At 59.0% G+C, this 93,666-nt stretch carries 73 protein-coding genes and 1 tRNA gene (1 of these 74 cut by a window edge); 52 read left to right on the plus strand and 22 right to left on the minus strand.

What is annotated here, in order from left to right; translation table 11 throughout:
- The 6 genes from ACESTR_RS09475 to ACESTR_RS09500 form a co-directional block, all read right to left on the minus strand.
- A protein-coding gene (locus ACESTR_RS09475) for a SusC/RagA family TonB-linked outer membrane protein (RefSeq protein ID WP_373179177.1) crosses the window boundary here: on the minus strand, positions 1 to 3,378 show its 5' portion. Its footprint begins 165 nt before the window's first position; the window shows 3,378 of its 3,543 coding nt (coding positions 1-3,378); it begins with the start codon at positions 3,376 to 3,378; the stop codon falls past the left edge of the window.
- Between the two features lie 157 nt (positions 3,379 to 3,535).
- The gene (locus ACESTR_RS09480) at positions 3,536 to 4,522 is read right to left on the minus strand and encodes a FecR family protein (protein ID WP_009597554.1); all 987 of its coding nucleotides are present in this window, start codon (positions 4,520 to 4,522) and stop codon (positions 3,536 to 3,538) included.
- 182 nt (positions 4,523 to 4,704) lie between these two features.
- Positions 4,705 to 5,241 (minus strand): RNA polymerase sigma-70 factor, encoded by a 537-nt coding sequence (locus tag ACESTR_RS09485; RefSeq protein WP_279065739.1) that lies wholly within the window; start codon positions 5,239 to 5,241, stop codon positions 4,705 to 4,707.
- Between the two features lie 433 nt (positions 5,242 to 5,674).
- Positions 5,675 to 6,952, minus strand: a complete 1,278-nt coding sequence (locus tag ACESTR_RS09490; RefSeq protein WP_227042092.1) for a TolC family protein — start codon at positions 6,950 to 6,952, stop codon at positions 5,675 to 5,677.
- The gene (locus ACESTR_RS09495; protein ID WP_195559381.1) at positions 6,952 to 9,999 is read right to left on the minus strand and encodes an efflux RND transporter permease subunit; all 3,048 of its coding nucleotides are present in this window, start codon (positions 9,997 to 9,999) and stop codon (positions 6,952 to 6,954) included. Before ACESTR_RS09495 ends, ACESTR_RS09490 begins: the two co-directional genes overlap by 1 nt.
- Entirely contained in the window at positions 9,999 to 11,009 is a 1,011-nt protein-coding gene (locus ACESTR_RS09500; RefSeq protein ID WP_237958669.1) for an efflux RND transporter periplasmic adaptor subunit, read from the minus strand. Before ACESTR_RS09500 ends, ACESTR_RS09495 begins: the two co-directional genes overlap by 1 nt.
- Before the next feature lie 152 nt (positions 11,010 to 11,161).
- On the opposite strand from ACESTR_RS09500, the gene ACESTR_RS09505 reads away from it, so the two are divergent.
- Positions 11,162 to 12,079, plus strand: coding sequence for a helix-turn-helix domain-containing protein (locus ACESTR_RS09505; RefSeq protein WP_039940141.1), 918 nt, complete (start codon positions 11,162 to 11,164; stop codon positions 12,077 to 12,079).
- Positions 12,080 to 12,102: 23 nt separating this feature from the next.
- Here ACESTR_RS09505 and ACESTR_RS09510 read toward each other — a convergent pair whose 3' ends face one another.
- Positions 12,103 to 12,996: a helix-turn-helix domain-containing protein gene (locus ACESTR_RS09510; protein ID WP_009597540.1), complete on the minus strand. Its 894-nt coding sequence runs from the start codon at positions 12,994 to 12,996 to the stop codon at positions 12,103 to 12,105.
- A 235-nt stretch (positions 12,997 to 13,231) separates the two neighbouring features.
- Here ACESTR_RS09510 and ACESTR_RS09515 point away from each other — a divergent pair, with 235 nt between their 5' ends.
- The 4 genes from ACESTR_RS09515 (at position 13,232) to ACESTR_RS09530 (ending at position 15,552) form a co-directional block, all read left to right on the plus strand.
- A complete protein-coding gene (locus tag ACESTR_RS09515; protein ID WP_014775154.1) occupies positions 13,232 to 14,254 on the plus strand; it encodes an alpha/beta hydrolase in 1,023 nt (340 codons plus the stop codon).
- A gap of 12 nt (positions 14,255 to 14,266) precedes the next feature.
- Entirely contained in the window at positions 14,267 to 14,743 is a 477-nt protein-coding gene (locus tag ACESTR_RS09520; protein WP_009597524.1) for a GH36 C-terminal domain-containing protein, read from the plus strand.
- Between the two features lie 173 nt (positions 14,744 to 14,916).
- Complete coding sequence (locus tag ACESTR_RS09525) at positions 14,917 to 15,174, plus strand: hypothetical protein (RefSeq protein WP_237958668.1); 258 nt, start codon at positions 14,917 to 14,919, stop codon at positions 15,172 to 15,174.
- A 111-nt stretch (positions 15,175 to 15,285) separates the two neighbouring features.
- On the plus strand, positions 15,286 to 15,552 hold the full coding sequence (locus ACESTR_RS09530) for a hypothetical protein (RefSeq protein ID WP_278505716.1): 267 nt from the start codon (positions 15,286 to 15,288) through the stop codon (positions 15,550 to 15,552).
- Between the two features lie 64 nt (positions 15,553 to 15,616).
- On the opposite strand, the gene ACESTR_RS09535 is transcribed toward ACESTR_RS09530, so the two are convergent.
- A complete protein-coding gene (locus ACESTR_RS09535) occupies positions 15,617 to 16,195 on the minus strand; it encodes a hypothetical protein (protein ID WP_278433496.1) in 579 nt (192 codons plus the stop codon).
- A gap of 855 nt (positions 16,196 to 17,050) precedes the next feature.
- On the opposite strand from ACESTR_RS09535, the gene ACESTR_RS09540 reads away from it, so the two are divergent.
- Positions 17,051 to 17,245 (plus strand): helix-turn-helix domain-containing protein, encoded by a 195-nt coding sequence (locus tag ACESTR_RS09540; protein ID WP_074712153.1) that lies wholly within the window; start codon positions 17,051 to 17,053, stop codon positions 17,243 to 17,245.
- Positions 17,246 to 17,410: 165 nt separating this feature from the next.
- Here ACESTR_RS09540 and ACESTR_RS09545 read toward each other — a convergent pair.
- The 3 genes from ACESTR_RS09545 to ACESTR_RS09555 form a co-directional block, all read right to left on the minus strand.
- A tRNA-Gly gene (locus tag ACESTR_RS09545) sits at positions 17,411 to 17,483 on the minus strand.
- A gap of 296 nt (positions 17,484 to 17,779) precedes the next feature.
- Positions 17,780 to 19,051, minus strand: a complete 1,272-nt coding sequence (locus tag ACESTR_RS09550; RefSeq protein ID WP_009597504.1) for an aminotransferase class I/II-fold pyridoxal phosphate-dependent enzyme — start codon at positions 19,049 to 19,051, stop codon at positions 17,780 to 17,782.
- A gap of 168 nt (positions 19,052 to 19,219) precedes the next feature.
- Positions 19,220 to 20,377: a dicarboxylate/amino acid:cation symporter gene (locus ACESTR_RS09555; RefSeq protein ID WP_009597549.1), complete on the minus strand. Its 1,158-nt coding sequence runs from the start codon at positions 20,375 to 20,377 to the stop codon at positions 19,220 to 19,222.
- Between the two features lie 356 nt (positions 20,378 to 20,733).
- Between ACESTR_RS09555 and ACESTR_RS09560 the strand changes: the two genes are divergently transcribed.
- From ACESTR_RS09560 to ACESTR_RS09580, 5 genes are read left to right on the plus strand one after another with little or no spacing between them, the layout of a single operon-like run.
- Positions 20,734 to 21,354 carry a hypothetical protein gene (locus ACESTR_RS09560; RefSeq protein WP_014775162.1) on the plus strand — a complete coding sequence of 207 codons (621 nt, stop codon included), beginning with the start codon at positions 20,734 to 20,736 and terminating at the stop codon, positions 21,352 to 21,354.
- An 11-nt stretch (positions 21,355 to 21,365) separates the two neighbouring features.
- A complete protein-coding gene (locus ACESTR_RS09565; protein ID WP_130062535.1) occupies positions 21,366 to 21,662 on the plus strand; it encodes a zinc ribbon domain-containing protein in 297 nt (98 codons plus the stop codon).
- Positions 21,663 to 21,718: 56 nt separating this feature from the next.
- Positions 21,719 to 22,492 (plus strand): radical SAM protein, encoded by a 774-nt coding sequence (locus ACESTR_RS09570; RefSeq protein ID WP_130062536.1) that lies wholly within the window; start codon positions 21,719 to 21,721, stop codon positions 22,490 to 22,492.
- Positions 22,493 to 22,503: 11 nt separating this feature from the next.
- Complete coding sequence (locus ACESTR_RS09575) at positions 22,504 to 23,343, plus strand: immunoglobulin-like domain-containing protein (protein WP_130062537.1); 840 nt, start codon at positions 22,504 to 22,506, stop codon at positions 23,341 to 23,343.
- 6 nt (positions 23,344 to 23,349) lie between these two features.
- On the plus strand, positions 23,350 to 24,111 hold the full coding sequence (locus ACESTR_RS09580) for a YaaA family protein (protein ID WP_130062538.1): 762 nt from the start codon (positions 23,350 to 23,352) through the stop codon (positions 24,109 to 24,111).
- A 12-nt stretch (positions 24,112 to 24,123) separates the two neighbouring features.
- Here ACESTR_RS09580 and dxs read toward each other — a convergent pair whose 3' ends face one another.
- Positions 24,124 to 26,022 carry a 1-deoxy-D-xylulose-5-phosphate synthase gene (dxs, locus tag ACESTR_RS09585; protein WP_009597526.1) on the minus strand — a complete coding sequence of 633 codons (1,899 nt, stop codon included), beginning with the start codon at positions 26,020 to 26,022 and terminating at the stop codon, positions 24,124 to 24,126.
- A 223-nt stretch (positions 26,023 to 26,245) separates the two neighbouring features.
- On the opposite strand from dxs, the gene pyrH reads away from it, so the two are divergent.
- The 4 genes from pyrH to ACESTR_RS09605 all read left to right on the plus strand — a co-directional run bounded on the left by pyrH (position 26,246) and on the right by ACESTR_RS09605 (position 28,892).
- The gene (pyrH, locus tag ACESTR_RS09590; protein ID WP_009597522.1) at positions 26,246 to 26,959 is read left to right on the plus strand and encodes a UMP kinase; all 714 of its coding nucleotides are present in this window, start codon (positions 26,246 to 26,248) and stop codon (positions 26,957 to 26,959) included.
- 67 nt (positions 26,960 to 27,026) lie between these two features.
- The gene (locus ACESTR_RS09595) at positions 27,027 to 27,593 is read left to right on the plus strand and encodes a TlpA family protein disulfide reductase (protein ID WP_009597530.1); all 567 of its coding nucleotides are present in this window, start codon (positions 27,027 to 27,029) and stop codon (positions 27,591 to 27,593) included.
- Positions 27,594 to 27,595: 2 nt separating this feature from the next.
- Positions 27,596 to 28,153 (plus strand): ribosome recycling factor, encoded by a 558-nt coding sequence (gene frr / locus ACESTR_RS09600; protein ID WP_014775166.1) that lies wholly within the window; start codon positions 27,596 to 27,598, stop codon positions 28,151 to 28,153.
- Between the two features lie 88 nt (positions 28,154 to 28,241).
- Positions 28,242 to 28,892: a DUF3575 domain-containing protein gene (locus ACESTR_RS09605; protein WP_009597511.1), complete on the plus strand. Its 651-nt coding sequence runs from the start codon at positions 28,242 to 28,244 to the stop codon at positions 28,890 to 28,892.
- A gap of 390 nt (positions 28,893 to 29,282) precedes the next feature.
- Here ACESTR_RS09605 and pckA read toward each other — a convergent pair whose 3' ends face one another.
- Positions 29,283 to 30,890 carry a phosphoenolpyruvate carboxykinase (ATP) gene (gene pckA, locus ACESTR_RS09610; protein ID WP_014775168.1) on the minus strand — a complete coding sequence of 536 codons (1,608 nt, stop codon included), beginning with the start codon at positions 30,888 to 30,890 and terminating at the stop codon, positions 29,283 to 29,285.
- A 380-nt stretch (positions 30,891 to 31,270) separates the two neighbouring features.
- Here pckA and hemW point away from each other — a divergent pair, with 380 nt between their 5' ends.
- The 6 genes from hemW (at position 31,271) to ACESTR_RS09640 (ending at position 42,047) form a co-directional block, all read left to right on the plus strand.
- The gene (hemW, locus tag ACESTR_RS09615) at positions 31,271 to 32,383 is read left to right on the plus strand and encodes a radical SAM family heme chaperone HemW (protein ID WP_009598753.1); all 1,113 of its coding nucleotides are present in this window, start codon (positions 31,271 to 31,273) and stop codon (positions 32,381 to 32,383) included.
- A gap of 153 nt (positions 32,384 to 32,536) precedes the next feature.
- Positions 32,537 to 36,787 carry an alpha-glucan family phosphorylase gene (gene glgP, locus ACESTR_RS09620; protein ID WP_373179187.1) on the plus strand — a complete coding sequence of 1,417 codons (4,251 nt, stop codon included), beginning with the start codon at positions 32,537 to 32,539 and terminating at the stop codon, positions 36,785 to 36,787.
- 110 nt (positions 36,788 to 36,897) lie between these two features.
- Complete coding sequence (locus ACESTR_RS09625) at positions 36,898 to 39,030, plus strand: glycogen debranching enzyme N-terminal domain-containing protein (RefSeq protein WP_130062542.1); 2,133 nt, start codon at positions 36,898 to 36,900, stop codon at positions 39,028 to 39,030.
- 27 nt (positions 39,031 to 39,057) lie between these two features.
- Positions 39,058 to 40,371: a glycosyltransferase family 4 protein gene (locus tag ACESTR_RS09630; protein WP_009598758.1), complete on the plus strand. Its 1,314-nt coding sequence runs from the start codon at positions 39,058 to 39,060 to the stop codon at positions 40,369 to 40,371.
- 15 nt (positions 40,372 to 40,386) lie between these two features.
- Positions 40,387 to 41,601, plus strand: coding sequence for a glycoside hydrolase family 57 protein (locus ACESTR_RS09635; protein ID WP_227042085.1), 1,215 nt, complete (start codon positions 40,387 to 40,389; stop codon positions 41,599 to 41,601).
- A 161-nt stretch (positions 41,602 to 41,762) separates the two neighbouring features.
- Positions 41,763 to 42,047 carry a hypothetical protein gene (locus ACESTR_RS09640; RefSeq protein WP_279183612.1) on the plus strand — a complete coding sequence of 95 codons (285 nt, stop codon included), beginning with the start codon at positions 41,763 to 41,765 and terminating at the stop codon, positions 42,045 to 42,047.
- Between the two features lie 65 nt (positions 42,048 to 42,112).
- Here ACESTR_RS09640 and ACESTR_RS09645 read toward each other — a convergent pair whose 3' ends face one another.
- Positions 42,113 to 45,391, minus strand: a complete 3,279-nt coding sequence (locus ACESTR_RS09645; protein ID WP_302268064.1) for a hypothetical protein — start codon at positions 45,389 to 45,391, stop codon at positions 42,113 to 42,115.
- Between the two features lie 341 nt (positions 45,392 to 45,732).
- On the opposite strand from ACESTR_RS09645, the gene ACESTR_RS09650 reads away from it, so the two are divergent.
- The 5 genes from ACESTR_RS09650 to ACESTR_RS09670 all read left to right on the plus strand — a co-directional run bounded on the left by ACESTR_RS09650 (position 45,733) and on the right by ACESTR_RS09670 (position 49,365).
- Positions 45,733 to 45,951 carry a helix-turn-helix domain-containing protein gene (locus ACESTR_RS09650; RefSeq protein ID WP_014775174.1) on the plus strand — a complete coding sequence of 73 codons (219 nt, stop codon included), beginning with the start codon at positions 45,733 to 45,735 and terminating at the stop codon, positions 45,949 to 45,951.
- A 117-nt stretch (positions 45,952 to 46,068) separates the two neighbouring features.
- A complete protein-coding gene (locus ACESTR_RS09655) occupies positions 46,069 to 46,572 on the plus strand; it encodes a CvpA family protein (protein WP_130062548.1) in 504 nt (167 codons plus the stop codon).
- A 3-nt stretch (positions 46,573 to 46,575) separates the two neighbouring features.
- A complete protein-coding gene (gene rsgA, locus ACESTR_RS09660) occupies positions 46,576 to 47,496 on the plus strand; it encodes a ribosome small subunit-dependent GTPase A (RefSeq protein WP_130062547.1) in 921 nt (306 codons plus the stop codon).
- Entirely contained in the window at positions 47,477 to 48,160 is a 684-nt protein-coding gene (locus ACESTR_RS09665) for a TrmH family RNA methyltransferase (RefSeq protein WP_130062546.1), read from the plus strand. Before rsgA ends, ACESTR_RS09665 begins: the two co-directional genes overlap by 20 nt.
- Positions 48,161 to 48,162: 2 nt before the next feature.
- Positions 48,163 to 49,365: an aspartate aminotransferase family protein gene (locus ACESTR_RS09670; protein ID WP_302576541.1), complete on the plus strand. Its 1,203-nt coding sequence runs from the start codon at positions 48,163 to 48,165 to the stop codon at positions 49,363 to 49,365.
- A gap of 49 nt (positions 49,366 to 49,414) precedes the next feature.
- Here the strand turns inward: ACESTR_RS09670 and nfo are convergent, their stop codons facing one another.
- Positions 49,415 to 50,263 carry a deoxyribonuclease IV gene (nfo, locus tag ACESTR_RS09675; RefSeq protein ID WP_014775177.1) on the minus strand — a complete coding sequence of 283 codons (849 nt, stop codon included), beginning with the start codon at positions 50,261 to 50,263 and terminating at the stop codon, positions 49,415 to 49,417.
- A 95-nt stretch (positions 50,264 to 50,358) separates the two neighbouring features.
- Here nfo and ACESTR_RS09680 point away from each other — a divergent pair, with 95 nt between their 5' ends.
- From ACESTR_RS09680 to ACESTR_RS09690, 3 genes are read left to right on the plus strand one after another with little or no spacing between them, the layout of a single operon-like run.
- A complete protein-coding gene (locus tag ACESTR_RS09680; RefSeq protein WP_009596698.1) occupies positions 50,359 to 51,603 on the plus strand; it encodes a DUF3078 domain-containing protein in 1,245 nt (414 codons plus the stop codon).
- 43 nt (positions 51,604 to 51,646) lie between these two features.
- Positions 51,647 to 53,284: a S41 family peptidase gene (locus ACESTR_RS09685; protein WP_009596708.1), complete on the plus strand. Its 1,638-nt coding sequence runs from the start codon at positions 51,647 to 51,649 to the stop codon at positions 53,282 to 53,284.
- The gene (locus tag ACESTR_RS09690) at positions 53,277 to 53,501 is read left to right on the plus strand and encodes a hypothetical protein (RefSeq protein ID WP_009596710.1); all 225 of its coding nucleotides are present in this window, start codon (positions 53,277 to 53,279) and stop codon (positions 53,499 to 53,501) included. The genes ACESTR_RS09685 and ACESTR_RS09690 overlap by 8 nt, the downstream gene beginning before the upstream one ends.
- A gap of 741 nt (positions 53,502 to 54,242) precedes the next feature.
- On the opposite strand, the gene deoC is transcribed toward ACESTR_RS09690, so the two are convergent.
- From deoC to rpsO, 4 genes are all read right to left on the minus strand, one after another.
- Positions 54,243 to 55,121 (minus strand): deoxyribose-phosphate aldolase, encoded by an 879-nt coding sequence (gene deoC, locus ACESTR_RS09695; RefSeq protein ID WP_014775181.1) that lies wholly within the window; start codon positions 55,119 to 55,121, stop codon positions 54,243 to 54,245.
- Between the two features lie 138 nt (positions 55,122 to 55,259).
- The gene (locus tag ACESTR_RS09700) at positions 55,260 to 56,981 is read right to left on the minus strand and encodes a hypothetical protein (protein WP_373179193.1); all 1,722 of its coding nucleotides are present in this window, start codon (positions 56,979 to 56,981) and stop codon (positions 55,260 to 55,262) included.
- A 221-nt stretch (positions 56,982 to 57,202) separates the two neighbouring features.
- A complete protein-coding gene (gene pnp, locus ACESTR_RS09705) occupies positions 57,203 to 59,437 on the minus strand; it encodes a polyribonucleotide nucleotidyltransferase (RefSeq protein WP_278433089.1) in 2,235 nt (744 codons plus the stop codon).
- A gap of 94 nt (positions 59,438 to 59,531) precedes the next feature.
- Positions 59,532 to 59,804, minus strand: a complete 273-nt coding sequence (gene rpsO / locus ACESTR_RS09710) for a 30S ribosomal protein S15 (protein ID WP_009596713.1) — start codon at positions 59,802 to 59,804, stop codon at positions 59,532 to 59,534.
- A gap of 394 nt (positions 59,805 to 60,198) precedes the next feature.
- Here rpsO and ACESTR_RS09715 point away from each other — a divergent pair, with 394 nt between their 5' ends.
- The 6 genes from ACESTR_RS09715 to ACESTR_RS09740 all read left to right on the plus strand — a co-directional run bounded on the left by ACESTR_RS09715 (position 60,199) and on the right by ACESTR_RS09740 (position 70,429).
- Positions 60,199 to 61,209: an FAD:protein FMN transferase gene (locus tag ACESTR_RS09715; RefSeq protein WP_278433088.1), complete on the plus strand. Its 1,011-nt coding sequence runs from the start codon at positions 60,199 to 60,201 to the stop codon at positions 61,207 to 61,209.
- An 8-nt stretch (positions 61,210 to 61,217) separates the two neighbouring features.
- The gene (locus ACESTR_RS09720) at positions 61,218 to 62,084 is read left to right on the plus strand and encodes a diacylglycerol/lipid kinase family protein (protein ID WP_009596694.1); all 867 of its coding nucleotides are present in this window, start codon (positions 61,218 to 61,220) and stop codon (positions 62,082 to 62,084) included.
- Between the two features lie 137 nt (positions 62,085 to 62,221).
- The gene (locus ACESTR_RS09725) at positions 62,222 to 63,145 is read left to right on the plus strand and encodes an AraC family transcriptional regulator (RefSeq protein ID WP_302268069.1); all 924 of its coding nucleotides are present in this window, start codon (positions 62,222 to 62,224) and stop codon (positions 63,143 to 63,145) included.
- Between the two features lie 167 nt (positions 63,146 to 63,312).
- Positions 63,313 to 64,773: a site-specific integrase gene (locus ACESTR_RS09730; RefSeq protein WP_302268070.1), complete on the plus strand. Its 1,461-nt coding sequence runs from the start codon at positions 63,313 to 63,315 to the stop codon at positions 64,771 to 64,773.
- A gap of 90 nt (positions 64,774 to 64,863) precedes the next feature.
- A complete protein-coding gene (locus ACESTR_RS09735; RefSeq protein ID WP_014775188.1) occupies positions 64,864 to 67,944 on the plus strand; it encodes a hypothetical protein in 3,081 nt (1,026 codons plus the stop codon).
- Positions 67,945 to 68,398: 454 nt separating this feature from the next.
- A complete protein-coding gene (locus ACESTR_RS09740) occupies positions 68,399 to 70,429 on the plus strand; it encodes a glycoside hydrolase family 2 protein (protein ID WP_373179197.1) in 2,031 nt (676 codons plus the stop codon).
- On the opposite strand, the gene ACESTR_RS09745 is transcribed toward ACESTR_RS09740, so the two are convergent.
- Both ACESTR_RS09745 and ispG read right to left on the minus strand, forming a co-directional pair.
- Positions 70,353 to 70,955, minus strand: coding sequence for a WbqC family protein (locus ACESTR_RS09745; protein ID WP_195289616.1), 603 nt, complete (start codon positions 70,953 to 70,955; stop codon positions 70,353 to 70,355). The genes ACESTR_RS09740 and ACESTR_RS09745 overlap by 77 nt on opposite strands.
- Positions 70,952 to 72,433: a (E)-4-hydroxy-3-methylbut-2-enyl-diphosphate synthase gene (gene ispG / locus ACESTR_RS09750; protein WP_278714283.1), complete on the minus strand. Its 1,482-nt coding sequence runs from the start codon at positions 72,431 to 72,433 to the stop codon at positions 70,952 to 70,954. The genes ACESTR_RS09745 and ispG overlap by 4 nt, the downstream gene beginning before the upstream one ends.
- A 176-nt stretch (positions 72,434 to 72,609) precedes the next feature.
- Here ispG and ACESTR_RS09755 point away from each other — a divergent pair, with 176 nt between their 5' ends.
- The 5 genes from ACESTR_RS09755 to ACESTR_RS09775 all read left to right on the plus strand — a co-directional run bounded on the left by ACESTR_RS09755 (position 72,610) and on the right by ACESTR_RS09775 (position 77,988).
- Positions 72,610 to 73,035 (plus strand): radical SAM-associated putative lipoprotein, encoded by a 426-nt coding sequence (locus ACESTR_RS09755; protein WP_278994715.1) that lies wholly within the window; start codon positions 72,610 to 72,612, stop codon positions 73,033 to 73,035.
- A gap of 105 nt (positions 73,036 to 73,140) precedes the next feature.
- A complete protein-coding gene (gene bla, locus ACESTR_RS09760) occupies positions 73,141 to 73,905 on the plus strand; it encodes a subclass B1 metallo-beta-lactamase (RefSeq protein ID WP_288299119.1) in 765 nt (254 codons plus the stop codon).
- A 118-nt stretch (positions 73,906 to 74,023) separates the two neighbouring features.
- Positions 74,024 to 76,132, plus strand: coding sequence for an ATP-dependent DNA helicase RecG (gene recG, locus ACESTR_RS09765; RefSeq protein ID WP_315976110.1), 2,109 nt, complete (start codon positions 74,024 to 74,026; stop codon positions 76,130 to 76,132).
- A 42-nt stretch (positions 76,133 to 76,174) separates the two neighbouring features.
- Complete coding sequence (locus ACESTR_RS09770; protein WP_009596913.1) at positions 76,175 to 76,972, plus strand: DUF3108 domain-containing protein; 798 nt, start codon at positions 76,175 to 76,177, stop codon at positions 76,970 to 76,972.
- 77 nt (positions 76,973 to 77,049) lie between these two features.
- On the plus strand, positions 77,050 to 77,988 hold the full coding sequence (locus ACESTR_RS09775) for a hypothetical protein (protein WP_270388407.1): 939 nt from the start codon (positions 77,050 to 77,052) through the stop codon (positions 77,986 to 77,988).
- Positions 77,989 to 78,474: 486 nt separating this feature from the next.
- Here ACESTR_RS09775 and ACESTR_RS09780 read toward each other — a convergent pair whose 3' ends face one another.
- Entirely contained in the window at positions 78,475 to 79,479 is a 1,005-nt protein-coding gene (locus ACESTR_RS09780) for an ROK family protein (protein WP_014775193.1), read from the minus strand.
- A 120-nt stretch (positions 79,480 to 79,599) separates the two neighbouring features.
- On the opposite strand from ACESTR_RS09780, the gene ACESTR_RS09785 reads away from it, so the two are divergent.
- The 12 genes from ACESTR_RS09785 to ACESTR_RS09840 all read left to right on the plus strand — a co-directional run.
- Positions 79,600 to 80,571, plus strand: coding sequence for a polyprenyl synthetase family protein (locus ACESTR_RS09785; protein ID WP_050805076.1), 972 nt, complete (start codon positions 79,600 to 79,602; stop codon positions 80,569 to 80,571).
- A gap of 1 nt (position 80,572) precedes the next feature.
- Positions 80,573 to 81,817 carry a peptidase U32 family protein gene (locus tag ACESTR_RS09790; RefSeq protein WP_373179201.1) on the plus strand — a complete coding sequence of 415 codons (1,245 nt, stop codon included), beginning with the start codon at positions 80,573 to 80,575 and terminating at the stop codon, positions 81,815 to 81,817.
- 203 nt (positions 81,818 to 82,020) lie between these two features.
- Positions 82,021 to 82,224 carry a hypothetical protein gene (locus ACESTR_RS09795; protein ID WP_009596810.1) on the plus strand — a complete coding sequence of 68 codons (204 nt, stop codon included), beginning with the start codon at positions 82,021 to 82,023 and terminating at the stop codon, positions 82,222 to 82,224.
- 4 nt (positions 82,225 to 82,228) lie between these two features.
- The gene (locus tag ACESTR_RS09800; RefSeq protein WP_009596857.1) at positions 82,229 to 84,160 is read left to right on the plus strand and encodes a S9 family peptidase; all 1,932 of its coding nucleotides are present in this window, start codon (positions 82,229 to 82,231) and stop codon (positions 84,158 to 84,160) included.
- Between the two features lie 212 nt (positions 84,161 to 84,372).
- Positions 84,373 to 85,734 carry an MFS transporter gene (locus ACESTR_RS09805; RefSeq protein WP_195559437.1) on the plus strand — a complete coding sequence of 454 codons (1,362 nt, stop codon included), beginning with the start codon at positions 84,373 to 84,375 and terminating at the stop codon, positions 85,732 to 85,734.
- Between the two features lie 73 nt (positions 85,735 to 85,807).
- Positions 85,808 to 86,875 (plus strand): LD-carboxypeptidase, encoded by a 1,068-nt coding sequence (locus tag ACESTR_RS09810; RefSeq protein WP_227042080.1) that lies wholly within the window; start codon positions 85,808 to 85,810, stop codon positions 86,873 to 86,875.
- Between the two features lie 198 nt (positions 86,876 to 87,073).
- Positions 87,074 to 88,465 (plus strand): aminopeptidase P family protein, encoded by a 1,392-nt coding sequence (locus tag ACESTR_RS09815; protein WP_227042079.1) that lies wholly within the window; start codon positions 87,074 to 87,076, stop codon positions 88,463 to 88,465.
- 1 nt (position 88,466) lies between these two features.
- A complete protein-coding gene (locus ACESTR_RS09820) occupies positions 88,467 to 89,228 on the plus strand; it encodes a hypothetical protein (RefSeq protein ID WP_022044274.1) in 762 nt (253 codons plus the stop codon).
- A complete protein-coding gene (locus ACESTR_RS09825) occupies positions 89,221 to 89,454 on the plus strand; it encodes a hypothetical protein (protein ID WP_014775199.1) in 234 nt (77 codons plus the stop codon). The genes ACESTR_RS09820 and ACESTR_RS09825 overlap by 8 nt, the downstream gene beginning before the upstream one ends.
- The gene (locus tag ACESTR_RS09830) at positions 89,451 to 90,239 is read left to right on the plus strand and encodes a 1,4-dihydroxy-6-naphthoate synthase (RefSeq protein WP_022044273.1); all 789 of its coding nucleotides are present in this window, start codon (positions 89,451 to 89,453) and stop codon (positions 90,237 to 90,239) included. Before ACESTR_RS09825 ends, ACESTR_RS09830 begins: the two co-directional genes overlap by 4 nt.
- 9 nt (positions 90,240 to 90,248) lie before the next feature.
- Positions 90,249 to 91,373 (plus strand): DUF418 domain-containing protein, encoded by a 1,125-nt coding sequence (locus ACESTR_RS09835; RefSeq protein ID WP_288299113.1) that lies wholly within the window; start codon positions 90,249 to 90,251, stop codon positions 91,371 to 91,373.
- Between the two features lie 169 nt (positions 91,374 to 91,542).
- The coding region (locus ACESTR_RS09840) for an elongation factor G (RefSeq protein ID WP_373179205.1) at positions 91,543 to 93,666 on the plus strand (2,124 nt) is incomplete at its 3' end.

The following is a 93,666-nucleotide window of genomic DNA, read 5'->3' on the forward strand; positions in this document are numbered from 1 at the left end:
CGACACGGAAACGGTCAGACGGCCCAGACCGACCTTGCGGATCCAGCGCAGCGGGAGATCGTAGGAGAGCGTCACGTCGCGCAGGCAGAGGTAATCGGCCTTCTGCACGTTGATATTCGAAATGCGCGAGTAGTTGCGGTTGCCGCCGTCGGCGTCGTTGGGAGTCAGGCGGGCGAACTTGGTGTCGTCGCCGGGCTTCTGCCATGTATTCAGGGCGTCGTAGACCAGATTCCAGTTGCAGTTGCCCATCGAGGTCTGGAAGCAGCGCGTATACTGGTAGTTGTAGATCGAATGTCCCAGCGCATAGTCGAGGTAGACCGAAAGGGTCAGGTTCTTGAATTTGAAGGTATTGTTCATACCGCCCGTCGAATGGGGCACGACATTGCCCAGCAGGAACATGTCCTCGCCGTTGATCTGCTCGCGGCCGTCGGCCGTAAGCGCCGACCCCGCGCGGTTTTTCCACTCGTAGTCGCCCACGTCCTTGCGTCCGGCGATCGACAGGCCGTCCGAACGGCGGTAGCCGTGCGAGTTGGAGTCGTAAAGCGCGGCGTCGGCCTGCGCCTCGGATTCGATGATATGGGAGGTCTTGTAGCCGTAGATGCGTCCCAGCGGCTCGCCGACGGCCGTGCCGCCGAAGCGGTAGCCCGACTCGGACATCGTATAGCCGCCGATGCGCCATGCGTCTTTGCCGTCGATATCCTTATAGTAATACTCGTCGGGCAGCGACAGCACCTTGTTGGCGTTGAACGAGTAGGTGAAGTCGGTCGTCCAGCTGAAGTTCTTGGTGCTGACGTTCACCGACGAAATTTCGAATTCGAGACCGTAGAAGCGGATCGAACCGACGTTCTGCATGGCCGAGCCGTATCCCGACGTATCGGGCAGCGAGACGTCGAAGAGCAGGTCTTCCGACTTCTTGCTGTAATAGTCGGCGGCCACGCGCAGGCGGTTGTTGAAGAACGCCATGTCGAGACCGATGTCGAACTGCTTGGTCTTCTCCCACGTCAGGCCGAGGTTGGGCAGCGTCGAAGCGAGCGTAGCGCCCGAACCGGCATAGATGCCCGTCACGCTGTAGGCACCGAGCGTGTCGTAATAATCGACGTTGTTGTTACCCGTCAGACCGTAGCTCAGGCGGAGTTTCAGCTGGTTGAACTTCTCGACGTTCCAGAACTTCTCCTCGGAAACGACCCAGCCGGCCGAAACAGCGGGGAAATAGCCCCAGCGGTTATCCTTGGCGAAGAGCGACGAACCGTCGGCGCGCATGGTGAAGCCCAGCATGTATTTCTCCTTGTAGTTGTAGTTCAGACGTCCGAAATAGGAGATCTGGCACCACGGCGTCTGGGTGTCGGTCCATGCGGTAGGCGTGGTGCCCGCCCCCAGCGTCGGGGTCTTGTCGGACTCGGCGCCCTGCACGGTCATCGACATGCCGTTGATCTTGCGCTTGAGGAAGTCGTATCCGGCCATGGCGCTGAGATTGTGGTCGCCGAAGGATTTGTTGTAATCGACGTGCGCCTGAAAACTCAGACGGTTGGTCTGCGACCACCCTTCGTAGGTCTGGCGGGTCTGGCTGATGGCGTTGCCGGCCAGATACTGGTAGCTGTTCTTGTAGGAGTTGTGGTTGGCGATCTGGGCGAAAGCCGACAGGCCGTCGACAATGTCCCACTTGAGGTTGAAGTTGGCCGTGGAGCGGCGGGTCACATAGTTGTTGGTATAGTAGCGGTCGAACCATGCCGCCGAGATGGTCGTACTGTTGGTGCCCTGACCGGGCTGGCCGTCTTCGAGGTAGTCGCGGTGGGTGGCGGGCATGAACATGCCGCGGCCCAGAATCGTCCAGTAGTTGCCGATGCCGCTCGAAGGGATCTCGTTGCCGCTGGTCTCCGAGTAGTCGAAGGTCGTACCGGCCGTAAGGCTCTTGGTGATCTTGAAGGAGGTGTTGCCGTGGAACGTAAAACGGGAGAAATCGGTATTGATGCCGATGCCGCCGTCTTTCATGTAGCTGGCCGAAGCGGCGTAGGTCACCTTGTCGCTGCCGCCGTTCACGCCGACGTAGTACTGCATCCAGTAGGAGTCGTCGAACCACTGGCTCTGCTGGTCGTTATCCTGAAAAACGATGATCTTCGACGGATCGACCGGATCGACCACCGAACTCCAGCCGCGGGGCACGCTTTCGCCCTCCTGCAGGTAGCGGGTCGTCCAGATCGACGAATCGCCGTTGCCGATACCGGCCGAGTTGGCGCCCGTGAGCACCTGCTGTCCGTAGGTATATCCGGGGCAGTCGTTCAGCGCGCGGCGCATGGTGACGACATAGTCGCGGGCGTCCATCAGGTCGAATTTCGTCGCGGGCGAGGTCCATGCGGCCTGCGCCTCGAACGTAATCTGGGGCCCCTTGGCGCGGTTACCCTTCTTGGTGGTCACCAGAATCACGCCGTTCGACGCGCTGGCTCCGTAAATACCCGCCGAAGCGGCGTCCTTCAGGATCTCGATCGACTCGATGTCGTTCGTATTGAGTCCGGTCATCTCGCGGCGAACGCCGTCCACGATGATGATCGGCGCATTGGACTGGTTGATTGACGAACCGCCGCGGATCAGGAACACCGGATCGCTGCCCGGCTGGTTGTTGGCCGTCGAGATGCGTACGCCCGGAACCTTGCCTTTCAGGGCATCGCCGATCGAATTGACCGGAACGCCTTCCAGATCGGCGCCGCTCACCTTCGAGACGGCGCTGGTCAGCGTGCGGCGCGACTGGGTGCCGTAACCGATGACCACCACGTCGTCCAGCACGTTGTTGTCCTCGGCGAGCCGCACGTCGATCTGCGTCCGGTTGCCGACCGCGATCTCCTGAGGCTGATAGCCCAGATAATTGAATACCAGCACCGAACCCGGACCGGGAACGACGATTTCGTAATTGCCCTCCACGTCGGACGAAACGCCCGTCTGGGTGCCTTTGACCATGACCGTCGCACCGACGATCGACTCGCCGGCGCCGGCGGTTATCCGGCCCCTGACGGTCAGCCTACGACCGGAATCCGATTGGGGGGGGGAGTTTTGCCGGGTCAGGATCACGACGCCGTCGACGACCTGCCACGCGATGCCTTTGTCGGCGAACAGCGGACCGAGAACGGCATCGACAGCGCCGCCGTCCACACGGATTTCCACATTGCCGAGCGGCATGACGCCGACCGACGATTCGTACGAAAATGCAATTCCGGTTTGCCGGGTCACCGCATCGACCGCTTCCTTGACGGTTGCATTTCGCAGGGACAGGGTGACATTGTAGTGTTGTGCATACAGCTCTTCAGCCGCCGACAACGTAAAGACGTTGCACAGCAACAGCATCAACATACAGCATCCCGTCCGAAAAACAGATAAATTTTTCTTCATGATTAGGACTGTAAAGTTTTAAACTGATCGAGGAAAGCAGCAGCACCGGGCCCGGATGTGCCAACATGATTCGGATGAATGGAATCAGGGTTTAGTTCATAGGCAGTTGAAAATTTAGGTTTCTATTCAGCTATTCGGTTTAAGTCGTTTCTTGTTTCTATTCCGCGCCGGCCGCCGGAGCGGGACGGCATTTCACGCCCGACATCTTCTCGATGATGTCCAGCACGTCATCGAGCGTATTGGACTTCAGGAAGTTGAAGTTATACAGCCGGTCGTCGTCGAGAGGCGCGACGGTCTCTATATCGACGCTGTAGATCTCCTCCACCTTGCGGATGATCTCGGCCACACGGACATCGGACATCGAGATCATGCCGTACTTGAGCAGCATCAGATACTCCACGTTGACCTCGGAGATGGAGATGTCGTGCGAAGCGGACGAATAGTAGATCTTCTGTCCCGGCTGCATGGTAATCATATTGTCGTTGTCGCCGAACTGGAGTTTGACCACGCCGCGTTCGAGCACGACCTCCGTATCGTCCGTATCCTTATACATCTTGACGTTGAACGAAGTGCCGACGACCTTGACCACCACCGTATTGGTCTTCACGAAAAACGGATGATCCCTGTCGGAAGCCACGTCGAAAAAGGCCTCTCCGTCGAGTTTCACCGTGCGGTCGTGCGGACTGAACGTCTTGCCGTAGCTCAGGGTCGATCCCTGCGCCAGCCAGACCTGCGTTCCGTCCAGCAGCCGGAGGGATTCGGGTTTGCGGCCGGTATTGGTGAACGTATAGTACGATTCCATGGCCGCCTTGTGCATGTCGTGGCCGACGAGGTAGCCGCCCACGACGAGCGCCACGCCCAGCATGGCGGCGGCGCTCCAACCCGCCCAGCGTATGATCCGCGCACGCTTGGAGCGGTGCGGCGACGCATCCGCGTCGATGCGGGCGTGCAGCGCCTTGAGCGATTTGAGGATCCGCTGCGGATCGTTCTCGACGGAATTCCGGTCGCGCACGCTCCACAAAGCCCGGATTTCGCAAAACTCGGCTTTGTTGGCTTCGGACTCGGAAATCCAGCTCAGAACGTCCTGTTCTTCGGCCGGAGTCGCGTTTCCCTCCAAATACTTATAAATAAGTTCGTTTTTCAAAATAATATTGGTTTAAGATTAGACTTCGGTTATACATGCGCTCCGGCCTTGGTCGCTCCGTATAACGGCAGTCAGCATCTTGCTCTCTACCAATAATACAAAGCTGGGCAACCCACCCCCTAATCCGAATGCGAAAAAATTTTGCAGAAAAAGACCCGATCCGGCTTACGCCCGACCGGAAGTCAGAGCAGTTTGTCGCGCAGATTCTTCAGCGCCAGATACATATGATTCTCGACCGTGCTGACCGTCAGCCCCAGCCGCTCGCCGATCTCCTTGTTCGACATGTTCTCGAAAAAGCGCATGCGGAAAATCTCCCGCCGCTTGTCGGGCAGCTCGTCCACCGCCTGCCGCAGCTGCTGCCGGATGTCGTTGTCATAGATTTTGGCAAGGATCGGATTCTTGTCCGGATCGTAATAATCGAACACCATCCGGTCGATCTGCGAACCGTACCACGAGCGGTACTCCGTGTCGCGCTTGTGCTTCCAGATGTAGTTGATCGCCCGGTTGTAGACAGCCTTCAGCAGGTACTTGTACAACGGATCGTCCGTGGAAATCCGGTGGCGGTTTTTCCAGATATTGAAAAACACGTCCTGCACCACGTCTTCGGCCCACTGATCCCGGAGAAACATCCGGGCATACGACAGCATGGCCGGATAATACGCCAGATACAGCTCGTCGAAAGAGTCTGCATTCATCAATTGTTTGTCTAAATCGCTCATCGCCTGTTTTTGATTTTCGCGGAAAGATTCTTATCCCCTGAAATATTCATCGATTTTATTCGGATTTTCCGGATGCGAGACAGCGGTCGGGATATATTTCCACGATCGCAAAAATAGAAAATTATATTTAAAAGCAAGCCCTCTCCCGGCCGCGGAGAAACCGCCGCCGCAAAAAGCGCCCGCGAGACACAGCCGATAAAGCACTCAGGACAAAGCATTTACCCAACTCCTCCTAATTCGTCCGCCGTACGGGCTTTTAGCGATTTATTCATGGAACCGCAACAGCCGGAAAGCTCCCCGCGCCGATCGTCGCCGCCTTTCCGCATCCGGATTGCACTCCGTACGCCATGAAAAAAGGGTCGCGCGGCGCAAGGCCGCACAACCCCGTATACCGGGCGTCACAGAAGCCGGAAACCGGCCGCCGGAATGCAGATTACCGCCCCGTCACGCGCATATACTTGGCAAGCGCCGTGCGGTAGGAGGCGCAGGCCGAAGTGAGGTCGTTGCGGCTCTGCGTGTAAAGCGTCTCGGCGTCGAGCAGGTCGGTGAGCGGCGCGGTTCCCGCCTTGTAAAAGTTCCGGTTCTGACGCAGATTCTCGGCCGAGGACTCCACCGAACGCCGCATGAGCAGGATCTGCGCATAGGACTCCTGCACTTCGCTCCACGTCCGTTCGATCTCCACGGCAAGCATCTCCCGCGCCTGCAGTCGGTCGTTTTCGGCCTGCTGCTCCCTGATGCGGGCCTTTTTCAGCGCATGGGCGCCGCCCCACCACTCCGAAACAGGCACCGACACCTGCGCGAAGACCATTCCGTCGTCCACGCTCTTGTCCGTCACATTGTAGTAGAGATACCCCGCGCCTATGCCTACCGTCGGCAGACGTTTGCCGCGCTCCATGCGTTTCTCATACTTCCGGGCTTCGACGTTCTTCTCCGCAAGCAGGTATTCGGCCCTGCGGTCGAGCGCCTCCTCGACCGGAACATAGTAGGCGGCGGGAGCCTCCGGTTCGCCGAACGCGGCATTCGCCACGTCGAATCCGCGCCAATCAACGCCGATATGCTGGGCCAGCAGCATTTTCGACACCTTCAGTCCGTTTTCGACCTTCAGGCGGTTCGACGCGATCTCCTGCTGCCGCAGCTCCACGCGCAGCAGGTCGTTGTTGGTCACCAGCCCGGCCTTCACCGAGAGTTCGACCTGACGGCGTATCTCGGCCAGCTGCCGCTCCACGGCATCGAGGGTCGAAAGGTTGTCGCGGAGCGACACGACCTGCCAGAAACAGGCATCGGTCCGCTCGCGCACCTCGGCTTCGGTCTGCTGCAGCTGCAACCGTCCGACCTCCTCGCCCAGCCGGGCGAGCTTGTTGCCGGTGACGATCTTCAGTCCGGCGAACAGGGGCTGAACGGCCGTGACGGAGCCGATGATGCCGCGCTTGACCATCGAAACAGGCAGCGTCCCCATCTGCGGAACGGCGAAATCGGCCTGCACCAGTCCGTGCTGCGCCTGAAAGAGGCCGCCCGATGCGGAAATCTGCGGAAAGTAATTGGTGAACGCTTCGCGGTGCGTCTGCGACGCGGCGTCAAGGTCCAGCCTGCTGTTGCGGAGCGTGCGGTTGTGTTCGACGGCGGCGGCGCGGCACTCTTCGAGCGAAAGCGTCTGAGCCGCGGCAGGAGCCGCCGCAACGCATAAGAACAGAAATACTACGGCTTTTTTCATCACTTGTAGATTTTGGAATAGAGCACCGGAAGTATCGTAACGACGAGGATCAGCGAACCGATGCCTCCGGCAAAGATCGTAATGCCCACGGGCGCCCAGAAGGTGCTTCCGCCCAGCATCATCGGCACGACGCCCACGGCGGTGGTGGCGGTGGTGAGGAAGATCGGCACCATACGCCGCTTGCCGGCGTCGTAGGCCGCCAGACGCCCCGACCAGTGGCATACCTTGCGTTTGTCTTCGGCATGCTGGTACATCAGAATCACGTTGCGGACGATCATGCCCAGCAGGGTGATGAAGCCCAGCACCGAGGTCAGTCCGATGGTGAAGTCGGCGATCCGCAGCCCCACCACCGCCCCGAACAGACAGAGCGACATCGAAGCCATGACCACCAGCGTAATGCCGAACTTGCGGAAGTTGACCAGAATGAAGAAGAAGATGATGACCAGCGAAATGGTCAGTCCCGACGCGATCGGGGGAATCGTCTCCCAGTCGAATTCGTAGGCTCCGCCCAGCTCGGTCGCAATGCCGGCCGGAAGCGTCAGCTCCTTGTCGATCAGCTCGCTTATGCGCGAATTGACACGCATGGCGTTGGCGCCGCGTTTGAGGTCGGCGGTGACCGTCAGGCAGCGCATGCCGTTGCGGTGCACGATTTTGCTCTCGCTCCACGCCGGCCCGACGTCGGCGATCTGCCGCAGGGGTACGCTGACGCCGGGCACGGGCGAAGAGACATAGGTGTCCCCGACGTCGGAGAGCGAGCGTTCGCCCCGGCGCACGTCGTTTTTGAGAACGACGGGCAGTTTGTAATCGCCCTCCCAGACGGCCCCTACGGGCACGTCTCCGGCGGCGAGGGCCAGATTGACGGCCGCCAGCGTCCGGGTGACACCCAGCTGCGGCGCAGTGACGGGGTCGAGCCGCACATCGACGACCGCACGGGGATCCTCATAATCGGAGTGCACCCACATCAGTTCGGGCATCCGCCGCATACGGTCCATCAGCCGGTCGCCCGCGGCGCGCAGCGAGTCGATGTCGCTGCCGTAGAAGCGGAATTCGAGCGACGGCACGTTCTGGTAGTCGAGCTGTTTGAATTTGACGTAGGCTTCGGGGAAACGGTCGGCCCATGCGTCGGCATATCGGTCGAGGATATCCTCGGTATCGTCGATCGAGGTGGTATTGACGATGAACTGGGCATAGTTCTTACCCGCGATCTGCGGAGCGTAGCTCATCTGGAAACGCGGCGACGAACAACCCACGAACGAAGTGACGGACTTCACCCGCCCGTCGGCCCGCAGCATCCGGTAAACCGAATCGGCGACGGCTCCGGTCCGTTCCAGCGGGGTGTCGGGCCGCAGGTAGATCTCCACGGCGAACTGGTCGCGGTCGGCGAAGGGCACCATGCGGAGTTTCAGCTGCGTGGCCAGCACCAGCGAAACGGCCACCGAGGCAAGGCCCAGCGAAATCGTCAGCCACCCGTGACGGAAGGTCCACGCCAGCACCCGCCGGTAAACGTCGTGGACACGGTCGGTAACGCTCTTACGCCCCTCCTTGCGGGGCTGAACCGCCGGAATGATCACGATTTCGAGGAACGGAATCACCAGCACGGCCAGCAGCAGCGAAACCATCAGGTTGATGGTGATCGTCCACGGGAAATAGGTCAGGAAGTCGCGCATCATGCCCGTCATGGTGAACAGAATCGGGTAGAAAATCATGCAGATGCAGATCGTCGCCAGCAGCAGCGACGGGAAAAACTCCCTTGCGCTCTCGACGGCCGCATACCAGCGCGAGTGGCCGCGTCCGATGTAGTCGAGGTAGCCGTCGATCACCACGATCGAATTATCGACGATCATGCCCAGCACGACGACCAGCGCCGCAAGGGTCACCGTATTGAGCGGAATGCCGCACAAATACATGACGCCCACCGAGATGAAGGTGGAGAGCGGAATCGTGACGGCCGCCACGACGGCCGACCGCAGCGGGAAGAGCAGCATCATGACCAGAATGATGATGGCCATGGCCACGAACAGGTCGCGCAGGAACGAGTGCACGGAGTCGCCGACGACCTTGGCCTGATCGGCGATGCGCTGCACCGCGACGTCGGACGGAAGCTCCTCCATGAAAGCGTGCAGCACCTCGTCCACTTCGCGGCCGTACTCCACGATATTGTATCCCCCGCGCATCTCCATCGAGAGGAGCACGCAGCGGTGGCCGTTGTTGCGGATATAGCTGTCCGGATCGTCGTATTCGCGCACGACGCGCGCAACGTCCTTCACACGCAGGACGTGGCCTTCGGGGTCGCTCCAGACGATCTGCTCCGCGACCTCGCGCTCCCCGGCCAGCGACGGCGCGATATGGATCGGCGTTTCGGTTTCGCCGTTGCTCACCGAGCCGCCCGCCGGGGTCAGCCCCTGCGAAGCCAGCGCCGCGGAGAGCACCTTCTCGCCGATGCCGTAGGCCGCCAGCCGGTCGTGATCGGCATATACCGAGATCTGCTCCTGCTGAACGCCGTAAGGCCGCAGGTTCGAGACCGACTCGATGCGGCGCAGACGGTCGCTCAGGTCGTCCATGTACCCTTTCAGTTCGCGGTACGACCGCGTGTCCGATTCGAGGGTGATCAGCAGGGCCGAGGTGTCGCCGAAGTCGTCGTTCGTCACGAGCGCCGCGACGCCCGCGGGAAGCTGCATCTTGAACGCCGCAAGGCCGTGCTTGATCTTCGACCACACTTCGTCCTTGTCGTTCACGTCGTCGTTCAGCTCGACCATCACGTAACACATGCCGTTCTGCGAGGTGGAGGTGGTCTTCGAACGCTTCACCTCCTTGTAGGTCATCAGGAACTGTTCGAGCGGCTTGGCCAGCTGTTCTTCGACCTCTTCGCTCGTGGCGCCCGGATAAACGCCCACCACAACGCCCTGACGGATCGTATATTCGGGAAACTCCTGCTTGGGAATGTGAACCAGTCCGTAGATGCCGAAAACGAACAGGCAGCCCACGAGCAGGAAGGTGATGCGGAAGTTGCGCATCGACCACGATATGATATTGGCAGAGCGTCCCATCACCACACGACTTTACTGCCTTCGCCGATCTTCTGCATGCCGTCCACCACGATCCGGTCGCCGCTCCGGACGCCGTCCTCCAGCACGACAGCGTTGTTCACCAGACGGCCCGTCGTCACGGCCGTACGCACGGCCGAGTCGCCGCGCACGGTCCATACGAAACGGCTTCCGTCGCCCGCCTGCTGTACGGCGCGCACCGGAAGCGCGATCTGCTCGGCGGCACCCGCAGGCGAAACCTCCACGCGGCAGACCATGCCCGGCAGCAGCTCGCCCCCGGCGTTGGCCAGCGCGGCCCGCACGTCGTAGGTGTGCGCCGCAGGATTGGCCACGGCACCCTTTTCGATCTTTCCGGCCTGAAACGTGCGGTCGCCGAGCGCCGGAACGGTTATCCGCATGCGGCTGTCGGCGCCGATCGCGGCGATCTCCTGTTCGGGGACGGAGAAGCGCACCTTGACGGTTCCGATTTGCAGCAGCTTCATCACCGGAACGCCCGGCAGCACCGTCTCGCCGGCCGAAGCCCGCCGCTCGCCGACCACACCGTCGAACGGAGCGTACAGCGCGCAATCGCTCAGGTTCTTCTTGGCGATTTCGAAAAGCGACTCGGCCTGACGGAGCCGGGTCTGCGCTTCGACCCATTTGATTTCGGGCAGACTTTGGGCCTCGTACAGCTGGCGGAGACGCCCGCAGGCGTCTTCGGCCTGCTCCAGCGACGCCCGCGCGGCGTCGAAGGTCTGCCGGGCCGAAGTAGAATCGAGTTCGGCCAGCAGCTGCCCTTTCCGCACGCGCTGTCCTTCGTCGGCCAGCGTGCGGGCGACAGTCCCGGCGACGGGAAAACTCAGGGATGCCGAAGCCTCCTCCTCGACCGAACCTACGTACACGGCCGCGCCGAAGCCGGCCGACGGCGCGGCGACGATCGTCGTCACCCGCAGCGGATCGGCCGTCCGGGTGTTTTTCGGAGAAGAACAGCCCGCCGCAATGAGCAGCAAGGCCCAGAAAATCGTTCGTTTCATTGGTTTACAGTTTTTCGATGCAAAGTTCCCTTTTTGCGGAGCGGCAGAAAAGGCCGCCGTGTCGGCTAAACTCGTCGATTCGTTCGATTTTGAACCTTTCGGCGAATATCGACCGGCAAATTGTTATATTTGTACGAAAAATCCACGACAAAATGAACGAAAAGGATATCCAGAGCTTTTCGCTCGCCACGCTGATCGACGTCTGCGGCCGCCGTCCCGGAGACATCTGCTACGACGGCTGTCTGATCGCGTCGCGCGTCAACGTGCAGGACGAAATCGACATCGACCTGTTCCGCTATCCGACGCGCATCGACGCCTTCGTCATCCTGCTCTGTTCCAAAGGTTCGGGAACCTTCACCTCGAACCTGACGCGGCATACGCTCACGGAGAATTCGATCTTCGTACACCTGCCGGGGTCGATCATCCAAGCCGAATCGACCGAGGAGATCGCGCTGCACGCCGTGATCTGCGAAGAGGAGTTCATCAGGCGCATCAACATAGACATCAGGCTGCTCTCGCAGCTGTTCCTGCACGTGGAGAAGCAGCCCTGTCTCAAACTCGACGAAAAGGAGTGGACGGGAATCACCCGGTCGTTCGAGGAACTCGGCGCCGAGGGTACGGAGATGCCGGCGGACGTCTATTCCGCCGAGGTCATACGTTCGATCATCCGGACGCTGGCCTACAAGGTGTGCCGCGTCATCGGACGTCACATCGAAACGAGCGGAGAGCGGCAGATCTCGGCGCGCAGCCGCAACGACGAGTATTTCAGCCAGTTCATGAATATTCTGGGCAAACACTACACGCAGGAGCGATCGGTGGGCTTCTATGCCGGACAGCTGAACCTGACGCCCAAATACCTGACGACGCTCATCCGCAAGACCAGCGGCCGAACGGCCGTCGAGTGGATCGACGACTACGTCGTGCTCGAAGCCAAGAACCTGCTGAAATACTCCACGATGAGCATTCAGGAGATCGCCTATTACCTGAATTTTTCCAACCAGTCGTTCTTCGGCAAATACTTCAAGAGCCATACGGGCATGACGCCTTCGGCCTACCGGATCGGCAGGTAGCCGCCGGTCGGGCATGCCGCCCCTTATCCCCGCGTCCGATACTGATTCGGCGTGCAGCCGGCATACCGTCTGAAGAAGCGGACGAAATGCTGCGGATACTGGAATCCCAGTTCGCCGGCCACCTGCCCGATCGTCTTGTCCGGGTCGAGCAGGCTCTCTTTCGCCGCGTCGATCATCTTCAGCTGGATATACTCCTGCGCCGATTTTCCGGTCTCCTTTTTGACCAGATCGCCGAAATAGTTGGGCGAAAGGCATATCTTGTCGGCGAAATAGCGCACCGACGGCAGTCCCTCCCTCGCGGCGACGCCCTCCGAGAGGTAATCGTCCAGCAGTCGTTCGAAACGGGCCAGCGCATCGAGGTTCAGGTCTTCGCGCGTCACGAACTGGCGTTCGTAAAAACGCATGCAATAGTCCAGCAGCAGCTCGATATTGGTGGCGATAAGCCCCTTCGAATGCTTGTCGATGGCGTGCCGCAGCTCCATTTCGATCTTTTTCAGGCAGTCGAGCACGATCGTCCGCTCCTCTTCCGACAGGTGCAGGGCTTCGTTGGCTTCGTAAGAGAAAAAGGTGTATTTCCTGATTTTCCGTCCGAGCGACGTGCCGCGGATGAAGTCGGGATGAAACAGCAGTCCGACGGACTTCGTGGGAATCCCTTCGATATCGGTATAGCCGACGGTCTGTCCCGGAGCGATGCTGACCACGGTCTGGTCGTCGAAATCATACCCCGTCTTCCCGTAGTTGATTCGGCAGCCCCGCGTCTCCTTGAGGAAAACCGAATAGAATCCCATCGTCATCCGGTAGTTTCCCTGACTTTCGGCCGTGTCGAACCGGACCACGCCCACCAGCGGGTGGCGGGTCTCGAATCCGAAGAGTTTGTTGTAGCGGTCGATCGTATCGATCTTCAGAATTTCGTCCATACAGCTCGGTTTTTCCATACGCAAAGATAGCGCTTTTTCCCGTACGCGGTGCGGGCGTCGGCGCGAAACAGTAATCGGGGTAACTTTATCCGTAATCGGGGTAGCCGTCTGTCAGACAGCAGATTCGTTTCAGCTCCAAAAACCGTAATCCGGGTAATTTCATCCGTAATCCGGATACCGGTCCGAAGCGTTTCGGCAAGTAATTTTGCAACGTGGAAATCACCGATAAAAAAATATGAAACGGATTCTAATTTTAACGACAACACTTATTATGATGCACAACATCTCCTCCGCACAAACGGATGCGGACAATTTCTACCGAAGCGATGCGGTAACCGCAGAGAAGGTATCCTTCCCGAACCAGTACAAAATGAAGGTCGGCGCCAACCTCTTCCGGCCCAAGGAGATGAAACCGGGCGAAAAACGCCCCGCAATCATCGTCGGCCACCCGATGGGAGCCGTCAAGGAGCAGGCTGCGAACCTCTATGCGATCAAAATGGCCGAACGCGGATTCGTCACGCTCGCCATCGACCTGTCATTCTGGGGCGACAGCGAAGGAGAGCCGCGCAACACGGTCTCCCCGGAGATATACGCCGAGGATTTCAGCGCGGCGGCGGATTTCCTCGGAACGCGGGAGTTCGTCGAGCGCAGCGGCATCGGCGCAATCGGAATCTGCGGCAGCGGAAGTTTCGCCGTGAGTGCGGCGAAGATCGATCCCCGGCTGAAAGCCGTCGCCACGGTGAGCATGTACGACATGGGCGCAGCCAGCCGCAGCGGACTGAAAAACGCCCAGACACTTGAGCAGCGGAAGCGGATACTGGCCGAAGCGGCGGAACAGCGCTACGCGGAGTTTACGGGCGGGGAAACCGCATACACCGGCGGCACGGCAGACGAGCTGACGGAAAACTCCACCCCGGTCGAGCGGGAATTCTACGCCTTCTACCGCACGCCGCGCGGAGAGTTCACGCCCGAAGGGGCGACGCACCGGACGACCACGCACCCCACGCTCGCAAGCAACGTGAAGTTCATGAACTTCTACCCCTTCAACGACATCGAGACCATCTCGCCGCGTCCGCTGCTCTTCATCGTCGGGGAAAACGCCCATTCGCGCGAATTCAGCGAGGACGCCTTCAGACGGGCCGCCGAGCCGAAAGAGCTGTATGTCGTACCGGGCGCGGGGCACGTCGATCTCTACGACCGCACGGGGCTGATCCCGTTCGACAAGCTGGAAGAGTTCTTCGGAAACAGCCTGAAATAAGACGGAACGACCATGAAAAAACGGCTCGCATACAGTCCGGGAAGACTGGTTGCAATCCTGACCTTCGGCGTCTTCGGCATCATCAACACCGAAATGGGCGTCGTCGGGATTATCCCGCAGATCGCCGAAACTTTCGGGGTGACGGTTCCGCAGGCGGGGTGGACGGTGGGCGTCTTCGCGCTTATCGTCGCCGTCTCGGCCCCGGTGATGCCGCTGTTGTTTTCAGGCACCGACCGCCGGACCGGCTCCGTAGTCTTCGCCTACGACCTCAATCCGCGCTACGGGGAGCAGCTGCCCTCCGTACGGCTGACCGGACTGGCCCCCGATCTGCGCTACCGCATCCGCGAAATAAACCTCATGCCGGGGCAGAATCCGCGTATCGAGCACAACGACCGCGTCGTAAGCGGCGATTACCTGATGAAGGCAGGTTTGAAACTCTTCTCGACGGACCGCGCCCGCAGCGTCGTCGTCGAGCTGAAAGCCGAATGACGGGAAGCGGAAACGAAGAACCGAAAAACAGAGGAGACTCCGGATGCGAATGCACATCCGGAGTTTTCATTTGCCCCTCCCCAACAGATTAATGTCGTAACAGTTACCACGCAAGTTGGAGGTTTGCTTCAGGATTTTCACCTTTGCCGCCATAAAACCCTAACGAACCTGATATGACCATAAAAACCTGCAAATTCCGCATCGGCGACGTCTATTTGTTCCATACGACAGATCCCGGCTGCGACAGCCGAACGTCGCTATGGGGAATCGTCGGCAATCGGGACGCCGAGAACCGCATCTGTCTGGAAACCTCCTCGGCGGATCTGAGAAAGTATGATTATTGGACCGTTCTGCCCGCCGAATACCAATTTTGCAGGCTCTCCACGCGAGAGGAATTGAGGGACTTCTCTTTTAACCTGAACCGCAATTAATTGCGTAAATTTTAGTGCGCAATATCGCTCAAAAACTATTTTTTTTATTTTATGAGTTGCAATAATTCATATATGCACCTGAGAGTCAAGGCGGTTCAGGAATTTGACCAAATGTATTATGAACCCGAATACAAGGCGAAATGCCACAAACGGGTTTGGAAACGGCTCGGACGTTACATCTTCGGCATTTCTTATCAGAGTTATCTGGATTATCTGAAGATGGACGTTTCGGACATTCCGGCCACGCCGTTCGAGGCCCGGCAAGCCCAACTCAAGCTGGTGGACAAACTGCTGGAGCGCGAACTTGAGCGGATGAAACACCCCGTCCGGCGGGAAAAACCGGAGAAGTGGAAAAAAGAACCTGTAGAACAGGGGTGACGCCAACTTTTTCAGCGGCGGGACGGGCTTTCGGGTCCGTCCCGTTTTTTCGGTCCGCAGCGTTTCAGCTTACCGGATTTCCGCCCTCCTCCCCGTCCTGCATTTCAGTCATCCTGTCCAATACCCCTGCTATGCGCTCCCCCAAGGACGCCATCACCCGCTCGTCGCAATAGCCGGACAAATCCGCTGCCGGCAGCACGTCCGCCAGCGCCATCGCCGTCAGTTTGGAACTCAGCACCGTCAGATAGATCAGCGGGATATACGGGGGCCTGCTTATCCCGTCGGCCCGCACCGTGATCCGCTGCTGCGGAACCGCCAGACGCTCCGGTTTCCGGCCTTTCTCCCCGATGTTCCAAAGCACCTTTTCCTCGGCCTGCGTAACGTAGAGATTGAACGACGTGTCGTTCACATACTCCGCCCGGTCGGCCCAAAAATCGACGCCGTAATCTTCGGCCGTGGGGTCGGCGCAGATGCCGCAGTCGGGCTTGTCGCACATAATGGCCCGCAGGATGATGTTTTTGTCGGCCAGCTCCGCCGACTGCATTCTATTCAACGCCGCAATGCAGATATTGACCTGCGTCGCGTAAAAGTGGTCGATGGCCCGCAGAACTTTTTCGGAATCGAGGTCGTTTTCGTTCATCATGGAGTTTTACCTTGTTCATCAATGCGTGCGCCGTTTTGCGGATTCGCATGCGGGGGTATCGCTTTGAAAAAAGGGGCGGTTCCGGTTGAACACAGTGACGCAACTTCACTCAATGAAGAATTCAATGCGGAGACCGCCCCGGCTGCCAGATTTCAGGGACCGCTTCCGGCGCAATGCCTGCCGGCTGCATCCGGAATGCGGGATTGTACGTGTCGCTCAGAGAGCCTTATGACGCCCGCCGCGCCGGATCGTGCGGCGTGAGGGCGTTCCCCCGCTCCCCGGCCCAAAAACGGACGTCCTGCCGCGCGAAATCGAACGGCAGGAACGTCCGGCCCGTATTGTGCCAGAGCAGTAAAATATAATGGGGATTTTGGGCTTTCGGGTAATTCCGGAATCGGATGCGACGGGACATTTTCTTCGGTTTTCGTTGGTGTGAATCCGCGTCCCGCAAGGGCATAAAAAAAGCAAGGGACGCGATAACATTCCGGCCAGAAGGCATTGGGATACCGTAGCGAAGAAATGCACCGCGCCCTTGCAGGTTCCGTCCACAAAGGACGGAACAAAACAAGGGCTGGCAACATTTATACCTTCGCTTAAAAATTCCCAATTTTTACTGGCACGGTATAAAGAGTTGCTGCTCTTTATTATGTCCGTCGGCTATGCCGAGCTATATAAATGCAAAGTTAGCATAATTTCTGTATTCAGTTTCTAATATTCCATTTACAAATGTAATAAAAAAGACGTAAGTCGGTCTACACAGACCGACTATTTTCACAAATAAATCCATTTTTTTGTAAAAATTATAGAATACTGAAACTTCCAGATCAAATATTATTAGATTTAGTTGCTTGTCGGATGCGTGAGATTCGAGAGCAACACAATCATACACAGGAGTTTCTGACAGAAAATGCACATCTGCATCTTTCCCACTATGAACATGGCCGAAAATTGCCGACGTTAGGGACGATTATAAAATTCTGCAAATATTATAATTTATCCCTCAAAGAATTTTTCGGAGAAATGACTTATCCAAAAGAACCAAAGAAATAAACTAATCAAATAAATAACCGGGCATCGGAGCAGTTTATAACTCCAATGCCCGGTTTGTTTTATCCGTCGTTCAGTTTGCCGCGGCGAACACCTCGCCCGTCTTCCGTATTTTCCGAAAAAAAGAAAAGTGGCTGATAATCAGTATATTATCAACCACTTACCGAGAGCGGAAAACGGGACTCGGACCCGCGACCTCAACCTTGGCAAGGTTGCGCTCTACCAACTGAGCTATTTCCGCAATTATCGTTTTCGGACGGGCGGGACAACTGCATCCGCACCTCGGCTCCGGGCTTCGAAACCTGCGTTTCGGGACTGCAAATATAAACCGAAAAATTTATTCTGCAAAATTTTCCGGCGAATTTTGTCGCAAAATTACTCTTGCGCCGCCCGAAACGCAAAAAAAGAAACGCCGGTGCAGATGCGATCGCGCAGGCATGCCCGGCGCCAACGCCCCGCAGCGAACGGCAACAAAAATAAGGCTGCCGGAAATGGCAGCCTTATCTATATACGGATCGCCCTCAGAGCGAATCCCGATTAGCGGACCTTGAAGCCTTCGTCGGCGCGAACCGGAATCGGCATCTGGGCATAAATGCCGCCTTCGAGCTTGTCGCGCACCGACTTGAACGCCGCGATCGTATAGTTCACGTCGTCGAGCGTATGGGCTGCGGTGGGGATCACGCGCAGGATGATCTCGCCCTTCGGGATCACCGGATAGATTACGATCGAGCAGAAAATACCGTGGTTCTCGCGCAGATCGACGATCAGGTTCGTCGCTTCGGGGATACCGCCCTTCATAAAGACGGGGGTTACGGGCGAGTTGGTCACGCCGATCTCGAATCCGTTTTCCTTCAGGCCGTTCTGGAGCGCGCGGACGATCTCCCACAGCTTCTGCTGATATTCGGGATGGTTGCGGATCAGCTCCAGACGCTTCAGCGCGCCCATGACCATCGGCATCGGGAGCGACTTGGCGTAGAGCTGCGAACGCATGTTGTAACGCAGCAGGTTCACCAGCCAGCGGGGACCGCAGACGAATGCACCGATACCGGCCATCGACTTGGCGAAGGTGTTGAACAGCACGTCCACGCCGTCAGTCACGCCGAAATGCGAAGCCGTACCGCGGCCGCCCTCGCCCATCGTACCGAAGCCGTGGGCGTCGTCCACCAGCAGGCGGAACTGGAAATCCTTCTTCAGCGCCACGATCTCGTCGAGTTTGCCCAGATCGCCCTTCATGCCGAAGACACCTTCGGTAATCACGAGCACGCCGCCCTTCTGCTCCTCGGCGAGGTCCGTGGCATGCTGCAGTTGAAGACGCAGCGAATCCATGTCGTTGTGTCCGTACACGAAACGCTTGCCCTTGTGCAGACGCAGACCGTCGATAATGCAGGCATGCGCCTCGGCGTCGTAGACAACCACGTCGCGCGGCGTCAGCAGGCAGTCGATAATCGAGATCATGCCCTGATAACCGAAGTTGAGCAGGAAAGCATCCTCCTTGCCGACGAACTCGGCCAGCTCGCGTTCGAGCTGTTCGTGATAAACGGTCTGACCGCTCATCATACGGGCGCCCATCGGGGCCGCCATACCGAATTTGGCTGCGCCTTCGGCGTCGGCCTTGCGCACCTCAGGATGGTTTGCCAGACCGAGGTAGTTGTTCAGACTCCAGTTGAGCATCTTTTTGCCCCGGAAAACCATGTGGGGACCGATCTCGCCCTCCAGTTTGGGGAACGCGAAATATCCGTGGGCGTACGACATGTACTGACCGATAGGTCCGCCTGCATTTTTTTCAAGGCGTGCAAAAATATCAACCATAATGTATATAATTTAATGTTAGTTTCCGTTCCGGACGCGCAAAAGTACAAAAAAACCTTTTTAGCCATCAAAATTAGCCGTTTTTTATTCGGCACGGGTACGCATTTATACTTATTTACACAGGTATAAAAAGAAAAAAGGCCGCTTTCGGCGGCCCCGGAACGGTTTTCAGCGCCGCCGGTCGATCGCATCGACGATCACCGCCACGGCGCCGTCGCCCGTGACGTTGGTCGCCGTGCCGAAACTGTCCATGGCGATATAGGTGGCGATCATCAGTCCGGCGAGCGTTTCGTCGAATCCCAGCATCGACTCCAGCAGTCCCAGCGCGGCCATGATCGCCCCGCCCGGCACCCCCGGAGCCGCGATCATCGTCACGGCCAGCAGCAGGATGAATCCCACGAACGTTCCGGCCGGCAGCTCCAGTCCGGCGATCATCGACACGGCCAGCGCGCAGGCGACGATCTTCATCATCGAGCCGGAGAGGTGGATCGTCGCGCAGAGCGGCACGACGAACGATGCGATTTCGGGCCGCACGCCGAGTTTGAGGGTCTGCGCCAGCGTCACGGGGATCGTGGCGGCCGAAGACTGCGTTCCGAGCGCCGTGACGTAAGCCGCAAGCATCGTGCGGAGCATCCGCAGCGGATTTTTGCGCGCCGCGAGTCCGGCGACGGAGAACTGCACGAGCAGCAGCACGACGGTCATGCAGAAGATCACCGCGATCAGCTTCACGAAGACGCCCAGCACGCCCGCGACCTGCCCCGACCGGGTCATCGAGAGGAAAATGCCGAAGATATAGAACGGCAGCAGCGGAATGATGACGCTGCCGATCACGCGTTCGATAATCCCCTTGAATTCGTCCATCACCCCCTTGAGCTTCACGCTATGGGTATAGGCCATGCCCAGTCCGAGCACGAAGGCCAGCACCAGCGCCGACATGACGCCGAACAGCGGCGGCATCTGAACCGTGAAATAGGGCGTGAGCGCCGCGCCCGCATCGTCGGGCAGCACGGCCTGCGAGCCTTCGAGCAGCGCGGGAAAGACCGCCCGCCCCACCAAATAGGTTCCGAAGCCCGAAAAAAGCGTGAAGGCATAGGCCAGCGCCGCCGTGACGGCCAGCAGCCACCCGGCGTTCTTCCCCAGATCGGCGATGCCCGGCGCCACCAGACCAAGGATCAGCAGCGGAATGACGAACGAGAGGAACTGCCCGAAAATATCGTTGAACGTCAGCGCGATGCGCGTCGCCCATTCGGGAAAGAAAAAGCCGCATCCCACGCCCAGCCCGATGGCCAGTACGACGCGCGGCAGCAGTCCGAACCTGAATTTCATAGGAGAATGATTTTTGTAAAGATAGGAAAATTACTTAGCTTTTTCAATTCATATGCATCATTAACAAATAATTCGTATCTTTGTGTTGTCTTCATAGACAGACATATTTTGATGAAAGTGTTTTGCTTTTATTCTTGTTAGGAAATCTGGTAAATTTCATAGAGTCAAGAAAAACAATAACACTCATTCGCTTGCAATCGTATGCGAAACAATATTCCATACTCGCAGGTGTGGAGTATTGTTTATTTGACTCAAGGTTTACCAGAACCTCCTAACAGATAGGCAATAGACTCCACACTTCTTTTTTTAACAAATGATCGTAAAGGAGTCAGCGGTCTCGCAAAAAAAACAATCTTATGAATAAAATCCTCTTATTCCTTTTGGGTGGCTGTATAATTGGGAGTGCCATCACTATTTTTTCTGCACAAAACAAACAAAAAAAAATACCAACACAACAAAACGCAGAGTCAAAACAAAACACTCAACAAGAAGATAGAATATCTACAATTTCACCAAATATTCTTCTCGGATTTCATCTTGGAATGTCTAAATTAGAATATAATTCACTTATCAAACAATATAAGAACAGTGGCAAAATGTCGATATGGGATAACAACACATATTGCATGCATTGGTTTGAAACCCAGAACATAACCGTTCATGATAATTCAGTTGGCAATTTTACTAGCACACAATCGTTTTCCATAATCTTTGATATTCAACCCAAATTTGTCAATAATAAATTACATACTTTATCGATGTTAATCGAACCATTATATGATGATACAATATTAGTTCAAACATCAAATATTATTCTACTCAAAAATCATATATCTAAAATATTAGGTTCGCAACCACCCCTAAATTCATTTCACTGGACATTTTCAACATATACAGTCAATTTATCTCAAGAAAAAATCAAAAGCAAGTATTACGAAAAACATTATACATATTATCGACTAACTATAACAAAATAGATTTTTTAATTATGGCACTAATCAATTGTCCAGAATGTGGGAATAGCATTTCAGATCAGGCTCCTCACTGCCCCAAATGCGGATATCAAATTAGTAATCACAGCTTCTTTCCCAAAACAGAAGGTTGCTTTTTACAATCAATGAATATGGGATGCCTAATATTAGTTATTATATTCCTTTTTAGCATAATCCTTTCGGAATATGACATACCAGAAGAAGACCTCCCAATAATAGGTATAATTACGATTATTGTATTTGGAATAATGATATGTTACAATTTTTTCAAAAAGAAAAAACTAAATCAATGATAATTTTTAAAAATGCCATAAATTTATAATTCCGAACGATTTTGTATTTTTGCATCATGACATCACTATTTCACGACATCATTTTCGGCCCGGTGCACTCACGGCGGCTGGGCCTTTCGCTGGGGGTGAACCTCCTGCCGACCGATTCGAAACTCTGCTCGTTCGACTGCATCTACTGCGAATGCGGCTGGAACGCCGAACACCCCGGCGGACGGCGATTCAACGCCCGCGAAGATGTCCGCACGCAGCTCGAAGCGACGCTGCGCCGCATGGTGGCGGACGGCACGCCGCCCGACGTCATCACCTTCGCCGGCAACGGCGAGCCGACCCTGCATCCCGAATTCGAAGCGGTGATCGGCGATACGATCGCCCTGCGCGACGCATTGTGCCCGTCGGCCAAGGTCTCGGTGCTCTCGAACGCCACCCAGCTCCACCGCGAAGAGGTGCGCCGCGCCCTGCTGCGGGTGGACAACAACATTCTCAAACTCGACTCGGCGTTCGACGCCACGGCGCGTCTGATGAACAACCCCCAAAGCCCCGCCTACACCGTCCGCGGCGTCGTGGAGCAGATGAAGGGCTTCGACGGACGCCTGACCGTGCAGACCATGTTCCTGCGCGGCGAATGCGACGGACAGAAAACAGACAACACGACCGAAGAGGAGGTCTCGGCATGGCTGCGGCTGATCGAAGAGATCCGGCCGCGGCAGGTCATGGTCTACTCGCTCGACCGCGACACCCCGTGCCGGACGCTCGAAAAGGTTCCGCGCGAGGAGCTGCAGGCCATCGCCGCCCGCGTCGAAACGCTCGGTATCCCCTGTTCGGTAGCATAACCCGCCTGCCGATGAGACTGCTCCTGTTATCGCTGCTGCTCGCCGCCGGTTGTACGGCGACCGCCCAGCGCCGTCCCACGGCGCGCGAACTGGGCGAACTGCAGGACAGCGTGTGGCGCCGTCTCGACATCCTGCTCACGACCGACCGGGGATTCGCCGCCTGCACACCGGAGCGCGAAACATTCGACGGAAGCGCGAACGCCGCCCGCGCATCCGCAACCAAGGAAATAGCAAGCATCGCCGACGCCGTCCGGTCGTCCGGGACCGACGAAACCGCAGGGATCGTCCGTGTCCACCTGCTCCGGGCCGACTCGGCGATGAAAGCCCGCTTCCGCCGTTACGTGCACGACAGCCCCCTGATCCGACTCGAAGGGTTCGATCCCGACACGACGCCCTATCCGCCCGCCCCCGAAGGCACGCCGCCGCCCGACGGACTGAGCATGGACGCCGAATATGCCTTCTACCCTGCGGAGACCGACTGCGTACGGCTTACGATCCGCTATCGCGGCGATTCGACCGTCTATTTCGGGACGGACTACACCGTTTGCAGGTTCCAAAACGGCCGGTGGGAAACACTGCCGGGCGCCGACGCATGGAACTCCCTGCTGATCGGCATCGGCCGCCCGCAATTTCCCGTCCCCGGCGACGCCCGGCAGACGAAAGAGTACGCCTACGGCTTCACGGCCCGGCTCGCGCCGCGCGTCTATCCGTCCGTATACGCCCGTTACCGCATCTGCAAAAACGTTTACATGGAAAATCCGCGCCGCGACTACCTGCTCACCGCCGATTTTACGGTGACGCCCTTCGTCCCGTTCACCCGCTTTCCGGAGCAGGTGGGCGACAACAACTGACAAATCATGCAAATACTCCTCTCCTGTGCCAAAACGATGGCCGAAAGCACCTCCCTGCCGATACCCCGCACCACTTCGCCCCTTTACGGCGCGCAGGCCGGGGAGCTGGCCGGACAGCTGGCGACGCTCTCCACCGAAGAGCTGGCGAAAATCCTGCGCGTAAACCATCGGATCGCCGCGACGAACCGGCTCCGCTACAGCCGTTTCCACGACAATGCGGTGAGGGCGCTGCCGGCGCTGGCGGCCTACACGGGCATCGTGTTCAAACGGATCGCTCCGGCGGATTTCACGGCCGGGGATTTCGAATATGCGCAGGCGCACCTCAACATCACCTCGTTCCTTTACGGACTGCTCCGTCCGCTGGACACGATCCGCACCTACCGGCTCGAAGGCGACGCCGTACTGCCCGGCCACGGCGAGCAGACGGTTTTCGAATATTGGCAGGACAAACTGACGGACGCCTTTCTGGAGAAGATCAAGGCCGACGACGGCATACTGGTCAATCTGGCCAGCAGTGAGATGAAGCGGCTGTTCGACTGGAAGCGCATCTGCCGCGAAGTACGGGTCGTCACCCCCGAATTCCGCATCCGCGAAGACGACCGGCTGAAAACCGTCGTGGTCTATACGAAAATGTGCCGCGGCGAAATGACCCGTCATATCCTCAAAAACCGCATCGGCGATCCGCAGCAGCTGAAAGCGTTCGAGTGGGAGGGTTTCCGGCTGAATCCGACGCTCAGCAAAGCCGACGACTGGGTGTTTACGATGTAAGGAGTCCGGATATTATTCGGCGCAGACCGGCGCCTGTTTCGTTTCGAGCAGGGCTTTCAGAATACCCTCCTCGTCATAGCCGCAGAGGGCATAGAGCTGAGCCGGAGTTCCGTGTTCGACCCACTCGTCGCCGATGCCCAGCGAACGCACCGAAACGTCCAGCCCGCGTGCATTGAAAAATGCCGCGACGGCTTCGCCGACGCCTCCGCGCAGGGCGCCGTCCTCGACCGTCACCACGCGGCGGAACTTCGCACCCACTTCGAGGAGCAGTTCCTCGTCGAGAGGTTTGGCGAAGCGCAGGTCGTAATGGGCTGCGCTCACCCCTTCTTCGGCGGCGCGTGCGGCGGCGCGTGCGGCGGCGTTGCCGACCGTTCCGACGGTCACCAGCGCCACATCCGCTCCGTCGCGGAGCTTGCGTCCCCGGCCCACGGGCAGGGTTTCGAACCGCGCACCGCGCCACATCCGGCCTTCGCCGCAGCCGCGGGGATAGCGGATCATGAAGGGATGGCCGTACTGCAGTCCCGTATACATCATGCCGCGCAGTTCCAGCTCGTCCATCGGCGCGGCGATCGCCAGTGTCGGCACGCAGCCGAAGGCCGCCATGTCGAAGACTCCGTGATGCGTCACGCCGTCCTCGCCGACCAGACCGCCCCGGTCGAGACACATCACCACCGGAAGGTCCTGAATGGCGACGTCGTGGATCACATTGTCGTAAGCCCGCTGCATGAAGGTCGAATAGATATTGCAGAAGGGCACCATGCCCGCGGCGGCGAGTCCCGCCGAGAAAGTCACGGCATGCCCCTCGGCGATGCCCACGTCGAAACAGCGCGACGGCATGGCCTGCATCAGCAGATTCATCGAGCAGCCCGACGGCATGGCGGGCGTGACGCCCACGACGCGGCTGTCGCGTTCGGCAAGTTCGACGAGCGTCTCGCCGAACACGTCCTGATAGCGCGACGCCGAGCCCGGCGACGAAATCCGCTCGCCCGTATCGGGATTGAACCGCCCCGGCGCATGCCAGACGGGCTGGTTGTGCTCGGCGGGCAGGTAGCCCTTGCCCTTTACGGTCATGACGTGCAGCAGTTTGGGTCCTTCGATATCGCGCAGCGCGCGAAGCGTCCGCACCAATTCCTTGAGGTTGTGGCCGTCCACGGGTCCGAAATAGCGGAAATTGAGACTTTCGAACAGATTGCTCTTGTTGAGCAGCCCCTGCTTGACGGCGTTGCCCGCCTTCTGGCAGAGACGCAGCAGGCGCGGCGTATGCGAAAGGATGCCCCACAACCGTTGCTTGAAGCGGTTGTAGTGGACCGAAGTCGAAATCTTGAGCAGGTAGTTTTTCAGCGCGCCCGTGGCCTGATCGATCGCCATGTTGTTGTCGTTCAGAATCACCAGCAGGTTGGTGCGCTTGCTGGCCCCGGCGTTGTTCAGCCCTTCGAAGGCCAGCCCGCCGGTCATCGAACCGTCGCCGATGACCGCCACGACCCGATACTTCTCGCCCCGCAGTTCGGCCGCCTTGGCCATGCCGAAGGCCGCCGAGATCGACACCGAGGCGTGTCCCCCGCCGAAAGCGTCGTATTCGCTCTCGGACATGCGCGGGAAGCCGCTGATGCCCCCCAGCCGGCGCTTGGTTTTGAACGCTTCGCGGCGGCCCGTGATGATCTTGTGGGCATAGGTCTGGTGCCCCACGTCCCACACGATCTTATCGGCGGGCGTGTCGAAGACATAATGCAGGGCGGCGGCCAGCTCCACAGCCCCCAGACTCGACGCGAGGTGTCCGGGATTTACCGAACATTCGTCGACGATATAGCGTCGCAACTCGTCGCAGTAAGCGCGCAACTCCTCCGCGGAGAGCCTTTTGAGGTCCTCCGGCGAATCGATATGTAGAAGCAGTCTGTATTCTTCCGGCGTCATGGCGAGACAAAGATAATGCAAGCAGGGCACAAAAGCAAGCCCGTCCGCCTTTTGGCCGGACGCAGCCTTTCCGGAACGGCGTCGAAAAGCGTGCGCACCGGACACCGCGCCGAATTTGTTCGGACACGGTCCGGAGGGCGTCTATTTTCTGTAAAGATAGTCATTGATGCCGGTTTTTTTCGAAAAAATTTCTATCTTCGCGTTACGGTAAATCCATTGCAACATGAAATACAAGAGAATACTCCTCAAACTGAGCGGCGAATCGCTGCAAGGTTCGCAGAAATACGGACTCTCGCCCGAAGTGCTCCAGTCCTACGCCGAACAGATCAAGGCGGCCGCCGGGACGGGCGTCCAGATCGGCATCGTCATCGGCGGCGGCAACATCTTCCGCGGACTCACCGGCGCCAAGAAGGGCTTCGACCGCGTGAAGGGCGACCAGATGGGCATGCTGGCCACGATCATCAACTCGCTGGCGCTGCAGTCGGCACTGGAGGACAACGGCGTGAAGGCCAAGGTACTGACTTCGATCCGCATGGAACCCATCGGCGAATACTACTCCAAGGCCCGTGCCATCGAGTACCTCGAAGCGGGCTATGTGGTGATTATCGGCGGCGGCACGTCGAATCCCTATTTCACGACCGACTCGGCGTCGGCGCTGCGCGGCATCGAGATCGAAGCCGACGTGATGCTCAAAGGCACCCGCGTGGACGGCGTTTACACGGCCGACCCCGAAAAGGACCCGACGGCCGTGAAGTTCGACCGGATCACGTTCGAGGAGGTGCTCGACCGCAGGCTGAAAGTCATGGACCTCACGGCGTTCACCCTTTGCCGCGAGAACGGACTCGGCATCATCGTCTTCGACATGGACACGCCGGGCAATCTGGGCAAAGTACTTGCAGGCGAACAGATCGGAACGCTCGTAACCGGGCTTTCATAGGAGCTTCCGGCCGGCACTCCGGACTCCGTGCGACAAAGTGCCCGACAAACCAAAACAACGAAAAAACATGGCGACAAAAAAGAGTAACAGACAATTATGGATCATGCTGGCGCTGATCGTCGCGATCGTCGCCGTCATCCTGCTGCTGCCTTCATGCGGCGGCAACAGCAGCAAAAAGGCCGGCGACGTCGAATCGACGACGCTCGTGAAGGCCGGCGACAAAGCCCCCGACTTCACGGTCGAGATGTTCGGCGGCGGCAAAACCGACCTCGCCGAACTGAAAGGCAAGGTCGTCCTGCTGAACTTCTGGGCCACGTGGTGTCCGCCCTGCCGGCAGGAGCTGGCGCGCGTGCAGAGCGACGTGATCGACCGTTTCGCAGGCCGCGATTTCGTATTCCTGCCCATCTCGCGCGGCGAAACGCACCAGACCGTGGCGGCGTTCCGCGAAAAGACCGGCTACTCCTTCCCGATGGGTCTCGACCCCTCGCAGACCGTCTACGACCGTTATGCGTCGAACTACATTCCGCGTAATTTCGTCATCGACCGCAACGGCAAGGTCGTGCTGGCGTCGGTAGGGTACGACCCCGAAGAGTTCGACGAAATGATCAAAACCATCGAAAAAACACTCGAATAACTATGGATACCAAAACGATTCTCAACGAAGCCTCCGGCCGTATGCAGAAGGCTATCGACCACCTCGAAGAGGAACTTCTGAACGTGCGCGCGGGCAAAGCCTCGCCCAACGCCCTGAACGGCATCATGGTAGATTACTTCGGCTCGCAGGTGCCCGTATCGGGCGCGGCCAGCGTCACGGTTCCCGACGCCAAGACGATCCTGATCCAGCCGTGGGACAAGAACATGCTCCGCCCGCTGGAAAAAGCCATCATCGACTCGAACATCGGCCTGACCCCCTCGAACAACGGCGAGCAGATACGCCTGACGATTCCGCCCCTGACCGAAGAGCGCCGCAAGGAGCTGGTGAAGCAGATCCGCGGCGAAGCCGAAACGGCCCGCATCAGCCTGCGCAACGCCCGCCGCGACGCCGTCGAGGCATTCAAGAAGGCCCAGAAGGAGGGCATGCCCGAAGACGAATCGAAGGACGGCGAAACCCAGTCGCAGAAGCTGTTGGAAAAATTCTCTAAGCTGCTCGACGAAGCGCTCCTGAAGAAAGAGAAGGAGATCATGACCGTCTGAAACGGTTTCATCCGCATGAAAATCCGGCCCGATTCATATATTGGCCGGATTTTTTCATATATTTGCCCCTCCTAAACATTCCGTCCCGATGAAAAAGCCATTCCGCAAGATTTCGGTCCTGATCGTATTGTTTTCGCTGTTCGGCATACAGAACGCAGCATCGCAGGGCTACGTCAAACTCAACGCGCTCTATGCGCTGGTCGGCGTCGTAAACCCCTCTGTGGAATTCGCCATATCCCCCAAATCGACCCTGCAGACCGACATCGTGGTCTCGCCGTGGAAGTCGATCAACCGGAAGCATATGACCTTCGCCATCTTCATGGGCGAATACCGCCGCTACTTCAAGGAGCACAACCGGGGCTGGTATCTGGGCGCCAATATCGGCATGATGGCTTTCGACATGTCGAAACCCTATATCGAAGGCTGGAAGCTGAAATTCGAAGACCGCTACTGCAAAGGCTACGGCATGATGATCGGCCTGTGCGTGGGTTACGAACACCAGTTCGGGGAGCGGTGGCTGCTCGACGCTTTCTTCGGATGGGCATGGATGGACAGCCACTACAACGGATACAGTTTCGACGGCAAGGTAGACATGTATCCCCACCGCCCGGTGCAGCCGGAGAACCCCGATCCGTTCAACGGCTCGTCGGAGTGGTATCCCAACAAGCTCGGCGTCTCGATCGGCTACCGGATTTTCATGCCCAAGCGACTGCGCACCGACGGTTCCTGCAGCAGATAACACGGATTGCGAAAAACGGCCGCAAACGGCGGACAAACACAAACGCCCTGCTCTTTGAGGAGCAGGGCGTTTCGTCTTGCCGGATGTGTCCGGACAGGTTACGGGCCGGCAAAACACGGCTACACTCCGAAAGCAAACGCCGGTTTCGAAACGTCCGACTCCGCGGGTTCTGCCCGTTCTTCCGCTAATTCCGCCGACTCCGCAAGTTCCACTGATTCTGCGGGGAGGGGCTGCGGAATCTGCGGGGCTGCCGGTTTTGCCGACTCTGTCCGTTCCTCCGGACGGCATGATCCGGACGGCGCACTACATGCGCAAAAAAACGGAAGCGGGGTGGAAATACCCCGCTTCCGCGTTCTGACGATGCGCGGCCTGCGCCGCAGTCATCGGGAATTACTTAACCTTCGGGCCGGCAGCTACGAGCTTCTTGCCTTCCTCGTTGCCCGTGAACTTCACGAAGTTCTTCACGAAGCGGTTTGCGAGGTCCTCGGCCTTCACGTCCCAATCCTTGGCGTTCTTGTAGGTGTCGCGCGGATCGAGGATCTTGGGATCCACGCCGGGCAGAGCCGTCGGGATCTTGAAGTCGAAGATGGGCAGCGTCTTGGTCTCGGCCTTGTCGATCGAACCGTCGAGGATGGCGTCGATGATGCCGCGCGTATCCTTGATCGAGATACGTTTGCCGGTGCCGTTCCAACCCGTGTTCACGAGGTAAGCCTTGGCGCCCGACTTCTGCATCTTCTTCACCAGCTCCTCACCGTACTTGGTGGGGTGCAGCGAAAGGAACGCTGCGCCGAAGCAGGCCGAGAAGGTCGGAGTCGGTTCGGTGATGCCGCGCTCGGTACCGGCCAGCTTGGCGGTGAAGCCGGAGAGGAAGTAGTACTTGGTCTGCTCGGCGTTCAGGATCGAAACCGGGGGCAGCACGCCGAATGCGTCGGCCGAGAGGAAGATCACCTTCTTGGCGGCCGGAGCCTTCGATACGGGCTTCACGATATTTTCGATGTGGAAGATCGGGTACGATACGCGGGTATTCTCCGTAACCGACTTGTCGGAGAAGTCGATCTTGCCCTTCTTGTCTACCGTCACGTTCTCCAGCAGCGCGTTGCGGCGGATGGCGTTCCAGATGTCGGGCTCGTTCTCCTGCGAGAGGTTGATAACCTTGGCGTAGCAGCCGCCCTCGAAGTTGAATACGCCGTCGTCGTCCCAGCCGTGCTCGTCGTCGCCGATCAGCTCGCGCTTCGGGTCGGTCGAAAGCGTGGTCTTGCCGGTTCCCGACAGACCGAAGAAGATAGCCGTCTCGCCTTTGGCGTTGGTGTTGGCCGAGCAGTGCATCGAAGCCATGCCCTTGAGCGGAAGCAGGTAGTTCATGTAGGAGAACATGCCCTTCTTCATCTCGCCGCCGTACCACGTGTTGATGATGACCTGCATCTTCTCGGTGAGGTTGAAGACGACGGCCGTCTCCGAGTTCAGACCGAGTTTCTTGTAGTTCTTGACCTTGGCCTTCGATGCGTTGAGCACGACGAAATCGGGCTCTCCGTAATTCTCCAGTTCGGCGTCGGTCGGACGGATGAACATGTTCTTAACGAAGTGCGCCTGCCAAGCCACCTCCATGATGAAGCGGATCTTCAGACGCGAGTTCTCGTTGGCGCCGCAGAAAGTATCGACGACGTAAAGCTTCTTGCCCGACAGCTCCTGCGAAGCGATCTTCTTCAGCTCTTTCCAAGCCGCCTTGGTTACGGGCTTGTTGTCGTTCTTATACTCGTCGGAAGTCCACCAGATCGTATCTTTCGTGGTCTCGTCCATTACGAAGAACTTGTCTTTGGGCGAACGGCCGGTGTAAACGCCGGTCATCACGTTCACGGCGCCCATTTCGGTCTCCTGACCCTTTTCGAAGCCGCGGAGGCCCTTCTTGGTCTCCTCGCGGAAGAGTTCGTCGTACGACGGATTGTACACGATCTCGGTCACACCCGTGATCCCGTACTTTTTCAAATCCATTTTGTTCATAGCAATCGTTATTTTTAATAAAACATCAAATCCAAGATTTAACCTAACCGTCGAAATCCGCGCATGCGGACTTTAACCGCACAAAGGTAGAAAAACTTTTACACTTGTGAAAAAATTAACAGTGAAAAACACAAAAAAAGAACATTATTTTTTCCGATGCCCGTATATGATTCATTTATAACTTCGTATCTCCTCCGCCCGAAGCCGCGCGCAGCTCAGGAACTGCGGACATACCGCAAACATGCTGCCGCGATTTCCGGTTGTGCCGGACGAATCCGGCAGCCTCCGAAAAACGCGGAGCGCACCGGCTTTCGGCCTGTTTCGGAAAAATCGGAAAATAATGTGCCGCCGTCTCCGTTTTTTTCTTAACTTTGGTAACCATGGCCGGACTCTATTTCCACATACCCTTCTGCAAGCGCGTCTGCGCCTACTGCGACTTTTACAAAAGCGCCGACCTGCGGCGCATGGACGACCTGCTGGCGGCCATGCACCGCGAACTGGACGACCGGCGCGGCTATCCGGGCGGCGAAGCGGTGACGACCCGCTATTTCGGCGGCGGAACGCCGTCGCTCTGCACGCCCGAAGCGATCAGGGGACTGCTGGACCACGCCGCACAACTCTTCGACTGCTCCGGCGCCGAAGAGACGACGCTCGAAGCCAATCCCGACGACCTGACGGCCGAGTACCTCGGCGGGCTGCTCGAAGCGGGCATCGACCGCCTTTCGATCGGCGTACAGTCGTTCGACGACGACTGCCTGAAGCTGATGAACCGCCGCCACACGGCCGCGCAGGCGGCCGAAGCGATCCGCGCTGCGCAGCGCGCCGGATTCGGCAACATCACCCTCGATCTGATCTTCGGCGTGCCGGGTTTCGGCGGCGATACGCTGCGCCGCTCGCTCGATACGGCCCTTTCGCTCGGCGTACAGCATATTTCGGCATACCATTTGACCGTCGAACCCGATACGGCTTTCGGGCGGCGCGCTGCGCGAGGCGAATTCCGGGCCGTGGACGAGCAGGTCAGCGAAACGGAGTTCCTCACGGTCCACGAGACGCTGACCAGAGCGGGATTCGAACACTACGAAGTCTCGAATTTCGCCCTTCCGGGCTTCCGCGCCCGCCACAACGCGGCGTACTGGCACGGCGCGAAGTACCTCGGCATCGGTCCTGCGGCGCACTCGTTCGACGGCGAGGAGCGGCACTGGAACGTAGGTTCGGTGGAGCGGTACATCGCGGGCGATCCGGCGGAACGCGAACTCCTCACGAACAGGGACCGTTTCAACGAGTACGTCATGACGGCGCTCCGAACCGCCGAAGGAATCGACACGCGGGAGGTCGCGGCCCGTTTCGGCACGAAACGGCTGGAGCGGATGCGCGAAGAGGCGGCCCCCTATCTGCAAAGCGGCGCGCTCCGCGACGCAGGCGGACGGCTGGCGGTTCCCCCGGAGCGGTTTCTGATCTCGGACGCCGTGATCGAGGCCCTTTTCGAAACATAACGACGCGCGCAACCAAGTGAAACTGAAATGTTAAGTTATTCTTAAATTTTTTTACTAATTACCCTTTCGAGATTGTTAATATAAATATAAGTATTACCTTTGCACCGGTTTTCAACCGATTCGACAAGTAAATTACAAACAAGCATCACAAATATGAGCAATGCAAAACTAACCCCCGATTACCTGTTCGAGGTAAGTTGGGAGGTCTGCAACAAAATCGGCGGCATCCATACGGTAGTCTCGACCAAAGCGCAAACGGCCATCCGGAAATTCAACGAGCGCTACATCCTCATCGGCCCCGACCTGCAGCACGAAGGCGTGAACCCCGAATTCGAGGAGGATCCCAACCTGCTGAAGGCATGGCGTCAGGGACTCTACGCCGAAGGCATCCGCATCCGCGCGGGACACTGGAAAATCAAGGGCGAACCGACGGCCATACTGGTGGACTTCACCTCGCTGATTCCCCGCAAGGACGAAATACTCAAGAAACTCTGGGAGACCTACCACGTCGATTCGATTTCGGGTCAGTGGGACTACATCGAACCCGTGCTCTTCGGCTACGCCGCAGGCGCGGTGATCGCCTCCTATGTCGAGAACTTCTGCACCGCGACCGACAAGATCGCCGCCCATTTCCACGAATGGATGACCGCGGCGGGCGGTCTCTACCTGCGCCGCCACGCACCCTATGTGGCGACGCTCTTCACCACGCACGCCACGGTCATGGGCCGCTGCATCGCGGGCAACCACCTGCCGCTCTACACCGACCTGACCAAGTTCAACGCCGACGAGCTGGCACGCCAGTTCAACGTCGTGGCCAAACACTCGATCGAAAAGGCCGCCGCTGCCTACCACGACGCATTCGTCACGGTCAGCGACATCACGGCCAACGAGTGCAAATTCCTGCTGGGCCGCGAACCCGACTGCATCACGCCCAACGGCTTCGAAAACGATTTCGTCTGGACCGGCGAGGAGTACGACGCAAAACGCGCCGAAGCCCGCAAAACGATGATCTCGGTGGCCGAAGCGTGTCTGGGCGAAAAGTTCGCCGAGGAGCCGCTGATCGTCGGCACCAGCGGACGCTACGAATTCCGCAACAAGGGCATCGACGTATTCATCGAATCGCTCAAGAAACTGGCCGCATCGCCCCGGCTCAAACGTCAGGTGCTGGCCTACATCACCGTGCCCGCCGCCAACCGCGGTCCGCGCGCGGACCTGCAGGCGCATCTGGCCGACCCGTCGAAGCCCATCGACGGCGGGCAGTACAAATACTCGACCCACTACCTCGAATACCAGAACAGCGATCCGATCGTAAACGCCCTCAACGGCAGCGTCCTGACCACGCCCGATTCGAAGGTGAAGGTGATCTTCGTTCCGACCTACCTCAACAAGGCCGACGGCATCTTCGGCAAGGATTACTACGAGCTGCTGGTGGGCATGGACATGACCGTATTCCCCTCCTACTACGAACCGTGGGGATACACGCCGCTCGAATCGGTGGCCTTCTCCGTGCCGACGATCACCACGACGCTGGCCGGATTCGGTCTCTGGGCGGCCAAGCAGCGCGAGCATGCGGGCGTGGAGATCGTTCTGCGCGACGACTACAACGATCAGGAGGTCGAAGAGAAGATCGCCGAGTCGCTGCTGCACTTCAGCCTGCTGGACGACAAGCACGTGAACGAGATGCGCGTGTCGGCCTACGAAATCTCCGAAACGGCGCTCTGGGAACACCTCTTCGCCGCCTACGAGCAGGCTTACTCCGAGGCTGTCGAAAGTTCGGTCATCCGCACCAACCGCGCCGTGCTGGACGAGGGCGGAAACCGCAACGAGCAGATCAACTTCGTGCGCCAGCAGCTTTTCGCCGAGAAGCCCAACTGGAACCGCATGATGGTGGACAAGACGCTGCCCAAACGGCTGCACGCCCTCGAAGAGCTGTCGCGCAACCTCTGGTGGTGCTGGAATCCCGGCACGCGCGACCTGTTCGAAAGCATCGACCATGCGTTGTGGGCCGAGTGCGAACGCAATCCGATCGCATTCCTCGACAAAATGAGCGTGGAGCGCATGAAGGAGCTCGAACAGGATACGAATTTCCTCAGCCAGCTCGACGCCGTATATGCGCAGTTCCGCGACTACATGAACGAGAAACCCGATCCGAAAGCGACCTCGATCTCCTACTTCTCGATGGAGTACGGCCTGCATTCGTCGCTCAAGATTTACTCCGGCGGTCTGGGCATTCTGGCCGGCGACTACCTCAAGGAGGCGTCGGACAAGAACGTCCCGATGGCGGCCGTGGGCCTGCTGTACCGTTACGGCTACTTCACGCAGCGGCTCTCGTCGCAGGGCGCGCAGGAGGCGACCTACGAAGCGCAGAACTTCTACAAGCTGCCGATCTCTCCCGTGCGCGACGAAGCCGGTAACTGGATGACGGTCACCATCGCCTTCCCCGGACGTACGCTCTGGGCGCGCGTCTGGAAATGTCAGGTGGGACGCACGGACCTCTACCTGCTCGACGCGGACTTCGAGGCCAACCTCGAAGAGGACCGGCAGATTACGCACCACCTCTACGGCGGCGACTGGGAGAACCGGCTCAAGCAAGAGATCCTGCTCGGCATCGGCGGTATCCGCGCGCTGCGCAAGCTGGGCATCAAACACGACGTATTCCACTGCAACGAGGGACACGCCGCATTCATCGGCATCGAGCGCATCCGCGATCTGGTGACCCACAAGAAGCTCTCCTTCTCGGAAGCGCTGGAGGTGATCCGCTCGTCGTCGCTCTTCACGACCCATACGCCGGTTCCCGCAGGCCACGACGCATTCCCCGAATCAATGATCCGCCAGTACATGTCGCACTATCCCGACGTGCTGGGAATCACGTGGGAACAGTATATCAACCTCGGCAAGACCAACCCCAACGACCCCAACGAGAAGTTCTCGATGTCGGTGCTGGCCTGCAACCTCTCGCAGGAGGTGAACGGCGTGTCGTGGCTCCACGGCGAGGTGTCGAAGGAGATTCTGGGCAACATGTGGCCGGGCTACTTCAAAAACGAGCTTCACATCGGGTATGTCACCAACGGCGTGCATTTCCCGACGTGGATCGCGACCAGCATGCGCCGCCTGTACGCCCGCTATTTCGCCGACGGATTCGAGGGACACACCTACGACATCCCGGCATGGCAGAAGGTCCACCAGATTCCCGACGAGGAGCTGTGGAACGAGCGCATGTATCTCAAGAACAAGCTCGTAAAGCATATCCGCCGCCGCTACAGCGACCCCAATCAGGTGCGTCTCGACTCGCCGCGCCAGATGATTCAGATCATCGAGGGCATCAAGCCCGACGTGCTGACCATCGGTTTCGCCCGCCGCTTCGCCACCTACAAGCGCGCCTACCTGCTGTTCACCAACCTCGACCGGCTGTCGGCGATCGTCAACAACAAGGAGCGTCCCGTGCAGTTCATCTTCGCGGGCAAAGCGCACCCTAACGACAAGCCGGGTCAGGACCTCATCAAACGCATCGTCGAGGTGGCCGCCATGCCGCAGTTCGTGGGCAAGATCCTCTTCCTGCAGAATTACGACATGGAGCTGGCCCGCCGCATGGTGCAGGGCGTGGACGTGTGGCTCAACACCCCGACCCGTCCGCTCGAAGCGTCGGGTACGTCGGGCGAGAAGTGCGTCATGAACGGCGTGCTCCAGTTCTCGGTACTCGACGGATGGTGGGTCGAAGGCTACAAGGAGGGCGCGGGATGGATGCTGCCCATGGAACGCACGTTCGCCGATCAGGGCTATCAGGACGAACTCGACGCCGAGATGATTTACAACACCATCGAAGAGCAGATCGTGCCGAAATACTACGACCGCGGCAGCGACGGCATTCCTCACCAGTGGGTGGATTCGGTCAAAAAGTGCGTCGCCGACATCGCGTCGAACTTCACGACCAACCGCATGCTGGGGGATTACGAGGAGCGGTTCTACAACAAGCTCGCGGCCCGCAAGCGCGAAATCGTCGAAGGCGGCTACAAGCTGGCCCGCGAGATCGCGGCGTGGAAGCGCAAGGTTTCGGCCGCATGGGACAAGGTCCGCGTGATCGACGTCCAGCGCGTGAGGATCGACGACGAGGCGATCTTCGTCGGCGAGAAGTACCACTTCGAAGTGACGGTGGACATCGCCAACCTCCGGCCTGAGGATATCGGCGTCGAGATGGTCATCGCCCAGCAGATCGTCGGCGGCGGCAAGGTGAACGTAACCCGCACCATCGGGCTGAAACACACCAAAACCGACGGCAGCCGCGTGACCTATGCGCTGGATTACGTTCCCGGCGAGGCCGGCACGTTCGATGTGGCGCTGCGTCTCTATCCCTACAATCCCCACCTGCCGCACCGCATGGATTTTGCATTGGTAAAGTGGGCTTAGCAAATTTGGCGTGAATAATGTTAAAAAAGGTATTAATTTACTGTTATCGGGTATTATTTATCTGAAAATTTTAATATCTTTATAGGACGAACTGCATTTTTAAGAAAGATATGTCAGCACTTACTTTCGACAAAAGCGAATTGGGCAATCTGGAGTACTCCCTCCAGCGCGAAATGCTCTCGACGGACCGTATCGGCGGCTACATGAGTACGACGATCGTCTGCTGCAACACCCGCCGCTATCACGGACTGATGGTGGCCCCCATCGACGACAGCGGCCGGACCTACGTCCTGCTCTCGTCGCTCGACGAGACCGTGGTGCAGCACGACCAGACGTTCAATCTGGCGCTGCACCGTTTCAAGGGGGTATACGAGCCGCGCGGCCACAAGTATATCACCGATTTCGAGTATACGCCGACGCCGACGATCACCTACCGCGTGGGCGGCGTAATCCTCAAGAAGGAGATGCTCTGGATCCACAAGCGGACGCAGCTGATGATCCGCTACACGCTCGTGGACGCCCACTCCGAAACCCGGCTGCGGCTGCGGCCGTTCCTCGCCTTCCGCGACAAGCATGCGCTGACGCACGCCAACATGGAGGCCGACGGACACTCCTACCCCGCCGTAAACGGCGTGAAGTGCCGTCTCTACAACTCGTTCCCGTGGCTCTATCTCCAGACGAGCAAACCCGGCACGGAGTTCGTGCCCGCGCCCGACTGGTATTACGGATTCGAATACCAGCAGGAGCTGGCCCGCGGATACGAGGGGTACGAAGACCTGCTCACGACGGGCTATTTCGAAGCGGAGCTCAAGAAGGGCGAGAGCATCATCTTCTCGGCGTCGCTCGACGAAATGGGCTCGACCAAAACCATCGAAGAGGTTTTCGCCGCATCCATCGCGCGGCGTACGCATAAGATCGACTTCATCAGCTGTCTCGAACACTCGGCGCGGCAGTTCCTGATCCGCCGTCCGGGCGACCGGACCGAAGTGGTGTCGGGATATCCGTGGCACGGGGTTTCGGGCCGCCAGACCTTCATCTCGCTGCCGGGCATCACGCTCGAACAGGGACACAAGGAGGACTGCATCGACGCGCTGGATACGCTGGTGCGGGAGATGCGCGACGGCATGTTCACCGGCAGCGCCTCGGCCGAAGTCGCGGCGGACGCTCCCCTCTGGTTTTTCTGGACCCTCCAGCAGCTCGAACGCGAGGTGGGGGCCAAGGAGATATGGGCGAGCTACGGCCCGGCCATGAAAGACATACTGGAGAGCTACCGGCAGGGAATAGGCGGCCGCGTGGCGCTGCACGACAACGGGCTGATATGGGCTTCATCGGAAGAGGTGCCCCTGACGTGGATGAATTCGACGATCGACGGACGCCCCGTGACCCCGCGCAACGGCTATCAGGTCGAAGTGAACGCCTTGTGGTACAACGCCGTATGCTATACGCTCGAACTGGCCGGCAAATACGGGGACAAGACGGACAAGGCCTTCGTCAAGGAGTGGGTCCCGCTTCCGGCACGCACGCAGGAGTCGTTCATCGAACTGTTCCGCCTGCCGGAGGGTTATCTGGCCGACTTCGTGGACGGCAGCGGTCCCGACAAATCGACGCGCCCCAACATGATCGTCGCCTGCGGACTGAATTACAAGATGCTCGACGAGACGATGCAGCTGGAGGTGATCCGCACGGTGCGCCAGCACCTGCTCACCCCGAAGGGACTGCGGACGCTGTCGCCCCAAAACCCGCTTTACAGGGGTTCGCAGGAGGGCATGCCCGCCGAACGCGACTTCGCCGCCAAAAACGGCTCGGTATGGCCGTGGCTGCTGCCCTTCTACATCAAGGCCTGCTTCGACATCGACGGCGACGCATTCCTGCCGCAGGCCGAGGAGGCGTTGGAAAACTTCGACGAGGACATCCAGCGTTACGGCATCGGCTCGATCTGCGAGCTGTACGACGCCGACCCGCCCTACGCTTCGCGCGGAGCCATTTCGCAGGCGTGGAGCGTCGGAGCCGCACTGGACATCCACCGCATGATCCGCGAGCGGAGCAAAGGGGATTCCCAAGCGCCCAAAGCCGCGAAGAAAAGCGGCAGAACGAACGGTCCGAAAGAGAAAAAGCCGGCGAAGACGAAGCCTGCGGCGAAAAGCGCCGGGAAGACGGTAAAGGCCGCCGCCAAAAGTCCGGCCGCGGCGAAGACCCCCAAGGCCGCGGCGAAAAAGGCGGCAGGAAAAGCCGCAAAGAAATAAAGGCAACAAAATGAAAAGAATTAAGATATGAGAGTTTTAATGTTCGGTTGGGAGTTCCCGCCCCACATCGCGGGCGGTCTTGGAACGGCGTGCTACGGCATGACGCGCGGTCTGGCGCGCAACGACGTAGACGTCACGTTCGTGGTTCCCCACGCTTACGGCGATGAAGATCAGCGTTTCACGCACGTAATGAACGCCAGCGACGTGGAGGCTCTCTATGGTTCGACCGGGAGCGGAGCCGACGACATTCTCGAAAAAATGTCGTTCATCCACATCGACTCGAACATGGTGCCCTACATCTCCCCCGAAGAGTACGAGGTCTACCACGAACGCTATGTAAAATCGGGTCAGCAGGTCTGGTCCACGACCGACGCATGGAAACAGCGTTACACCTTTTCGGGAAAGTACGGCGCCAACCTCATGGAGGAGGTGGCCCGTTACGCCGTGGTGGCCGCGCAGGTCGCCAAGGACCTCGAAGGGCAGTTCGACGTGATCCACGCCCACGACTGGCTCACCTACTACGCCGGCATCGCCGCCAAGCGCGTGTCGGGCAAACCGCTCGTCGTGCACATGCACGCCACGGAATACGACCGCAGCGGCGAGAACGTCAATACGCAGGTCTACGCCATCGAGCGTGCGGGCATGCACGCCGCGGACCGCGTGATCGCCGTTTCGAACCTTACCCGCAACATCGTCATCAACCGCTACGGCGTTCCGGCCGAAAAGGTCGTGACGGTGCACAACGCCGTGCGCTTCGCCGGCGGCCCCTGCAAAATGCCCGAACGCGGCGTGAAGGACAAGATCGTCACCTTCCTCGGACGCATCACCTACCAGAAAGGTCCCGACTACTTCGTCGAGGCTGCCGCCAAAGTGCTCAAGCGCGTACCCGACGTACGCTTCGTGATGGCCGGTTCGGGCGACATGATGAACCACGTCATCCGCCGCGTGGCGCGGCTGGGCATCGCCGACCGCTTCCACTTCACGGGGTTCCTGCGCGGCGAGGACGTACACAAGATGTTCCAGCTGTCGGACGTATACGTCATGCCGTCGGTCTCGGAACCTTTCGGCATCTCGCCCCTCGAAGCGATGCGCTCGAACGTGCCGGTGATCATCTCCAAACAAAGCGGCGTGGCCGAAGTGCTCGACTTCGCCGTGAAGGTCGATTACTGGGACGTGGACGCGCTGGCCGACGCCATCTACGGCCTCATCCAATACCCGGCCCTGTCGGGCATGTTCGCGTCGAAAGGACTCGAAGAGGTCACCAACCTCAAGTGGAACGACGCCGCGGCGAAGATCAAAGCCGTATACGAAGCGGTCATTGAAGAGAACAAAAAACAATAAAAATACAGATACCCTATGAAAACCGTCTGCTTATATTTTCAGGTACACCAGCCTTGGCGACTGAAGAAGTACCGCTTCTTCAACATGGGCAAGGACCACAACTACCTAGACGACCTCCTGAACCGCTCGATCATGCAGAAAGTCGCCCGGCAGTGTTACCTGCCCATGAACGCCCTGCTGCTGAAGTTGATCAAGGAGAACAAGGGTAAATTCCGCTGTTCGTTCTCGATCACGGGCATCGCCGTCGAGCAGTTCCGCGCCTTCGCGCCTGAGGTGCTCGACTCGTTCAAGGAGCTGGCCGCCACGGGATGCGTCGAGTTTCTGGCCGAAACCTACTCCCATTCGCTGGCGTCGCTGGCGTCGAAAGAGGATTTCACCGAACAGGTGAAGCTCCATACGGCGATGATCAAGAAGGAGTTCGGCGTGAAGCCCACCGCCTTCCGCAACACCGAGCTGATCTACTCCGACGAGATCGGCGCCATGGTCGCCGACATGGGCTTCCGCACGATGCTGGCCGAAGGCGCCAAGCACGTGCTGGGCTGGAAATCGCCCAACTACGTCTATGCCAACGCCATCAATCAGAAACTGCGCCTGCTGCTGCGCAACTACAAGCTCTCGGACGACATCGCGTTCCGTTTCTCGAGCCGCAGCTGGGACGAATGGCCGCTGACGGCGGACAAATACGTCAAATGGCTCTCTTCGGACGAAACGCCGGGCGAGGTCATCAACCTTTTCATGGACTACGAGACCTTCGGGGAGCATCAGACGGCGGATACGGGAATCTTCGAATTCATGCGTGCGCTTCCCAAAGCGATCCTCGCCAAGAAGAACGACATGGAATTCGCCACCGTAAGCGAGGCCGCCAAGAAGTACCAGCCGGTGTCCGTACTCCACTGTCCGCACGTAATGTCGTGGGCCGACGAGGAGCGCGATGTGACGGCGTGGCTCGGCAACGAGTTGCAGAACGAGGCTTTCTCGAAACTCTATGCCCAGAAAGAGAAGGTCGCCGCCCTGAAAAGCCCCGATTTCGACTATGTATGGAGTTTCATGCAGACCTCGGACCACTTCTACTACATGGCGACCAAATGGCTCTCGGACGGCGACGTACACTCCTACTTCAACCCGTACGACTCGGCATACGACGCCTTCATCAACTACATGAACGTCCTTTCGGACTTCATCATCGAGCTGGATCAGGCGGTGGCCGCCAAAGCCGCAAAGGCGAAATAGGACAACCCCTCCCGCAACACGGTGAGGGGACGGAGGAGTGGCGCATGAAACGCAGCCCTACAGCCCCGCAAACACGCCCGTAAAGCCCGCATGGCATCTGCGCCGCCGGACGGAACGGCGGACCGAAAAAACGCCCAAAATGCCGGAAAACGCCGGGGAACATGGGAAGAACATCCGGGAAATGCCGGGAAATGCCGGGAAATAGACTCAAATCAAATCAGCCGCAGTCAACACTGCGGCTGATTTTTCATACAAGTCGGGACAAAGGCACCCGATCCGGCAACAGCTTATCGTATCCGGTCCGACGGATTGCAGCAACGGCCGGAACGATAAAAAAAGCGGCAGACCGCGCCTCTTCGGTCTGCCGCAAGCAGGAATGTTACTTAAAAGTGGGAGTTGTTAACCAAAAAACTTTGGGATGTGCCGTTCCTGCTTTAGGGATTTGATTTCCCGCGCTCCCGGCACCGTCCCGAAGGACGGCGCCGGATTCTGCGGAAAAGGGGGATTCTTTTTAGTTGGCTTTCTGCTTAACCTTGATATCAAGATTGTGAACGCGGTCCGTGCCGTAATCATAGGATACGGTAACTTTCACCTTGACCGTCTTCTCGCCTACGAATTCGCTGTCGGCATTACCCTTGACCGTAATCGTACCGGTGGTTGCGAAATCGGCCCCAGTATCAATTCGGTCAACAAGAACCTCCGGATTCATCACCTCGTACTTGACAACGACTCCGAGAACCGTATTCTCATCGGCAGCCGTAGCCTCGAATACGTTATTGCCGTTGATATTCGCCAGCTGGAGGAGATCGCCCACAGTCAGGGAAGCATCGTCAGCGCTCGCGGAGATCGTAGTAACGGCATTCTTACGCAGGCTGATCGTCTTATCCTTGATCGGGTCGGGAATCTCGACATTGAGCACCTGCTCGTCAAGAACATAAGAATCAAGCATCAGTTTTACGCTGAGCGCCATGTTCAGGCCCTTGTACTCAGTACCCCACGTCAGGGTCTTGGCGTCGGCGTCTACCGAAGCGCCTTCATACTCTTCAGCGTCTACCGAGAAGACAACCTTTCCGATTTCATTGCCCTTGGAATCTTTGGGTGCAACCCAAGTGTTGTCGAGGTTAAGTCCATCGGGCACATAAGCCGTCGTCGTAAGTTTTGCGTTCAGACGCACCGGATTCGCATAGTTGTCGCCCTGTACCAGCTCGCCTGCAAAGCCTTCGAAATTAACCGTAACGGCAACCGTTACATCGAGACCCCAGTCGGCAGTAAGTTTAGCCGTGAGTTCGTAGCTCTTCTCCTTTGCTCCGGTGCCGAGCTTGATAGCGATGTTCTTTGCATCGTCGGTCGCCTGCACGAGTTCGGTTCCATCTTCCGCTTCATCGGCAGTAGCCTCGAAGGTAGCGGCATAGATCGCATCTACGAACGTCTGCTTGTCGGCGAAGTACTTCGGAGCCCAATCCTTATTCCAGAGTTTCTCGGCATACGTCTCGATCACCGTGTATTCGCTCGTTCCCGCCAAGTAATCCACCGTTACGGTCTCCGGAGCCATCGTGATCTCAGGCATACCCTCGATAACGACGGGCAGAGTAATCGTAATATCGGTGTTCTCATAGTTGTAACGTGCTTTGACCGTGTAAGAACCGCTCGTCATTGCACTGTTGCCGGCTACGACAAGTTCCAGATGCTGCTCTGCACGATCGTCAGCAGGAGAGCTAGTAAGGATAATGTCAGCGACATCGAACGGCAGTTCGTCGGTCATTTCGGTCTCGCCGTCGAAGATCTGGATATCCTCGAAGGATCCAGCCTTCAGTGCGTTGTAAATCACGTGGCCGATCTGCGGCTTCGTGGGATCGGGATTCAGCAGGTAATCCACAGCCTCGTAATCGTCGCCAGCACTAACCGTTGCATAGTTCCACGTTACCGTCTGCGGCTCGGAAACGATGACGTCGGTGTTGTCCTTGATGATGGTGAACTGCGATTTGGCGTTCTTAACCACGCGGCAGGTGTATTCGCCCGATACGAGGTCGAACGAGAACGGTTCCGAGGTAATCACGTCGTCGATCAGAGCCGGAACACCCTTGCCCTTTTTGATCGCCGCCGTGGTTGCCGTAAGCGTATAGCTGTCCTTGTTATCTTCGGGATCTACCGTCGCTACGGCGGCGTCTTCAGGAACAACGGTCTTGAGAACGGGAACATCCTCGCCCCAGATTGCGGCAAGCTCCTGCGGTTTGCCGTCTTTCATGTAGTAAATCTTCACATCATGGAAGAACTCAACGACGGTTTCCTCGTCGTTATATTTCAGACCGCCATCGCCCTCGAATTCCGGGAACTGGGTATCGTCGTCAACTACCAGTTCGAGGTTTCCGTCCTCTTTCATACGACCGGCAACCAGATCGGCATTGATCGCGCCGCCTGCATTATACTGCGTACCGATAAAGGCACTGGTGAAATCGCTGCCCAAATCCTCGCCCGAAATGGCATCTTCGGGCGTAGCTCCGGCGACACCGGTGCCTGCGAGTTTCACATTCAGCGCAATGGCCAGCGTTTTGCCGTTTCCGTACTCGTACTGAGTCTTGGCGACAACGGTAAACTTACCGGTCACGACGTCCTGATCGATCACGTCTACAACCTCGAACGACGCAGCGCTGCGCGTCTTGATCTCCTCCGTTACGAACGATACGTTCTCCTTGGTCATCTTGACTGCCAGAGCCGCAGGCGAAACCATGAAAGTAGCTTCGATCGCGGCCTCGTTGCCGCCTTCGTCGCTGCCCAGATAGAACTTGTAGTCCTCACCTTCACCGTCAACCATCGCGATATAGGGAAGTCCCTCGATGGAAATGACATTGTTCGATACCTCTTCGAGCGAAGTCGGAACGTAAACCAGCGACTGGATGCGGCCGGCGAGGTCTGCGATAGCGCTCCAGAGATTGCGGAGCTGCGTGTCGTAATTGTCGAAACGATCCTTCAGATCGGCTTCTTTCAGGTAGATTGCGCTGCCGTCGGGGTTGAACAGTTTGCTGTTTACACCCTCCTCGATCATCGCCTCGATAGCCTCTTTCAGAGTTACGTTGGCATCGGTCAGCTCCTTGAGGATCGTATCGGTGATGGTCTTGCCCATTTCGGCTTTGACCGTCTCGTCATTCATGTACTCAGCCATGTACGAAGCGAAGTTGTCGCCGAGGACCTTCTTGATGGCATCGGTGACCGTAGCCGTCTCCGAAGATACGGAATTGGCGACAGCGGTAAGGATCTGGTTGATCTGAGTCGCCGACAGCTGATCGGCACCGGTGATGTAACCTTTACCCTCGACGAAATCCTTCATCTGCTGCTCGGTAACGTACTTGCCGTCGACCAGAGCCTGCTGGATGATCTTCTGCATTTCGGCCTGCAGTTTACCCATGGTCTCGTCCGAAGCGATCATCGTCTCGAAAATCTTCTTGACATCGTCGGCAGTCAGCTGATTCTTGGTAGCCTCTTCGATCAGTTTCTGAACGTCAGCCTTGGTCTGATATCCCTGAGCCTTAATAAGTTTCAACACCTCATCGCTAGTCAGCCAATCTTTCAGATCCGACTTCTTGGCATAGTCTGCCAGCCTTTTGTCAAGCTCTGTCTGGAGACCGCTGTTGGTAACGAAAGACGAGAAATCTATCCCGTTTAATTTGTCGGTAACAGCTTTGAGGGCTGAAGCGTCGGCCTTCAACTCGACTTGACCCTTCAAGTCGTTGATCTGACCCTTCAGGTCGTCGATGTCGTCGTCGTAGTCTTTACAACCGACACCGGCTAACATTGTTCCGGTTAAGAACAGTGCAAGAAATTTTCTGAATAAGTTTTTTTTCATAGTAATGAAGAATTGAAATGGAATTGTTTTTTGTGTTGACGCATTAGTTATCAATAGAGTGACGTATCTATTTTTTTTTCGGTTACGGGTACATGAACATCGGTAGAGCGACGCATACTCTACCGGTCTTGTTATCCGTTAATTATCAATAAAGTGACGCATTCTTTATTATATGTGTGACGCATTATTTTTCAGTAATATTGGATAAATCGTGGTATCATATATGATACGCATGGTGCAAATATATATATAAAAATTTGCACAACAAAATTTTTATCCAAATTTTTGAAATGGGAGTTGTTTATGAGGAGGAGGTATCCTATATCTCCTCTAGGATCAGAGAGTTGAGGAGGGAGAGGCGTCTGACGGTACAGGAACTCGCATACCGTTGCGACATGGAAAGATCCAATTTGAGCCGTATCGAAGCGGGACGCACGAACCTTACGGTCAAAACGATGTGTATCATATGTAACGCGTTGAATGTGAGCTTGAGGGAGGTCATTCGGTAACAGAGATATACCTATATTTATATATTTCCGTGCCGTTGCAAGAAGAGTTCTTTTTTTAGGCTGTTTAGGTAAATTGTCGTATATTTACCAACCAAATGAAATAAGAACCCGCTGTTTGTGAATACAATCGATTTGATCGTCTGCCTTATTCTGGCATTGGCCGTCTGGAACGGCTGGCGCCAAGGCTTTGTCATGCAGATATGTTCGCTGGCCGGAATCGTCGCAGGTATCTGGCTTGCTTCACGTTATGGCGTTTATGTCGGGGAGTGGCTGAAGCTGGACGAGACGGTATCTGCAGTCGGCGGATTCGTCGTGGTCCTGCTGGCCGTGATTCTTCTGGTGGCCGTTGCCGGACGGCTGGTACGCAAGTTGTTTCACTTCGCGGGGTTCGGAATCCCCGACATCGTGCTGGGCATCGCGGTGTCGGTGCTGAAATACATGCTGGTCCTGAGCGTATTGTTCTCGGCGTTCGATTCGCTCAACGAGGATTATACGCTCGTCGGCCCGCAGACGATCGAGAAATCGAAGAGTTACAAGCCCGTCATGCGCCTGTCCGAAGCCGTTTTCCCTTTCTTGGAATGGGTCGGCGAGCAGGTGCCGCAGGAACAAAACGAGGATTAGCCGATGGAAAAACGATTCACCGGAACAGTGGTGCGCGCCACCGGAAGCTGGTACGACGTCCTGCACGACGGCGAGGTCGTCCGCTGCCGTATCCGGGGCCGGCTGCGGCTGCGGGGCGTACGTTCGACCAATCCGGTCGTGGTGGGCGACGAAGTGACCTGCGAGGCCGACGCAGGGGGCGATTACGTCATCTGCGACATTTCGCCCCGCCGCAACTACGTCATCCGCCGGGCGTCGAACCTCTCGAAGGAGTCGCATATCATCGCGGCCAACGTCGATCAGGCTCTGCTGATGGCGACGCTGCGTTCTCCTGAAACCGCCACGGAGTTCGTGGACCGGTTTCTGGTGACCTGCGAAGCCTATAAGGTGCCCGTCACGATCCTGCTTTCGAAAATCGACCTGCAGGACCCGCAGGCCGTCGCAGACTTTCATGCCGTGTACGAAAGCGCCGGATACCGCGTCATGGAGGTTTCCTCCGCCACGGGCGAAGGCGTCGGTGCGGTACACGAGCTACTCAAAGGGCGTACGACCCTCGTTTCGGGCAATTCGGGCGTCGGAAAATCGACGCTCATCCGCGCCATCGACCCCTCGCTGGACATCCGTACGGGCGAAATCTCCGAAAGCCACCACAAGGGACGGCACACGACGACCTTTTCGACGATGTACCCGCTGGCCGAAGGCGGCGCAGTGATCGACACGCCGGGCATCAAGGGTTTCGGGCTGATCGACATCGACGATGCCGAGTTGTGGCATTACTTCCCCGAAATGATGCGCACGGCCCCCGACTGCCGGTTTTACAACTGCACCCACACCCACGAACCGGGATGTGCGGTGGTCGAAGCCGTCGAACGGGGGCAGATCGCCTATCCCCGCTACGAAAGTTACCTCAAAATACTCGATGAAGATGAAAAATACCGCAAATAAGGGTGCTGAATGGTACGCTGAACGTATCGCCTGCCTTGCGGAGTTCACGACCTCCGAGCGTTATGAAGTACTCCGCCGCACGGTCGCCATGCGTACGCGATACATGACCGTGCTGGCCGAGAATATGTACCACGGACAGAACGCCGCCGCTCTAATCCGCCACTGCGAGGCGTTCGGCGTGCAGGAGATGCACACCGTCGAGACGCTGTGCCGCTTCGAACCCAATCCCGACATCGTGCGCGGCACCGACCAATGGGTCGATGTCCGGCGTCATCCCTCGACGGGAGAAGCCCTCGCCGCACTGCGCGGTGCGGGATACCGCATCGTTGCGACTACGCCCCACCGCGAAGACGTGACGCCCGAAACGTTCGACGTCGCCGCAGGGTCTTTCGCATTGGTTTTCGGCACCGAACACGCCGGAATCTCGGACGAGGTGATCGCCGGAGCCGACGAATTCCTGCGCATCCCGATGTGCGGCATGGTCGAGAGCCTGAATGTTTCGGCGTCGGCCGCGATCCTGATCTACATGCTCTCCGAGCGGATGCGGCTCACGGTCGGGGAGTGGTGCATGACCGACGCGCAGCAGGCCGAGACCCTCTTCGGCTGGATGCGCCGCAGCGTGAAGGATGCGGACGCGATATTGCAGCGGAAATTCAAAGATTGACAATGAATACCATTTTACGCAAACAATTTCTGGCCCACGTGGGCCAGACTTCGCCGTCGCCGATGCTCGTCGAAGTCGAACGCGCCGAAGGGTCGTTTTTCTACACGCCCGAAGGCAAGCGTTACTACGACTTGGTGGCGGGCGTTTCGGTGAGCAACGTCGGCCACTGCAATCCCGCCGTGGTGCGGGCCGTGCAGGAGCAGGCGGCGCGCTATATGCACGTGATGGTCTACGGCGAGCTGGTCGAGACGCCGCAGGTGGAATATGCCTCGAAGCTCGCGTCGCTGCTGCCCGGAGGACTCGAAAGCGTCTATTTCGTCAATTCGGGCGCTGAAGCGGTCGAGGGCGCTTTGAAGCTGGCCAAGCGTTTCACGGGCCGCACGGAGCTGATCTCCATGCGTCGCGCCTACCACGGTTCGACCCACGGCTCGATGAGCATGATGGGGGCGCCCGAAGGCGAAGAGTGGAAAGGGGCGTTCCGGCCCCTGCTGCCCGACGTGCAGGCGATCGAATTCAACGATTTCGACGCGCTGAACCGCATCACGCGACGCACGGCCTGCGTGCTGGCCGAACCCGTGCAGGGCGAAGCGGGCGTCCGGACGCCCGCACCGGGCTATCTGGAGGCCCTGCGGCGGCGGTGCGACGAGGTGGGCGCCCTGCTGGTCTTCGACGAGATACAGACCGGCATGGGACGCACGGGGCAATTGTTCGCCATGCTCAAATACGGCGTTACACCCGATATCGTATGCCTGGCCAAGGCGTTCGGCGGCGGCATGCCGCTGGGGGCGTTCGTGGCGCGGCGCGAAATCATGGATACGCTGCAAACCGATCCGGTTCTGGGACATATCACCACCTTCGGCGGACACCCGGTCTGTTGTGCGGCGGGGCTGGCGGCGTTGAATTACCTGCTGGACAACAAGGTCGTGGAGCAGGCCGAAGCCAAGGGCGCGCTGTACGAAACGCTGCTGGGGAGCCATCCCGCCGTGCGCGAAATCCGCCGCAGCGGCCTGCTGATAGCCGTCGAGTTGGGCGAATCGGCGAAACTGTATCGCACGATGGAACTGTTCAAGGATGCCGGAATCCTGAGCGACTGGTTCCTGTTCTGCGACACGGCATTCCGCATCTCGCCGCCGCTGACGATCTCCGGGGAGGAGGTGCGCGAAAGCGCCGCGCTTATCCGGGAGTGTCTCGACCGGCTGCGGTAGCCGGAACAGGCTGCCAAGACATCCGGCGCGATACCCGCTCCGCCGGGCGTTATTTTTCTTCGGCGAACGCCTTGAGCATGGCGATCTCCTCCGGCCAGCGCTCTTCGTCGGGCGTTTCGAGAATCAGCGGAATGCCGTCGAAACGCGCGTCCTGCATGATGTAGCGGAAACACTCCATGCCGATCATGCCTTCGCCCAGCGGCGTATGACGGTCCACACGGCTGCCCAATATCTTCATGGCATCGTTCAGGTGCATGCCTTTCAGGTATTCGAATCCCACGATGCTGTCCAGCTCCGCGAACGTCTTCTCGCACGCCTCGGCCGTACGCAGGTCGTAACCTGCGGCGAAAGCGTGGCAGGTGTCGATGCAGACGCCTACGCGCGACTTGTCCTCCACGCGGTCGATCAGGTAGGCCAGTTGTTCGAAGGCGAAGCCCAGATTGGACCCCTGTCCCGCCGTATTCTCGATTACGGCCGTCACGCCGTGCGTCTTGTCCAGCGCGATGTTGATCGACTCGGCGATCCGGTCGAGCGACTCTTCGGGCGCGATCTTCTGCAGGTGGCTTCCGGGATGGAAGTTCAGACGGTCCAGCCCCAGCTGCTCGCAACGCTGCATCTCGTCGAGAAACGCCGCGCGCGACTTCTCCAGCCCGTCGCGCTCAGGATGTCCGAGGTTGATCAGGTACGAATCGTGTGGCAGGATCTGGGCCGGGAGGTAGCCGTACTGGTCGCAGACATTGCGGAAAGAGTCGATCTGCGCCGCCGTCAGCGGCGCGGCGACCCACTGCCGCTGGTTTTTGGTGAAAAGTGCGAAAGCCGTAGCCCCTATCTTGTGCGCATTGGCGGGGGCGTTCTCCACACCTCCCGAAGCGCTTACGTGTGCTCCGATATATTTCATGTGAGTATCTTTATATTAACTTAAGACAAAGTTAAGGTTTTTGTAAATAATTTCATAAATTTGCAGTGTAATTTTCCAGATATAAATACTTCACTATGAAACCTTTTTATCTCATATTGACGCTTATTCCGGCTCTTCTGATCGGCCGCACCGTCTCTGCCCAGATTTCCGTCGACGAAGTCGATGCCGGGGAGGAGAGCGTGACTTTTCAGGACAAACTGAAATCCATACCCGTAGATGTCGATTATTTCAGCCGCGCCCGTTACAAGGCCGAGCGCGCCGCGATCCGCAAGGAGCGCAACTACCTCGAATTCAACAGCGGGGTGCAGGGCGCGCTTACCTCGTACAACGACCCTTGGATCTCGGTGTCGGGCGGTGACAACTCCATCGCGCTTACGGCGGTGATCGGCCTGCGCCATGTTTTCACCAAGAATCTTTTCACCATCGAAACCAAGTTCAGTGCCAAGCTGGGCTATAACCGGATGAAGGTGGAGACGCAGCGTCTCGATGCCGACGGCAATCCGATGGTCGACGACAGCGGCAACAAGATTATGGACAGCGAGGGCGTCTGGTTCAAGAATCAGGACGAATTCGTGGTCTCGGTCGCCCCGTCGTTCAAGATGTCCGAAAACTGGTCCTACGGTTCGATCCTGAACTTCCGCAGCCAGTTCGTCAACGGCTATAAATCGCGCACGGAGCAGAAAAAGGAGCACCTCAAGAGCAAGTTCATGACTCCGGGTTACCTCGACATTTCGCTCGGTATCACCTACAAAAGTCCCAAACCTAAATTCCCGATCGTGATCAACCTCTCGCCGATCGCGCTGAACGCCACCTTTGCCGAAAACGACTGGATCCGCAGACGGCAGGTGGAAGAAAGAGTAGACAGCGAAGGCAAAAAGACAGAGACTGAGATAAAGCCGGCATACAACTACGGTATCGAAGATCCCGACAAGACGTCGAAATACGAAGGCGGCTCCTCGATCCAGATCGACTTCGACCGCACGTTCGGCAAAACGGGATTCCTGCGCTACCGCACGACGCTCTACTCCTTCTACGGCTGGATCACCGATATCGGCCAGAAGAACAAGATCAGCGACTATACGAAGTTCCGCCATGCCTACGAAGAATGGGACAAGACAGCCAATAAAGACATCAAGGACAAGCCCCGGCTGCCGATCCATCCGATCGCACGCTGGGAAAATACGCTCGACATCAAGGCAACAAAATACCTCTCCACGACGTTAAGTTTCCAGCTCTATTACAACCGGGCGCAGAACGTCGATGTGCAGACCCGTACGCTGCTGAGCGTCGGACTGACCTATACCTTTAAGAACAAATAATTTACAGCCCGACGGCGGCGTGCCGTGCGTCGGGTGACCGACAATGTACAAAAATTCGAAATACACCATCCTCTTCCCGCTGCTGCTGGCAGCGGGCGTCGTATTGGGCCTGTTGCTGGGACAGTACATGGGCCGCAACAGCACCACTTCGCAGATCAAAGGCATGCTCCGGCAGATGGCCCTGCCGACCAACAAACTGACTTACACGCTCTCGCTGATCGAGAACCAGTATGTCGATTCGGTGGCGATGGATTCGCTGGCCGAACATGTCATACCGCTGCTGGTCAAGGAGCTGGATCCGCATTCGGTCTACATTCCGGCTGCCGAGATGCAGCAGCTGAACGAACCGCTGGAGGGCGAGTTCGACGGCATCGGCGTGGTCTTCAACATGGCCACCGACACGGTGATCGTGCTGAACGTCATCCCGCAGGGACCGAGCGACAAGGCCGGAATCAAGGCCGGCGACCGCATCATCGAGATCAACGACACGCTCGTGGCGGGACAGAAGATTCCGCAGCGCGACGTGGTGAAGAAACTGCGCGGTCCGCGCGGCACGACAGTGCACCTCGGACTCGGACGGCAGGGAATCGGCGAGCTGGTCGGCGTCGATGTCGTACGCGACAAGATTCCGATCAAGAGCATCGAATCGGCATTCCGCATCGCCGACGGCATCGGTTACATCAAACTGGGGCAGTTCGCCCGCACCACCTCCGCGGAGATGGAGCAGGCGCTGGCTTCGCTGCGGGCGGAAGGCGTCACCAAACTGATCTTCGACCTCAGGGGCAATTCGGGCGGCTATCTCGATCAGGCGATTCTGGTCGCCAACGAATTCCTGCACAAGGAGCAGCTGATCGTCTATACTGAGGACCGCCATCACCAGCAACAGCGCGAATATGCCGACGGCACCGGTTCGGCGCAGGACATGGACGTCGTTGTGCTGATCGACGAGGGGAGCGCCTCTTCGAGCGAAATCCTCGCGGGAGCCTTGCAGGACAACGACCGTGGTACGATTGTTGGACGTCGTTCGTTCGGAAAGGGACTCGTACAGCGTCAGATACCTTACAGCGACGGATCGGCCCTGCGGCTTACGACGGCACGTTATTACACGCCCACGGGCCGCTCGATCCAGAAGCCCTATACGATCGGCGACGACGAAAGCTACGAGGAGGACATTTGGAACCGCTACCGGAACAACGAGTTTTTCTCGGCCGACAGCATCCACTTCGCCGACTCGCTCAAACGGACGACGCCCGGCGGCAAGGTGGTTTACGGCGGCGGCGGCATCATGCCCGACGTTTTCGTGCCGGCCGACACGACCGACGTGACGAAATACTTCGTCGAGGTGGCGGGGCGCAACATCCTCTACCGCTACACGATCGAGTACGCCGACCGTCACCGCGAGGCGCTCAACGCCGTGAAGACGATTCCCGAACTGCAGGCCCTGCTCGACGGCGACCGGGGTCTGGTCGAGGACTTCATCCGCTATGCGGCGCGTCAGGGCGTAGCTCCGAATTACCGCGACATCGCCCGTTCGCGCAAACTGATCGAAGCCCAGCTCAGGGCCTACATCGGCCGCAATACGGCACTGGAGGACAACGGATTTTACGCCAACATCTATCCCGTGGACAACGTGATAGTACGCGCGGTCGGGATATTAAACGAGACACGAGAAAATGATTAAAAAGCTTATCGGTATTATTGTAGCAACGGCCGTGATCGTCATCATCGTCATTGCGGCTATCCGGCGCGACAATTTCCAGTCGATGGTACTGCGCGACGAAATCGAGGACCAGACTTATCCGGAACCGGTCGCGTCACAACAGCCTGCGACGCCAGTCCCCGTTGAAACGGAGACGACGGATTCCATATCCGTCGAAGTGATCGATTCGCTTCGGTAAGCCGGAAGCTTTGTCGGACGCGGCCCGGAAACGGGTGTCCTGCAGATCGAAAAACGGACGGCGGCTCTTTGGGCCGCCGTCCGTTTGCATGAATCCGCCACCGTTCGCACGAATCTTTCTCCTTATCGTGCAGTATTCGAAGCTTTTCTGCGTTTAATATACAGAATCAGACAATCCCGGTTTGTACGCAGCCTCCGTACTATCCTCCGTTTGCATTAGAAGTTCCGGCTGCGACTGCAGCCGGGATTTTTCATTTCCGAAGAACCGCCGCTCCTTCCTGCCGCTTTCCGGTTGTTTTTCCGTCGCCTTCCGGGTGTTTCCCCCCCCCGCTTTCTGGTTATCATTCCGGCTCCTTCTGGTCGCCTTCCCGCCGCCGTCCCGCTTGCTTTTCCTGTGACTTCCGGTTGCTTTCCCGCCGCTCTCTGGTTGCCCTTCCGTCACCTTCCCGTTATCTTCCCGGTTGTCTTCCCGGTTGTCTTTCCATCGCCTTCCGGTTCTTTCCCGCCGCCGTCCCGTTGCAGCCTTTCTTAACTTATGCCGACGATTCAGGGCCGCGGATATTGTAAGGCCGCGGCCTTTTTCCGGCAATCCGGTTTTCCGGCAAAACAGGTTGCCCGGCAGACCGTTTGGTTTTCCGGCAGAGTGTTCCGGGCAAACCGGTTTCTCGGCCGGCCGGCGCCCCAACGAAAAGCAGCAGTCCGAATCCGGACTGCTGCATACCTCGATAGCCCTTGCGGGCGATCAGTAATACTTGATCTCCCTGCCTTCGATAGCCGAAAGGAGGTTGTTCGCGGCAGAGGAGGCGCCGATGCGGAACATATCCGTATTGAGCCATTCCGGGCCGAGAATCTCCTCGACGATCGTATAGTAGAGGGCGGCGTCCTCGGCCGTGCGGACGCCTCCTGCGGCCTTGAATCCCACCTTGCGGCCCGTCTTCTGGTAGTAGTCGCGGATCGCCTGACACATGACCACGGCCGCTTCGGGCGTTGCGGCCACGTCGATCTTTCCGGTCGAGGTCTTTACGAAATCGGCTCCTGCGAACATCGAAAGCAGCGATGCCTTGCGGATCAGATCGGGTGTTTTGAGCGCCCCCGATTCGATGATGACCTTCAGCACGACGTCGGCGTCCATCTCCGAGCGGATCACCTCGACCTCATTTGCCGCCTCGTCGTATTCTCCCGTAAGCATGCGGCCCACATTGAGTACGATATCCACCTCGTCGGCGCCGTTCTCGATGGCCATCGCCACTTCGAGCGCCTTTACTTCGAGGAAGGTCTGCGCCGCGGGAAATCCGCCGCCGACGCTCGTGATCTTCATCGGAGTGCCGTCCACGGCCAACCCGACGGTCTCGACGAATGCCGGATAGATGCAGATCGAGGCCACGTTGGGAATATGCGGGAATTTCTGGTAGAATTCGGCCGTCTTGCGGGCGAACTCGGTCACCGAGGTCACCGAGTCGTTGCACGACAGGGTCGTGATGTCGATGGCCGAGTAACACATTTTATATACTTCCGCATTATGATTGCGCTTCGCGGCTTCGCGGATGCGGGCGACCTCTTCGGCCACCTGCGCTTCGCTCCATGCCGGAGCGTATTCATTCAGATGATTGGCGTACTCCATAATGTATCCCTGTTTTTTACAAAATTAGGAAAAATAATTCACACCCGCTATCTTCGGCCTGCAAATATTTTCCCGGTATCCTGCAAAAAAAGGGCCTGAACCGATGGTCCAGACCCTTTTCTCTTAATCTGACGGCGATTATTTGTTCAGCGCCTTCAGGTTGATGTCGTTGGCAGCCTTCTGAGCCAGTTTCGGGTTCTTCGAAACGGCGCTCTTCAGCTGAGCCTCAGCGGTCTTCAGGTCGCCCTCTTTAGCGGCGATCACTGCGCGCAGGTAGTCTGCGTCAGCCGAGTTGTCCTTGGCGATAGCCTTCTTGGCAGCCGACAGGTCGTTGTTCATAACCTGAGCAACAGCCTCGTTGTAACCGTCGAGGTTCTTGGCGGCACTCTTGTAGTCACCCTCGGCAGCAGCGATAGCGGCCTTGGCCTGAGCGTCGGCAGCCTGAGCGTACTTCTTGGCCTCGGCAGTGTTGCCGTTAGCCAGATTGGCGAGGATGAGGTTCTTGTTGATCTCGCTCGACGAGTCGGTCTTGGCGGCCTTCTCGAACGACTTCAGCGCAGCGGCTTTGTCACCGGCCTTGGCCTGAGCGATACCGAGGTTGTTGTATACGCGGGCGTCGTTGAACTTCTTCGAAGCGACGGTCAGGATGGCAACCTGCTCCTCGGCGCCGTTGGCCAGCGCCTCGGCAGCGTAGAGGTACTCCTCGACGGTCAGGTCCTGACCGTTCTTGAAGGCAGCCATGATCTCGGCGTCGGTCTTGCCCTGAATGTCGGTGCTGTTGACGATCTGCGAACGGCGCAGTTCGGGAAGGATCTCCTCTTTCAGTTCGTTGAATACCGACGACATGTTCTTGATCTCGCTCTCACGCTCTGCGGACGAGTTGTAGAGGCTCAGCACCTGCAGAATGAGGTTCTTGTCCTTGATGTCCGATTTCTCGACCAGCTCCTTGAAGCCGTCCCAGTCCTCGCCGTAAGCTGCGGCGTCGACATCCAGACCCGAATCCTTCAGCAGTTTGGCAACGACCTTCTTACCCGATTCGCTGCGGGCTTTCGACAGCTTGTCGTTGAACTTCACGGGACCGTCGGGCGAAGCATAGCCCTTCACGGCGATGTTCTGCGTTGCGCGGTCGTTCTGCAGTTTGGCGTCTACGTCGGCCTTGAAGGCGTCGAGATTGGCTTTCTTCTCGTTCTTCTTGGTTACGACCGAAGAGTTGATCGCATAGAGCAGATCGGTCTTGTCAACTACGGTGTGCACCTTCTTGTAGTTGTTGGCCATCGGAGCCATCAGGTCCGAATATTTGAGGTCCTTCTGCAGGGTGTTCAGACCGTAAACGACGGTCAGGCCGAATTCCTTGGCCAGAGCGGCCTTGGCAGCCTCGTCGTTGCCGGCCAGCACGGCGGCCTGCTCCTTGGTCGGGATGGCGCCGGTGTTCAGGTTCACGAGCGTGAACTCCTTGCACTTGCCGCCCGGACACTTGATCTCGGCGCGGAGCTGCAGAGCACACTTGTCCATGCGGGGATCGTACGGGAACTCTACGTGCTGCGTATAGCTGCCGCCGTTCTTCTTGTCTACTACGGTGTAGTTCTCGTCCACTTTCGAACCTTGGAGGTATTTGGCTGCGCCTGCAACCTCGCCGCCCTCGAATACGATCACGGGAGTTACCTTGATAACGGCTTTCGCATTGAAGTATTTGACCGGGAACGTAACGTTGATGTCTGCGGCTACGATGCCGTTGTTCAGCGTCAGAATTTCGGGAGTGACGGTCAGGTTGATGTCGTCCCGGTTCTTAGCCATCTTCTTGAAGCAATTACAACTCGAGAATGCCAGTGCGGCAGCAACGAGTACAACGCTCAATTTCATTAGATTTTTCATAATCGTAAAATTAATGTGTTTATTTAAATGTTTGCCTTTTTCCTGTTACTTTCGCGGAAGTTCCGATTCGCAAGACGCCGTTTGGGCGTCCGGGTTTCGGAATTCAACCCGCTGAACAACGCAAATATAGAAAACTCTTGGTAAATGTGCAATATTTCGGACATTATTTCGATACTTTTTCGTCCGAAATAAGCACATTGACAGTCTGTTTACTCCTCTTTGCGTCCGGGACGGTCGCGGCGCTCGCGGCGTTCGCCGCGGTCGGGACGGTCTTCGCGGGGACGACGCTCGCGCTCCACATAGCCTTCGGGCTTGGGCAGCAGCACCTTGCGCGACAATTTGAGCTTGTTGGTCTTGGGGTCGATGCCGATCAGCTTCACGTCGATCTCGTCGCCCTCTTTCAGGCCGGTCTCCTCCATGGTTTCGAAACGCTTGTAGTCGATCTCCGAAATATGGAGCAGGGCGTCCTTGCCGGGCATGATCTCGACGAATGCGCCGAAGGTGACGATCGAACGGATCTTGCCGTGGTAGGTCTCGCCGACCTCCGGAATCGCAACGATAGCCTTGATGCGGTTCAGCGCGCCGTCGAGCGCGGTCTTGTCCTGTCCGAAGATGTCCACGATGCCCTTGTTGTCCACCTCCGTGATGGTGATGGTCGTGCCCGTAGTCTTCTGGATGTCCTGAATCACCTTGCCGCCGGGGCCGATCACGGCGCCGATCATGTCCTGCGGAATGGTGATCTGAACGATGCGCGGCACGAAAGGCTTGTAGTCGGCGCGCGGCTCGGCGATGCACTCGGTGAGTTTGCCGAGGATGTGCAGGCGTCCCTTGCGGGCCTGTTCCAGCGCGGCGGCCAGCACTTCGTACGAAAGGCCGTCCACCTTGATGTCCATCTGGGTGGCGGTGATGCCGTCCTTGGTGCCCGTCACCTTGAAGTCCATGTCTCCGAGGTGGTCCTCATCGCCCAGAATGTCCGACAGTACGGCCCATTTGCCGCTCTGGGAGTCGGAAATCAGACCCATGGCGATACCCGACACGGGTTTTTTGAGCTTCACGCCGGCGTCCATCAGGGCCAGCGTACCGGCGCAGACGGTAGCCATCGACGACGAACCGTTCGATTCGAGGATGTCCGAAACGACGCGCACGGCGTAGGGGTTCTCCTCGCCCAGCGGAACCATCGGCTTCAGGGCGCGCCATGCCAGATGGCCGTGGCCGATCTCGCGGCGGCTCAGGCCGCGTGCGGCCTTGGCCTCGCCCGTCGAGAAGGGCGGGAAGTTATAGTGGAGCACGAACTGATCGGTGCCCTGCACCAGCACTTCGTCCTTCTGCTTTTCGTCGAGTTTCGTGCCGAGCGTAACGCTGGTCAGCGACTGCGTTTCGCCGCGGGTGAAGATCGCCGAACCGTGGGCGGCGGGCAGGTAGTCCACCTCGCACCAGATCGGACGGATCTCGTCGGTCTTGCGGCCGTCGAGACGCAGGCCCTCGTCGAGGATCATGTTGCGCATGGCCTTCTTCTGCACATCGTCGTGGAAGTATTTGTGGATCAGCATGGCTTTCTCGGCCAGCTCCTCCTCCGAATAGCGCGCGGCAAATTCGGCTTCGAGGGCATTGAACATATCCTCGCGCTCGTGCTTCATCGTACCGCTGGTGGCGATGGCGTAGGCCTTGTCGTAAAGCTCCTTGACGATGAGCTGGCGCAGCTCCTCGTCGTTCTCCTCGTGGCAGTAGGTGCGTTTCACGTCCTTGCCCAGCTCTTTCGAAAGCTCGATCTGTACGGCGCAGTGCTTCTTGATCTCCTCGTGTGCGAACTTGATGGCTCCGAGCATCACCTCTTCCGAAACCTCTTTCATCTCGCCTTCGACCATCAGGATGTTGTCGATCGTACCGCCGACCATGATGTCGAGGTCCACGCGGTCCATCTCCGAGAATTTGGGGTTGATGACGTACTCTCCGTCGAGACGTGCAACGCGGACCTCCGAGATGGGGCCTCCGAACGGAATGTCCGAAACGGCCAGTGCGGCCGAAGCGGCCAGACCGGCCAGCGCGTCGGGCTGAATATCCTTGTCGGCCGAAATGAGGTTCACCGTCACGTAAACTTCGGCGTGGTAATCCGCGGGGAACAGGGGACGCAGGGCGCGGTCGATCAGACGGGCGACGAGAATCTCACTGTCGTTGGCGCGGCCTTCGCGCTTCATGAAGCCGCCGGGATAGCGTCCGCACGAAGCGTACTTCTCTTTGTACTCCACTTGGAGCGGCATGAAATCGGTGTCGGGTTTTGCGTCCTTGGCGGCTACTACCGTGGCCAAGAGCATCGTATCGCCCTGCTTGACCACCACCGAGCCGTCGGCCTGCTTGGCCAGTTTGCCCGTTTCGATCTCGATCTGGCGTCCGTCGGCCAGCGTAATGATCTTGCGGACTGCATTGTACAGCTTTTTGTCTTCCATAAAAAAAATTAACCTATAGTGTTTTTCGAATCGTTGTCTTTACGAAAATGAAGGCAACCCCTTCCGGGAATTGCCCTCATTTCTTCCTCGCGGATTACTTGCGGAGATTGAGCGTCTTGACGATGGCGCGGTAGCGCTCGATGTCGACCTCCTTCAGGTACTCCAGCAACGCGCGGCGCTTGCCGACCAGACGCAGCAGCGAACGCTGCGTGCCGAAGTCGTGCTTGTTGCTTTTGAGGTGTTCTGTAAGGTGGCTGATACGGTACGAAAACAGTGCGATCTGGCTCTCAGGAGAACCCGTGTCGGTGTTAGACTTGCCGTACTGGCCGAAAAGCTCTTGCTTTTTCTCAGCTGTTAAATAAGCCATTTTTTTGAAATTTATTCAGTTCCACTCTACGACGCATTCCCCTTACCGTGAATAACGCCAGAGCGTCCGGCAAAGTTACGAATTAATTGGAAATTAAGTATTAAAAATCAAAAAATTATTGTCTTCGGACTGAAAAACGTAAAAAATCGTTCGTAGATGCTATTCTTCGGGTGCCGGGAGAGGCTCGCACAGGGCCGTGGCGTCGCTGTTTTCCAGTCGTTTACAAAGCCGGATCCGATCCCGGAAACATTCGTCCGGCGCTCAGGCCGGTGCGGCAAACGCATCGGCCGCAACGGCCGTTCCGCCTGCGCCGCACGCCGCGGAGCAATCTTTTCGGCGGAAATTTCCCGAATCTCCCGGAAAATGCTATTTTTGCGGCTGACAAGAGCACGTTATGACAGAAAAGCTGATTCGGAAAGTCTGGATTGCGGTGTCCGCGGCCGCCCTCTGGGGATGCGGGGGCGCCTCCTCCTATACCGCCGTGGACGGCGTGATGCTCGGCACAACGCTGCATATCACGGCCGACGTGCAGGGCGTCTCCCCGCAGGAACTCTACGCCGCCGTGATGGAACTCGACCGCGAAGCCAAGGCGTCTATGTCGATCTTCGATCCGGGCTCGCTGCTGAGCCGGCTCAACCGCAACGAGACGGACAGCGTAGACCGCCATATCGCCTTCAACCTGCATCTGGCCGACAGCATCGGCGCCCTGAGCGGCGGCCGCTACGACGTGACGGTCAAACCGCTGGTCGAAGCGTGGGGGTTTGCCGGCAGGCAGGCCGAACGGCATCCCGACGTCGATTCGATCCTCGCATTCGTCGGCCGCGAAAAGGTCCGTGTCGAGGAGGGCCGGCTGGTGAAGGCCGATCCCCGCGTACAGCTCGACTTCAATTCGATCGCCAAAGGCTACACGGTCGATCTGCTCGCCCGGCTGGTCGAATCGTTCGGCGCCCGCAATTACATCGTCGACATCGGCGGCGAAGTCCGCTGCAAAGGGGTCAACCGGCAGGGCGGGCCGTGGCGCATCGGCATCGAAACCCCGTTCGACGGCAACATGTCCGACGGAGAATACGTGCAGAAACGCATCCGCCTGACCGACGGCGGTCTGGCCACTTCGGGCAACTACCGCCGCTTCTACCTCGATGCCGACGGCAACAAGGTGGCCCACACCATCGACCCGCGTACGGGGCGCAGCGCCGTGTCGCGTCTGCTCTCCGTGACCGTCGCCGCGCCGACCTGCGCCGAAGCCGACGCGCTGGGAACCATGTTTCTGGCCATGGGGGCCGACGATGCGCTGAAGGCCGTCAGGACGATGCCGGACGTGAAGGCCTATTTCATCCTCGCCGACGGGACCGACGGCTACGAAGAGTATATTTCACCCGCCATGGAGGCGATGATCATGCAATAACGATCCCTATGAAAAGCGCTGTTTTTCTCTACAACACCCAATCCGGGAAATGCAAAATCGAACGCTGCACCGAAGCCGTCTGCACGGTATTCCGGGCTTACGGCTACGATATCAAACCGCAGCTGATCGACTTCTGCGCCAATCCGTTCGACGGCAACGAACAGATCGACCTGATGGTCGTGGCCGGCGGCGACGGCACGGTCAACTACGTGGTCAACGCCATGAAAAACAAGGGGCTGGACATCCCGCTCGGAGTGATTCCCGCCGGTACGGCCAACGACTTCGCGGGTGCGCTGGGCATGTCGCACCAGCCGCTCGAAGCGGCGCGGCAGATCGCCTCCGGCGCGGTGGACCGCGTGGACTGCGGATGCGTCAACGGACTCTATTTCGTCAATATCTTCAGCTTCGGCATCTTCACGACCACCTCGCAGCGCACGCCCGACCAGCGCAAGCACAAGATCGGCAAACTGGCCTATCTGATCGAGGGCGTCAAGGAGCTGCGCGCGATGCACGCCGTGCCGCTCAAAGTGGTGGCCGACGGACAGGCTTTCGATTTCAACTCGCTGATGGTGCTCGTCTTCAACGGCGAGACGGCCGGCGGATTCCGCCTCGCGCGCCGTTCGTCGATCAAGGACGGTCTGTTCGACTGCATCATGCTCGAAAAGAAGAACTTCCTCCGTTCGACGCTGGCCATGGGCCGCTATCTGCTGCGGGGCAATCCGAAGATCGTCCGCCACCTTCAGGTGCGTTCGCTCGACATCGTATCGACGGTCAACGAACCGACGGACGTCGACGGGCAGAAAGGGGCCGAATTCCCGCTGCATATCGAGTGCATCGCCGGAGGTCTCCGCATCATGTGCCCCCGCGGAGAGTAGCGCCGTTTCAGGCGTTTGAAAGGCGTTTCAAGACGGTCGTTTCCGCCGCCGCCGGCCTGCGTACTTCGCTATTTTTCCTCCGGCCTATTGCAATTTCGGACGAAAATTGTTACATTTGTCCGAAAAACCACGACGATATGGCGGATAATATCAAAGCGACACGGACGACGCGGGAAGGAGGACGTGAGAATTTGCGGAAAGTTTCGATCTCACGCATCAAAAAGGAGATGAGCGACGTCTTCTATCTGTCGGACGATCTGGTAATCACCACACTCGACGCGCAGAACAACACGACGTCCGACTACCCGGCTTCGATCGACGGTTTCTCGGCCATCATCATGATGACGGGCGAAGCCACCGTGTCGATCGACATGCAGAACTACAACGTCAAGCCCAACACCATCGTCTTTTTCAATCCAGACAGCATCATCCGCACGGTGAAATGTTCGTCGAACGCCGCGGCTTATTTTCTGGCGTTCTCCAAATCGTTCGTCAATGAGATCCAGATCGACCTCTCGACGTCGCTGCCGGTCTACATGCGCTTCGGCAAGGCTCCCGTACTGGAGGTCACGCCGCAGGACGTGGACCAGATACGCCAGCTCTTCCAGCTCATCAAAACCATGCTGCGCAGCGACAAGGAGCGTTACCGCCACGAAATCATCCGGACGCTTTTCACCACGGCGTTCTACATCATCACCGAGATCAACCAGCGCGAGCAGCCCGGCGAGATCAAACAAGGCCGCTGCGAAGTGCTCTTCGACGAATTCATGTCGCTGCTCCAACAGTACAACAAACGCGAACGCAACGTCAGCTTCTACGCCAAGCAGCTCAATATCACGCCGAAATATCTCTCGTCCGTGGTCAAGGAGGTGAGCGGCAAAACCGCCGCGTGCTGGATCGACGAATCGGTGATTCTGGAAGCCAAGGCGCTGCTCAAATACTCCGGCATGAGTATTCAGGAGATCGCCTACCACCTCAATTTCTCGACCCAGTCGTTCTTCGGCAAATACTTCAAACAGCACACCGGCACCAGCCCCTCGCGCTACAAACGCAAAGGCTGAGCCGCAGATACGGCACGAAACCCTCTCCCGGAGAGGGTTTTTTGTTGTCTCCATCCGAAAAGTACGGGGGTGCAGCCCGGTATTCGTCGATATAACATGAATTTCGAGCGGCCGTTTCTCAGCTGTTCGACGCTTATTTTGTAAACCATAGCGTAAACCGGAAAAACATGAAAATCCCCAAGGCGACCGTCACGGCGGTCCTTTACAAATCGAAGACCCTCGCCAGCGGCGAACACCCCGTCATGATAAGGGTCTGCTACAACAGCAAACGCCGATACAAAAGCACGGGACTCTCCTGTCCGGCGAAATGGTGGAACGCCGCGAAGCAGGAGGTGCGCGAACGGCATCCGCTGGCCCCGAACATGAACGCCATCATCGGTTCCGAACTGACGGCGCTGAAAAACAAAGTGCTGGATTTCGAGCGGCAGGGGGTGCCCTACTCCGTGCAGCGCATATTCGAAGCCTCGGTGCGTAAACCTCCGCCCCGGAAAACCCTGTACGACCTCTTCGAAGAGCGTATCGCTTATTTCAGGGACACCCTCCAGAAACACAACACGGCCACCGGCTACCAGACGCTGCTCCATATCGTCGAACGGTTCTCTCAGCACCGGACCGTCGAGCTGTTCGACGTGGACGGCGCATGGCTCGGCGAGTTCGAGGAGTACCTCCATGCGCATTATGCCGATACGAGCATCAAACGGTTTTTCAGCGCCCTGAAAGCGCTGATGAACTACGCCTGCCAGAACGGACTGCTGGACGCCAATCCATTCGACCGCTTCCGTCTGAGCCGCAGGCTCGACGTGCGGACCGCCAAGCGGGCGCTCACGACCGACGAACTTGACAGCCTGATCCGTTACTACCTCGATACATATTATTATAAGACCCGGAAGAGACCCGATCCCCGGACGATGAAAAGACGCTGCTGGCGCGCGCCATGCCGCGGATGCCGGGGCGAAGAGCGGCAGGCGTCGTACGACGCCGAGCAGTTCGCGCTTTCGATGTTCATCTGCTCCTATATTTTTCAGGGGCTGGCGCTGGTCGATCTGGCCCGCCTGAGGTGGAAGGACCTCGTATGCGTGGAGATTCCGGACCGGGAGAAGTCCGACCGGGATTGTGCGGCCTACGGCCCCCGGTATGCCGAAGCGCATAAGGAGACGGTCGCTTTTTACGAAATCAACTTCGTTCGGGCCAAAACCCTGCATCCGATCCGCATTCTGGTCGAACAGCGGGTGGCGTGGCCCTATATGAAGCCGTTCGCCCGCACGGCGAAGGGCGGCGCCGGAGACGACTTCGTTTTTCCGATCTACTTCGACGACGACCCCCAACGCCGGTTCGAACGCATAACCTATGCCAACAACGTGATAAACCAAGGGTTGCAGCGTGCGGCGAAGCGCATCGGCCTGTCGCGGAAAATCACCTTCTATTCGGCCCGTCACACCTATGCGTCACGTCTTTATCACGCCGACGTGCCGCTGCCCCTGATCGCCCAGAACATGGGACGCAACCCTGCGGAAATCGAAACCTACCTCAAAGAGTTCGACACGGACAGAATCATCAGCGCCAACAAGCGGGTCTGGCAAATCCCCGGCCCCGCCTCCAAAGACCCGAAAACCGGTGCCGGTTTGTAAACCTCCATGTAAACCGAGTCGTCATGCGAGGTTGTAACATCATAAATATCAATATATAACTTGACGTGTATTTTGTTCTTAACCGGAACAATGTTAGCCGGTGTCGGTTGTAAAGACTACGACGACGACATCGACAAACTCAACAACCGCCTCGACGAGTTGACCACTGGTAAAATCGCGACTTTGGAGTCGCAGCTCAGTTCGTTGCAGACATCTGTCGATAACCTGAAGAGTGCCGACGAAGCTCTCGGTAAACGGATCGACGAACTAAAGAGTGATGCAGATGCCAATGCCAAGGACATCGAGGCTTTGGAGAAGGCACAGGAACAACTCCAGAAGGACATCGAAGCTATCGAAAAAGACCTTTCGGACAATTATGTTACGAAAAGCTATCTGAACACGACGCTTTCTTCGTATGCGACTACCAAATACGTGGGTGACGCCGTAGCGGCCGTAACGCAGAACCTTGGCAAATTTACGACGGAGAAGGCTATTCAGGATGCCATCAATGCAGCAAAAGACGCAGCTATAAAGGCTGCCGGCGACGCCTGCAAGGATGCATTCCAGACTTCGTTCGATGCTGCCGTCGCTTCGGCCAACCTCGTGAACGAGACCAAGCTGACCAAGGCGATCGACGATTACGATGTAAAAATCAAGCAATATCTTGAAGATGCCGTAACGAAAGAGGACGGTTTCATCAACAAGGCTATTGCTCAGGCTGTAAGTGACGCTGTCGCAGACCTGCAAGCCATGATTTCAGGCCGTCTGACCAGCGTGCTGCTGATTCCCGACCTTTATGTCGGCGGCATCGAGACCATCGAGTTGAAATCGTTGTCGTATGAAGCTTGGAAAGTCACCTCGACCGCATCGGCCGAGACCGTGGCACAAGGTTCGACGACTTCTACGACCGCAGCTTCGGCTACTTCGGTACGCTACAACGTAAGCCCCTCGGTCGTTACGAAAGAGGATGTCAAAGAGCCGAGCTTCGTATTCGAAAAGGCTGAGGTTCGCACGCGTGCCGCTGTCAGCGAACAACTGCTGAGCGTCGCTTCATGGGATATCGCTGGCGGCGTGCTGACCGTAGACGTGAAGAAGACTGCAGGCACCGCTCTTACGCTGGATGCTAACCATGTTTACACGGCTGCTCTGAAAGTACCCCTCGCAGACAAATACCTCGGCGAAGGCGAAGTAGGCACTGCTGTATATTCGGATTATGTCGCGCTGACCGAAACGGCCATCGAACCGAAAATCGCAGCTCTGATCGACCTGAACTCTGGTAAAGCGACAGATGGCAAGTTCGAGTGCGACGAAACTGCAACCCACTATCATTTCTCGGCTAAATACGAGGATGCACAGGCTGCCGATCCTTCGTTCACCGAAGCATACAACAAACCGATCGACCTGCTGTCGATGGTTACCGGCTGCTATATCGATAACGACGAAGCCAAGGAAATCACCAAAGAGACACTGAAAGCCGCCGGCCTTGAGTTCCGTTTCGCACTGCCGACCAAGCCTTATACGGTAGGTGACAACGATACCGACCAGCAGAAATTCGCCAGCGTAGCCAATACGGACGGCGCATGGACGCTGACCTCGAAACTGCCCGACGGAACGACCAACAACCAAGCAGCCATCGACAAGACGCCGATCGTTCGCGTCGAGCTGGTTGACGTAAACAACAAGAACGCCGTCGTCGATGTCCGTTATTTCAAGGTGCAGTGGCTGAGGGAGAAGATCGCTCCGGTTGATCTGGAGATTCTCAAGACGTTCAACTACACGCTGACTTGCAACGCTTTCACCGGTTCGTTCACTTGGGAAGAGATGGTTACCAAGGTGCTCGGCAAGCTCGGTGAGAATGGTCTGTCGCAGGCTGAGTTCATCGCAACCTATGCCGCACCCGAAATTACCGCAACCGACCATACCGTGGGTACAGTGGCTCAGGCTGCTGCCGATGGTGTCGAGCTGGTTTACAATTTCGATGCCGCCGCTGCCGAGTCTGCTGCCGCCTTCACATGGACGCTGTCGCCTGAGCAGATCGGCAATGTGATCGCAGACCTGATCGCCGGCAAGGAAGTGAAGAAGGTTGTCAATGTGACGATTCCCGCACAGAACGCATATCAGGGCAAACTCACTTTCTCGTTCGTTGTGAACATTAAGAAGCCGACCCTGCCTTCGATCTACGGTTACGACTCCTCGTTCTGGCACTCGGATTACACGCTGGCATATGTTTATCCCATCCAGTACAATACGCCCGGTGCATATGCGACCTGCGCATACCGTTATGAACTCGACCGTCTGTTCTCCGACAGCAAACCTGTCAAAGATATGCTTCCCTGCGGCAAATGGGATATCCAGTTCGCCAAGAAACAGCCTGCTACGGGTTACGCTCCCGCACTGACTGGCAACACCGAACCTGCCGGCGAAACCGACAAGACGGGTTACACGCTGAAAAAGGGCGCTTTGGATGCCGTTCAGCTCAACTACAACGGTATGGGTGACAACTGGTACGCTCCGGAAACCACGAACACGGGCGCCGTAAACGCTGCTGCCGCTGCTGACATCACCGTACAGGTACTCAACAACGAAGCCGGCATCGGTATCCTGAAACAGCAGGCTACGCTCAAGGTTTGGGCTGCAATCAATCCCTACAACCACATTGAACTGACCGACTTCAATGTCTACTTCGTCGAACCTCTTAAGATCAACACCGAGCTGACCAATGCATACTTCGTAGACCAGATTATCAGCGGGTCCGAGGTTGACTGTTCGAAAGCCTTCACGATGACCGACTTCAAGGACTACATCGTGGCTGAGGTGACGACCGGTACGGGCGAGAAGGAGAAATATGCTGCCGAACTCTATGCCTACTATGCAGTGAATGCTCCCGCATGGGACCTTGCAAATGCCAAGACCAACCTGAAGAAGGATGCCAACGGCAACTACGTAGTGGATGAAGCGATCACCGCAGAGACTGCCAAGATCAAGGCTGCAGACCGTTTCGGTGTGAACTGCATCACTAAGAATGGCTCGAAGCTCGTCTTCAAGAATATCAACGGCGTGAAGGTCGAGAAGACCGTCAAGCTCTTCATTCCGGTTACCGTCAGCCACAAGTGGGGTACGATGACCGCCAACGTGACGATCGAGCTGCACCCCGAAGAGCCTGCTAACTAATCCCCCTTTCCCGCTATTCCGGCGCCGTCCTTCGGGGCGGTGCCGGGAACGCGGGAAATCAAATCCCCAAAGCAGGAACAGCACATCCCAAAGTTTTTTTGGTTAACAACAACTCCCATTTCAAGTAACATTCCTGCTTGCGGCAGACCGAAGAGGCGCGGTCTGCCGCTTTTTTTATCCGGAATCTCCGCAATATTCTTCCGTCTCTCCGGCACACTGCGGCCGCCGGCACGGACTCCGCCGCCGGCCGGGCCGTCTGTCCGGCCAATCGCCGTTTCGAAATCCGCCCCGCAATACGTCTGGGAGGTCCGCAGACGGCGGTTATCCGGCTGTCGGCCCCCGTCCGACAACGGCTTCGCGCCCGACGGCATCCGGCGGCATGCATCTCAAAAATTTGATTTTGAACCGATGTTGTATTATCTTTGCATGCGGACGCATAATAAATTCGGGAACCATGAAAAGATACATAGCAACACTCTTGCTCCTTGCCGCCTGCGCTTCGGTGCAGGCCCGCGAGGTATTTCCGCTCAACGAAGGATGGCGTTTCTTCTTCAAGTCGGAGAACAGCAGCGACAACGCCCGGCACGTAACCCTGCCCCACACATGGAATACCGACACGGGAGCCTGCGGTTATTTCCTCGAAACGACAGCCAATTATCAGAACGACATGTACGTACCCGCCGAATGGGCATCGAAACGGTTGTTCGTGAAGTTCTACGGCGTGCAGAACGTCGCCGACCTCTTCGTGAACGGCTATCATGTCGGCGCACACCGCGGCGGGTCCACGGCCTTCACCTTTGAAATCACCGACAAGATACGCTTCGGCGAGGACAATGCGCTGCTGGTCGTGGTGAGCAACAACAGCCGCGACGACGTGCTCCCCGCTTCGACCGACATGAATCTTTACGGCGGCATCTACCGCGAAGCGGAGCTGATCCTGACCGGAAAGACGGCCGTTTCACCGCTCCACCTCGGTTCGGAGGGCGTACTCGTGCGCCAGAATTCGGTCACCAGCGCGCTGGTCGAAGGCGAGGCGGAGATATATCTCACCTCGGCGGGCGAAAGCACCTGCATGCTGACGCTCGACATCACGGCCCCGGACGGACGCAAGGTCTTCACCAAACGGCAGAAAACCCGTCTCGACGGCAGACCCGTCGTCATCCCCTTCTCGATCGCCGATCCGCAGTTGTGGAGCCCCTCCTCTCCGGCGCTCTACCGGGTAACGGCCAGCATCGGCGAAGAGACCGTAACGGACAGCGTGACGGTACGCACGGGTTTCCGGAACATTCAGGTAACCACGGCGGGCGGCCTTACGATCAACGGCGAGCGCATTCCGGTTCACGGCGTGACGCTCTATCACGACAACGCCATTTCGGGCGGCGCGGTTCTGGCGCAGGATTACGACGCCGACCTGCAGCAAATCCGCGATCTGGGAGCCAACGCCCTGCGTTCGGCCGTCATGCCCCACGCGCAGTATCTCTACGACCGCTGCGACGAGCAGGGCCTGCTGGTCTGGGTAGACTCTCCGCTGCACCGCTCCTCGTTTCTGGGAGACGTGGCCTACTTCGCCACGCCGCAGTTCGAGCAGAACGGCATACAGCAGCTGCAGGAGATCATCGCCCAGAACTACAACCACCCTTCGGTGGTGATGTGGGGCATCTTCTCGCGGCTCTGGATGCGCGGCGACGACGTGACGCCCTACCTGCGCCGGCTCAACGACACGGCGCACGCAATGGACCGTTCGCGTCCGACGGTGGCGTGCAGCGACCAGAACGGCGCCCTCAACTTCATCACCGACCTGATCGTCTGGCGGCAGGACGTCGGCTGGCGCAAAGGCTCGACCGACGACGTGGCCGTATGGCGCAACCAGCTGCAGAAGAACTGGTCCAACCTCCGTTCGGGCGTATGTTACGGAGGCAGCGGCTTCATCGGCCACAAGAGCTACACGGCGCAGGCCGCCCCCCGCTCGAACTGGATGCCCGAAGAGCGCCAGACGCGCTTCCACGAGGAATACGTGAAGAACCTGCAGAACGATTCGCTCTTCTGGGGCACGTGGATCAACAACATGTTCGATTACGGTTCGGCGCGCCGTCCCTACGGCATCAACGGCGAGGGGCTGGTGACGATCGACCGCCGCGAGCGCAAGGACGCATACTACTTATACAGGGCTTTGTGGAACGAACGGAAGCCGACGCTGCATATCGTAGACAAGCGGCGCAGCCTGCGCGACCGCAACCGGCAGGCGTTCAGCGTCTATTCGTCGGTCGGAGCGCCTACGCTGTTCGTGGGCGCGGACACCGTGGCGATGACCCAATACGCCGCCTGCCAGTACCGCTCCGACTCGGTGGAAATACAGGGTATCGTGAAGGTGAAAGCAGTGGCCGGGGAGCAGTGCGACAGCGTAACGCTCAGAGTCGGCAACGTGCTAAAACCGAAGCGGCAGCCGGTCCCTCGGCGAACAGCAGGTCCGCAACAGACAAATTAGGCTGGAAAGGCATGCGGTCGGAAAAGACCTGCACATAGGGTTCGGCGATAAACGCCGGACCCTCTTTTTTGCGCTTGGGACGCAGGTCGAGGTCCCCGGCGGCGGCATCGACATAGCTCTCGGAAAAGTCCGGCATCGGGACATGCGTCAGCGAACAGAGCAGTTCGAGCAATCCGCGGTTGTAATCGGCCAGAAATCCGTACTCCCGGCGGTAGAAAGGCTCGAAATATTCGGCGTAGAAATCGAAATAGGGCGATCCCTTGTACGAAGCGACCAGCGCGCCCCAATGCTGATGCTGCCAGCGTTTCGAATAGTCGATCCGCACGTCGCGCACCGGCTGGCGGGGCCGGTTGGCATTGCGCACATGCACCGTCAGCTCCATCACGCCGTCGGTGGCGAGGATGCGGGCGCGGTTGCGCTCCGAACGCTTCACGAAGTGTTCGCCCAGATCGACGACGCACCCTCCACGCAGCAGGTGCGCGAAGTACTCGGCCGAGGGGAGGTATGCCAAAGGCAGAACGGTCATGGCTCCACCCAGTCGCCGTTGTCCCGGATCAATTCGACGAGCCGGTCGAGCGCCTCCTCCTGCGGTATGTTGCGCTCAACGACCGTGCGGCCCTTGTAGAGCGTGATGCGCCCCGGAGCGGCGCCCACGTAGCCGTAATCGGCGTCGGCCATCTCGCCGGGACCGTTCACGATACAGCCCATGACGCCGATCTTGAGGTTTTTCAGATGCGACGTGCGCGACTTGACGGCGGCGAGGGTCTTCTCAATGTCGTAAAGCGTGCGGCCGCAACTCGGACAGGCGATATATTCGGTGTGCGAGAAGCGCACGCGCGCCGCCTGCAGGATCATCAGCTCGATATTGCGGATCTCCTCCTCCGCGAAGCCCGGCGCGTCGATCCAGATGCCGTCGGCCAGCCCGTCGAGAAACAGCACGCCCAGATCGGCGGCGGCCTTGACAGCCAGCGTCTCCGGCGAAGTCTCCCCGTAACGGCGTTTGACCACGACGGGCCGGGGCGTGTCGAGGTTCAGGATCGCGGCCCGCAGTTCGGCCGTGGGATTCTCCGACACGGCTTCGATCACGCAAAAACCCTCCAACGGCTCGGTGTGGACGACAGGCACCGCGACGTTCGTACGGCGGCGGTATTCGGTCGGCGAATAGCGTTCGGGATGGAGTACGGGGAATTTGCCCGGCCGCCGGGCAAAATGCTTCACCAGCAGCTCGGCGACGGGGATTTCGTTTTCGGGCGCTTCGGTCAGCGAAACGCGGATCGTATCGCCGATGCCGTCGGCCATCAGCGCCCCGATGCCCACGGCGCTCTTGATGCGCCCCTCGATACCGTTTCCGGCCTCGGTAACGCCCAGATGAATCGGATAGTGCATATCTTCGGCGTCCATCGCTTCGACCAAGAGACGGTAGGCAGCGACCATGACCCGCGTGTTGCTCGACTTCATCGACACGACGACCTGATCGAACCCCTGCGCCTTGCAGACCCGCAGAAACTCCATCGCCGAGACGACCATACCCTGCGGCGTATCGCCCCAGCGGTCGAAGACGCGCTTCGAGAGCGACCCGTGATTGACGCCGATTCGCAGTGCGACGCCCCGCTCGCGGCATTGGGCGATCAGCGCCTCCAACTCGCCGTGATCCGTACGGTAATTGCCGGGGTTGATGCGCACCTTGTCGACATATTTCGCGGCGATGGCGGCGACCTCCGGCACGAAGTGGATGTCGGCGACAATCGCCGTGTCGAAACCGTCCTCAAGCACTTTCCGTACAATGTTTGCGAGGTTCTCGCCCTCGCGGCGACCCTGCGCCGTGAGACGCACGATCCCGCCTCCGGCACGGTCGATCCGCTCGATCTGGGCCGCGCAGGCTTCGGTATCGTTGGTGTCGGTATTGGTCATCGACTGTACAGCGACAGGATGCCCGCCGCCGATCACGACCCGCCCGATGCGCACTTCGCCGCTCGGACGGCGGCTGTATTCCGAAAGATTCATAATCGTTCACGCTTGCAACGCAACGGACCGCACCGTCCCGTCGCAGCGCCGGATTGCTCCGAATACCGCCGGGACACGGCCTGTCCGTGCGAAAATATCGTCCACAAAGATAACACACAATTTTGCGAACTGCGAATAATTCGCTATATTTCGAAGAATCCCCAATCCTGCGCACCATGAAAACCACCCTCCGGAAACGTCTTTCCTACCTCCTGCTGTCATTGCTGGGCTTCGCATCCGCCTGCGACAGGGAGCCGGTGGAGATGTACGGGGTACCGCGCGCCGACACCCGCACCCAAGGCAGGGTAACCGACAAAAGCGGCAATCCGATCCCCGGAATTCAGGTCCGAAGCAACGGCGCCCCAAGCAAGGCGGTGCGCACTATGGCCGACGGCAGTTACGACATAGCGGACGAATCGGCATCCAGAACGGCATGGCTCACCTTTACGGACACGGACGGTCCGGAAAACGGCGGCCAGTTCGCCGAAAAGAGCGTCGAGGTGACATTCACCGAAGCCGACCGCACGGCAAAGGGCGACGGCTGGTACGAGGGCAGTTTCGCCCGCACCGGCGTAGACGTCACGCTGGAAGAGAAAAAATAGACCGCACGCTGTTCAAAACCGCTCTTTTTATTCCCGCCCTGTCGAAACAGCGCCGGGAATAGTATCTTTGCTGCCGAAATACAACCTGTCATCATGTCCAAAAACATGTCCGCACTCCGACCTTTCCTCTTTGCACTGCTGCTCGCAGCGACGGCAGCGGCCTGCACGCCCCGACGCATCGACATCGGAAACGACATAACCGTCCAACGCCTTGCCGAAGGCATCTACCTCTACACGGCCGTCGATGAGATCGAGGGCTACGGTCCCGTGCCGTCGAACGGCGTTCTGATCGTGCGCGAGGGCGAAGCCGTCCTGCTCGACACCCCCGTCGGCGATGCGCAGACCAAAGCGCTGACCGACTGGGCGGCCGAAACGCTCCGCGCCCGCGTCACGACGTTCGTGCCCAACCACTGGCACAGCGACTGCATGGGCGGGCTGGGCTATCTCAAAACGTTGGGCGTGAAGTCCTATGCCCACCGCCTCACCCGCAGCATCGCGCAAAGGGAGGGCAAGCCCGTTCCCGACATCGGTTTCAGCGACTCGCTGCGGCTCGACCTGCACGGCACGGAGATTCGGTGCTATTATTTCGGCGGCGGACACAGCGAAGACAACATCGCCGTCTGGATTCCGTCGGCAAAACTGCTTTTCGCGGGCTGCATGGTCAAGGAGATGGCGGCGCAGAACGCAGGCAACCTCTCGGACGCCGTTCCGGCAGCGTGGCCCGCGACGCTGGACAGCCTGCTCGTGCGGTTTCCCGACGCGCGGATCGTCGTGCCGGGGCACGGCGCCCCCGGCGGACCCGAACTGATCCGCCACACCCAAGCGCTGCTCTCCGAAGCAGCCTCAACAGACAATCGGCGGAAGGAATAACGGAAAACCTGCGGGGATTATCCGTTTTTTCGCATATTTTCGGAATATCGGATGCGTTTCGGACAAGTCCGAAAATAAATTTTTCGTTTTGTCGCCCGACTTTCATTATATTTGTCGTGTGGAGTATCTGGACAACGATATAAAATACGTAGGCGGCGTCGGCGAAGCGCGCGCCCGGCTTCTGGACAAGGAGCTGGGCATCCGCACGCTGGGCGACATGCTGAGCCACTATCCGTTCCGCTACATCGACCGCACGAAAGTCTACCGCATCGCCGAAATCACCGAGGGCGCGCCCACGCTCCTGCAGTTCCGCGCCCGCATAACGGGGGTGGCCTATGCCGGTACGGGGCGTAAAAAACGCTTCACGGCCTACGTGCAGGACCCGACGGGATCGGCCGAACTGGTGTGGTTTCAGGGCATCAAATGGATCGAAAAACGCGTCGAAGTCGGACGCGAGTACCTCATCTTCGGACGTCCGTCGTTCTACCGCGGACTTCTGTCGATGGCGCATCCCGAACTGGAGACCATGGAGCAGGCCCTCTCGCGCAAGGCCGAAAGCGGCATGCAGGGCATCTACCCCTCGACCGAGAAACTCTCGAACGTGCTCGGCGCCAAAGGCATGTACCAGATCATCTGCAACACATGGGCGCTGGTCAAGGACCACATCACGGACTGCATGCCCGAAGCGGTGCGCGCCCGCTACGGACTGATCCCGCTGCGCGACGCCTACTACAACATCCACTTCCCGCAGTCGGCCGAACTGCTCAGGCAGGCGCAGTACCGGCTCAAGTTCGACGAACTGCTGGGCATCCAGCTCAACGTCCAGTCGCGCCGCACGGAACGTCTGTCGAAGAACAACGGCTTTCTGTTCATGAAGGTCGGCGGGGTCTTCAACACCTTCTACAACAAAAAGCTCCCCTTCCCGCTCACCGGCGCGCAGAAGCGCGTCGTCAAGGAGATCCGTCAGGACACCGTGACGGGATTCCAGATGAACCGACTGCTGCAGGGCGACGTGGGCAGCGGCAAGACCCTCGTGGCGCTGATGTCGATGCTGCTGGCCGTGGACAACGGCTTTCAGGCCTGCATGATGGCCCCGACCGAAATCCTCGCCCGCCAGCACTTCGCGACGATCACGCGCATGCTCGAAGGCATGGACGTGAAGACGGCGGTCCTGACCGGATCGTCGAAGGCCAAGGAGCGCCGGCTGGCGCTCGAAGGGATCGCGTCGGGCGAGGTGGACATCCTCATCGGCACGCACGCCCTGATCGAAGACCGGGTGCAGTTCGCCAACCTCGGATTCGTGGTGATCGACGAACAGCACCGCTTCGGCGTGGAGCAGCGCGCCCGGCTCTGGACCAAGAACGAACAGCCGCCCCATATCCTCGTGATGACCGCCACGCCGATTCCCCGCACGCTGGCCATGACCCTGTACGGCGATCTGGACGTCTCGGTGATCGACGAGCTACCCCCCGGACGCCGGCCGATCAAGACCGTGCACTACACCGACGCGGCGCGCCTGCGCCTGTTCGGATTCATGAAACAGGAGATCGCCAAAGGACGGCAGGTGTACGTGGTCTATCCGCTCATCAAGGAGTCCGAGGCGATGGACTACAAGGACCTCACGGACGGTTACGAAGCCATCTCACGCGATTTCCCGCTGCCCGATTACGTCACGACGATCTGCCACGGCAAGATGAAGCCCGCCGACAAGGAGGAGTCGATGCGCCAGTTCAAGTCGGGCGAAGCCGACATCATGGTCGCCACGTCGGTCATCGAGGTCGGCATGGACGTGCCCAACGCCACGGTGATGGTCATCGAGTCGGCCGAGCGGTTCGGACTCTCGCAGCTGCACCAGCTGCGCGGACGCGTGGGCCGCGGCGGCGAACAGTCCTACTGCATCCTCATGTCGGGCGAAAAGCTCTCGAAGGAGTCGCGGGCGCGCCTGCAGGCCATGTGCGAGACCAACGACGGCTTCCGGCTGGCGGAACTCGACCTCAAGCTGCGGGGCGCCGGAGACATCAACGGCACGCTCCAGAGCGGCATGGCATTTGATCTGAAAATCGCCAATCCCACGCTCGACGTGCAGATACTCACCGTCTCGCGCGAAGCGGCGGCGGCCATTCTGACCGCCGACCGCGATCTCTCGCTCCCGGAACACCGCGGACTGCGGGAGCTGAGGCGGAAGTATTCGGGACAAGAAGAGATTGATTTTTCAATGATTTCGTAATATTTCAAAACCACCGAACGTTTATCCTTAAAAACCCTGTCCATGAAACGATTGCTTATCACGATACTATTCCTCTCGGCCGTCCTGCCCCTCCCGGCCCAGCTCTACCATCCGGGCGAGCAGCTCTTCTACCGCGTGAGCTACAAGGCCAAGATGTTCCCCAACACCGAGGTCGGCGCCGTAGAGGTCAAGACCAGCGACAGCGAAATCGCCGGCCGCAAATACTACAAGGTCGAGGGCATCGGCCGCACTCTGCCCACTTACCGCTGGTTTTTCAACCTCGAAGACATCTACACGGTATGGATCGACCCGGAGACGAAGCGCCCCGTACGTTTCGAAAGCGACCTGCACGAAGGCGACTATACGTTCCAGAGCTACTACAACTACGACTGGGAGAACAATCAGGTCTTCACCCGCTGGCGCCGCCGCCAGAAACCCTATCAGGAGAAAACCATGCCGCTGACGCCCGAAAGCATGGACGCCATCGCGCTCTTCTTCACCATGCGCGGATCCGACGCCGACAGCTTCAAGCCCGGCGAGCCGGCGACGCTCCAGATGGTGCTTCAGGACACGATCCGGCACCTGAGCTACCGCTTCATCAACCGCGAGACAAAGAAAATCCGCAACATGGGCAAATTCAAGACCCTGAAGTTCGAATGCCAGCTGGGCACCACCGAAGGATTCTCGTTTACCGACGGCACGGTCTTCACGCTCTGGATCTCGGACGACGAGAACAAAATCCCGCTTTACATCGAATCGCCCGTGCGCGTGGGCAGCATCAACGCCTATATTTCGGGCTACAAAGGGCTTAAATACCCGATGACGAGCCTGATAAAATAAAAATTTTATATCTTTGCAGAAACGAAAGTTACCCCGGCGAACATCAAATTAATCCTATTTCCGAAAAACCAGCTTTTATGGAAGAAAATAAGCAAGGATACGACCCCTCGGAATTCGAGGACGACGACTACATGACTCCCCAGCCCGACGCGGGCAAATCCATCCGCGGCTACCGCATCGTCATCATCATCCTGTCAGTGATTCTGGTGGCCCTTTCGGCGCTCTATTTCAGCATCCACCGCCAGCAGATGATCGACAACCGGCTGCTGCAGAGCGACCGCGACTCGATCCAGAACGATCTGGGACGGCTGATGACCGACTTCGACAACCTGCAGGTCACCAACGACAGCATCTCGGCGGGGCTGACCATCGAACGCGACCGCGCCGACTCGCTGATGACGCGTCTCAAGAAGGAGCGTTCGTGGAACCTCGCCAAAATCAAGCAGTACGAGAAAGAGGTAGGTACGCTGCGTACGATCATGAAGGGCTACATCCGTCAGATCGACTCGCTGAATACGCTCAACAAGAAACTCATCAGCGAAAACGTCGGCTACCGCAAGGAGATCTCGTCGGCCAAACTGCGCGCCGAAATGGCCGAGGAGAAGGCCGCCGAACTGGACAACAAGGTACGTGTCGGCGCCGTGATCCGCGCCCGCGACATCACGCTGGCGGCGCTCAACGCCAACAGCAAACCGGTATCGCGCGTCAAGAACGCCGCCCGCCTGCGCGTGGACTTCGTGCTGACGGCCAACGAACTGGCGACGCCGGGCGAAAAGACGATCTACGTGCGCATCACCTCGCCCGACGGCTACGTGCTGACCACCGAAGCCATGCCGACCTTCGACTTCGAGGGCGAACGCCTGAGCTATTCGGCCATGCGCGAAGTGGACTACCAGAATCAGGACCTCGACGTGGGCATCTTCTACAACAGCACCGGATTCGCCGCAGGCACCTACACCGTGCAGCTCTTCTGCGAAGGCCGCCTGATCGGCACCTCGCAAATCGCCATGCGCTAACCGCGGCACCGGTCTCCGGCAATCCGCCGGACCCCGGCTGCAACCCGCACGAACATATGAATTCCCGGTCTTCACCACGAGGACCGGGAATTTTGTTTTCGCCAGCACGTCACAGCCCGCCGGAAAGGAAAGAGTACGCCCAACGAAACGGGCTGGGACGCAACAGGGAGAGAGGACAGCGGCGGAACGCGGGACAGCCACAAACAACGGCAAACCATGAGAGCGGCAAAACGCGGGAGGAACAAAGCCCGAACAGCGGCAAAACTCAGGACAACGGCAAACCGGAACTGCCACAAGCCGGGAACAGCGGCAAAACCGGGACAACCACAAGCCGGAGCTGCGGCAGCATGCAGACAGGGCGGAGGACAGCGGAAGACAGCGCCGAAACGAGATAAATAAAAGGGAGAAGTCCGCGGACTTCTCCCTCATACCCCGTAAACCGGCGGCCCGAATCGGAGCGAAACAGACCGGCCCGGCGAATACGGCTTATTTGTTCTCCTGCTGCCAGATCAGGGCCGAAGCGCCGAGAATAGCGGCGTTCTTGCCCTGAATACCGCTCGGAAGCAGTTTCACCTTGTTCTTGAATACGAAGAGCATGTTCTCTTCCATGTACCACTGTGTGGGTTCGAAGATCAGCTTGCCCGCCTTCGACAGACCTCCGAAGAGGAAAATCGCTTCGGGAGAGGTGACCGTCACCACGTCGGCCAATGCGCGGCCCAGCAGCTCGCCCGTATAGCGGAAAGCCTCCAGCGCCACCGGGTCGCCCTGCTCCGCCGCAGCCGAAATCATCGACGCATCGAAGTCCGCGAAGGCAATGTCGCGCAGTTTGCTGGGCGCCGTCATCGTCGCCATCAGCTCGAAAGCCGTGCGCTTGATGCCCGTCGCCGAAACATAGGTCTCCAGACAGCCCCTGCGCCCGCAGCCGCACTCGCGGCCGTTGCGCTCGACGATGATATGACCGAACTCGCCGGCAAAACCGTCGTGTCCGTAGATCATCTCGCCGTTGGAGACGAAGCCCGAACCGAGTCCCGTGCCGAGCGTGATCATCACGAAGTCGCGCATACCTTTGGCGTTGCCGTAAATCATCTCGCCGATCGTCGCGGCATTGGCGTCATTGGTCACCAGTACCTTCACGCCGCCGAAACATCTGCCGATATCGTCGGCCAGCGGAAAGAGACGGCGGCTCTCGTCGGGATTGGGGTCGCCCTCGCGGAATTTCCAGAGGTTGGCGGGATTCTCGACCGTACCCTTGTGGAAATTGGCGTTGGGGGCGCCGATGCCGATGCCCGTCAGCTCGTATTCGAACGAAAGACTGTCGGCCAGCGCGTGCATCGCCTGACACAAATCTTCGACGTAAGCCGGATAATCGTCTACATGAGGATATTTCTTGGTCGAAATGACCGATTCGGCATAGAGGTCGCCGTTCTCATCGACAAGGCCGAAGGCGGTGTTGATGCCGCCGATATCCACGCCGATCGCGAGTTTTTTCATAATATGTCCGGTTTAAAAAAGTTAGCAATTATCAGGTCAAAGTTAATCCAAAATTCGGCTACTCCAAACTTTTTTCCTACTTTTGGGACAGATTCCGCTCCAAAATGTAGTACTACAATGATGCAAACGAACGAGCAACTGCTCTTGGCAATCGAAAATTATCTGGCCCAGACCGAGTTCCCGGCCGAACCCGAACGTCTCTACGCACCGATCGGCTATTCGCTGGCGGGCGGCGGCAAACGCCTGCGCCCGATGCTGCTGATGCTCGCACACGGCATTTTCACCGACCGGTTTCAGGCCGCCCTGCCGGCTGCGGCCGCCGTCGAGGTGTTCCACAACTTCACGCTGCTGCACGACGACATCATGGACAACGCCGCCGTGCGCCGCGGCAAACCTTCGGTCTATGCCAAGTGGGGGCCGAGCGTGGCGATCCTTTCGGGCGACGCCATGATGATCTGCGCCTACCGCCTGCTGAGCGAAGTGCCCGCGGAGCTGCTGCCCCGGATACTGGGCACGTTCAACACCATGGCGCTCGAAGTCTGCGAAGGACAGCAGTACGACATGGACTTCGAGAGCAAACGAAAGGTCTCGGTCGTGGAATACATGCACATGATCGAACTCAAGACCTCGGTGCTGCTGGCCGGCTCGATCACCATCGGCGCCATGCTGGGCGGCGCCTCGGAGGAGGACTGCCGCAAACTGCGCCGTTTCGCCATCGAGCTGGGGCTGGCTTTCCAGCTTCAGGACGACCTGCTGGACAGCTACGGCGACGACCGGCTGGGCAAAGCCATCGGCGGCGACATCCTCGAAGGCAAGCAGACCTACCTGATGATTACGGCCATGAGCCGCGCCGACGAAGCGACGCGCGAAGCGCTGCGCACGACCCGTCTCGACGCGCGGCTGTCCGACGCCGAAAAGATCGCCGCGGTAAAATCCATTTACGACCGGCTCGACGTGCCGCGTCTGACCGAGCAGCAGATTTCGTTGCGGTTCGAGCGGGCGCTCTCGATCCTCGATACGCTGTCGGCGGACAAGGCCCGCACGCAGCGCATCCGCGAATACGCCGAAAGTCTGATAGGACGCAAAAACTGACATGCGACGTTCCGATATAGAGATCATGGCCCCCGTGGGGTCGTACGAATCGCTGGCGGCGGCCATTCAGGCCGGAGCCGATTCGGTTTACTTCGGCGTCGGCAAACTCAACATGCGCTCGGCGTCTGCCGCCAACTTCACGCTCGACGATCTGGCGAAGATCGTCGCCACGGCACGCACCGCAGGCGTGAAGACCTATCTGACGGTCAATACCATCGTCTATGAAGACGAGCTGCGGACCGTTCACGAGGTGATCGACCGCGCCAAGGCCGAGGGCATCGACGCCGTCATCGCCTCCGACTTCGCGGCGATTCTCTACGCACGGCGCATCGGCGTCGAGGTCCACATCTCGACCCAGAGCAACATCTCGAACTCCGAAGCCGTGAAATTCTTTTCGCAGTGGGCCGACACGGTGGTGCTGGCCCGCGAACTGACGCTCGAACAGGTGGCGCGGATTCACCGCGAAATCGCCGAGAACGACATCCGGGGACCGCGCGGCGAACTGGTTCAGCTCGAAATGTTCGCCCACGGCGCGCTCTGCATGTCGGTTTCGGGCAAATGCTATCTTTCGCTCTACGAGACCAACTGCTCGGCCAACCGCGGCGCATGCCGCCAGCTGTGCCGCCGCAAATACACCGTCACAGACAAGGAGACCGGCGCGGCGCTGGACGTGGACGGCCGCTACGTACTCTCGCCCAAGGACCTCTGCACGGTCGATTTTCTCGACAAGTTCATCGGCGCGGGCGTCCGGGTGCTGAAGATCGAGGGCCGGGCGCGGGGCGCGGAGTATGTCAAGCGCGTGGTGGAGTGTTACGACGAGGCGCTGCGCGCCATCGAAGCCGGGACATACACGCCCGAACTGGCCGCCGGACTGAAAGAGCGGCTCGCTACGGTCTTCAACCGCGGATTCTGGGAAGGCTACTACGCAGGACGACCCGTCGCCGAACACAGCGAACATTACGGATCGGCAGCCACGCGGCGCAAGGTCTACGTGGGCAAGGTGACCAACTTCTACAAAAGGATATCGGTGGCCGAAGTGCTGGTCGAAGCGGCTCCGCTGGCCGTGGGAGAAGAGATATTCTTCATGGGCGCCACGACGGGCGTCGCCGAACAGACGCTCGCCAAGCTGCACGACACCGACGGAAAGCCCGTCCCGTCCGTCGCTCAGGGAACCTTGTGCGCGGTACGCACCCAAGGGACGATCCGCCGCGGCGACCAGCTCTACAAATTCGTCGATGCGCAATAGCCCGCGCCGGCCGGACAGCACGTATGCCGGACGACATATATATCAAGGAAACGCCTTCGGGCGTTTTTTTCGTTACGATTTTCAGCCAGCGAAAGCACTCAGACCCGCTTATCATAAAATTTTTATCGAAAAACAATAAATTTTATTTGTTTTTCAAAATTTCTTTTGTAAGTTTGCAGTGTCGCAATTAAAAAAGACATCCTATGGAGATCGAAAAAATCATCCGCATGCTGGCCGTATTCATCGTCGTGGCCGCCTTCGCGCTCTCGGTAGCCGTCCAGCTTCTGTTCCCCGAAGTTTCGCACCTGTCCGACACGCCGCTGCTGATACTGCTGATCCTCTCGGTCTGCGCCATCTGGCGCGACGCCCTGCGCTCCGAAAAGCAAAACGAAAACACAAACGAATAATCCCATGAAAAAACTCCTTCTGTTCGCCGCAGCGGCGGCCGTTCTCGCCTCCTGCGCACCCAAGACGGCCCCTGAGCTGCCGATGGAAACCTTCTTCCGCAATTCGGAGAAGACCGGTTACCAGATATCGCCCGACGGCCGCTATTTCTCCTACATGGCGCCTTACGAAAGCCGCCGCAACATCTTCGTACAGCCCGTGGACGGCAAGCAGGCGGTGCGCATCACCTCGGAGACCGAGCGCGATCTGGCCGGATACTTCTGGGCCGGCGACAACCGCATCCTCTACCTGAAGGACACGGGCGGCGACGAGAACTACCAGCTTTACGGCGTGAACATCGACGGCAGCGACCCGAAGGCCTACACCGCCATTCCGGGCGTCCGCACGCAGATCATTGACCCGCTGGAAGAGATCGACTCGCTGATAATCATCGGCACCAACCAGCGCAATCCGATGATCTTCGACCCCTACCGGCTGAACCTCAACACGGGCGAGATGACGATGCTGTGCGAGAATCCCGGCGACATTCAGGGCTGGCAGACCGACCACAACGGCCGCCTGCGCGTGGCTTACGCCATCGTGGACGGCGTCAATTCGCAGATCCGCTACCGCGAAACCGAAGCCGAGCCTTTCCGCCCCGTGCTGACGACCAACTTCAAGGAGAGCGTCTCGTTCGCCGCCTTCACCCCCGACAACAAGCAGGTCTACGCCGTCACCAACCTCGGACGCGACAAGGTCGCCCTCGTGCTGATGGACCCCGCGACGTGCGAGGAGATCGAACAGCTCTACGTAAACGACAAATACGACTTGGACAACATCTGGTACAGCGACGCGCAGAAGAAACTGCTCGGCGTCTCCTACACCGGCCACAAAGGCACCGCGCGCCACTTCTTCGACAAGGCGACGGGCGAGATGTTCGGCCGCATGGAGAAGCACCTGCGCGGCTATGCCATCGGCATCGCCGGCTCGAACAAGGCCGAGGACAAATACATCGTCTATGCAGGCGGCGACCGCACGATGGGCACCTATTACCTCTACGACGTCGAGGCCGACACGATGACCAAGCTGGCCGACCTCGCGCCGTGGATCGAAGAGGAGCAGATGGCCGAGATGATCCCTATCAACTACACTTCGCGCGACGGTCTGGAGATCGAGGGCTACCTGACGCTGCCCGTGGGCAAGACCGTGCACAACGCCAAGAACCTGCCCGTGGTCGTGAATCCCCACGGCGGACCTTGGGCCCGCGACTACTGGGGCTTCAACCCCGAAGCGCAGTTCCTCGCCAACCGCGGCTACGCCGTGCTGCAGATGAACTTCCGCGGTTCGACGGGCTTCGGACGCAAATTCACCGAAATCGCCTACGGCAAGTGGGGCCAGACCATGCAGGACGACATCACGGACGGCGTGAACTGGCTGATCGGCAAAGGCATCGCCGATCCCGCGAAGATCGCCATCTACGGCGGCAGTTACGGCGGCTACGCCACGCTGCAGGGCATCGTGAAGGATCCCGACCTCTACGCCTGCGCCATCGACTACGTAGGTGTGTCGAACCTCTTCTCGTTCCTCGAAACCATTCCGCCCTACTGGAAACCGATGCTCGACATGATGTACGAGATGGTCGGCAACCCCGAAAAGGACGCCGAGATGCTGCGCGAGAATTCGCCGGCCCTCAACGCCGAGCGCATCAAGACCCCGCTGCTGGTGGTGCAGGGCGCCAACGACCCCCGCGTGAACATCAACGAGAGCAACCAGATGGTCGAAGCGCTGCGCAGCCGCGGCGTGCATGTGGACTACATGGTCAAGGACAACGAAGGCCACGGCTTCCACAACGAGGAGAACCGTTTCGACTTCTACCGCGCGATGGAGAAGTTCCTCGCCAAATACCTCAAGGGCGTCGAACCGCAGGGCGGGATCGTGCCGGAGAGCGACCGCAGATAAACCGGAATCACAACCAGCCACAAGCATACTACCATACCGTTTTTTAAAGTAAAAAGTTCAAATTCATAGTTGTGAGAAGGGAGGCCCGGAAATTTCCGGGCCTCCGTTTTCATGCGAGCCCGGCACCCGTTTTGATTTGCGGACGGCATGTATTACCTTTGCACTCCGTGAGCACCATTCCCTACATAGCGCCGCCTGCGGACGGATTGCCGATGCCCCGCCGCTTGTGGGCCATTCTGGCCGTGGCGTTCGGCGTCGGACTGTCGGTGCTTGACAGCGCCATCGCCAACGTCGCCCTGCCGACCATCGGGCAGGAGCTGGGGATTTCGTCCGCCGACTCGATCTGGATCGTCAACGCCTACCAGCTGGCCATCATGGTCTCGCTGCTGTCGTTCTCGGCGCTGGGCGAGCTGGTCGGCTACCGCAAGGTCTACATCGGCGGGCTGATGCTCTTCACGGTGGCTTCGGTGGGCTGCGCACTCTCCTCGTCGCTCGCCACGCTGGTGCTGGCGCGCGTCATGCAGGGCTTCGGCGCCGCGGCCGTCACGTCGGTCAACACCACGCTCATCCGCATCATCTACCCCAAGGCGCAGCTGGGCCGCGGGCTGGGTCTCAACGCCACGGTCGTCGCCGTGTCGTCGGTCGCAGGCCCGACCATCGCCGCAGGCATCCTTTCGATCGCCCACTGGCCGTGGCTCTTCGCCGTGAACATTCCCGTCGGGCTTGTCGCCCTGTCGCTGAGCCGCCGCTTCCTGCCCGACAACCCCGTGCGGGTCGGCACCCACCGCTTCGACTGGCGCGACGCCGTGATGAACGCACTCACGTTCGGGCTGCTGATGGCTTCGGTCGAGGGATTCTCGCACGGTCTCGATCCGCGCATCCTCTCGGCCGGCATCGCCGCACTGCTCGTCGTCGGCTTCTTCTTCATCCGCAGCCAGCTGCGCGAACCCTATCCGCTGCTGCCGTTCGACCTGCTGCGCATCCCGATCTTTTCGGTCTCGGTCTTAACGTCGATCTGCTCGTTTCTGGGGCAGATGCTCGCCATGGTGGCCCTGCCCTTCTACCTGCAGCACGAATTCGGCTACGACGAAGTAGCCACGGGACTGCTGATGACCGCATGGCCCGCCGTGATCATGGTCGTGGCCCCGATCGCCGGCCTCCTCGTCGAACGTGTCCACGCCGGATTTCTGGGCGGCACGGGACTTACGGCCATGGCCGCGGGACTGTTCCTGCTGGCCTTCCTGCCCGACGACCCGGCGCCTTTCGACATCGCATGGCGGCTGGTGCTCTGCGGCGCGGGATTCGGACTGTTCCAGTCGCCCAACAACAGCATCCTGATCGCCTCGGCCCCACCCCAGCGCAGCGGAAGCGCCAGCGGCATGCTCGCCACGGCGCGTCTGGTGGGCCAGACCACGGGCGCGGCGCTGATGGCCCTCCTGTTCCACATCGTCCCCGAAAACAGTACCCATACGGCGCTCCTGCTCGCGGGAGGTTTCGCCCTGACGGGCGCCGTCGTCAGCATCACCCGCATCCGGCTGCCGCTGCCCGAAGGACTGACCCGGCGCAGAAAATAACCGGAAGCATCTCCGACCGAAACCCCGAAGAACCGAAACAAACATCCCTCTACACCCCGAATACAGATCCGACATGAAATATCCGTTCCTGCTCACCGCCCTCCTGCTCTGCTCTGCAAACCTCGCCGCCCGCCACCCCGATACGGACACCCTTCTACAGCCCGACACCCTTTCCCTCCGGCAATCCGACGCACTCTCCGCCCAGAAATCCGACGCGCCTTTCGTCCGCCCGCCCTACCTGCGGCCGGGCGACACCATAGGCATCGTCACCCCGGCGCGCAAACTCAAGGAGAAGGCCGACACGGCCAAAGTCCGGGAACGCTTCGAAGAGTGGGGCCTGAAAGTGAAATTCGGAGCGCACTACGCCGACCGCGAACAGCCCTATTTCGCCGGAACCGACATCCAGCGCGCCGCAGACCTGCAGGCCATGATCGACGATCCCGGCGTGAAAGCCGTCGTCAGCTATCAGGGCGGCTACGGATCGGTGCGCCTGCTCCCGCTGCTCGACCTCACGCCGCTGCGCGAACATCCCAAGTGGATCGTCGGATTCAGCGACGTCACCATGCTCCACATGGCGCTGGGGCGGCTGGGCGTCGAAAGCCTTCACGCCACGATGCCGGGCAAATTCCGTTTCGGCGCCGACGAAAAACCCGAAGCAATCGTCTCGGACGAATCGTTGCGCAGCGCGCTTTTCGGCCGCTGGACGCGCATCGACGCCGCCGCACACCCGCTCAACGTCTCCGGCACGGCCCGCGGACGGCTCGCGGGCGGCAACCTCTCGCTGCTCTGCTCGGCGATCGGCACGCCCGAACAGCCCGACTTCGACACCCCGACGGTGCTGTTCATCGAGGAGATCGGCGAACAGATGTACCGGCTCGACCGCATGATGCAGCAGCTGGAGCGGAGCGGAATACTGGCCAAATGCAAGGCCATTCTCGTAGGCCACTTTACGGACATGCCGGGACAGAAGCACTTCGGCGTCTGGGACCCCTGCGACATCATCGCAGCCTATGTCCGTCCGCTGGGGCTTCCGGTCGTCTTCGGCATCCCCGCAGGCCACGAAGACCCCAACGTCGCCCTCTACATGGGCCGCGAGGTCGCCGTCACGGTCAACGATGCGGGCGCAAGCGTCGAATTCTGACCGCAGGCCCGCCCCGCCGGACATTTACCCCCGTCCGCACCCTCCGCAGAAGCCTTTCCGCAAAAAATAGCCGCCGCAGGGCGCGGGCTTGTCATATTTTTACTATTTTTGTAAGAGGTGGAGAATGTGCCGCCGCACAAGCCCTGCGCCGACGGGCCGCAGGCGCCGCAAACGGAATGCAAATTAAAACGCCATACTATGTTTTCAGCTAAAACCTACGCTGCGCGCCGCAACATGCTGCGTACGAAGATCGGCTCAGGGATCATCCTGCTGCCGGGCAACTCCCTTTCGCCCAACAACTATCCGAACAATGCCTACTATTTCCGGCAGGATTCGTCGTTCCGCTACTACTTCGGGCTGAACACCCCGTCGCTGGCGGGCCTGATCGACGCCGACACGGGCGAAGAGGCGCTGTACGGCGACGATTTCACGGTCGAGGACATCATCTGGACCGGTCCGCAGCCCACGCTGCGCGAACTGGGCGCCGAAGTCGGCGTCACGGCGACGTTCCCCATGGCCGAACTTGAAAAGCGGCTCCGCAAAGCCGTTTCGCTGGGCCGCAAGATCCACTACCTGCCGCCCTACCGCGGCGAGACGAAGCTCCAGCTGTCGGCGCTGCTCGGCATCAAGCCCGAATTGCTGCACGACTACAAGTCGGTCGAACTGATGTTCGCCGTGGCCGAAATGCGCGAGAAGAAGAGCGCCGAGGAGGTCGAGGCGATGGAACGCGCGTTCCTGATAGGCTACCAGATGCACACGCTGGCTATGAAGATGTGCCGTCCGGGAGTGGTCGAGCGCGAGATCGCGGGCGCCATCGAGGGCATCGCCAAATCCAGCGGTTCGGGCCTGTCGTTCCCCTCGATCGTCTCGCAGCACGGCGAGACGCTCCACAACCTCAACGCCGACGGCGTATTGGAGCAGGGGCGGCTGCTGTTGTGCGACGCAGGCTGCGAGACCGTGGACGGCTACTGCTCGGACCACACACGCACCTACCCCGTCAGCGGCCGGTTCACGCAGAAGCAGAAGGAGATTTACAACGTCGTACTGGCGGCGCACGACCATGTGGCACGCATCGTCAAGCCGCATATGATGTACACCGAGATACACAACGCCGCCTACATGACGCTGGCCGAAGGGCTGGTGGCGCTGGGACTGCTCAAGGGCACGGCCGCCGACGCTGTGGCTTCGGGTGCCATGACGATGCTCATGCCCCACGGACTGGGACACGGGCTGGGCATGGACGTACACGACTGCGAGGCGATGGGCGAGCGGAGTTTCGACTTCTCGACGATCGCCGACCGCGCCGCCAAGTCGGGAACCTGCATCTACCGCGCGGCGTGGCGCATCGAACCGGGAACGGTGATGACCGACGAACCGGGACTCTACTTCATCCCGGCGCTGATCGACAAGTGCCGCGCCGAGGGTCTCTACAAGGGCATCGTCGATTACGACGCGCTGGAGGCGTACCGCGACTTCGGCGGCATCCGCATCGAGGACGACATTCTGGTCACCGAAGAGGGCAGCCGCATGCTGGGTGACAGGAAAATTCCGATCACGGTCGAGGAACTCGAAGCCGCAGTGGGCCGGTAACGTGAAGCGGATTTTCATTTTCCCCACCATCGAGGAGGCCAAGGCGTTCATCCTCACCCAGCCCCGCGATCCGGTCTTCGTGGCCGGAGTCGGCGCGGCGGAGATCGCGGCCGCGACGATCCGGGCCGTGAAAGCCCGCAAGCCCCAGCTGGTCGTGCTCGCAGGCATCGCGGGGGCGTACGACCGGAGCCTGCAGCGCGGCGAGGTGGTCGAAGTGGTCTCCGAGCGGATCGCCGGGATTCCGGCACGTTACGCCCGCGAATACGAAACTTCGGGACCCGATCTGGGACTGCCCCTCGCGGCGGGCGTTACGGTAAACCGTTCGGGAGACGGCCTGCGGGAGACGGGGCGGAAGCAGGAACAGGAGTTCCGGGAAACAGGGTATGGGATTCCGGTGCCGGAAACGAAGTCCGGCGACGCAGTTTCGGCCCCGGCCGGACAGACGCTGCAACCTGCCGGAGAGAGGGCGGACAGCCCGGAACAGCCCTCGGACATGCAGTCCGCGATCGGCGACACGAACGGCACGGCCGGACAAGGCTCGCTGCCCGGAATCGACGGCACGGACGGGCAAAGCGCGCTGCCCGAAATCGAAAACATGGAGGGCGCGGCCTTTTTCGCCGTGTGCGAAGCGCTGGGCGTCGCCTGCTGCCAGATTCGCGCCGTGTCGAACTATGTCGGCGAACCCTTCGACCGATGGGCCGGAGGGCTGGCCGTCGAAAACCTTACCGCAACATTAACCCAAATATTCGGAAACGATGAATAAAAAATGGACACTTTGGGCGGGACTGATCCTGATACTGGTCGTCTTCATTCTGATCTGGCAGTTCGCCCCTGCCATCCAGCGCTGGCTGGCCAACGTATTTATCGACATCATCGTCCTCGCGCTGACCTTCGCAGCGGGCTGGCTGCTGGGCCGCTACGGCGGCAGGCGCAACCGCAACCGCGATCAGGAGAACGCGCGCAACATCACCGAAGCGCAGAAACGGTGACGCTCCGCCTGCGCATATCGCCCTGCCCGAACGACACCTTCATGTTCGACGCGCTCCTGAACGGACGCATCGACACGGGCGGATTGCATTTCGACGTCGAATACCGCGACATCGAGGCGCTCAACCGCGGGGTGCAGGCCGGAGAGGCCGACGTGAGCAAGATAAGCTGCGCCGTGCTGCCCGCCGTTGCGGACCGTTACGCGCTGCTGGACAGCGGCGCGGCGCTCGGACGCGGCAACGGACCGCTGCTGGTGCGCCGCGCGGGGGACCGGTCGCCGATCCGCCGCGTGGCCGTACCGGGAGTCCACACCACGGCCAACGCACTGATGATGCGCCTTTTCCCCCGGATTACGGAGCGCACGCCCCTGCTCTTCTCGCAGATCGCCGCCGCCGTGGAGCGGGGCGACTTCGACGCCGGAGTGCTGATCCACGAGGGGCGTTTCGTCTACCGGCAGCGGCAGTTGGAGCTGGTCGCCGACCTCGGACAGCTATGGGAGCGGACCACCGCGCTGCCCCTGCCGCTGGGCGGCATCGCGGCCAAACGGAGCCTGCCCGAAGCGGTGCGGCGGCAGGTCGAGACCCTCATCCGCCAAAGCATCGAATACGCTTTCGCGCATCCCGAAGCGTCGCGCGCATATATCAAGGAACACGCGCAGGAACTCGACGACGCCGTGATCGACGCGCACATCGCACTTTTCGTCAACGACTATTCGCTCTCGCTGGGCGACGAGGGCCGCCGGGCCGTCGAAGCGCTGACGGGGATTGCCTGCGCTTTTAACTCCTGACCGACGAAAATGTACCGCACGACCAACCTGCCCAACACCCGCATCGAAGTGGCGGACGCCCTGCGCGGCATCGCCGTGGCGGGAATTATCCTGTTCCACGCCCGCGAGCACTTCAACCTCTATTGGAGCGGGCTGGATTACATCCGCGCCGGATTCGGAGGTTGGGAACAAACCGTGGCCGGCGCGCTGGGATTCCTGCTTTCGGGCAAGATGTACGCCATCTTCGCACTGCTGTTCGGACTAAGTTTCTTCATCCAGAGCGACAATCAGGCGCAGCGGGGCAACGACTTCTCGCTGCGGTTCGCATGGCGCATGATACTGCTGTTCGGCATCGGACTGATCAACGCCGCGATCTACAACGGCGACGTGCTGACCTATTACGCCGTTTTCGGACTGCTGATGATCCCCATCGGCAAACTCCCGAACCGCTGGGTGTGGGTCATAGCGGCGCTGCTCTTCATCCAGCCGCTCGAACTCTACCAGCACTTCAGCGGCCATACGCTCTCGCTGCGCGGCATCGAAGGCATGGAGACCCTCTATCCGACCCTCGCCACGGGAACCTTCGCCCAGAGCGCCCGCGCGAGCCTCGTCTACGGGCCGATCAGCTCGTTCGCATGGGGATTGGAACACGGCCGTGCCACGCAGACGCTGCTGATGTTCGTGCTGGGCATGCTGGCGGGCCGTTACCGGCTCTTCTACGACGAAGGCCGCAACCGGCGCATCTGGGGCGGACTGCTGGCCGCCGGTATTCTCGGAACATGGCTCGTGCCGTTCGAGGCGATGCGCAACCTGATGACGGCGACGGCCATCGTCGCGGCGGTGGTCCTGCTGTGGTACGGCTGGCCGGGATTCCGGCGGACGCTGCACGGCATGACCTTCTTCGGCCGCATGAGCCTGACCAACTACCTGCTGCAATCGCTGCTCGGAACGGCGCTCTTCTACAACTGGGGCATGGGGCTTTACCGCCACGTGGACGTGATCTACGGCACGCTCGCGGGCGTGGGCATCATCCTCGTACAGTACGCCTTCTGCCGGATATGGCTGCGCCGCCATTCGCACGGTCCCGTCGAGTGGTTGTGGAAAAAGCTCACGTGGCTCGACATTCCTTTTTTAGACCGAAAAATCGCCTCCTGAGGGCGATTTTTTCATGCCCCGGTTTGGTTATCCCGTTTTTTTTGTATATTTATAGTCGGCTAACCGGAAAATCCCGGAAAGGGCACCTTCCGCAACCGGGAATACGCCCCGCGGGAACACCTCCGGCGACGCCCCGAACCACCCGAAAACCTTAAAACCACACGGGAATATGAAAAATTATTCAGCTAAAGAGATCAAGAACATCGTACTCATCGGCGCGCCCGGCACGGGGAAAACTACCCTTGCCGAAGCGATGGCCTTCGAGGGTAAGGTCATCGACCGCAGGGGTAGTATCGAGACGAACAACACGCTCTCGGACAACACGGATATCGAGCACGAATACAAACGCTCGATCTATTCGACCATCCTCTTCACCGAATTCATGGACCGCAAGTTGAACATCATCGACTGCCCCGGCTCGGACGACTTCTGCGGAAGTCTCTTCTCGGCGTTCAAGGTGGGCGACGTGGGCGTATTCCTGTTCAACGCCCAGAACGGCTGGGAGGTCGGCAGCGAAATTCAGGCCCGCTACGCCCGTCTGCTGCAGAAACCCGTGATCGGCGTGGTGAACCAGCTCGACGCCGACAAGGCCAATTTCGAGGCCGCCGTCGAGTCGATCCGCGCCTCGTCGCGCGTGAAGCCCGTCATCGTGCAGTACCCGGTCAATCAGGGTCCCGAATTCAACGCCTTCATCGACGTGCTGCTGATGAAGATGTACCGTTTCAAGGACAACGACGGCCACCGCGAGGAGCTGGAAATTCCCGCCGAAGAGCTGGACAAGGCTCAGGAGCTGAACAAGGAGCTGGTCGAGATGGCCGCCGAACACGACGAAGCCCTCATGGAACTGTACTTCGACAAAGGCACGCTCACGCAGGACGACATCCGCGCGGGTCTGAAAATCGGCCTCTCGAAACGCGAGGTGATGCCGATCTTCTGCACCAGCGGCAAGCGCGACATCGGCACCAAGCGTCTGATGGAGTTCATCATCAACGTCGCTCCCGGCCCGCTGAAGGCCCCGAACTTCCTCTCGACCGACGGCGAAGAGATCGCGGCCGACGAGACGGCGCCCGCCGTGGCTTTCGTATTCAAGAGTCAGGTCGAACAGCATATCGGCGAAATCACCTATTTCCGCGTGATCCGCGGCCGTATCGCCGAGGGCACCGAGCTGGTGAACACCCGCACGGGCAACAAGGAGAAGGTGTCACAGCTCTTCGCCGTAGCGGGCAAGAACCGCATCAAAGTCACCGAACTCATGGCGGGCGACATCGGCTGCACCGTCAAACTCAAGGGCACGCGCACCAACGACACGCTCGCGGCGCCGTCGGCGCCGGTGACCGTCGAACCGATCGTGTTCCCCGAACCGCGCTACCGCGCCGCCGTCAAGGCCAAGGAGCAGGGCGACGAGGAGAAGCTGGGCAAGGTGCTCAACGACGCCAAATTCGAGGACCCGACGATTCTGGTCGAATACTCCAAGGAGCTGAAACAAACCATCATACAGGGTCAGGGCGAGCATCATCTCAATATCCTCCGCACGCGCATCGAAAAGGAGAACCGCCTCCAGTACGACTATATCGCGCCGAAGATTCCCTACCGCGAGACCATCACCAAGGTGGCGCAGGCCGACTACCGCCACAAGAAGCAGTCGGGCGGCGCAGGCCAGTTCGGCGAGGTGCACATGATCATCGAGCCTTACTACGAAGGCATGCCCGAACCCAAGAACTACAAGGTTCCCGGCAAGGGCGACATGGTCGTCAACCCCAAGACCAAGGAGGAATACGACCTGCCGTGGGGCGGCAAACTGCAGTTCTACTCGGCGATCGTGGGCGGCGCCATCGACGCGCGCTTCATGCCCGCCATCCTCAAGGGCATCATGGAGAAGATGGACGAAGGCCCGCTGACGGGTTCCTACGCCCGCGACATCCGCGTAGTGATCTACGACGGCAAGATGCACCCGGTGGATTCGAACGAAATCTCATTCAAGCTGGCGGCGCGCAACGCCTTCAAGGAGGCATTCCGCAACGCGGGACCCAAGATCATGGAGCCGATCTACAACGTCGAGGTCCTCGTGCCGAGCGACTACATGGGCGCCGTGATGTCGGACCTCCAGAACCGCCGCGCGATGATCGCCGGCATGGAGTCCGACAAGGGCTTCGACCGCCTGAACGCCACGGTTCCGCTGGCCGAGCTGTACCGTTATTCGACGACCCTTTCGTCGCTCACGTCGGGATCGGCGACCTACTCGATGAAATTCTCCTCCTACGAGCAGGTTCCGGCCGACGTGCAGGACAAGCTG

Source organism: Alistipes sp. DJF_B185 (assembly GCF_964250025.1).
Lineage (GTDB): Bacteria > Bacteroidota > Bacteroidia > Bacteroidales > Rikenellaceae > Alistipes > Alistipes finegoldii.

Excerpts from the sequence above, each read along its gene's own strand:
- ACESTR_RS09485 (WP_279065739.1), bottom strand. The coding sequence starts at position 5,241 with ATGAGCGATTTAGACAAACAATTGATGAATGCAGACTCTTTCGACGAG.
- ACESTR_RS09490 (WP_227042092.1), bottom strand. The coding sequence starts at position 6,952 with ATGAAAAAAGCCGTAGTATTTCTGTTCTTATGCGTTGCGGCGGCTCCT.
- ACESTR_RS09495 (WP_195559381.1), bottom strand. The coding sequence starts at position 9,999 with ATGGGACGCTCTGCCAATATCATATCGTGGTCGATGCGCAACTTCCGC.
- ACESTR_RS09500 (WP_237958669.1), bottom strand. The coding sequence starts at position 11,009 with ATGAAACGAACGATTTTCTGGGCCTTGCTGCTCATTGCGGCGGGCTGT.
- ACESTR_RS09505 (WP_039940141.1), top strand. The coding sequence starts at position 11,162 with ATGAACGAAAAGGATATCCAGAGCTTTTCGCTCGCCACGCTGATCGAC.
- ACESTR_RS09510 (WP_009597540.1), bottom strand. The coding sequence starts at position 12,996 with ATGGACGAAATTCTGAAGATCGATACGATCGACCGCTACAACAAACTC.
- ACESTR_RS09515 (WP_014775154.1), top strand. The coding sequence starts at position 13,232 with ATGAAACGGATTCTAATTTTAACGACAACACTTATTATGATGCACAAC.
- ACESTR_RS09520 (WP_009597524.1), top strand. The coding sequence starts at position 14,267 with ATGAAAAAACGGCTCGCATACAGTCCGGGAAGACTGGTTGCAATCCTG.
- ACESTR_RS09525 (WP_237958668.1), top strand. The coding sequence starts at position 14,917 with ATGACCATAAAAACCTGCAAATTCCGCATCGGCGACGTCTATTTGTTC.
- ACESTR_RS09530 (WP_278505716.1), top strand. The coding sequence starts at position 15,286 with ATGTATTATGAACCCGAATACAAGGCGAAATGCCACAAACGGGTTTGG.
- ACESTR_RS09535 (WP_278433496.1), bottom strand. The coding sequence starts at position 16,195 with ATGATGAACGAAAACGACCTCGATTCCGAAAAAGTTCTGCGGGCCATC.
- ACESTR_RS09540 (WP_074712153.1), top strand. The coding sequence starts at position 17,051 with ATGCGTGAGATTCGAGAGCAACACAATCATACACAGGAGTTTCTGACA.
- ACESTR_RS09550 (WP_009597504.1), bottom strand. The coding sequence starts at position 19,051 with ATGGTTGATATTTTTGCACGCCTTGAAAAAAATGCAGGCGGACCTATC.
- ACESTR_RS09555 (WP_009597549.1), bottom strand. The coding sequence starts at position 20,377 with ATGAAATTCAGGTTCGGACTGCTGCCGCGCGTCGTACTGGCCATCGGG.
- ACESTR_RS09560 (WP_014775162.1), top strand. The coding sequence starts at position 20,734 with ATGAATAAAATCCTCTTATTCCTTTTGGGTGGCTGTATAATTGGGAGT.
- ACESTR_RS09565 (WP_130062535.1), top strand. The coding sequence starts at position 21,366 with ATGGCACTAATCAATTGTCCAGAATGTGGGAATAGCATTTCAGATCAG.
- ACESTR_RS09570 (WP_130062536.1), top strand. The coding sequence starts at position 21,719 with ATGACATCACTATTTCACGACATCATTTTCGGCCCGGTGCACTCACGG.
- ACESTR_RS09575 (WP_130062537.1), top strand. The coding sequence starts at position 22,504 with ATGAGACTGCTCCTGTTATCGCTGCTGCTCGCCGCCGGTTGTACGGCG.
- ACESTR_RS09580 (WP_130062538.1), top strand. The coding sequence starts at position 23,350 with ATGCAAATACTCCTCTCCTGTGCCAAAACGATGGCCGAAAGCACCTCC.
- dxs (WP_009597526.1), bottom strand. The coding sequence starts at position 26,022 with ATGACGCCGGAAGAATACAGACTGCTTCTACATATCGATTCGCCGGAG.
- pyrH (WP_009597522.1), top strand. The coding sequence starts at position 26,246 with ATGAAATACAAGAGAATACTCCTCAAACTGAGCGGCGAATCGCTGCAA.
- ACESTR_RS09595 (WP_009597530.1), top strand. The coding sequence starts at position 27,027 with ATGGCGACAAAAAAGAGTAACAGACAATTATGGATCATGCTGGCGCTG.
- frr (WP_014775166.1), top strand. The coding sequence starts at position 27,596 with ATGGATACCAAAACGATTCTCAACGAAGCCTCCGGCCGTATGCAGAAG.
- ACESTR_RS09605 (WP_009597511.1), top strand. The coding sequence starts at position 28,242 with ATGAAAAAGCCATTCCGCAAGATTTCGGTCCTGATCGTATTGTTTTCG.
- pckA (WP_014775168.1), bottom strand. The coding sequence starts at position 30,890 with ATGAACAAAATGGATTTGAAAAAGTACGGGATCACGGGTGTGACCGAG.
- hemW (WP_009598753.1), top strand. The coding sequence starts at position 31,271 with ATGGCCGGACTCTATTTCCACATACCCTTCTGCAAGCGCGTCTGCGCC.
- glgP (WP_373179187.1), top strand. The coding sequence starts at position 32,537 with ATGAGCAATGCAAAACTAACCCCCGATTACCTGTTCGAGGTAAGTTGG.
- ACESTR_RS09625 (WP_130062542.1), top strand. The coding sequence starts at position 36,898 with ATGTCAGCACTTACTTTCGACAAAAGCGAATTGGGCAATCTGGAGTAC.
- ACESTR_RS09630 (WP_009598758.1), top strand. The coding sequence starts at position 39,058 with ATGAGAGTTTTAATGTTCGGTTGGGAGTTCCCGCCCCACATCGCGGGC.
- ACESTR_RS09635 (WP_227042085.1), top strand. The coding sequence starts at position 40,387 with ATGAAAACCGTCTGCTTATATTTTCAGGTACACCAGCCTTGGCGACTG.
- ACESTR_RS09640 (WP_279183612.1), top strand. The coding sequence starts at position 41,763 with ATGGGAAGAACATCCGGGAAATGCCGGGAAATGCCGGGAAATAGACTC.
- ACESTR_RS09645 (WP_302268064.1), bottom strand. The coding sequence starts at position 45,391 with ATGTTAGCCGGTGTCGGTTGTAAAGACTACGACGACGACATCGACGAC.
- ACESTR_RS09650 (WP_014775174.1), top strand. The coding sequence starts at position 45,733 with ATGGGAGTTGTTTATGAGGAGGAGGTATCCTATATCTCCTCTAGGATC.
- rsgA (WP_130062547.1), top strand. The coding sequence starts at position 46,576 with ATGGAAAAACGATTCACCGGAACAGTGGTGCGCGCCACCGGAAGCTGG.
- ACESTR_RS09665 (WP_130062546.1), top strand. The coding sequence starts at position 47,477 with ATGAAAAATACCGCAAATAAGGGTGCTGAATGGTACGCTGAACGTATC.
- ACESTR_RS09670 (WP_302576541.1), top strand. The coding sequence starts at position 48,163 with ATGAATACCATTTTACGCAAACAATTTCTGGCCCACGTGGGCCAGACT.
- nfo (WP_014775177.1), bottom strand. The coding sequence starts at position 50,263 with ATGAAATATATCGGAGCACACGTAAGCGCTTCGGGAGGTGTGGAGAAC.
- ACESTR_RS09680 (WP_009596698.1), top strand. The coding sequence starts at position 50,359 with ATGAAACCTTTTTATCTCATATTGACGCTTATTCCGGCTCTTCTGATC.
- ACESTR_RS09685 (WP_009596708.1), top strand. The coding sequence starts at position 51,647 with ATGTACAAAAATTCGAAATACACCATCCTCTTCCCGCTGCTGCTGGCA.
- ACESTR_RS09690 (WP_009596710.1), top strand. The coding sequence starts at position 53,277 with ATGATTAAAAAGCTTATCGGTATTATTGTAGCAACGGCCGTGATCGTC.
- deoC (WP_014775181.1), bottom strand. The coding sequence starts at position 55,121 with ATGGAGTACGCCAATCATCTGAATGAATACGCTCCGGCATGGAGCGAA.
- ACESTR_RS09700 (WP_373179193.1), bottom strand. The coding sequence starts at position 56,981 with ATGAAATTGAGCGTTGTACTCGTTGCTGCCGCACTGGCATTCTCGAGT.
- pnp (WP_278433089.1), bottom strand. The coding sequence starts at position 59,437 with ATGGAAGACAAAAAGCTGTACAATGCAGTCCGCAAGATCATTACGCTG.
- rpsO (WP_009596713.1), bottom strand. The coding sequence starts at position 59,804 with ATGGCTTATTTAACAGCTGAGAAAAAGCAAGAGCTTTTCGGCCAGTAC.
- ACESTR_RS09715 (WP_278433088.1), top strand. The coding sequence starts at position 60,199 with ATGACAGAAAAGCTGATTCGGAAAGTCTGGATTGCGGTGTCCGCGGCC.
- ACESTR_RS09720 (WP_009596694.1), top strand. The coding sequence starts at position 61,218 with ATGAAAAGCGCTGTTTTTCTCTACAACACCCAATCCGGGAAATGCAAA.
- ACESTR_RS09725 (WP_302268069.1), top strand. The coding sequence starts at position 62,222 with ATGGCGGATAATATCAAAGCGACACGGACGACGCGGGAAGGAGGACGT.
- ACESTR_RS09730 (WP_302268070.1), top strand. The coding sequence starts at position 63,313 with ATGAAAATCCCCAAGGCGACCGTCACGGCGGTCCTTTACAAATCGAAG.
- ACESTR_RS09735 (WP_014775188.1), top strand. The coding sequence starts at position 64,864 with ATGTTAGCCGGTGTCGGTTGTAAAGACTACGACGACGACATCGACAAA.
- ACESTR_RS09740 (WP_373179197.1), top strand. The coding sequence starts at position 68,399 with ATGAAAAGATACATAGCAACACTCTTGCTCCTTGCCGCCTGCGCTTCG.
- ACESTR_RS09745 (WP_195289616.1), bottom strand. The coding sequence starts at position 70,955 with ATGACCGTTCTGCCTTTGGCATACCTCCCCTCGGCCGAGTACTTCGCG.
- ispG (WP_278714283.1), bottom strand. The coding sequence starts at position 72,433 with ATGAATCTTTCGGAATACAGCCGCCGTCCGAGCGGCGAAGTGCGCATC.
- ACESTR_RS09755 (WP_278994715.1), top strand. The coding sequence starts at position 72,610 with ATGAAAACCACCCTCCGGAAACGTCTTTCCTACCTCCTGCTGTCATTG.
- bla (WP_288299119.1), top strand. The coding sequence starts at position 73,141 with ATGTCCGCACTCCGACCTTTCCTCTTTGCACTGCTGCTCGCAGCGACG.
- ACESTR_RS09770 (WP_009596913.1), top strand. The coding sequence starts at position 76,175 with ATGAAACGATTGCTTATCACGATACTATTCCTCTCGGCCGTCCTGCCC.
- ACESTR_RS09775 (WP_270388407.1), top strand. The coding sequence starts at position 77,050 with ATGGAAGAAAATAAGCAAGGATACGACCCCTCGGAATTCGAGGACGAC.
- ACESTR_RS09780 (WP_014775193.1), bottom strand. The coding sequence starts at position 79,479 with ATGAAAAAACTCGCGATCGGCGTGGATATCGGCGGCATCAACACCGCC.
- ACESTR_RS09785 (WP_050805076.1), top strand. The coding sequence starts at position 79,600 with ATGCAAACGAACGAGCAACTGCTCTTGGCAATCGAAAATTATCTGGCC.
- ACESTR_RS09790 (WP_373179201.1), top strand. The coding sequence starts at position 80,573 with ATGCGACGTTCCGATATAGAGATCATGGCCCCCGTGGGGTCGTACGAA.
- ACESTR_RS09795 (WP_009596810.1), top strand. The coding sequence starts at position 82,021 with ATGGAGATCGAAAAAATCATCCGCATGCTGGCCGTATTCATCGTCGTG.
- ACESTR_RS09800 (WP_009596857.1), top strand. The coding sequence starts at position 82,229 with ATGAAAAAACTCCTTCTGTTCGCCGCAGCGGCGGCCGTTCTCGCCTCC.
- ACESTR_RS09805 (WP_195559437.1), top strand. The coding sequence starts at position 84,373 with ATGCCCCGCCGCTTGTGGGCCATTCTGGCCGTGGCGTTCGGCGTCGGA.
- ACESTR_RS09810 (WP_227042080.1), top strand. The coding sequence starts at position 85,808 with ATGAAATATCCGTTCCTGCTCACCGCCCTCCTGCTCTGCTCTGCAAAC.
- ACESTR_RS09815 (WP_227042079.1), top strand. The coding sequence starts at position 87,074 with ATGTTTTCAGCTAAAACCTACGCTGCGCGCCGCAACATGCTGCGTACG.
- ACESTR_RS09825 (WP_014775199.1), top strand. The coding sequence starts at position 89,221 with ATGAATAAAAAATGGACACTTTGGGCGGGACTGATCCTGATACTGGTC.
- ACESTR_RS09835 (WP_288299113.1), top strand. The coding sequence starts at position 90,249 with ATGTACCGCACGACCAACCTGCCCAACACCCGCATCGAAGTGGCGGAC.